Below are 115,343 nucleotides of genomic sequence, written 5' to 3'. Positions count from 1 at the left end.
ACTTTTCTGAAAACGAATTGAACGCTTTCAGGTCGGGGGTTCATGAGGCTAATGCTACGTCTATTTTGAACAGTTTATTCCGGGTTCGGACGAATCAATTATTCCATAAATTCTCCAAGCGGGAAAATGCATTTTATTTAAGTGGCCTGTTAATCGGTAGCGAATTAAAATCGTTGGTCGACAAGAAAAATTGGCGACTAATGGTATGCAGCGCCACCAACTTATATGAGCTTTATAAATTGGCGATGAATGAATTGAATTTATCCGAACGGTCAACGACAATTTCTACCGATCTGCTTGACAAAGCAACCATCGCCGGACAAGTAAAAATCATGCAGAGCCAGTTAATTTTATTACCTAAATGAACAGTAAAATGTCTACTTCGTTTTCCTGGGAATTATTTTCCAAATCACCCATCGTCGGTATTATTCGCGGCTTGTCGTTTGATGAGGTCCGACAGATTTTACCGGTCTACCGGGAAGCGGGATTGACGACCATCGAAATCACGATGAATACGCTTGGTGCAGAAGCAATGATTCAATACGCCGTCGAGCAGGAACGTAACGGGCTGAATATTGGAGCAGGAACGGTTTGCACAGAAGACGATCTGGAGAAGGCCTTAGCGGCTGGTGCACAGTTCATTGTTACGCCTATTCTGAATAAAAAAGTAGTTAAGACCTGCGTAAAACGTAACGTACCTATTTTCCCCGGCGCTTTTACACCAACCGAGATTTATAATGCCTGGAAATTAGGAGCCGCTATGGTCAAAGTTTATCCGGCTACGTCCCTCGGGCCCGACTACATTAAAGACGTAAAAGCACCGTTAAATCAGTTGAAACTTTTACCAACGGGCGGCATCAGCATAAGCAACATGGAAACGTATTTCAAAGCAGGAGCCGACGGTGTGGGCATTGGCAGTCATTTGTTTGACAAATCGCTGATTCAGCAGAAAAACTGGTCCGGCTTGAAAAGCCATTTTGAGCAGTTTGTCAAAGAAATAAAATTTGCATGAGTTTTTTTGTCATGTTTCCTTCATCAGCATGACAAAAAAAGAATAAAATATCACGAACCTCCGATATTCTCAACCCTAATCATGTTCAATTTTCGACTAAAAAATTATCGCTGGTTTATTGTCTTTCTTTTGTTTGCAGCCACCACGATCAATTACCTCGACCGCCAGATTATTGGTTTATTAAAACCGATTTTGGAAAAGGAATTTAGCTGGAGTGAAACCGATTTCGCGCACATTGTTATGGCGTTTCAGGCAGCCTATGCAGTGGGCCTTTTAGGATTTGGCTGGGTCATAGATAAGATCGGTACCAAAGCTGGTTACTCCTTAACGATCATTATCTGGAGCGCAGCCGGCATGCTTCACGCCGTGGCCCGCAGCGTCACGGGCTTTAGCCTGGCTCGTATCGGTTTAGGCATTGGTGAGGCCGGAAATTATCCGGCTGCCGTAAAAGCCGTGGCCGAATGGTTCCCGAAAAAAGAACGGGGTCTGGCAACCGGTCTGTTCAACGCGGGCACCAGTATTGGTGTTGTGGTGGCGGTACTGGTTGTTCCCTGGATTCTGAATCGGTATGGCTGGCACGAAGTATTCTGGATTACCGGCGCTCTGGGATTTATCTGGCTCATTCTGTGGCTACTCTTTTACGAAGTTCCGGCCAGACAATCGCGACTGACCGTCGAAGAACGTGACTACATCATCAGCGGTCAGGAGGTTGTCACCAGCGCAACGGACGATAAAAATTCCGTTAGCTGGTTGAAGCTTTTTACTTTCCCGCAAACCTGGGCCTACATCACGGGTAAAGGATTGATCGATCCGATTTACTGGTTCTTTCTGTTCTGGCTTCCCTCCTATTTCTCATCTACGTTCAATCTGGATTTAAAAAAGCCGAGCCTGGAGCTGATGTTGATTTATACGGCCACAACGATTGGTAGTATTGGCGGAGGCTATTTATCGTCCAATCTGATCAAACGAGGCTGGCCTACGATCAAAGCCCGCAAAACGGTTCTGCTCGTATTGGGTACGCTGGAGCTGTCAGTTATTCTAACTCAATTTGCAACCGATCGCTGGGTAGCGGTTGGACTAATCAGTCTGGCGGTTGCCTTGCACCAGGCCTGGGCGACGAACGTCTTTACGTTGGCGTCCGATATGTTTCCGAAACAGGCCGTCAGTTCCGTCGTGGGCATTGGGGGAACGGCGGGAGCGGTAGGTGGTATTCTATTTCCGATGCTGGTCGGCAGTTTGCTTGATGAATACAAAGCGGCTGGTAATCTGGCCGGGGGCTACAACGTACTGTTTACCATTTGCGGCTTCACGTACCTGATCGCCTGGCTGATCATTCACCTGCTCACCCGACATGCAAAACCCCTCGAATCCAGCGAATTGACCCAAACGACTTCCGTTGAGCTACCCGTATAACGCCAACAGCACCATTGCTATACGCCACAAACCTGTAGCCCAACCTTCATTTGTCTTCTAATGTAGACGTAGCAAACAATGTGATTTGCATTCCGTCGGGGGCCTGGACTCGGGCTACGTCGCTCCACGGTGCGGTTGTTGGTGGTGCAACTGACGTAGCACCCCATTCAATCAGCGTTTCGGTAGCTTCGGGAATACGTTCTGTTACCCGTAGCGCTAACCGAACAGGCCCCGATACTCGTTCGCCAACCTCAATCTGATCAATCCGCGCTGCATGTTTCGAGTCGATCAGTTCGAGCGATGCCCGGCCCGCATCCAGAATGATGCCGTTACCCGTTTCTTCGTGCCACTCTTTCGAGGTTTCCAGGCCAACCGTATCCCGGTAAAAATGAATAAGTTCGTCCAGGTTGTCGACAGTGAGGATAAGACGAAGTTCTTTTACTGTGATTTTCATAAGGCTTATTTATAAACTATTCTTTCCACTAAGTTAGATTTGAAAAACGAACGTTCGGATTAAGTCATTGAGGCTGTTTAAACTTTTAGAAAATGGTGCTGGCAGAATTAGAAAGTTTAAACAATCCCACCATTAAAAATCATTATAAACAAACTTACCCAACTCTCCCTGATCTGAAAAACTGTGAAAAATACACGCCGTCGTTTCCTGACAAAAAGTGCTTCGCTAGCCGCCCTTGCAGTCGGAAGCACTCTTCCCAACAAAGTCGATCCACTCGATTTACAACGTAACGTTCTTTTAGAAGGCCAACTTGTAAATCCGGTCGAGCTTAGCAAAGATGCGGGCATGCAATTCTGCGAAGCTTACTTCAGCGGAATGAATGAACAGAAAATTGCCCTTACCAGGCAAATGGACGTACTGGGAGCGGTGGGCGGTATCAACCCCGGCATGGTAGGTCTAAAGGACATAAAGCCCTGGGAGTATGAGGCTGTAGCCGCCGTCAGTGAAGCCTGGAAGAAAGTAGGGCTAACACTCCGGGTCATTGAAGGACCACCGGCGCTGGGAGAAAAAACCAAGCTGGGCCTGTCTGGCCGCGATGAAGAAATCGCCAATTTTATTACGTTGATGAAAAGTCTGGCCAGAGTCGGTATCGACACCATTTGTTACAACTGGATGCCCGTCATCGGCTGGTACCGGACCCAGAACGACCGGCCGGGACGGGGTGGCGCTCTGGTGACAGCGTTCGACTATGAAGCCGTCAAAAACCTTCCACCAACCCAATACGGCGACGTATCGAAGGAAACTTTATGGAAAAATCTGGAGTACTTCCTGAAAGCTGTTGTGCCGGAAGCCGAGAGAGCCGGTATCAAACTGGCGATGCACCCCGATGATCCGCAGGTAGACAGCATTCGGGGGATTTCCCGCATCATGAATACGGTGGATAGCTTCAAACGATTGCTGGAGCTGTACCCAAGTCCGAACAATGGCATTACGATGTGCCAGGGCAATTTTGCGCTGATGGGCGATGATATCCCAACGTTAATTGACTATTTCGGCAAACGTAACAAAATTCATTTCGTGCATTTCCGAAACGTGCGGGGTGGTAAGTTTTCGTTTGAAGAAACCTTCCACGACGAGGGTATTATTGATATGTACAAAGCCATGAAAGCGTATTACGACATTGGCTTTCGGGGTCCCATCCGGCCGGATCACGTACCGACGATGGCTGGCGACAGCAATCAATACCCAGGCTATAGCGTCATCGGGACCCTGTATGCCCTCGGCTACATGCGGGGCTTAACGGAAGCCATCGCTAAAAGCCGACGAAGCTGATTTTGATTCTGACGTCGAAGAATCCTTCAACCATACTTCACGTTATAACAACGTAAACAGCAACATAACCTCACCGCCCATCTCAATCTGGTCGCCATCCTGAAGTGGGTAGACCATACCCGCAATATCGGCTCGTTCTACGCTATTATCCGGATGCATAATTTTGGTTTTGTTGCCGCTGGCAGGCAGTCCGCCCGCATCGACAAGCAGGACGTAACGCTTCTGCCCCACATCATACCGTATGGTTGCATGTGCCCGACTTACGGCTGCGTTGCCTTCCCCTTTTTGGGAATCGAAACCGGGGTCATCGTCATTGAGAATGACAATATCATTGGTCCGAACCCGACCCGAGGTTGTCTGGGTCGTATGTCCCCGTCCAATGGCGAATGTAGCTTTTTGTGCCGGATTGAGTACGTACTCCGCTTGCTCCGTCTGGCCCACCAGCGTAACGATCTTACCCAACAACAGTGTACCATCGGGTTTGGATTTATCGATTACAACCAGGCTTAGGTTTCCCTCCCGATACGTACTGTCCGGCAATTCATCCGCAGAAAGAGTGTACTCGAATTGCCAGTTTTTGGGGAGAGTAATGTAGTTATCAGCGAGTTGTCGGTTTAGCTCATGCTGAAATCTCTCCGGCTGATTGGCCCATAAAGCGACCCGGTATAGTTCTTCCTCCTCTGAGTTAGCACATAATACGCCTAAGCGAAGTCCCACGGGAGCCGTTTCTGGCTCATTTTGATAGGCCCGAAGTTTACTGACGATAAACCGCATGACCTGCTCCCGTCGCTGAGCCGCTGGCGGAGGGCCAGACGGAGCTGGTGTTGGCGTCGTGATAACGGGTTCGCTACGTGGTGACGGATCTGGTTTAGACTCCGAAGATGGCTGCTGGTCCGCTGGCATAAACCCGAACAAGTTTTTTATCTTTTCTACTAGGCTCATGGTAAATTAGTTTTCGTAGCGTGGAACATTGGTCCGCGTAATTAGAGGCTAATTAGTAGTTCATAATTTTTTAGCCTGCGGCTACGCTATATTGTCAAAAGCTGCCCAAATAATGGCGCTGGTTTAAAATTGGGGCGACAACGGTATTCGCTAAGTTAACAGCGTCGGCCGAAGATTCGCCTAATTCAATTCGTACTGCCACAACCGTATGGGATCGACCGTCGGGGGTCGGGGCGAAAAATACGTACCAACCATCGTTTTGCTGCACCCCCTGTACAATCCGTTCAGGCGTACCCGTTTTACCAGCCACCCGCACGACGCTGATCTTACTACGTCCCGCCGACGGATTCGACTGTTCAATCATAAACGCTTCCAGTTGCTCCGCATACTCGGGCCTTCGAGCGATGGCTTTTCCCGCGGCTACGGGTTGTGGTTTTCCGGCTCGATCCACTACGTAGCGCGACGGTTGCAGTATGCCTTTATTGGCAATGGCGCCCGCCATCCGGGCCAGTGATGCGGGCGTCGATGTCAACTGTCCCTGTCCCCAGGCCAAGCCCGAAAACTCAGACCGGTACCGTCTTGGGTAGCGATCACTCTGGTAAAGTTTCCGGCGTACGACAAACGATGAGTCGCGCCAGTGTTTCCGAATCTGAACGCGTTCGGCGTCGGTATGCGTATCTGAAAAAGAGTAGCCTCCAATCAGATCAACGTTCATACCCGTGGCTAAGTACAGATCGGCCAGCTCATTATCCAGCGCATTATCGTTGGCCGTTCGAATAAAGTACACGTTGCTCGACCGAACAATCGCCTTCCGCATATCCACCGATTCGCCACAGGGCTCCGACTCATTCTTTCCCCGGCGGATGATTTCCTGACAGGAGATTGGATACCGTACCGAGGATGCCGATGGACCCAGTTTATTAAACGCAGCCGTTGCGGTCAGGATTTTGGCCGTTGAGCCGGGGGCTGTTGGATAAGTCATGCCCAGATCGCGTTCGGTTACCAGATAAGGCAGCGCCAGCCGGTCCCGATCCGGCAGCAGCATGATTTCGGGGGTTTTCAGATTGGGCAGTGGGTGCATCGCCGACGCCACTACGTCGCCCGAACCGGCATCCAGCACAACCACGGAAAGGCGCTTGTCGTTGTAGTCGGATTGAGCCAGCGCTTTTTGTAAAGCGACCTGTAGTTCGGCATTCACGCTCAGATGCAAATCGCGGTTCTGCGCTTTGCGTCGGGCAACTTCGCGGCTGTCGATTCCGGCCCGTAAAGCTGGCGCCAGTTCACTATAGTCGTAAGCCGTTATCGTTCGCTCTTGTTGAACCGATGGGCTAAAGCGATCGGCCCGATACTCCGTCGCCACCAGATTCGTTTTGCGCGGACGACTATTGAACCCACGCAGCTCGCTGAAGTGAGTAGCCTCGGCATAATAACCGTTGCTCTGGCCCCAGAAGAGTTGCGTGTTCAAATCGCCGACCCAAAAAAACAGCTGTTCAGCAAACGGATAATACCGCTGCAATCGCTTTTGGGTAAGCGTTTCGACCTGATCCGTCGTCAGACCGCTTTTCCTCAGTCTGGGCAACTGTTGCGTCACTACGTCCGGCGAACTGGTTGCCAGCACCAGGCCATTTCGGTCGTAAATCGTACCGGAAGCCAGTACTCGGGTCAGTCGCTCGATCCGGGGGTTGTAGCTGTAAACAGGGTCACCGTTCCGTGTCACGACGCGGGCGGGCCGGACAATGTAGTCATTCCCCTTCCAGCCGATAATTGGCAGTAAGCGACCGATCAGGATCAGTACACCAATCAGAAACCCGGCGATACCGGCCATCAATACTACGTCGTAATTCTTCTCTAAGTATTGTCGTTGCTCCACCTGCCCCGGTCGATGGGCCACGCTGAACACAACCCCCATTGCCAGTAAATTGATGATCAGCGAAATCTTACCATAACTCAGGAATGGTACGCTGATACCCGTCAGTGGCAAAAGACCAATCGAGCCGCTGGCAATAATCAGAAACTGAACCCCCGTTGCAATGGCAATACCCGCCACCAAGAAAAAGCTGAATGGCTGACCAGCGCGCCGGGCGTGGAGGAAAGTCCGATGCAAGAGGATACCCATAAGCAGGAATACGGCCACTACGCCTAACCCACCTAATTCTTCGCCTACACTCGGCAGAATCATATCGGTGTGAGCGGCTGGCATGGCGTTCGCAAACCCTTTCCCTAATCCCTGCCCCGTCCAGCCACCTGACGCCAGCGTCCAGAAGCTATGCGCCAAATGATCTCCCCCATACACATCGTTATTCCAGGGATTAAGCCACATCGCTTTCCGATCGGCCAGGCGGCTGCCAACGAACGGCAGTTGATCACCAAACGCGAACATGGCCATTACCAGAAGCAGTAACACCGGTGCTTCGGTTAGTAAAGCAGCCCAACCAAGCCCCGTCTTCGAACGAGCTTCGCCCCGCCAATACATGTACCCGATCAGCATTACCAGACTCAGCAACGTAGCGATCCAGCCGGGCAACAGCCAGAGTGCCACGCCATAGCCAAAACCCGTTGCCAATGTCAGCGGCAGGTTTCCCCGAGCGATGCTGTAGAACAACAGGAACGTAAAGCAGACGACCAGCGCTGGTCCCATATCGCCCAGCAGCAGGTAAAGCAGCATGAGCAGTCCCGCTCCGGCCAAGGCGCCAACGCTCACGGCAAACCGCCAGCGCAAATCGGGCAGTTGCCGAATCTGTTGCTCATTAGCCGCAAAGAAACCCGCGAAAAAAAACAGCAGCAGGTATTTCGTAATCTCGCTGGGCTGAAACGTAATTCCCAGCACCGACAGGTTCACGCGAACGCCACTGCCTTCCGGTCCCGAACCGATGAGCAACGTCAACGTAGCGAGACCGACCGCCAGCACCAGCCACGTCCAGCCAGACAGCCGAACGGTAGCCCGGCTCCGTAACGTAAATAGCCAGTCGTATCGCCAGTCAGCGTAGAAGCGACCGATGTTCAGTTGCGATAAGATCGTCATACCGACCAGGCCAGACGCAACACCTTGCAGCGTTTGCCAGGCATAGAGCGTATCCTGCAACGGGTCCTGAATGGCCAGCAGTGTCAGTACGGAGATACCCGTCAGCAACATCAGTACGGGTAACAGCAACGGATCGGGCTGGAAACGCCGGAGTGACCAGAAGCCCTGTACCATCCAGAACACCAGCAGGAACAGCCCGACGATTGCCCAGAACTGTGCCGAGAATGTTGTCGGTGTACGTACCGCAAACGCGTGATCCGTCTTGAGTTGCCCGTATACCACCGAGCCAATAAGCCGCAGGTGATGCGGACGGGCGGTAAACGTGTACGTCTGATCGCTGGTGAGCCGACTCGTTCCCTTACGGCTCCCGAACTCGAAGCCGGGTTTCAGCGGTACGACACTGTAGCCCGACCCATCCGACAAGCCCGTAAAAGAAAACCGACCATCAGCGTCTGTGCGAGCGTACGTGAATCGGTCCGGTAACGTATCGGGCTGAGCGGTAGCGGGGTGCCGTTTAAGCTGCACCAGTACGTTCGCCATCGGTCGGTCCTCCCGCGCAACCTGCCCCGAAATTGTTACGGCTCCGCTTCCCGCGCTAACGGTGGCCGGGTACGTTTTGGGATTGTTCAGCTCGCGAACGTACAGCACCGAGTCAAACCCCATTTGCTGACGAGATATTTGCAACCGACTCTGAAAATCAGCTCCGCCAATCCGGCTCCGCCACGACACGGGGGCTAGTACCGAAAACTGACGCTTGTTGATAGCACCCAGATTATCGAGCGCGCCATTTTGCCGGAGTTTAGCCGCTAACGAATCAGCCACCAACGTGATGTCTTTACGATCGCTGTAATAATTGCCGCTGTTCAGCAGCCGCTGAATGGGTGTCGACTTAAGTCCTGCTTCAAGCGTCAATGCCTGACCGCTGGCAAGCGCTTCTTTAGCCTGACTGAGGCCGGAAAACAGGTTCAGGTACAACCGCGTAAAAAGCAGCAGTAGTATAACTGATGCACCTAGTAAATACAAACGTCCTAACAGAACGGAGGTTATTTTCATGTAATAATGTTGATGCAGCCAAATCCCCTCACTGATAAAGTCCCCTTCAGGGGATTTAGGGGTCTGGGCAGGCCGCTTATATAGCTTACTAAGTCGTCAATTAGGTGTCTTCGTTGAATCAACTACTACACTCGATGAGTCAGTAACTATTGGTGAAATGGTCGTTGGGCTGGGCTCACTCGTTGGCGCGGTATTACTTTCCGGAATTGTGGTTGAATCGGTTACGGTTTCGATTGGGTAGTCCGATGAGGTCGTTGCGGTATCCTCTGCCGTTACGTCAGCCTCCGACGAATCGCTCTTCATTACGGTCGAATCCGGCATAATCTTCGTCCCGGTTCTGGTCGATTTTCGCTGATTGACGAAGACGATGGCTAGTCCGATGAACAGTACCGCGATCAAAAGCCCCAGTCCAATTCCCCATCCGTTTATCTTGCGGGGGGGTTCTTCTTCATAGGTTGACGATATAGGCTCGGTCGGTTCTGGTACAGGCGCGGCCATCGTACGCGATGAAACAGGTACCTGACGATCCGAAGACCGGCCCGCCTGTAGCTGCTCGATCGTGGCATGCCCAAGCAGTAATACCAGTTCGTTTACGTCACTTAGTCGTTCGGCTGGGTTTTTGGCTAATGTCCAGTCCAGGAGCGTATGCAGGCTGGGCGGCACCTGCTGACCTGATGGCAGCACCAAATCAGGAGGGGGTGTTCGTAATACCTGCCCCATAAACGTAGCGATTCCGGCATTGTCCGTCATGGAGAACGGTACCCGTCCAGACAGGCATTCATACAACACGACACCCAGCGAATAATAATCCGTTGCCACATCAACCCCACGAGGATTGTCGAATTGTTCGGGCGAGGCATATTCGTAGGTCATCAATGACTGACCCGTCATCGTTTGCGACTGTTCGCGCAGGCGGGCCACCCCAAAATCCGTCAGCAGAAAATGGAGTTCACCACTGGGCAGCGGTCGGAAAAGAATATTCTCCGGCTTAATGTCGCGATGAATAATCCCGCGCGGATGAATCGCCTTGAACGCTTCGGCCATTTGCTGACCCAACCGAATCGTGGTCGGTACGTCCAGATAGCCCTGTTCCGAAAGAAGCGAACGCAGGTTTCCCCCCTCGATCCATTCCATAACGATAAACGGCATGGACATGTCGAGCTGCACTTCCCGAACGCGCACGACGTTCGGATGCCGGATATCGGTCATCAGTTGTGATTCGAGCCGGAAGCGACGTAGCGTTTCAGCATCGGTGTTGAGCGCAAAGTGTTTGATCGCCACTAAATCGCCTGTGTCCAGGTGACGCGCTTTCAGAACACGGGCGTTCGAGCGGCCCAGTTCGCCGATAATTTCGTAACCCGGAAAATGCGTATTGACGCTTACGGTTGGCATTAGTCAATTAATTTAACGAGTCGGTTGGTTCAGCTTTCATCAGAGAATCTACGTCTTTTGGAAAATCATATTTTAGTATTTTGCAATTGATCCGTGTTCCCCGATCACTGTCGGGAGCCTGCCGAACAGGCGATGAATTTGGCGCTACGTTCATAAAAAAAACTTTCTCGGTCTTGTAAAGCCCCCCTTTGTCTTTGTAATAGCTGACCTGAACGGCAACCGCGGGAAACGTAACCGAACTTGGGTTATTCAGCTGAAGTTGTAGCTTTTTAATTCCCCCGAATATACCAACCCGAAAATCGGTAGCTCTCACGCTCAGGGCTTTACCAGCCGCCAAAGCTTCCTGCTTACGTTGCTCCTGACGCATGGCTTCCTCCACTTCCCGCTGACGTAAGGCAACTTCCGCTTGCAAATCAGGTCGTTCAGACGTATCTGGAGCGGTTCCCGGTAAGTCAGGAAGCGTTTCGGAAAGCGTCATAGCTCCTCCAGATTTCGATCCGTTAACCATATAATACAGACCTGCTCCGCCAAGCACCAAGATAAGAATAAGAGCCACCCACTTTAGTCCACCTACTGTCGATTTACGAGGCTCCTTTGGGCGAACAGGCTCCATTTCTGCTGGATTACCTTTTGCTACGTTCGTTTCGTTTTTTTCCGGCTCACGAATGGTTGCCGCCTGGGTTGATCGTGTATTTACGGGTTGCGTATGGGTTGTCCGACTGGCCTGTAAGTAGTTCAGCTCAGCTTGTTTCAATAGCCACGTCAGCTCGTCGGGGTCGCTCAGACGGTCACCTGCTTTTTTCTGTAACAACCCGATAAGCAAATCCCGGAATGGATTGAGCGGCTGATCATCGGTGATGGTTAGCGCAGGTGGCGCTTCGGCCAGCACCCGGTTCATAAAAGTGACGATCCCCGACTGATCATCCAGCGCAAACGGTACGCATCCGTGCAGACACTCGTACAAAACCACGCCCAGGGAGTAATAATCGGTTGCCGCACTCACACCCTTCGGATCGTTGAACTGTTCGGGCGATGCGTATTCATACGTCATCAGCGACTGCCCCGTCAGTGTGTTCGATTGCTCATGCAGGCGGGCCACGCCAAAATCGGTTAAGAGAAAGTGTAACTCTCCGCTCGGTAATGGCCGATATAGGATATTCTCCGGCTTAATATCGCGGTGAACGATGCCCTGCGGATGAATGGCTTTGAACGCACTGGCCATTTGCAGACCAAGCCGAATGATGATTGGCACATCCACACAATCCTGTCCGGCGATAAGCTGTCTCAGATTACCGCCTTCAATCAGCTCCATCACAATATAGGGCAGTTCGGCTTCCAGCTGAACCTCCCGAATCTTCACAATATTCGGATGGGCGATGCTCGTCATGATAGCCGATTCCCGCTGAAAACGACGTAGCGTTTCGGCATCGGTGTTGAGCGCGAAATGCTTGATGGCTACCAGATCGCCCGTGGCCAGATGCCGTGCCTTGAGAATCCGGGCGTTGCTACGTCCCAATTCGCTCAGTACTTCGTAGCCGGGAAAACGCGTATCAAATCGAATCGTGGCCATCAGGGACGTAACGTTTTGGTTGAATCAGGCTGATTTTGTACTGAAACCATCACAACGGCATTCCGGAATGTATCCTGCCGAACAACCGCGCTAATGGGCAACCCCACATTCCGAAACGATACGTTAGCGAGCTGCAACTTCGCATCACGGGTCGTCTCGATGCCCGTCCTGAACCCGCTGATCACGATATTTTCTACACGCACAGCCCCCGCCCGGGTGATACGTAACGCCACCGGCACCCGTGATGTATCAGTCGGCATCAAGACGGTTAATCGATTTCCGCCCACGATACTTTGCAGCGAATCGGTTAGTACTAGTGGTTTATCGAGATGAAACGTATCAGCCGGCAGAATCAGTCGATGGTCTTTGCTTCGATACGCTACCTGCACCATCGAATCCAGACGGGCAGCTTTTTCGTCCACCAATAACACATTCTCTTGATTATCAGAAGTATGTGATTCAGCAACTACGAGCGTACTGGACTGACGGGATGGCTGAAATTGGTACCATACAATCCCGGCAACCAGCGCACCTAACAAAAAGCCTAACGTAGTCCACAACCCAACCCTACTCTGGTTGACAGGTTGGTTTTTCTCCGAAGACGTAACGGGCGCAATGGGCGAAGTTACCAAGGGTGCCTGTTTCGGAACCGATGTACGATCGGCTTTGGCAGACCCAGCCGAACGCTCATCTAACGGTAGGTTATTTTTGGCCAGTACGACCGTAATGTTATCGTTGCCGCCCTGTTCATTGGCGACCCGAATCAATTCCGCCGTTTGCTGTTCGAGGGTAATCATTTGATCCAGAACGGCCCTGATCTGGGCCTGCGTAATCATATCCGTCAACCCATCGCTGCACAATAGCAGTTGATCGCCCGGCAGAAAATCCGTTTCGCCCGACTCCAGAAAGTCAGGATCATCGACCCGATGGGCCGTTAAGCCAACTTCCCTCAGAATCTCGTTCCGGCGCGGGTGATGCATGGCTTCGGCTTCGGTCAGTTCGTTGGCATCCTCCCGAACGCCCACCAGCGAGTGATCGTGGGTCAATTTTTCGAGCATTCCCTGCCGATAGCGGTACAGACGCGTATCACCCACATGCACAAAGTACAGTTTACCCGACCGGTGATCGACCACGGCAGCGGTTAGTACGCAACACATATGCGCCAGTTGGTGATCCTGCTGGCGTTGCTTGTTGATTTGATTGTTGGCAAACACCACGGCTTCGCGCAGCATCGATAGCGGGTCACCGTTGGGCGTGGTCATGTACTGCTCAATGGACTCTTTCGCAATAGCTGCTGCCTGTTCGCCCCCCGCATAGCCTCCTACTCCATCGATAACCGCCAGCAACGCGCCGGACTCTGCCCAGATCATCGAGCAGATAAAGGTGTCCTGGTTATCTTTTCGGCGTTGGCCTACGTCCGTCTGACCGGTAATTAATAACGAATTCATTTCGTAACGCGGGTGGGAACCCGCCAGTTTTACAATAAGATTGCGGGTTCCTACTGGTACGCCAGCCCGGCCGCATTACTTAACGTGGTAAATCCTGAAAATGTCTCAGTACCAGAAAGAGCACAAATACAAGTAACAGCACAACTAGTAGCGCATCAATCATTACGTATTGCGTTGAAAGTGTAACGTAACCATGCTATTAAGCAGAATCTGAGCCTTATCCGGCAGCGCGTACCATTGCGGACTGGCGGGTTCACTCCGGGGAATAAGCTGTTCATTTACCCGGGTTTCATTTCGACTAAATGAGGCCAGCTGAAACGAACTGGTAGCCTCATCGTAGCGGATTCGGGCGTGCGGGTTCGATACGTAAGCCGATTCGAGCAGGAGGTAGTTTGGGAAATGTTGATTGTCGGGTTCCTTCCGGGCCACCACAATTTCCCGGTCGCGCATCAGGTACGAATTTTCTTTGTTCAGCTCCGCTATATAATAATCAATCTGGGCCAGTCCGGCGCCAATACTTCGGGGCAATACCGTCGCTTTCCGCGTGGCGGTTCCCACAACCGATGATTGAGTGGGTGTCGTCGATGAGTCGAAATTAAATTTCACAACAAAGGCACCGGGTTCGCGAAAGTCGATATGCTGAAAGGTATGCATGTCAACGTCTACTTTTTCGTATCGGTTGGTTTGCTTGACCCGACGTGTTACGTTCAGTTTATCCGGTGATTTAGCTTGTGCATTGCCCGGTAAAATTCCGGTTAGGGCACCTACCACGTGGACATCGGATGGGGTAACGGGTTCGCCACCGAATTCTCTACCGCCCCCGAACTTAAAGAACCAGCTCGAAGCTACCGGTGCCACGCGCTCATACTGTCCTTTCTGCGATTCGATAATCGCTTTAAAGGACTTCACGGCTTCATCGACGATGACCGGAAACGCATTCTGGCGTTCTTCATACGTATCGGGATGCAGAATAATCAGAAAATGCGCATTGAACAGCATGCTTGATCCCACGGATTCCCGGCGTATGGATTCGTCAAAAGAGGCTACAAGCTCGTCTAAGATTCGTTTGTTGCTCACCGCGGCTACCTGAGTAGTCTGAGTCTGGCTGGACGGCACGAGTAGATTTCCTAATTTACCGAGCCACCCTGCGTTCTGATTTGCCATGTATGAACTAATTAGTGAAGATTACCACCTCCTTAAACGATACGAGCAGGTGGTTTCTTTTAATCGATTGGCAGGTATACTCAAAACGGAGGCCATTTTTCCGTAAATAAAGAATTTTAGAGCTAATGATTACACAGCAACATGGTTGAGCCGATGTCTTGAAACAGCCAGTTCTTTCATCTTACCCTTGGGTAGAATAAATTACTCATCGACTCAGGTCATAATCAGTGTGTTTTCTCTACGTCTCTTACTCCTATTTATCTATAAGAGTAAATAAAAGTTAAAATTTATTTTAGTATTATTTTGGTATTTTTTACCTTGCGATTGTATCCTAAAATGCATAGCTCGTGACATAAAATTTAAAATTTACTAATAAACAGGGGGGCAGCATATGATGATCATATTGCATGTTAAAGAGCAGAACCCAGACCAAATTTATATCGAAATAGAGGTTAAATATCCGTACTGGAACCCGAAAGAGAGAATGGAGAAATGGACCAGGAAATACTCGATACGGCGATATAAGCGCTAAGCAATAATTGATATCAATAAAACACGCCAAATTACGTCCTTTACTAACTATGCTATTTACAAGCTTTGCCTTTTTAGTCTTATTCGCAATAACGTTCTCGCTTTACTATCTACCTATAGCAGTCAACTACCAAGTACCTATACTTATCATTTCCAGTTTAATTTTTTATGCTTATAATCAACCGGAACTGTTATTGTTGTTGTTATTTTCTGCCTTTATCAACTCGATAGCCAGCTATTTAGTTGTTCATAGCAATCTTGTGCATCAGAAAAGGATTGCCACCGTCGGCGTGGTTGTTAACCTGGGACTGCTCGCATTCTTTAAATATGGTCAGCTAATTGGCTCGTTTTTTATCAGACCAGCCACAACCGAATCGTTTTTATTATCTGTTCCCCTGCCAATTGGCATTTCGTTTTTTACCTTCGAGGGTATTAGCCTGCTGGTTGACGTGTACCGAGGAAACGTTGACGAACGAAAGCACCTGGTAAGTCCGTCAGTTCTTGACCACTGCAAGCGAACGCTGCTGTTTATTTCGTTTTTTCCTCACCTGATCGCTGGCCCAATTTTGAAGGCGCATGATTTCCTACCACAGATTCATGTTAAAACACTCGGGCAGATTAACGTCCAGCGGTGTTTTCGACTATTAGTTACTGGCTATTTCCTAAAAATGGTTGTGGCCGATAATCTAAAGGATTTTACATTTTGGATTGCCTACCCGTACTTTCAATCTTATTCGTCGGTTAATCTGCTGGTCATGTTGTTTGGATATTCCTGTCAAATCTTTGCCGATTTCGCCGGATACTCCCTGATCGCCATCGGCCTAGCTTCGTTATTTGGTTACGAGTTTAATCCAAACTTTAATTTCCCTTACATTGCTACCTCATTTAAGGATTTTTGGAAACGGTGGCACATTTCGTTATCTACGTTTTTGATGGAGTATTTATACATACCCCTCGGCGGCAATCGAAAGGGGGAACTGCGTACGTATTTGAATTTACTGATCACCATGTTTCTCGGCGGTCTCTGGCACGGAGCCGCCTGGAGTTATGCGATCTGGGGACTTGCCCACGGTTTGGCTTTAGCTGTTGAACGCTTTTTAAGCCCCCGCTTTGCGCTTCCCAACCGAGCAATGTTTCGCTTTGCGTCAGGAGCGTTGGTGTTTGGATTCGTCAGTCTGGCGTGGCTACTGTTCAAGCTGCCCAACTTTTCCCACGTCATGGGCTATTTTAGTAGTATCGCGAAAAATAAAACAATGGCGCCTGATTTTCTACAGATTTTTCAGATTCTACTGTATTCATCACCTGTCGTCCTATATCATGCCCATTATTTGTTTAAGTATAGCCAACAAAGAGTTCAGGTGGTTTTTCCAAGTTACGTTTATTATGCGGTTATGCTCTTTTTCATAGCGCTTAACTCGGGCAACTCGGGCGACTTTATTTACTTTCAGTTTTAAAATCCTTCGGTGATGATTGCCAAAGCGCTATTTTTATTTTTTGTACTAGTCAGTCTCTATTGCATTTCCATTCAAGTCGTTCAGCCCAGCCTTAGAATATCCCTTAATCAATGGCAGACGAATCTGGTTAAAGCGCAAAATTTTTTATATACAGCTGACTCCTGTCGGAATGTTGTGGTAGGCTCCTCGCTTTCAGCTCGGCTGGATATACCCGAACTGTGCAATTTAAGTTTTGTAGGGCTCAGTGCGTTCGACGGCATGCGAATGCTGCAATCCACCGATTATAAATTAGATACAATTTATATTGAGACGAACATACTGCTTCGTAGCGAAGACGAAGTGTTTACAGCGCAACTGACCAACCCATTTTTATTCCAGGCAAAAAAACACATTCTGGCACTGCGTGAGGGCAAACAGCCTCTTGCCATTCTGATAAAGGAAAGCTATGAAGGGTTGCAGAAGCTAAAGAGAGGGAATAAAAAAACCGTAACGGCACCGGCCGCTGTTGATCCGGCGTTGTTCGATAAACTACTGGCAAACCAGGTTTTACTCTACTCAACACCTCCAACCAATCAGGCCCTTAACAATTCAATGGTCCGACTTCATGCGTTTGTTAAGGAATTCGAGGAAAGGGGAGCGCAGGTCGTCTTTTTTGAAATGCCGGTTCATAAAAAGCTTTGTAATTTACCGGTATCAATTAGTCTACGAGAATATATGCACAAGACCTTCCCACCTAATCGGTACAACTACATCGTTCAGCCGGATTGCGGGGCGTATCATACCACTGATGGTGTGCATTTAAGCGAGCAGGAAGCTCTTCACTACTTAGCCTATTTTCAGCGGCATTGCAGTCGTCTCACATCTTTCGACTCAGTTAATCAGTTGGAGAATCGATGATTCCAAGCACTTTCCACATGTTATGGATTTACTCAACAGGGCCAGTAGCACTACCGAAATTTGAATTGTCTGAATGTATCTTCAGTAGCTCTTAAGTAAGCAGGTCATTATACTTGATGCGCTCTACAACAAATGAATTTCAATAATCTATAGTATATATAACTAGATGTCAGAAGAGATCGATCCCAGTCTTTTTGGTTAATAATTCGGAAGCGAATCTTAGTGCCTCCCGGATATTAATGTTACAGTAGTCTATGATTAATTTTCAGATAACGCATTGCTTCTCAGCTTTAAGATAGCTTTCTCCTTCATCTTGCACTCAAAGACGATGTCTACCTCTTTGCCATACGTATTGACTGGTGAGTAAAGCCAGTCAGCATGCGCTTCGCGCCGGGCTTTGGGATCTTCGTGCTCTCTCCGCGAATCGGAAAAGTGAAAAACAGGTCTGACGTCCCAGGTATTATAGGCCGTCAGGAAAGCCTCCTCCTCAGTTTGCAGGCCGGGGTTGAGGTGGTGGTGAAAATAATCGAAGACGATAGGAATTCCGGTACGTTCGTAAACTGACACCAGATCTACTACAGTATATAGGCTCTGCCGATCATCATTTTCGACCGTCAGGCGAGCCCGCAGGTTTTCGGAGAGGAGGTTAAAATTTTGGCAGAAGCGCGCCAGCGTTGCCGTTTTATCACCATACGTACCCCCCACATGAATATTGATCTTATTCCAATGGGATGGCTTCAATCCCATCAAATCAAACAATTCAGACTGATATTCGAGATCGACGAGCGTATTGTCCAGAACCTTCCCCTGCCCCGCGAGATGATTGAACGGGCCGGGATGAATCGTTAAGCGTACGGGTCGACTACCGATTGCCTCCAGTGTTTCGCGAATGTCAGCAAAGTCGGGTAAATCAGCAATTTTATACTCCGATGCCCAGGGGAATAACTCCGACGAAATCCGAAACAGGTAAAAGCCATTTTCGAGATTCCAGTCTACGATTTTCAATAGATCCTGTACGTTTTTCAACGCCAGTTCCGAGGCATACGCAATTCCTCTTTCGGTAAATGTCTTACGGATCATTCTCCGGTTGGTCGTGATTTTATCTGCCTGAAGACTTAGGTTAATACAGGCGTACCCAACGTTGAGCGAACTTAGATTCATACCCGTTCAACTCTAATGACGCCCCTGCGGTTTTGGCTTTGTGACCGTTCGGTCAATAATTAGCCGATTTTATTTGTCAGCCACTTATCTTCCGCGCGAAAGTTGTTTAGTTATAAACTATCATGACTCAATGCTAACATAGTGCAAGGCGTGACGCTATTGACCACAAGTGGTCATAAACAATATAACTATAAGAAGAATAAATCGAACTGATGTCTATAATCAGCGTAGAGCCATTGTCGCAAACAGGCTCATAATGGCAACATTACCAATTTTTAACACGTATCTACATCGTAACATCTTCGACCGATCTGGGTCAACCAAACCTATGGAAGACTTCACCCCTGAACAAATCAATGGGATTGCGAACAGTTATAACAACATGGCTCGCGCTCTGAACAAGTTTCAGGCACTGTACTGGTCGGAACTTACGCACGAACAGCAGTTAGACCTTAATGCTTATCAGAATAGTCTGCTCAATCGGGTTCAGGATATTCAAACGCGGTCAGTACGTCCTGCCTTTAAGAATGCGGGTGAAATGGCGATCATTATTCAGCAGGCAACCGATGAGGCTAATGTGGGTATACAGCGCATGACCGATACAACCGTTGTCCTTAACATCGGAGCTATCACCGTTGCTCTGGCATCATACGTAGCGCGTACTAATCTGCGCGGCATTCAAACCGCCCTGCGGGAGTTAGGCGAATTGTTGAAGTTAACCAGCAAAGGGTTCGGTGCAGAGAGTTCAGGGTATGAAAATATATGAAGCGCCCCCTGCCCCGAACCTTTACTCAAAGAATCAATCCTGATGGCGATTTTACCCCAACTAACTCAACCTCGAAGGTTAAGTCCTGACCAGCTAGTGGGTGGTTGGCGTCGAGGGTAACGTTCGTATCGGTAAGATCCCGTACGATAACTGGAATTGGCCGGGGGTTTCCATCTTCATGCATGTTGAGTGTCATGCCGACTTCGAGTGGAATATCATCCGGTATATCTGAACGATTCAGTGTAAAAATCATCTCTTCATTAGCCGGGCCATAAGCATCTTCTACCGGAATATTGATGGTTTTCTTTTCGCCCTGGTTCATACCAGCTACGCCTTCATCAAAGCCTTTGATGACCTGCCCACTGCCAACCGTAAATTCCAGCGGAGTGCGGCCTTCCGATGAGTCAAAGATTGTTCCATCAGTTAAAGTGCCGGTGTAATGTACCTGAACGGTATCGCCAGATTTTGCCTGTGCCATAATACGAGTTGTTTTATTAAATACTCAGCCGTAAATGTACCGGAAGTTCCGGTAAGGTTCAGGCTGTACGATAATTTTTACCAACTCATAATTTAACCAAAAGTTCACGCTCCAGTCAGGTAGACCCAATTTAGCACTTGCTTGAATCAATACGCGCTTGTCCAGAAAATTCGAATGTATATATCGGGAACTTACATATATTTATAGTAAAAATTTCAACCTATTTTCTTTTCTATAGTATGGAATCATCCGGCAATGAATTTATACGGGGTACGTTAAAAACGATTGTACTGAAGTTGCTGGCCGAGCCGGGCCCTCAACAGCCATCGGGCAGTCGGCGAATGTATGGCTATGAAATTACACAAGCCGTTAAAGAGCGAACAAAGGGTGAGATTACGTTGTCTTTTGGCGCCTTGTATCCGGTGCTGCATAAATTAGAACAGGAAGGCTTACTGACCACCGAGACGGAAGAAGTGGAGGGCCGGTTACGCAAATATTATACCCTTACCCCCCAGGGCAGCGAAGTGGCTGTTCAGAAAGTTTCTGACTTTGAGCGCTTTATGAACATGATGCGCAGTTTACTCCAATTACCAAGCCGTTTAGTAACAGCTCCTTAAGATGTAACGTTTTTGAATGAACCGATAAACGCAGATAGAGCAATGAAAAAACTTAGCCCACAACAAGTAGCTAAACTGCATAATCACTTGATTCATATAGGCTCAACCGACGTATTGGTTGACGAATTGCTCGATCATCTTGCCTGCGAGATAGAATATCGCATGTGGACTGGGTTTATGTTCGAAGCCGCCATGAATATCGTACTGGAACAGGTCAACGTAGAAGCTGTCCGGCAGTTGCACACTACGTATCAGACGGAGCTAGCCATGACAGATGAACAACTCCGACAGGCCAGTCTGGATGACATTGTGTTTGAATTTCGGAACAAGGCCTACGGTGCTTACGACCTACGCCGGGCTTACAACACAGCACTACGTAACGCCTTTATTATGGCGCTTGGTTTATGCATGATGCTCATGGCCATGATGGACCTGATGAGCCGCAAGACCTGGTCATACTTCAGTCTGACTGGAGCTGTCTGGCTGATTGGCATAAGCGCCGTTACGTATGCAAGTGTCAGTTGGTATCTGCAACAAAATCATAAACAGGAGATGTCAACGCGGTAAGAGATAAACCAAAAGTGGTCCGATATTGTCAGGTAATTGGTTAACAATCGCCTGACAATACCGGACCACTTACTTTTGTGTCTTTCTTAGTAAGCCCGCGCAAACACAACTCGCCCTTTCGACGGTTTGCCGGAGTACACATCGACGCCTTCTTCTACTTCCTGATCGAACGGAATGCAGCGGATGGTTGCTTTGGTTGCTTCTTTAATGGCCTCTTCGGTCTCGCTGGTGCCGTCCCAGTGTGCTAATAGAAACCCGCCTTTTTCAATCTGTTCCTGAAACTGCTCGAACGTATCAACGTTGAACGTATTCTCTTTCCGGAACGACATCGCTTTGTTATAGATCGTCTGCTGAATGTCGTCAAGCAACGTTTTGATCCGTTCGGTCAATCCATCGAAGGGTACGGTTTCTTTGGTTTTCAGATCGCGCCGGGCAATTTCGACCGTACCATTTTCCAGATCCCGTCCGCCCATAGCCAGCCGAACCGGTACACCACGCAGTTCGTATTCGGCAAATTTCCAGCCCGGTTTATTAGCGTCAGAATCGTCGTATTTCACCGAAATACCCGCTTTTTTTAGCTCCTGAACCAACGGTTTAATCTTCGCAGAAAGTGCTTCCAATTGTTCTTCGGTACGGTAAATCGGCACGATAACGACTTGAATGGGTGCCAGCTTTGGTGGTAAAACCAATCCATCGTCGTCGGAGTGGGCCATGATGAGTGCCCCCATTAAGCGCGTTGATACGCCCCACGAGGTTCCCCACACGTAGTCCAACTGATTTTGTTTTGTCAGAAACTGCACATCAAAGGCTTTCGCAAAGTTCTGCCCCAGGAAGTGCGACGTACCCGCTTGCAAGGCTTTGCCATCCTGCATCATAGCTTCGATGCAAAGCGTATCTTCGGCTCCCGCGAAACGCTCGTTAGCTGTTTTAGCGCCTTTGATCACCGGTACGGCCATCCACTCTTCGGCAAACTGTGCATAAATATCGAGCATCTGCTGCGTTTCAGCCTGTGCTTCCTCAGACGTAGCGTGAGCCGTATGGCCTTCCTGCCAAAGGAACTCGGTCGTGCGGAGAAATATTCGTGTCCGCATTTCCCAGCGCACTACGTTAGCCCACTGATTAATCAACAGCGGCAGATCGCGGTACGACTGAATCCAGTTTTTATACGTACTCCAGATGACCGTTTCTGACGTAGGGCGAACGATCAGCTCTTCTTCCAGCTTCGCTTCCGGATCGACAATAACCCCCGAACCATCTTCAGCGTTTTTAAGCCGGTAATGGGTAACCACGGCGCATTCTTTGGCAAATCCTTCCACGTGCGACGCTTCTTTGCTTAAAAATGACTTCGGAATAAACAGCGGAAAATAAGCATTGGAATGGCCCGTTTCCTTGAACATATCGTCCAGAGCCCGCTGCATTTTTTCCCAGATCGAAAAACCATAGGGTTTGATTACCATACAGCCACGGACGGCTGAATTTTCGGCCAGATCGGCTTTTTTAATTAACTCGTTATACCACTCGGAGTAGTTTTCACTACGGGACGGAATTGCTTTTGCCATGCGTACACAGGTCAGACGTAATCAGGCTTGGTTAATGATTTTCAGACAAGTAAAGGCCAGTCAGGTATGCTTTTCAGGAACCCTGCTCAGTCTTTACGTCATCCGATTTATCATAGACAACGCCTGACAATTCTGGACCATATTTAACTTTTTTTAAAAACGGATTAAACCTTATTGAATAAATGGGAATCTAATACATATAGGACTTGCAAAGATAGGTTTTTACTCTATTTTTGTAATCAAACCACTCAATCCTGTGTTATAGATTGAAAGGACGTTCATTATGCGTGTTTACTACAATTAATTCCCTGGCCAAATGAAAAAGCAACGCCTATATTCTTGCCTGACTCTGGTGGCGCTGATGGGTTTCTGGAGCTGTACCTCCAGCCGTCAGACTGCTCAGAATGCTGGTGAAGTGGATGACCTGTACGGCAGTTCCGGTAACACGGAAGTATATGCCAGCAACCGTCAATCGGACGGGTACAGCGATTATCAATCCAACCGTCAGCAACAACGCATAGACCGCCAACAACGGTCGTTACGTAACGCGAACCCCGATTATAACGACGAGCAGCAGGGCTACAACGCCAATACAGATGAGTATTACTCGGAGTTGAGCACCCGTAAGCTAAACCGTGGTCTTTCACCCGATCCGGGCTGGAGCGACGATGGCACAAATGCTTACACGTCTGGATTTGCAAACGGCTACAATTCCGCTATGACGTCGGCTTACAGCTGGAACCGCTGGGGCTTTAACAACATGGGCTTCAATAACGGCCTTGGCCTTGGTTTAGGCATAGGTGCTTTGGGCTATGGTGGTTTCAACAGTTTTGGTTTCGGAAGTCCATTTTATTCGCCTTTCTACGGCAGTTCCTTTGGTTATTCGCCGTTCGGCTATGGGTATGATCCATTCTACAGCTCATATGCTTATGGCGGTTTTGGAGGGTTTGGTGGTTTCGGCGGCTACAGTCCGTTCTATTCGCCATTCTATGGTGGGAACTACGGATACGGCGGCTATTACGGGAGCCCGGTTATCATCAATAACAACTACGTAACGGGCGCTGATCCGTATCGGAATCGGTCATACTCCTCTAGTGGTGGACGTACTGCAGGTCGGTACTCGTCAGGTTTTGATAACTCACCTCGGGCGTACAACTCCGGCAGTGGACGTAGTGGCGCTACGAACTCGGGGACGGCTTCGAACAACGGGTATTACTCACGCCCAACGAATAGTAGCCGGGGCAATTATTATTATGACAACGGCAACCGGGTGAACAGCAGTTCAGCAGGTAATTCAGCTCCGTCGTATAACAGTAATTCCAACAGCGAGTATTACGCTCGTCCGCGTCAGAGCAGTCGGGGTAATTATACGCCTTCCAACAGTGGCAACAGTACCCGTGGCTATCAGCAATCGCAGCCAAGTTACCAGCAGCCTTCGTATCAAAGCCAAAGCCGGGGTAACTACAACCAGCCGAGCTTCCAGCAATCACAGCCTAGCTATAGTGCACCAAGCCGTAGCTATAGCGCACCGAGCTACAGCGCCCCTAGTGGGGGTGGCGGAGGTGGTGGTGGCTACTCAGGTGGTGGCGGCCGTGGCCCACGCTAAGTATTTTTAAAATTGTTATTAAAAAATCCCCGCTAATTAGGACAATTGGCGGGGATTTTCGTTTTGTATTCGTGAGTGTGTTACGTCAATTTTTTATATACACCTATTAAACGTTTGTACGTTTATCAACTCTAAATACCATCAACGTAACATGGTCCACCAATCGCTTTAAAGCCATGAATAAACTATTCATTTTTTCGGCATCGCTGGTGTTGCTATCTCCGTTGGCGTTTGGCCAGGGGACAGCCTACGATTACGCAGACGATGCCTTTCGCTTTTCTGATTTCAGTCAGAATGGCACAGCCCGTTTCCGGGGTATCGGCGGTAATCATACGGCCTTAGGGGGCGACGCCAGTAACCTGTTTGGGAATGCCGCCGGCCTTGCCTTCTACAATCGTTCGGAGCTGAGCATCAGCCCATCCTTTACGTCTTCCAACAACCAGAGTACATTTCTGGGTCAACAAACGGCTGGAAGTATGGGGAAAGTCAGTATCGGTCAGTTCAGCGCCATCTTCGCGGGTGGTGACAATCGCAACCGACGTTTACACCGATCGGCCTGGGGTATTTCCTATTCGCAGTCAGCCAACTTCTTCGATTATTCCGATGCATACGGGCGGAACAACAACCAAAATTCTTCTCTTCTGCAAACCTATGTAAATGGAGCAAATAGCGCTGGCTATAGTGAACAGGCATTAAGCGATGCTTATAGACCTAATGAGCGCCGGGCAGATTTTAAGGAAGCGGCTGCTTATGGATTATTTCTCATTGATCCTACCACGAATGCAGCAACCAACTACTCAGGACCGCCTTATACGCGTGCGGATGCCAGTACGCCGAAAGATCAACGATCGACTCTGAGCCGCTCGGGTACTCATTCGCAATGGACGCTGGCTTATGCCGGAAACTTAGATGATAAACTGTACATTGGTGGCTCTATTGCGCTGACTCATTTGCGGTATTCGTCGGAGTTTGTATTCCTGGAAACGCCGGTTAATGGTCAGTCGTTTGTCAACTATGGTCAAACGAACCGATTTGAGGTGAATGGTAACGGTTTCAGCGCATCGCTTGGTTTGCTTTACAAACTGACTCCAGATGTCCAGCTAGGTGCCAACATTATATCGCCTACGCTCAGCAGCGCCAGAGAAGTCTTTAGCCAGTCGCTGTCGGCAGTGGCCAAAGATCCGGGTATTCCTGTGCAACCGGGTAGTATAGACGTCGTTACCCCCTACGATAACTTTGAGTATACGCTACAGACACCCTTACGGGCATCGGGTGGTCTTACGTATTTCCTTAACAAGGGTAAGCTTGGCTTCATCACCGCAACGGCCGAATACGTCAATTATCAGGGTATGCGCGTACGGACATCCTATTTTTCGGCACAGCAGGACAACACCGATTTTAAAAATGACGTCAAACAAGAAGTTCAACTCGCCTACCAGAACGTAGTGAATGTTCGGGCGGGCGCTGAAATACGGGCGGGCTTACTCCGCTTGCGGGCGGGCGTTGGCTATTTGCCCAGCGCCTACAAAGTTGATCTGGATCGGGTAGCGAGAGCTGATCGGTCAAAGCTGTTATTGACGGCTGGGGCTGGTATACGGAACACCCGTTTCTTCGCCGACCTATCGGGCTCATACCTCACTTACAAATCGGGATATTCGGCTTATCAACTGAACTCCGACGCCAATTCGCCGACTGTTGCGATTGATAATCGCAGCACCAATGTGACCCTATCGGTAGGTGTTTTCTTCTAACCTGAAATCTGTAGTATAAACAAAACGGACCGTCCTGAGACGGTCCGTTTTGTTTATAACCACGCTCCTAATCGGCTCAGTATGTCATCTTTCGTTGTTTCTCCTGAAACAATGATGTTGGCCTTTGAATAGACAGGGAATCGGGTCTCGTACCGCTTTTGTAAAACAGTCAGCAGCTCAGGATCACTGGGATTATTCAGTGGCCGATCTTCGTGTGCATGCGCCAGAATACGCCGGGTAAGTACGTCAACCGGTACGTCCAGAAACACAGATACACCGGTGGCATTTATGTAAGCCATGTTCTCGTGGAAACAGGGCATTCCCCCTCCCGTCGAGACAACGTAACTACCGCCTGGTTGGATCGTACGTAGCACCCGCCGTTCCGCTTCGCGAAAATAAGCTTCACCTGACTGAGCAAAGATATCGGCAATGGAACGCCCCTCTTCGCGAACAATAAGCTTATCGGTGTCGATAAAACGATAATGTAACGCATCGGCTATGCCTTTACCCAGCGTACTCTTGCCAGACGAAGGCATACCGATCAGGAAAATGTTTTTCATTCGCAATGAGTGAACCGGAACGCCGGACCGGAGTGAATGAGCAAATGAGTAAATAACAGCTTATGGCAACTATTTACTCATCCGCTTATTCACTCATTCACCAGTTTAACTACGTCTGCCGCATTGGGTGTACTGTTATAATGCCATTTGCCGCGCACGACGCCATCGTGCATCAGCCACGTACCAGGATTGGAACGCATGATGGTTTTCAGCACGGTCGCATCGGCTTTATAGTACGGTACGTTCTCCAGTTGAAATTCCTTACGGAAGGCTTTAATCTCACCATCGCTAACGGAGGTCAGGATATAGGGCGAAACGGTTGAACCCTGCAAGCCTTCTACCAGCGACCGAATGGCAGGCAGGCTGCCCGCGTCAATGTCTTTGGTATTTTTAACGATAATGAAAAGCTTGTTGCCGGTAAAGGTTTCCTGCGTGAAATCCGTTTCATCGTTCCAGATTCGGTAATCCGTAATCTTCGGCTTGGCGCTTTCATTAACCAGAACCATTTCCTTGAACTTATAGCTTTGGTCTGACGGATACTGCTCGAACTCCGTTGTCTTACCGTCTTTTTCCATAATGTATTTATACCGTAACGGTTCTGAAGGCTTCAGTTGAACCGGAATACTTTTCCCAACTGCATACGGCAACAGATCGAGGGGAGGCAGAAACTGAACGGCATAAATACCCAGACCAAGTGTCAGCAGAATGGTTAAGGACACGATCCAACCCGTATTGCGGGCGCGCAGGCGATTGCGATGCCCCATAATGAATAGAATCAGAATCGTCAGAATAACGTCCTTACCGAACGACGTCCAGGGTTTAAGTTTGATGGCATCCCCAAAGCAACCACAGTCCGTTACGCGATCGAAGTAAGCCGAATAGAAGGTTAAAAATGTAAAGAAGACAATCAGGAAAAATAACAGCCAGACCGTAACTTTTGGCTTATAAGATACAAGCAGAGCTACCCCCAGAATAACTTCGGCAGCGCAGAACAGCACCGACATCACTAACGTAAAGGGCACCAACGCCATGAAAAAATCGTGCAGCAACGGAACATCCTGCGCGAAGACCTCAAAGTACTCTTCAAACTTAATCTGCGTGCCAACAGGATCATTAAGTTTGATCAGACCCGAGAAAATAAAAACGATGCCGACCAATATACGGGCGATACGGGCGGCAATCAGCATCGGTGGCGTACCGGTTTTGACTTTGGGCTGAGTGGCAGTTGGGTTCATCGACGTAACGCGGATGGCTTATCCGCTGAAGAGGAAATATCGTTAAGCGGACACGACATCCGCGCTACTCATTTTAATTAAACAAAAAACGGCGTAATTGATCATATCCATATAATTGGCCTCCACTCCTTCCGAAACTAACGTAGTACCCCGGTTGTCTTCGATCTGTTTCGTGCGGAGTAATTTCATCAGAATGATATCCGTCATTGAGCTTACCCGCATTTCGCGCCAGGCTTCGCCGTAATCGTGATTTTTGGCAAAGAGCAGGTCAATAACCCGGCCAACCTGGTCGTCGTAGAGCTGCTCGAGTTCGTCGGCTGGAATGTCGATCCGGGGCGGTCCTTCGTTAGAATCATTATCTAACTCCAACTGAATCAGCGCCATGACGCAGTAATTGATGATTCCGACGAATTCTGGCTCAATTCCTTCACCTACGCGACTGACGCCTGTTTCCTGCAACGTTCGGATGCGCTGGGCTTTGATGTAAATCTGGTCAGTAATACTGGGTAACCGCAGAATGCGCCAGGCCGTACCATAATCCTTATTTTTTTTCAGGAATAAATCTTTGCAGCGTTGGATAACCTGCCGATATTCGGTTTCGGTATTATTCATAGTCGCTAGCCGACAATCAGAAGTCGACAGTACATCAGGGAACAAACCTCTGCTACGAACGACTATGAATTATCGACTTTTTTTATGCCGAAAGTTACGAAAAAAACGCTGAACTGCCGGGGGCGGCTGGTCGATTTGACAACACCCGTCGTTATGGGCATCCTGAACGTAACGCCCGATTCTTTTTTCAAGAATAGCCGGGTCTCGTCCGATAGAACCGTTGAGATCGCTGAAAAAATGCTGGCCGACGGCGCTACGTTCCTGGATATCGGTGGCTACTCAACCCGCCCCGGAGCTCCTGAAGTGAGTCCTGCTGAAGAAGCAGACCGGGTCCTGCCCGCCATTGAAGCAATTATCGACAGCTTTCCCAGCGCACTGATTTCAATCGATACGTTCCGGGCATCAGTCGGACGTCAGGCTGTCGAAGCGGGGGCTGCGCTCATCAACGACGTAGCAGGTGGTACACTCGACCCTACCATGTTCGAAACCATCGCCGACTTAGGTGTTCCCTACGTACTGATGCACCTGCGCGGTACACCTCAAACCATGCAATCGCTGGCCACGTACCAGAATTTAGTGACCGAAGTTATTGATGAACTAGGTTTACGGTTAGTCGAACTACGGTCGATGGGCGTAAAAGACGTCATTCTAGACCCCGGATTTGGCTTTGCAAAGACGCCAGCGCAAAATTTTTTTTTACTGAGTCAGCTAAGTGCGCTACATGTATTTGACGAGCCTTTACTGGTCGGTTTATCCCGGAAAACAACCATCTGGAAAACCCTGAATGTCAGCGCCGATGAAGCCCTAAATGGCACCACCGTTTTAAACACAGTGGCCCTTCAAAAGGGGGCGTCTATCCTACGGGTACACGACGTTCGAGAAGCTGTAGAAGCCATAAAATTGACCCAGCAATTAACTTTTTTTTAGGCTCCTCTTGCGTTTAGAAAAGGAAACGCCTACTTTTGCATTCCCAAACGACGACGATTGGTCTAATCGAAAAGGGAAAAGATCTGGTAGCTCAGCTGGTAGAGCAATACACTTTTAATGTATGGGTCCTGGGTTCGAATCCCAGCCGGATCACAAGATAATAAAAACCTCGCACGAAACGCCCCTCACAGCTTGTGAGGGGCGTTTTTGTTAACTTCCCCATTCTGTCTGTTGCCTACCACTATGGGCGTTACCTACCAAATCACAGAGGTTTAACCACGCACTAACAAAAAAGCTCTCGAACGTAGCGCGTGACTATGTTCGAGAGCTTTTCTCACTATCCGCTATACTATTTATCAGTTTATATCTAGCTCTGCCACAACGGGCAGGTGGTCAGACGCGTATTGTTCATCAATTACGCGGGTTGATTTACTTTTGAACGTACTATCTGGCTTATACATGATAAAATCGATCGCTCGGTTCGGGTTCTTGACCGGAATGGTTGGTGCACAGGTTTGGCAACTGCGCACAAAAGTCTGGTCCAGAAACTGAATCACCTTGCTATCGGAGAGTGCGTTAAAATCTCCGCCCAGAATCATAGGCAGCCCAGATGAAGCAAACTGCTTAACGATTAACTCGGCCTGACTAAGCCGGTTTGGTTCTTTCAGATCCAGATGGGTGCTGGCAAAGAGGATCTTTTGGCCTTGGGCTACGTCCACCGTGATAGCCGCTATGGTTCTTGTCTCTCCACCAATGGCCGGATCAATGGGGAGAATAAATCGCGTTGAGTCAAGAATGGGAAATCTCGACAAAACAGCCACGCCATAATCGCCCCCCTGATGGTCGATGGCTTTCGAAAAAAAGAAATGCATATTGGTTAAGCGAGCCAATTCCTTAGCCTGATTCAACCCCTTTCCTGAGCGTTCTGTGTTGACATCAACTTCCTGTAACGCTACCAAATCCGGTTTTTCTTTCGAGATAACCTGAGCAATGGCCGCTACGTCGATTTTTGTTCCTTCTGATGGTGGGTTGCAGTGATGAATGTTGTAGGTCATCACTTTTAGCGATTTTACTTTCTTCGCAGGTGAGCCGGGCAACTCGTCGGTGCCTTCACTGGCAGAAGCCGTAATTGAACTAAAAAGTAAAAGGAATGCGAACAGTTTTTTCATGAAGTTGGGGTAAAAACGATGTTGAATGTCGCTGAGTTTCGGTAAAAGTGATACGTTACGTCCGGGCCTTTTTCGGGATGGTATATTTGCCGACTACTTCCCCATCGTCGCGAATCATTTTCAGATTAAGCTCTTTTTGAGTTGCGTGCAGTTTGATCAGCGTTCGCTGTCCTTCCAGCGGCCCTCCACCAATCACGATGGGGTAGTTATGCGTAGCGTCGGCGTCGTGGGTAGCATAGCGATGGGTATGACCTGAAATCTGAAGATCGATTTTTGCTTTATTGAGCAACGGCCCGAACACTTCACGGCAATGCAGCGTACCGTGCCAATCGCCTGAGTGATAAGGGGAAATATGGATCAGTACAATTCGAAACGGAGCTTTTTTGAAATCAGGACTTTCAATTTCTTTTTCGAGCCACTTTTTCTGAATTTCCCGATAGCGGTCAAAGGCCGATAAACCGCCGTATTCAACACTATCATCGGCTTTGTCCTCGCCCGAATCCAGAACAACGAAACGCACCGGTCCACGCGTGAACGCGTAGTAGTATTTGTCATCGGGGTAGGCGTAATAGTTCGGAATCTCCCGGGAGAAATTGCCCCGGCATTCATGATTTCCCTGCGTCAGAATGAACGGCATTTCGGCCGCAAAAATATCGACCGCCGGTTTGATCAGGTGATCGACCATCTGCGTCTCCGACGTAACCCAGTCGAAGCAATCGCCGTTGAAAACGACAAAATCATAATCCCGTTTGTTGCCCGTGTAGCCGTGGCGATACAGTAATTGGGGAATAATCTGCGGCCGGTCGTGAATGTCGTTGAAGATGACTAGTTTGAATTCGTCTTCGTTCTCCGCCGGTGTTTTGAAACCATACATCGGACTGCTGATCGTTTCGCCAAACTCAACTTTCGATCCTTTATAGCCCAGGATTTCGGTCGAAACGATTTTGTACTTATGCTCCGTACCCGGTTTAAGCCCAGTCAGTATAATTTTATTAACTCGATTATTGGCTTCGATCAACCCGTTCGTATACCCGAATTCCCGTTTGCTGGTATACGTTCCGGCACCGTATTCTACCCAGCTGAAACAGTTTTTGTGGGTAATCCACATGATGGTGATTTCGTCGGTGCCTATGTTTTGCAGATATGGACCAGCAACGAAATGGTTTTTCTCCTCCACTACGTTAGCCGATACGTTCTCGGCCAGGGTTGACGAAGCGGGAAGCAGACTTAGTGCCCCGATCTGCGACATTTTTTCAAGAAACGATCGTCTGTCAGAAAGCATAGAGAATATAAGGGTTTAGGAATAGAGTTTTCGGAATTAAAGGATTAAGATCGTTGATTACCGTTGTGTTTATCGACCCGTCGGACCGCCCCTAGAAGGAATTTAGGGGCCGGTTGTCAAGTACTAAAGCACAAATAGTTTAGATTATTTTGAAATGGCGTTTTTGTCATGCTGACTAAGGAAGCATCTTCGGGTGCAGCCTTTTACCCGGCCTCCGAAGATGCTTCCTTAGTCAGCATGACAAAAAATAACCTAATGTATTTTAGCTAGCCTACTTAGATTCTTATATTTTAGGTTAGCCTGATCCCGTAGGGATCAGAACGTAAAAGAATTGCCCTAAAGGACGTTTAGGGATAAACGCCTTACTCCCAGTTCGGATTTTGCGTCAGTTTGGTATTTAACAGCCGTTCCTGCGTTGGGATGGGATACAGGTAATCGCGGGCTTCGTTGAACTTCTTGTTGATGTGTCCATTGACCACAATGTTGCCGCCTTTATTCCCATTTTCGAGCAGGATTTCGCTACCTAACTTAAGCACCTGCGCACCCGCTACGGTTGGCTTTGTCCCTTCGTAAATGACTAAGTCGACTTTTCCATTTTTATCTAGGTCGTAGCTACCGGGGCCGGGAAAATACATGCCTTTGAATACTTTCGTCAGCAGTTGACCTTCCTTCCATCGGATGATGTCATCCCAGCGGAAAAAGTTTTCCATGACCAATTCGATACGTCGTTCCCGCCGGATTTCCAGGATAACGCCCGTATTGCTGCCGCTCAGTTGCGTGTATTGCTGGGCCTGATACGGATCGGGTTTGGCATTGGCAGCCGCCAGATTGATATTGGGCATACCGACCCGGTCGCGGGTTAGCTTCGTCGATCGATCCAGGTCATCCTGGGTTAACGTACCGCGCTCGGCTTTTGCCTCAGCGAAGTTCATCAGCACTTCCGCATACCGGAAAATGGGCATGTCGGTAATGTCTTTCGTAAACGTATCCCATTTCGGGGCCGAAACAAATTTAATCAACTGATAACCGGTAACGGTAGCCCCAAACTCTGGCACTAAAGGAGCCGTTTCGCCAATGCGGGTATAGCCCGGTGTTCGAATGGTTTGCGACAGGCGAGGATCACGGTTTTGTACTTCATCCGCAAACTGCATCGTTTCGTAGCCTTTAATGTCCGTAAACCGTGTTCCGTCGGCCATCAGATAGCTGTTGACCAGTTTCTTTTCAAGACCGGGCTTTCCGTACGATGCGGTCATGGTGTAATAATTCAGATTGTGATACACCTGCAATTCATCGCTGAAATCCCGCGCCAGAATCACCTCGTCGGGAATGGCGTTATCCGACGAAAACAGCTTCATGTAGGCCGTAGCGGGCGTGGCTTTATAAATGGTATAGCCACTGTTCTTCATCAGGTTATCCGATGCGTCGATACTGGCATCCAGGTATTTGTTGGCGTCGGGCAGGCTAAATTCCGGATGGTATTTACGGAACGTACCCTCGTATAAACCGACTCTGGATTTCAGCGCCAAGGCCGTCCATTTGGTAATGGTGTTGAGCTGACGAGAAGCATCGAGCGTATTGATCGCGTAATTCAGATCGGCCATGACCGAATCCATGACCATCGCCCGAGGGTCGCGCGCTTTGGTCAGCAAGGCTTCATCCGTTACTTCAACCGTGCTGTTATACCAGGGAACATCGCCAAAGCGTTTGACCATGCCGAAGTAGAAGTAAGCCCGAAAAAAACGAGCCAGCCCATTGTATTTGACGACGGCTTTTTTATCCGGGCATTTTTCCGAGTTGGCCAGGAAATAGTTGATATTACGTAACGAACCCCAACTCCATCCTCCGCCACTGGTTGGGACGATGCGCGTTCCCTGCAACTCGTCACGGAGGGTGTTTTTTGCTACGTTGTCCACGTCCTCGTTATATACATCTTCCGCTGACGGGAGGGCATTGTAGAATGAGTTGGTGTACAGTAAAAGGTCATTTTCGGTCTTAAAGAACGTTTCAGGCGAGATGGCGTCCTCAGGCAATCGATTCAGATCACACGAGGCCAGTCCCACGGCAATGGCTATGATACTGATTAGTTTTTTCATCGGATTTATGAATTGAAATCGAATTAGAACGTGAGGTTTAAACCTGCCGAAATGGTTTTCGAGAGCGGATACGTCCGGCCGTTGGTGCCATCGCCGTCGAGCTGCTCAGGATCGATGTATTTGGAGCGTAACGGCGTGAAGGTTAACAGGTTTTCGCCACTGAAGTAGATCCGAGCTCTGGAGAGACGAATCTTTTTCGTGATACTTTCGGGGATCGTATAACCAATCACTACGTTCTTCAACCGGAGATAACCCACATTTTGAACGTAACGGTCGTTGGGTGTTCGCAGATCATTGCCATCATCCAGCGCCGTATAGCCTCTCAGTAAGGGGAAATAAGCATCAGGATTCTCAGGCGTCCAGATATCGTCCGTGAAATTCTCGGGAATGAACGAATAATACGGACGTGAATAAGGTCCCCAGAATTTATCGGCGTTGTTACCCGGATACCAGTTTTTCCGGACAATGCCCTGCGCCAGCACCGATACGTCGAAGCCATTCCAGGAAGCGCCCAGATTCATGCCGTATCGGTAGCGTGCCCGGTCGTTCCCAACGATAATCATATCGCCGTGGTTAGCCAGCGTATTGGCGCCCTGATCAATTTTTCCGTTGCCATCCAGGTCGTTGAACTTAATGTCGCCTGCCTGTAGTTTACTCCACTCGCCGGGTGCGCTCAGCCGTCGTTTATTGATGAGTGACTGGTCCACTTTGTAAGCCTGGGCCTCATCAGTGGTTTTAAAATACCCATCCATTGAATAGCCCCAGATATCGCCAATAACCTGTCCTACGTAGCGGCTCGACAAAATATTATTAGGGTTATCATACTTGGTGATGGTGGATTTGGAATCGGACAGCATGAACGATACGTTGTACGACAACGCTTTACCCCCTACTTTGACCTGATCGCGCCAGGAGAGAGCTAATTCAAATCCTTTCGTCTGCAAATCGCCTGCGTTTTCGGTTGGTACGCTGGCTCCGTATACCGACGGTAGCACTTTACCCGGCACCAGCATATCGGTTGTATTGCGGACATACGCGTCGAAGGACATATTTAGCCGGTTTTTCAGCAACGTAGCGTCCACGCCCAGATTGGTTGTCGTGGCTTTTTCCCAGGTCAGGCTTTCCGAAATCGGGTTTGGGCTATTCACGTAAAAAAGCTTCTGTCCGTTGGCGATCCAGGTTGACTGGGCCGTCGGCATGATGGGAACGTAGGGGTAATAGTTCGACGAGGTTGTATTGTACGGAACCGCGTTAGAGCCCGGAGGAAGCTGATTGCCCAACGTACCGTACGAGGCTCTGATTTTCAGGTTATTCACTACGTTACGGGCCGACTCAAAGAATTTCTCTTCGCTAATTCGCCACCCTGCCGATACAGATGGGAAGAAGCCGTACCGCTTGCCAACGCCAAACCGCGAAGTTCCGTCGTAACGGCCATTGACTTCGAACAGATATTTACCGACGAAGTCATAATTCATGCGGAAGAACGCACCGAACAGCGCATACTGAAACGCATCCCCACCGGATAACTGCTCACCGGTACCCAGATTTAGGTCATTCAGGCTTTCAGAGAGCAGGTTCTTCCGGGCACCGAACAGCCGCTGGTGTTTCCGGGTCTCGTGGTTCAGGCCCGCCGTAGCTGCAAAATAGTGCTTGCCAAACGTGTGATTGTACGACGAATAGAGGTTAGCTGCCGTTGCTGGGTCAAACCACATGGTCTGTCTGTACTGGTCGGTATTGTAGTTGGGTACCGTGGTCAGAATACCGGGCTGGATCGAATACTGCGCTACGGCCGACCGATACCAGTCGTCGGCGATGTAGAACGAGTAGGAGTAATTACCGACCAGATTCCAGTTTTTGGTAAAGTCGATAGTGACCGAGTTAATCGTGGTTAATTCATGCACCTTTTTTTCACCCCCCGCCACGCCTTTCAGCAAGTTCGCAAACAAGCCATCGCCGATGGAGTAATTGTTTTTCAAGGTGTTATACGTAGCGGTACCATCGGGATTGAGGGGAGCATAAGCCGGTAAGGCGTGTACCGTGATCCCTACAAAGTTGGCATTGGCTCCGCCTTCCAGACCCGGATATCTGTATTTCGAATCGAAGTACTGGGTGTTATTGCTGACCTTCAGCCAGGGGGTTAGCTGCGCGTTGATTTTGCTACGTAGCGTGTAGGAGGTAAACTTATCGGTATTGATCCGCATAATCCCGTCTTTCTCAAACACTGATCCCGACAGAAAGTAATTGATTTTATCGGTTCCGCCCGACAGATTCAGGTTGTGCTGCCGGGAGGGCTCGGTCATGTTAAAGAGCGTATTCCACCAGTCGTAATTTCCGTAATAATTGTAGATATCTTTCCCGCCTACATTTTTGACGACGGTCCAGGGGCGAGCCGGATCTTCTACTTTATCGTACCGGCGGGCTTCCAGTTCTCTGTAATCTTCCTGCGAATAACGCGTGTAGCTATTGCCGGTGGCCCGGATAAACGCTTCGTCATTTAGCATGGTCTGCTCGTATCCATTAGTCATGAATTTCGTGCTCACCGTGGGTGCCGACCAGCCGAAATTGTTGCTGTAGTCGATGGTCGTTTTGCCGTTCTTCGCCGTTTTGGTCGTGACCAGAATGACACCAAAGGCACCCCGTGCACCATAAATGGCCGAAGCGGCCGCATCTTTCAACACCGAAACCGATTCTACATCATTCGGGTTGATCCGGTTAATGTCGCCCGGAATGCCGTCGATGAGCACCAGCGGACCACCCCCATTGATCGAGGTTTCGCCCCGAACGTTCAGGTTGCCGCCCTGCCCCGGCTGCCCGGTGCTGAACGTAATGTTCAGGTTAGGCACCATGCCCTGCAAAATCTGGGACATGTTGTTCAGGGGCCGGTTTTCAAGCTCTTTGGCCTGCACCTGCGATACAGCACCCGTCAGGTTCACTTTCTTCTGCGTGCCATATCCGACCACGACTAACTCCTCCAGCGTTTTATTGTCTGCCACCAGCGCAATACTAATTGTTGACCGATTCCCGACGGTAACTTCCTGCGATACGTACCCAACAAAACTGAATACCAGAACAGCGGAGGGACCCGGCACCGTAAACTCGTACCCGCCATTCGCATCGGTGGTCGTTCCGCGCGACGTACCTTTCAAAACGACACTAACCCCGGCTAAGGCACCCTGACCATCGGCTGCTGTAACGGTGCCTTTCAGTCGAATATCGGCAGCTACTAGGTTTACAACTGGTCTGGACTTAAGCTCCTCCAGAAAGCTCGTTGGCCTCGTCGTTTTTTCCCGCGCCAATACAATCTGTTCGTTGATCAGCTTATACGTAATACCGCGTGGCACAAGCAGTTGATCCAGAACTTTAGACAGTTTCTGGTTTCGCTCATCAATGGTTACCTGGTCGCTGAGCGAGATCCGGCTGCTATAAACAAATCGGGTATTTGCTTTTTCCTGAATACGGTCCAGGGCTTCTTTCAGCGTTACGTTATTGAGCTGAAGGGTTATATCCTTACTCAGGATGGATTGCGCCGAAATTTCTCTGGCATCGGCCATACTGACCAGTAAGACAGCCAGTAAGCTTTGAAATAATCCGAATCGCATAATTTTTCGCCAGTCAACGGACTTGTTAAGGATAAAATTCTGCATAGTTTTGATTGTCTGATAGTTTGATTGCTATTCGATAAATCATCCCGTTGGTTCGGTGGTACGAAGTAGAAACGGGATGGCAAGCGTGAGCCGGGGGTGGTGGTACACTCCCGGTTTTTTAGATTCATGGAGCAATTGGGTAGTGTTGATTCATGGATTATTAGTTGGTTAGATTTTAGTCATTCGTAAGCGGAATACGGTATTGGTCAACCTACGTACCTGACGATTAGTCGCAGGGCTGACCATCAATCACGACTGTTTTATCGGACATCGTGTACGTAGCGTCCAGCGCGGTACAGAGCATTTCCATGATGAAGGGTAACGACTGCTGTTCAAAGTCGGCACTGACCCGGCAGGAAGCGAGTTTGGGCGTTGCCAGGCGAATCTGAATATTGAACCGTTTCTGAAGTTTTTCAACAACCTGATCCAGGGGCGTTTCGCTAAACACAATTGTAGTCGGCTCATAGATTTCCTTCCGGCTCTGAACGGGCATGAGCGAAGCAATCAACCGCTTTGAATCGGTTTCAAAAAAGGCTTGTTGCTGGGGTTTGAGAATGACCTGCTGTTCATTCTGCTGACGATCAGGCGCACTAACCTGCACGCGTCCCGTGACGACAGAAATCTGAAAAACCTTACGGGCCGCCACGGCTTTTACGTTAAAACTGGTCCCTAATACTTTGATCTTTACTTCTCCACTCTGAATAAAGAACGGGCGCGATTTATCTTTTCGAACATCAAAAAAGCCTTCCCCAGAGAATGTGGCCAACCGTTTGTCGGGATCAAATTTTTGGGGATACGTAATGGAGGCTCCAGTCCGCATTAAAACCGAACTGCTATCTGGAAGACGACGCACAACAGGACGCAATTCGTGATTAACAAACTGGATCGTAGCAATCCTCTCTTTCTCTTTGCTTCTCGTAAAAACCGATGATGTTTGTAAGCTGGAAAGCAATTGATAATCTGCCTCCCGATACGTAATGTAGATGCCCAGTAGTAACCCGATCGATGCGGCAATCCCGGCGGCCCAGGCCCAGTTCAACGAAAAAGCGCTGACTACATGCTTTTTGTCGACCTCCAGTTGGCTCTGAATGTTGAAAAACGTTTCATTCTGTAGCTGCTGTTGTTCCTGTTCAGGCAGTGAATCGATGTAATCCGTTTTATTACGTAGCGTCGCATACCAGGCTTCTACCTGTTCCTTTTCCTGATCGTTGCATTCGTTCCGCAGGTATTTGTCCAGTAAATCAGGTGAGATAGGTGATGGCGGCTTCATAGCTTAGGACGTAGTACATTTCCTAAGTCGCGCGTCAGAAGGACAACCCTTACCCGAATCAAAAAAAAATATAAAATGAACGCTGGTACGAGCCAATAAATCCCACCAATAACTAGTTAAGTCGGCTAACCAATTATCTAATTTATACACTGAATGTGTTCACGTAATAGTTGCTTTTTATGAACGGTTACTAAGAAAAGTACAATCATTTATGAATAGATAAGTCATTTTATAATTTAAGAAACAGTAAAGTACTATTTTTATAATCTGCTTTTTTAGTTATAAATAAAGTTTAACTAAAGAAATAAATCTAAATCATACTTCAGGCCTATAGGCCTGCTCGCTTGTTGCATCGTATTAGTACCAAAAGCCCATGATGGCCTGGCCAGTGAAGCAATTACGGCTTTAATGGCACATCAGGATCTGGTTAGCTTAGCCACCCTTATGCGTATTCTTAATGATAGCCCGAATGCCTAGTATCACAATGACAGGGATAGCCACGTAGCCCAAAAGCTTTAAGAGGACAACTAACCAATAGATAACGTACTTCATAGATTTAGGAGGAGTTAGTCGACGCTTGTCGAAGTGGATACAATGTAATATAAAATGCGTAGGCTTTGGATAGACATAAAGAAAATGGTCAATCAAGTTGAAAGCGTTTCGTTTCCTGAAAGGACAAAAATCCAACCGAAAGATCCCTATGACTGCTATGGTGGCCACCTAGGCATCATTGAGCCGCATCGGCGGTTCGCTGACAAGCGGTATCTCTCAGAAGGCTAATCACCGGGTTATCAACGAATTGGGCGCCGAAGCTTTCGTAAATAGCAATGTTTTGACAGCATATTTTTCTTTTTCTAGACAAGTCAAAATAGGAGATAGAGTCCTGAAGATCAACCATATGGATATTTATAAACTTGTACCTTTTCGCAATGTACCAGCTACTTAAACGAAACGAGAATCGAATAAAGTTATCGCAAACGGGTATCAATTTCTACTGCTCACCCCATGACGAATTTGGTACGCTTTTTTAGATGCATCCCTCTGGGGATTTCCCTTAAGTATAAACCGCTTCGTAAAAACTTTTCTCTGTGAATAGACCAACAAGTAGGAAACAGGTTGCCCTTCACTTGATTAAGCAGTATCTGATTTACGTTTAGACCAATCATTCTGCCATGAAAGCAACGGCTTCAAGGTATTGGTTAGCATTGATGCTGGCCTCTGGTTTACAGCTGCTTCTAATGAGCAGTTTCAAAAAAGCAGCCCCCTTGATTACCCCTGCCCAACGCACTCAGGAACAATTTCTTCGTGATATTATCGACTTGGATTCCGTGGCGAGTCGACTGGAAACAGCGATAAAAGCGCGTCAGTCTGCGTCCATCCTTCAGCTCGCATTGGGCAAAACCCGAGACCAGTACAAACGTATTGAATACCTCACCGAATATTATTATCCCCTCCTTGCCAAGGCAATCAATGGTCCTGCAGTGGTAGAAGGCGAATTAGACGATGGCGTTGGCCTGCAAAGGGAACCTAGTGGCTTGCAGCTACTTGAAGAAAAGCTGATCGCCTATGATTCAACCCAAAATGCTGACTTGCTCGGGCAAGTCAGTCAGCTCCGCCAAACCATAGGCAAACTAAGCCGGTTGGCCCAATATAGCCCCCTTAGTGATGAGCAGGTTTTTGACGCGATGCGGCTAGAAGTATTTCGCCTTATTGCACTAGGTATCAGCGGTTTCGACACCCCCATTTCGCGCCGGGCCTTACCCGAAGCAGCTATTGTGCTATCCTCGCTGGAGAAGTCCCTGGCGCACTATCGTCCACGGCTTCAACAAGCTGATCCAGGCCTGACCAATCAACTTCAGCAAGCGCTGCAAGAGGCCATTAGTGCCCTGCGCACCTGCCGTAGTTTCGATGATTTCGATCGACTTCATTTTATTCGAAACCATGCTTATAAATTTACTCGCCTGCTTACCAAAGCCCAGCAGGTTCTCATAATTTCAATTCCGGTCGACCGTACCCGGCTTTTATCGGCTTCGACGACTACGCTCTCCGAGCCCGATGCCTTTGATCCTGGTTTTTTTACGAATACTGAGGCTAGTCGGTCAACAGCCGCCCGGGTGGCATTAGGACGCCAATTGTTTTACGAACCCATACTATCGGGCAATGGTCAGCGAACCTGTGCCACTTGCCATCGTCCTGATCGCGCCTTTACGGATGGAGAAACGACCAGCCTGGCTCTCGACGGCCATGAACGGATTCATCGCAACACGCCCACACTACTCAATGCGGCCCTGCAGACTGCCCAGTTTATGGATTTGCGCGCGTTTGGCCTGGAAGATCAGATTCGCGATGTTCTTCAGAACAAAACAGAAATGGGTGGTTCACTAGCACGGGCAGTTGAGCAGTTAAACAGCCATGATACGTATCCAATCTGCTTTAAAGAGGCTTACACAGACGGTATTACGGCGTACAACATCACGAATGCTCTGGCTAATTACGTTCGCAGCCTGACTGCGCTTGACTCTCGTGTGGATCGTTACCTACGGGGATTACCCGCTCACCTGACGACCAATGAAAAACGGGGGTTTAACCTGTTCATGGGAAAAGCTAATTGCGGTACCTGTCATTATTTTCCTTTATTCAATGGATCAATTCCACCCGCCTACCAGAAAACAGAAAGTGAAGTAATTGGGGCTCCGGCCACGGCCAGCGAACGGCAAGTGGACAGCGATTCAGGGCGTTACCTCAGCACAAAACTTGCTATTCATCAGCGAGCTTTCAAAATCCCGACCGTTCGTCACGCGGTTCATACAGCCCCGTACATGCATAACGGCGTTTACCAGACTCTGGAACAGGTCGTAGAATTTTATGACAAAGGGGGAGGCAGGGGACTGGGGTTTGCTATTTCTAATCAGACATTACCAGCCAACAAGCTGAATCTAACGCCTGGCGAAAAGAAGGCATTGGTTGCCTTCATGAAAGCTTTGTAAGGTACCGTATCTCGTTTTAAGTGTTACGTTGAATCGTTCCGCTCCACCCCTTTTCCAACCCACGACCAGAATCATGTTCTTCAAAACGGCTCACGAATGCCCCCGAATAGATAAAGGCAATCGAATGATTTTGTGGTTGTCAACAACTTACCAGCAGGCTTATGCTATTACCCATACGTACTAACGGGCATGTGTCCCTAAGCACCCCTGATCGAAACTACACCGTTTCCTCCCGTATACGAGGACTACGTTACTGGTTTCTGCTGCTGACTATCTGGACAGGATCAACAGCAAAGGCACGGGCTTCACTACTGGCAGGGGATGTCGCCTGGGCTGGTTGTAGCATCATCAATCTTCCTGCTGCTGACGAGGGTGGTACGCAAATCCGCCTTGAGATAAACAGAAAAAAAAGTACCTTCTCTGCCCCTGATGTCTCGTCGGACTTCTCCGGTTATAGAACGACCCGCCTACTAAGTGGTACGGCAACGGCTACCGGGGCCGTCTCCTCCCCGGTGGCGATAACGGGTAGAAAGACCGAGCATGTGTCGGCCAGTCCTGTCGGTACACCTATCGGAAACGCTCCTCCCGATCCGATTTTGCTCCGAGGACCCTATTTGCAGAATGCCAGTTCAACAGCGATGACTCTACGCTGGCGAACGGATGTGCCCTCACAGGGTGTCGTACGGTACGGTACGTCGGCCGATGCATTAACCGGTATGGTCAGTGAGTTAACGCCTACAATTGACCATGAAGTTCGGCTAACCGGTCTGAACCCTCAGACTCAATATTTCTACTCGATTGGTACGTCTGTTCAGGTGCTGGAAGGGGGCTCTACGAACTATTTTTACACATTTCCCCCGGAAGGGACGAGCAAAAAGGTGCGTATCTGGTCACTGGGTGATTTCGGCATCGGTTCAACGCGACAGACTAGTGTTAAGAACCAGATGAAAAACTACCTCGCCAGCCAGGGTGATCCTTATGTCGATCTGTTTCTCTGGTTGGGCGACAATGCGTACGGTGAAGGTACCGACGGCCAATATCAAACCAACGTTTTCAATCGAGATCCGGTAACAGCTCCCTGGTCGTATGGCTACGAGAAAATCATGAAGCAATCGCCGATTTTTGCAACGCCGGGGAATCACGATTATGGGAATGGCAATACCGGCTTACGCCGTAACCTGGCTATTCCCTATTATGACATCGTCACGAATCCAACCCAGGGTGAAGCGGGGGGCGTACCATCAGGAACCGAGTCCTACTATTCGTTTAATTATGGACAGATTCATTTTGTCAGCCTGGATTCAGACCGCTATGAAGATGCGATGTCAACCGAACGATTCGTGGAGAATAAGCCGCAGATTAGTTGGCTGAAACAGGACTTAGCGGCTGCCCAGGCCAATCCGCATATCAAATGGATTATCGCGTTCTGGCATCATCCTCCGTACACCCGGGGCACACACAATTCGGACACAGATAGTCAGTTGACCGACGTGCGGGAGAATCTGTTGCCGATACTGGAGCAGTACAAAGTAGATCTCGTCATGAATGGCCACAGTCACGTTTATGAGCGCACCCGGCTCCAGAAAGGGAATTATGGTGCCAGTACAAGCTACAACCCGGCTGTTCACAACCCCGAAGCGGGAAGCAACGCTAACTCGTCAGGACGCTTTGATGGATCAGCCAATTCCTGCTACTACTTCAAAAGCCGTCAATCGAGCGGTAACGAAGGAACGGTTTATGTCGTCAATGGACACGGTGGCGCATCGGGCGGGCGACAGGCCGCGTGGCCATTGGCGCAGATGGCCTCGGCGTATGATGAAACGTCGGGCGGGTCAATGTATCTGGAAATCGAAGGGGGTATATTAACGGCGAAGATGATTGCGGGTGCTAACGGAATGGTGGTTGACCAGTTCACGATTGTGAAAGATGCGGATAGTTTTGCGATCCCCGCTTCGACCACCGTCAGTAGAGCGGCCACTTGTGAGTGTACCGATAAAGCAGACAATAAAACGCACTACACCGATGCTAGTCTCAACAAGCTGCTGTCCATTCAGAAAAATGGACAGACTATTGGGACCGTGGGCGATGGCACCTTTGAATTGAACGTTTTGGGGGTGGGAGCTACCCGGATCGCCGTGAATTCGCCGGCTAACTACGTCTCTACGCCGGGAGGGTGGGTGACCATGAATCGCCATTTCACCCTGAGGCCGACAACGGAGCCTGCCAGTCCGGTCAACGTATCATTCTATTGTCAGCAAGCCGATGTCGAGGCCATCAATGCCCTGCTTACACCAGACCTGACAGCCAACCAGTTGTATGCGTTTCATATGAATAACGTGTCAGCAGCTAATGTAAACCCCAGTAGTGGTCAACATAACGTTCCACTGGCCGCTACGTACGATGCTGATGGCGCATTCATTTATAAACCGGGTAGTAATGCATCCGTTACTACCTGGAAATACACGTCCCTGGGTAATGACAACTATCAGGCCGAAACGGTGGTAGCCAGACTGTTCGGTGGAGGTGGCCTGGGTGGACCAAACCCAATAGCGACCCCGGACCTGACTCCAGTGCTTTACGCGCGGCCAACCGCTGTGTATGGTCCTTCAGACATCAGTGTGGTCGTCGATGTGATAGAAACAAATGGCGTGGCCAGCAGCGGATTAATTACGCTGAAGATTACTCAGGACAGCAACCTGCTGCTGAGCCTGCCCACCAGCGCTACGAGTCTTGGCGGTCGGCAGGTCAATAACGATGTCTGGCAGTTAAGCGGTCCAGCGGGCGGGTATTACGTTCTCTCCACCAACCAATCCGTCGCAGCAGGTAACCGGTTAAGCGTAGGCTTGCTGGGAAGCTTCCGTTCCGGAGCCAGTACGGGTGGTTTGAGCGTGAGTGGTACGTTGCTGGCGGGGAGTGGTGGCGAACAAAAGCTGAACAACAATGTGGATGCTGACAAGATCGATTACTTCCAGCAGTAACAAAGGGATGCCACTAGGCTCCTAAGACGAACTGGCCCTTCAGACCAATCTCTTTTTCTCATAACTATAAACCAACTAAGCAGCCTATACTAACTTAACTTCCTATTACGCGTTATCCTGGTAGCCAGCTCGTTCGCAGGCTACGCAAAACAAATTAGTAACGTCCCATCTGTCTATGCGTCCGTCAATGGAATTATAGGCTAAGTAAGGGTAAAAAAGTCTTAGAAAATCAGGCAAGTACGTATGGAAAATAAAACAGTTCCCGTTTGGTTTATCACCGGGTGTTCGACTGGCTTCGGACGAGAATTAGCCAAATTAATCCTGGCCAGAGGTTGGAAGGCCGTCATTACCGCCAGGCAGATTGACCAGGTGAACGATCTGGCGGAAGGTTATGCCAACTCGGCTCTTGTCTTGCCTCTCGATGTAACCAGGAAAGAATAGGTGGCTACGGCCATAGCTAAAGCGCAGGAAACCTTTGGCAGGATCGATGTACTCGTCAACAATGCAGGTTATGGCTACTTTACCAGCATTGAAGAGGGGGAAGAGGAGAAAATCAGAGCCCAGTTTGACACTAATTTTTTCGGTCTGGTCCATATGATTCAGGCGGTATTGCCCGTAATGCGTCAGCAACGTAGTGGACATATCATCAATTTTTCGTCCATTGGGGGTTTAGTTGGTTTTACCGCTACGGGCTATTACCACGCCACCAAATTTGCCGTGGAAGGCTTGTCGGAATCGCTTTCCAAAGAAGTAGGTCCTCTGGGTATTACCGTATTGCTGGTAGAGCCAGGGCCTTTCCGTACCGACTGGGCCGGACGTTCTACCGCTCGCACGGAAGTGCAACTGGACGATTATAAAGAGAGTGTGGGTGCCCGAATGGCCGCCAGCCTGGAAGGCAGTGGTCATCAAAAAGGAGATCCCGTCCGGGGGTGTGAAGCCATCATTCAAGCCGTCGAAACCGCTTCTCCTCCGTTACGCCTGTTGTTAGGAGAGATGGCCTATAAACTGGCAATGGAGAAAGCCGACTCGATGAAAGCGAATTTCAGCGCCTGGAAAGACTTGACGCTCAGTGCCGATTTTCAGGAATAGGTAGTCTAGGAAAGATGCCGTTGGGTCTGGGGAAATTATCCAGGCACAATGGCATTGCCCCTGAATCAATTTTAGATTCATTTATGGTTTTCCAAAACGGATGGCTCGACAGGTAGTAACTTCAGCAGTCCTGATCTGTATGCTTCGGGAAGTTTTACGGCCGGAATACGCTCAACCATCTTGACTAATCTTCGCTAGGAATGACCAAGGCCCGTGTAACCGGATCCCGGTAATCAGCCGTTTGGCGACAATATGTTTTGATTGCCGCACTAATGACTAAAAAAGCCTTTACTGGAGTAGTCATAGCAACGCCCGTTTAGAGGGTTACTGGCTTACCTGGAAAGTCACAAAGGACGATTGAAAAACTTCGTCAGAACGAATAAACAACCAACCTGTAGCTCCTTGTCTTTATACCAGGGCTTACCGATGCTTCCACATCGGTGGGTTAGCCGCCGACTGGGTAGACAGGACAAAACGCTTGATCAAATCGAGGCTAAATCCATTCCTCATTTTCCCGTTGTGACCGTAGTCTTACATACAATAGCTGACTTTAGGCTATTTTCTTAAAATCATGTAAATGCACGAACCGCAGGGTCTTGTCCACTAAACGTGCCTGTTGCCAGACCGGACCGATCCCGCTATGGTCTGGATGCAACCAAATGGTTTCGCCCTGGCCAATAAAGCCCTTGATGTGATCGATTGGATTGGCAGGATCATCGATCCATTCGGTATCCAGCAAGGCTTTATAGCCAATGGTGAACTGTTCGATGGAGGTGTTGGGTTGCTGTCTCATTGAAGCGGGGCTTTGCGAGCAGCTAGACCGACAACGTAGTAGATTCGAGGTCGGAGAAGGGACTCAGTGGATACTGATGTGAGTATAAGCCAATAGTAGCCGGTTAGGTTCGGATCGATGAGTAAATAAGCCGTATACGCACAAAAGATATTGGCCGCTTTCCCCACCGACGTACCACAGAGCACTAATTTAAGCACCTTCTTAAACCAACATCCTCTTGTCAATCAACCAGCGACTATCAACCCAACATAAGAATATCGGCTTGTTGTGGCTATAAATGGAAAAAATCTGTTACAGAATAAGGACAGCTTACCCGGCTTCTGATCTCCCTGTTGAACCCAGCTCGTATGGCAAACTTTGAAACCGTCATCTTAATCCTCGCCATCCTGATTGGCTTGTCGGCCATCGCCGATAAAATCAAGCTGCCCTACCCGATTCTGCTGGTGGGAACGGGCCTGTTGATCGGGTTTGTGCCCTTCTTGCCCAATCTGGCTTTAGATCCTGATGTAGCACTAATCATTTTTCTGCCTCCGCTGCTTTACGACGCGGCCTCCAAAACGGCTTGGCAGGAGTTTACCCGCTCCATTCGGCCCATCACTACCTTGGCCGTAACGCTGGTGTTTTTCACCACAATGGCCGTTGCTGTAGCGGCACACTACGTAATTCCAGGCTTTAGCTGGCCACTGGCCTTCGTGCTGGGGGCCATCGTCTCGCCCCCGGACGCTGTGGCTGCCAACAGTATTATTAAAGGGCTGGGACTTAACAAACGGGTGATTGCCATTCTGGAAGGAGAAAGTCTGCTTAATGATGCCTCCGCCCTGGTGGCATACCGTTACGCCGTAGCCGCCGTCATGACCGGTAGCTTCGTGCTCTGGGAGGCCAGTCTGCAATTTTTGGTTGTGGCCGGAGGGGGGCTGCTGATCGGTGGCGGACTGGGTTGGTTGATGACGGTAGCGCTCCAGCGCATAACCAGCGCGACGATCCAAACCAGCCTGACCTTATTGGCTCCGTACCTGGCCTACTTGGCCGCCGAACACGTTCATGCATCGGGTATATTGGCCGTCGTCAGCGCCGGGCTTCTGATCACCCGTCGCACCCCGGAGGTGTTTTCGCCCCAGGCCCGGCTGGAATCCCGAGCCGTCTGGGACACCGCCATTTTTTTACTCGAGGGGGTTGTATTTATTCTAATTGGTTTGCAGTTGCCGGCCATCGTGGCAGATCTTGGCGGGTACACGACGGGAGAACTGGCGCTGTATAGCGTAGTGGTGAGTGCCGTTACGATACTCATTCGAATCCTTTGGGTATTTTTTAGTTCATACTATCCGCATCTGCTGGGCTGGTCCAAGCGGACCACCATTACCGGTTCTGTCAACGACGAGCATTCAAACCAGGTTGACTGGCGAAATGTGTTGATTGTGGCCTGGACCGGAACGCGGGGGGTTATTTCGCTGGCAACGGCGCTGGCACTGCCGCTCTCGCTGGAAGGTGGTCAGTTGTTCCCGCAACGTAACCTAATTCTCTTTCTAGCCTTCGTGGTGATCCTGGCTACGCTGGTGCTACAGGGGCTGAGCTTACCCCTGCTGATCCGGCTGCTGGGCGTGAAACCCCAGAACGATCAGGCGCGGGAAGATCAGGCGCTTGAGTTCCTACTGGCCAGCCGGGCGCTGGGCTACCTAGAGAATGACTTTCCGATGCCCTTACCGGGTCACTTGAAACAAACCCTGGCCCGGCGGTATCAACTTGTAGTCAACGAACTCGGCGCTACACTACAGGAAGCGGAATCAGGTTCCAAGCCAGATGACGAGCAATCCGTAGTGGGCCAGATGCTGGCGGCAGAGCGAGCGCTGGGCAACTATCAGCAGGCCTTGCTGGTCGAGCTGGCCCGAGACAATCGCTTTAGTGATGACGTGCTTCGGACGGCTGAACGGCGGTTGGATCTGAAAATGGCCCGCCTGGATGCATCGGAGCAAGCCGCTGGAGAATAAAGCCCTTTCCGGCGATAAGGGCAACGGCAGGTCGTGGTACCGGCACTCATCACGCTGCCCGTAACGTGTCTTTTCGTTGAACCCGTTGTGCTCACCCATTTTCCCTATCCTACACCCGTGCCAGTCTTGAACAGCGTATGTTCAATCAAAAAAGGTGAACAGATACACGAGCGCATAGGCGTAGTGCTCTCTAAGGTAGTCTTTCAATAGCCGCAAGGCCTTGGTAATATGCTGTTCAACTGTCTTTTCCGAAATCGTTAACTGTTGGGCAATTTCCCGGTTTGAGTGACCTTTACGGCTTGAGACAAAGACTTCCTTGCATTTGGGAGGTAGCAATTGAAGGCCTTGCTCGTAACGCTGCTGTAAATCAGATGTGAGAAGTGGCTGATCCGTAGACTCCGTGAATTGCTCACGCTGCGTTTCCCATTGCCCATAATAGTGCTGGCGAGTGTATTCTTTACGATAATGCGAAATGATGAGGTTTTTAGCGCTGGCGAATAAATAAGCGCGACTTACCTGGATGGCGTTTGTATGCCGTTGCTTCCAGATACTGATGAACAACTCCTGCACAATCTCCTGCGCGGCAAACCGATCATTTACCTTGCTGAACGTGTAATTGAACAAAAGCCGAAAATAACAATCGTAAAGTTCAGCAAATGCTTTTTCGTCGTTGACGGCGCTGGTTGGGCCAAACGTATCTGTATCGGAATAGGTGGTAGATGTTTCGCTCATAACCGGGTTTTCCTACGTCCGTTCGATTGGTTGATCTATTTTCTTACAAAAATCAGTCTGCTCGTTCGTTTAATCACTCTCTACCCAGTTAAGTAATCGTACGCTTTTTTATACTACTAATAACAAATATTTAACAGTATTTCTGACCGTTGTTAGGGCGACCTAAAATGAGAACGTACGACAAGCAGACCGAACCATACCGTTTACTTGCACCAGCCAGTCAGATAACTCTGTTGAAGGAGCACAGAATTACCTGACCGGCCAGTCGTAGGCTAACTGAATAGCGTCTAACTCAGGGCGTTCCGGCAGAAAGCCACACATTTTTTCACTTCAGCTACCGCATTTGATCCAGCTGGTATCTGGTACTCCAACTCCACCGTAGCTGGAAAGGTGTACTTCTGCTCCCGCATCAACTTTAATACCTGAAGTAAGGGTGTATCGCCCTGGCCCCAGGGCAAGTTGCCTTTGCCGTGGTCGGCCGTTTGGCGGTCTTTGATATGCATGCTGGCAATACGATCGTGCTTCTGCTTGATAAATACCAGCGGGTCGGGATTACCTGCAGCTACGTAGTGTCCTAAATCGAAGTTGATCGCATTGGCGGGTGATTGAGACAGAGCAGTATCCCAGAACTTAGGCGTTTGCTGTTCATGGCCGTGATATGCTACTTTTATCCCATGTTTTTCGGCCATTTTACCCAATTTGAGCGTATGAGCATCGTTGGATGGATGTTCGAGCGTGACCTGATTGGCGCCCACCAGTTTGGCCGCCCGCATGCCATAGTCAATCTCAGCATCCGAATTTTGTATGCCAAATGCATCGGGCTTGAATCCGTAAATTTTTACACCTGCCTGGTTGAACATCTTACGCACCTGTTCAAACTTCGCCATGGGTGCCGAAAGTCGCCATTTCGCTACTTCTTCCCGATACGCTTTTGTCTGGGCATCCGCATCAGCCAGTTGTTTCTTCTCGTCTTCAGTTAATTCCTGCTTCTCGCGTCGTTTCCGCATCAGCGGAAAAATAGTCTTCATATCAACCGTATTTTTAGGAGCACCCGCAAACGACTCGGCAGGCCCACCCATCAACTCAACAGCGCTGATGCCACTGTCCAATACGTATTGCAGGGTTGCTTCGGCACTTTGATCGGGCATATCCCGAAACGAATACGTAATGGCGCCAATCTGTACGCCGTCGATCAGTGAATTTGGCTTATCTCCCAGCGACCGGATCAGAGCAGGTACACCGAAAAGTTTGTGGCTACCCATAACCGCTCCTGAAACGAGTGCTGCTGAGGCTCCCAGGAACTGACGGCGTGTTGGTTGGTTTTTCATAGTATAGGGCAAGGTTTACTTTCTGAATTTATCCAGGGTTAATCTCCCAAAAATAACCCGTTAAAACAATATTTTTTCCTACAGACCTACAAATTCGACAGAGCAATAAGCAACAAACACAGATAGACCTTGATTTGATGAGGTAGGTTCTTAAACCTGCCCGACGCCCGTTACGCGTTCATTCAGCCATTTTGGTTTATGCTCCAATACGTTCGAATAGATCGCGCAGTCGGCGGAGTGAGCACCGGGCAGATACCCAATACTCATCAGAAACTCGTTGACAATTTCACCACCCGTGAAGCGAAACGTTTTTTTGAACAGCTTCACCCACTCGGCCTTTGTTTTGGGATGGTGTAGTTCCAGCCATTTTTCAAACGAGCCATGTTCTTCCTGTAAGCGAAGGATCGTTTTCGCATTTTCGATGGCAGCGTTAATTTTCAGTCGGTTACGAATAATTCCCGGATCTGCCATGAGCCGCTCCCGGTCAGCGTCGGTGTAGGCGGCTACGGTTTCCAGGTCAAAATTATCGTAGGCTTTTCGGAACGTAGCTTCTTTTTTCAGGATGGTTTCCCAGCTCAGGCCGGCCTGGTTGATTTCCAGAACCAGTCGGCAAAACAGCTCGTTGTCGTCATGAATAGGAAAGCCATACAGCTGATCGTGATACGCTTTGTGTAGGGCTTTACGCTCTTCGGGCATGGAATCGATGGCGCGGCAATAGGACATAAATTGGTTTAGTTTGCGTGCTAAATTAAGGAATACATCCGTAGCCACATTCAACCCCTATAAGTTTATTGGACTACATAAGATTCTCTTACAGAATGAGTTTTTATGCGTACGAATTTCGAAACGATCGCCTATCTGAGCGATGGCAATCCCAGGCAACAGAAAGCGTATCGGCTGTTGACCGAAAATCATATTCTGGAAAAGCTCGAACCCTTTGCGCCACTATTGGTAGGGACTATTCCCATCAACATCGATATTGACACCAGTGACCTCGACATTATCTGTTACTGGACTGATCGACAGCAGTTTTATACCGCCGTAGCAGAGAATTTCAAGCAAGAAAAAGGATTTAGTATTCGAGAATCTTCTACGCCGGATTACGACGTTGTAGTAGCTACGTTCAGGATCGATGACTTTGAGCTTGAAATCTTTGGTCAGAACATTCCCACCCGACAACAGATGGGCTACCGGCATATGCTCATCGAACACAAATTGCTTACCGAACGCGGAGAAGCCTTTCGACAGGAAATCATTGCGCTAAAACGACAAGGCTATAAGACCGAGCCCGCCTTTGGCAAATTACTCGGACTTGGCACCGATCCCTATGCTGAGCTACTGGCTTTTGAAACTACCTGACAGCTAGCAGGTACAGTAGCCTATACTACTCAATTAGCTAAAATCCTTCAATTAAACGCCTGCCGAAACTCAATCGGTGATACGTTCGTCTTACGCTTGAAGATTTTGTTGAACGATTGCGGGTGCTCGAAGCCAAGTTGGTAAGCGACTTCGGCAGTGGTCAGGCCGTGGGTGCTCAATAACTCTTTTGCCTTTTCAATCAGCTTGTTATGGATATGTTGCTGAGTATTTTGTCCCGTCAGCGAACGTAGCATATCACTCAAATAACGGGGTGATACGTTCAACTGATCGGAAATGTGTTGCACCGTTGGCAAACCCTCTGTCAGTGTTTTCTGGTTGTCGAAATAGTCGGCGAGTAAGGCTTCCAGTTTTGTGAGTAGGTCGTGGTTCGCGGCTTTGCGGGTAATGAACTGGCGGTTATAAAACCGGTTACTGTAGTTGAGCAATAATTCAATTTGCGAGACAATCACATCCTGACTGTACTGATCAATAGGCAATAACAGCTCTTCGCCGATGCTCCTGAACACGCCCATGATCGTCTCTCTCTCCTTCTCCGAAAGATGCAGCGCTTCGTTGCTGGAATAGGAAAAGAAGCCATAGTTTTTGATGGTTTTTCCCAGCGGATACGGACGAAGAAAATCAGGGTGAATCATGAGCGTAAAGCCGTCGTAATCACCGCGCGGTTCGGCTTCTGAAATCAGCTGATTTGGTGAAACGAAGCAGAGTCCGCCCTCATTGAAATCGTAATAGTTCTGGCCATATCTTGCCCTACCGGTATAATGTTTCTTGTACGAAATCTTGTACATATTCGTCACTAATCCCTTTTGCAACTCCGTCGTGTCCGCCGTCATATCCTGATAATTACTCAGGCTTACCAATGGATGCAGCGGCTTGGGCAAGCCCAGTGCTTTGTGTAACTCAGCAACAGAATGGAAGATGTACGGTGGCTTTGTTTCTTTGTTCATACGTCCTAATTATTTTCTGTCATGCTGACGAAGGAAGCATCTTCTGTATCTTAACTGATTGCTACTAGCGAAGATGCTTCCTTCGTCAGCATGACAGAAACTACAACGTTGCCATGTCAATCACAAAACGATACAACACATCCCCTTTCAACATCCTGTCGAACGACGTGTGAATGTCTTTAATGTTAATCAGCTCAATATCAGACACGATGTTGTGTTCCGCGCAGAAATCCAGCATTTCCTGGGTTTCCGGCAAGCCGCCTGCTCCCGAACCCGACACGACTTTATTACCCGTAGCCAGCGTAAAGGACGAAAGTTGCCAGGGTTCAGCAGGCATACCGACGTTGATATAAACGCCATTGGTTTTTAAAAGAGCGAGGTACGAATTAAGATCATGATTGGCAGCCACTGTATCGATAATAAAGTGAAACGAACGTAGCGCCGACTTCATCTGCTCCTCATCTTTCGTGACCACAAAATGATGCGCTCCCAGCTTTTTAGCGGCCTCCTCCTTATTCGGCGATGTGCTCAGCACGGTTACCTCAGCACCAAATGCTACGCCAAATTTCACGGCCATGTGACCTAAGCCACCCAGACCAACGACCGCCAATTTATGCCCCTCTCCCACTTTCCACCTACGTAATGGCGAATACGTCGTGATACCCGCACAGAGCAGTGGTGCCACCGCAGCGAAGTCTAGTTTTTCGGAAACATGGTGCGCAAAATCTTCATTCAGGACGATGTTGTTGGCATAACCACCATAGGCAGGCATACCGTAATGATCCCGATTGTTATAGGTCACAACCGGGCTTACGTTGCAAAATTGTTCCTGACCGTTTTTGCAGTCTTCGCATTCCCGGCACGAGTCGACCATGACACCTACGGCGGCCCGGTCACCGATGTTGAATTTCGTTACGTGACTACCGATTTGCGCAATGATTCCGACAATTTCATGACCGGGCACCATCGGAAACAGGCCGGGAAACCATTCGTTACGTGTCAGGTGAATATCGGTGTGGCAAACCCCACAATAAGCAATGTCAATCAATACGTCGTGCGGACCAATATCCCGTCGTTCAAAATTCCAGGGTGCTAAATCGGTTTCAGCACTTTGGGCAGCATAACCTTTCGAGTGAATCATAATCGCTGTTTCAATTGTATGATCACAAAGGTATTGACTGGCTAAACCTGAACTGTAGCCAAATTGCCGGATGTTGTAGCCAAAATGAATTGGCTGAGAGCTTCGACAAATCGGGGCGCCGAAGCGGTTTAGAACTTTGTCGAATCTCTTGGGTAGGAACCAACAGGCTGAATTTGACCAACTCTTACCGATTTGAAAGTTTACTCAGGGCTTCCGTTGTTGAATTCACAAAGTTGATGTGTCCAGCTTTGTTACTTTCAACCATAAACTCTCGAATGCTTTTACTCGTGTACTGTCCGAAATCACCAATGATCGCCAGACGAACCCGATAATTTGAAAACTTCTGAAGGATTTCACCCGCTATTCCGGTCTTCAGATCAAAGAAATCAGGCATAATATTTTTCTCGTGAAGGATGATACTGTCGAAGTCCTGGTAATACAAATTACCTAATAAATCCAGGCCATCTTCCGCCGTTTTGATGACAATGGCATCTGAAATTACCTCGGCAACTCTTACATCACTTAGCTGGTGAGTTTCAATGTTCATTGGCGAAAAAATCAATCTACTTTTTTCATTTCTTTCCACTGCTGATCCTGAAAAACAGCAGACGGATCAAAATTAGGATTATTGCTCATGATGAAACTACTACCATCGCTTCGACTCCAGGCATGATTGTAGCCTGATGTCAACTCGACTTTCCCGGTTGCGTCCTGGTAATTTTCAACCTCGCGAATGGTTTTGATAAAATTCGTGTGCATGCGATCCTGCGAATTTTGGTGCGCTTCCCAACTCCTCATCTCCGAATTCATCGCCTGTAATCGGTCATTCCCCTTACGTATCGCGGCCTCGCCCATGGCCCGTGTCTGCTCGTCCATCAGTCGTATCCGACCAATGTGAGCTACCTGTTTTCGCTGCCGGGCGTCTTTCCAGAATTTATTTACGGCATCGCTCCAGGAAGGATTCGTTCGGATGCTACTCATTATCACACTAAACTGATGTTCAGCCTGTTCCTTGTCGTTTTCGGGATATCTGAACACGATACGTTTCGTTATCTGTGTGGTATACATTTTATCAGACGTACCGTTGTAGGTGTTCGGCACATTCGTTTCCAGTACGTTTGTCCCCAACACGATGAAGCCATTAGTGCCGTCGGGCCAGCGAACCTGGGCGTTGATGGCGGTTTGCCGAAACTGCATATCGCCAGCCCCGTATTGCCGTAGCTCGCTCATCGATTTCTCGTTCGATTGCTGCATCTGCTCCACCACCAACGGGTTTTCGTCCACCCTGACAATTTCCGGATTGCCTAACTCCTGTGGAGCAAACACCTGTTTTACATATTGTTCAGCATCCAGGGGTTCTTTCAGCGCACAATTGGGCGACGAAAACCCATTGGTCTGGTAGAATTGCATCAATTGCGGATTCGAATTCCAGATATAGATCAGATCGGGATACGTTTCCAGCTTGTATTTTCCATCGGCCGACCGGGCTTTCATCCAGCTAAACGTGCCCTCGCACGACGAACCCGGATTGTTCCAGCTCACCGCTCCTTCGTGCGTCCAACCCTTGGGAAGCAAAAGACTATAGGCTTCGGCCGGTTGCGTAAAACCCACCTTATCGATCATCCGAACCCGTTCGAAAAGTAGATAGTCATTACCTTCCTGAAAATTCCCGCTCAAAGACGTTGACGATTCAGAACTGTTTCCGGCATTGTCGGAACAACTGGCAAGGGCAAACTGAACGCCGAGTAAAATGACCCAATGGAAAGACTTGTGCATAAAGGATGATTAAGAGTGGACGTAGTATGTCAATCGTAAAGGCACCCTGCCTGTCATAAATGGCAAACCCGACGTAACATTGCAGACAAGGTTTTGCGGAACGCATCGCCATAAAAAATTCGCGGCACCTACCTTCGTAAAGATAAACGCAGCGAAAGAAAATAAACACCTCACCAAGAGTCAATTGACTAAGCGGCACGTAATCGTTATCAAGCGTATCACCGATAGCTTTTACGCTTTGGCAATCATCTGATCGAACACCGTCCGCTGTTCCTTCATCGACTTCAGTTTATCGGTCGGATTGGTATGGCATTCGAGGAGTACCCAACCGTTGTAATTCATTTTGACCAGATTATTCAGCAGCGACTGATAGGGATAATCGGTCCGGTCCAGTTCGCGGACATGGCACGTAGCGCCGAATCGATCTTTGACCAGGTTGAAGTTGGATTCGAAGCCTTTGCCGTTCAGATCCTGCGGGTTGCAATTCCAGCAGATGGTGGCATTTGGATGGTTCGCTACGTCCATAATCCGTTTGGTCATGGGTAATTCCTGTGTTTCTTCGCCGTGTACTTCCAGCCGGATTTGCTGCCCCAACTCAGCACCGTAGCGAGCCAGCTCGTTCAGGGATTCGCCGATTTGGGTGATTGTTTTCTCGACAGGCACCTCTTTATGCAGGGCGTTGGGTTTCACTTTTACACCCGTTCCGCCCACGTCCGCGCTCAACCGGATGAACTCTTTGGCCCGTTCGATGGAGGCTTTTACTTGCGCCTGATCTACGTAATCGAACTGCTGATTTGTGCCCAATCCAACGAGCTTAACCGGACTGTCGGCAAATCTCTTTTTGACGTCCTGCCGTTGGGCTGCGTTCAGTTCGGGCATTACGCCGTGGGCGTGTTCTACACGCAACTCTACGCCCAGGATTCGCGCATCCGCACAGTTTTTGATCAGCGTTGACAAGTCCCAGTCTTTCCCCCATAGATACGTAACAAACCCCAGCTTGATGGCTGATTTATCTCCCACCGATTCAGAAGCCCAGCTCGTTCCCGAAACAAGCGTAGCACCCGCCAGCAGGGACATTTCTTTCAAAAAGGTTTTTCTATCGATACCAGACATGGGCTTTGGGAGTAGTGGTTGAATGAATGTGGTTTAGGGGTTAGGTTGTCATTTAGATAAAGTTTAATTTCGGTACTATAGAGTTGATACATAGCATATCTATTCCGTTATAAAACTCCTCTAATCATGTTAATGTATTCTATCCTATTCTTAATTAAAAACTATCTTTCTCTTTTATTTTCATCATTTGGTCTTCATTTTAAATTTGTCAGTTATAGTCTTCCATGTTTTTAACTCGCTTAAATCAATCATGTCCACTATCGGTGTCTTTGTCAATACGTAATCAAACAGATTTAAGGTTTTAAGTGTCAAAAGACTTGTATTGAATCCAAACATGATAGAGTTCATAATTTCGTCATTATAAGATTCTAAAATCATATTAATATATTTTACATCTGGGTTATCTAAATATGTAAATTCATATGAATCATCCATATCTGTTTGCTCAAACAAATAATGGATTGAAAGTGCTGCAGGGTGAGAAAACTGACATAAAAAGGAATAAAGCTCACTAATCGGACCATTATCCACTTTATTGTCTAATTGTTTTAAATATTCGGCTGCCGGTTTCGCATTTTGATATTTTGGAAATTTCCCTGAGATTTCTTTTTCCTCTTTACTTATTTTTCTTGCGTAAGCAAAATGAATCAAAATCTCTTCTAATTCTTTAGAAACAAAAAGAGTTTTCTCTTTCATTTGCCCGCTAAGACAATTGCTAATATTATGATGATTATCCGCCAATGTTGTGGCTACTGGCCGTAACGAGAGAAAATTATCACCACAGCTTTCTATCAAACACCTTAAGTTCGCTGTAAATGAAAGGAAATTATTCTCTTTAATTGACGTATTAACTCCATCAATCCATTTCAGGTTTCTTAGTAGAGAGGACAATCCAGCCCAATGAGCCCTCTGTAGAATCTCTTGCCAGTAAACTTTCTGAAGTTGAGGTGGATTATCCATAAAGGCTTCTCTAAATTTCTCATTATCATGGATCGTATAAACATACTTCGAACGGTCTAATTTCTTATCAAAAGTTAAAGCGAGTTCTGCATAATAACTTAAGGCTTCCTTTGCTGTCATATCCTAAATACATGTTATTTTTTCAAAAATATTCAACTTTTGGCAAATGGTGCTTCCTTGCATTTAGTACAAAAAAACGCTACGTCTACCTTCGTAAGGATAAGCGTAGCGGATGATTCAGTCTACTCGATTGATTAAGCGGTTTTCAACCGTTTACGGGCAGTCTAAACGCTAAACCGCATTAACCATTTCTTCTGATGCCTGATTTAATCGCTTCTCCGTTAGCTCGTTATAGACACCATCCCAGAGATCAATGCGCTTTTGCAGGGCCTGACGAATCGCCTGTTCAGCTTCCTGCCAGTATTGTTCGTTGTCGCCACACAGGTTCGCCGTCATTTGTAGCGCGAGGTTGCTATGGTGATCGCCGTCTACTTCAATGTGGCGTTCGAGGTAGTACTTGAAGATTGACAGGCTATCCGGAAATTTGGTGTGCAGGTCGTCGATGATGGACATGAACATGCCGGGAATCAGATCTTCCCGTCCGAACGTAAACACCGCCGATTGCAGATGCGCCCGGTTTCTCGCAATAACGTCAAACGTGAAACGAACAAAGTGTTCGGCGGCCTTCGGCGTTCCCGACCGCGTAAATGCCCGATCGAAATCGCCGGTTTCTTTTAATTCGGCAATAAAGGTGTCAATGGGTAACGTATCGGCTCCACATTGCTGCATCGCATCCAGATATAGCTCAAAGTGGCTTTTCCGGACACCCCCCTTATCCACATCCGATTCTTCCCCGGCCACAATTTCATTGATCAAATAGCGGGTCTCCGCTGATCCTACCGGGAACCAGGGGACCGATGTGCAGGTCAGATTCGTTTGCAGGGCCTTGAGTAACGACATAAAATCCCAAACGGCAAACACATGGTACTGCATAAATACCCGTACATCCTCAACAGTCTGAATCGCGGCATAAACCTTGTGGTTTATAATCTCCTCCCGCAACGGCTCAATTCCATTTTTAATCAGTTCGATTCGCTCGTTCATCATTAGTCATTATCACTTTTTCCTATATACGATTGGCACTCAACAACAGATTGTGGAGCGTTCTGAGCGCCAACCATTCGCTTCTCTTCTATCGAAACGGAGAAACGTAGCGTTCATCCTTTTGCCCTTGACTTTGCTATCTTATCTAACACCGTTTTGGCGTTTCCGCCCATAATCTTGTCGACTTCGTCGCTGGAAAGACCCTTCGATTTAAGGGCTTCGGCTACTTGCGGAAACTGGGTGTAGCTGGTCATAACTGGTTTGAAGTTGGCGCTCATATCCGTACCGATCCCGACATGATCAATGCCCACTACGTCCACCAGGCGCTTTATGTTATCGACGTATTCATCAAAGCTTTTATTAAATCCTGAAGGCCAGGCACCAATCACTCCACCCGTTTCAGCCACTACTTTTGCGTGCTCTTTCGAAATCGCCCGGACGGCAATAGGACGATCGGCCTCCATCTGCAAAACACTATGCGATAAAATAATGGGTGCTTTCGTGAGACTGGCTACGGCTTTGGCGGTTTGAAAAGAAGCGTGTGCTACGTCGATCGCCATGCCCAGTTCATTCATCTTTTTCACGACGTCTTTACCAAACGACGATAGCCCGTTGAACGTAGTGTCAGCCGTTTGAAGATCGCCGAGGTTATTGGGGGCGTAATGTACCAGTTGAACGGATCGAACGCCGTCCTGATAAGCTTCGTCGAGCCGGTGGAGTTGATCATCCAGAAAATCGCCACCTTCCACCGCGAGGTAACCAAAAGGACCGCTCTGCCCGGTATTCAGGCTGCTCAGGTCTGTCGAAAACGGGATGGATTCTGCACTGAAAACTTCTTTGAGCCGTTGGAGCTGCCGTTTGTATTCAACCCATCCGTCGCCCGGCGAAAATTTTCGGGTGATGATTATGCCTTTGGGGCCCGGTTTAATAAGCGGAGCATCGGCCACCAACGCGAGAAAACCACCCGTCAACTGGCCTTCCTTCATGTCGCTAACCGTTTGGGTCAACATGGTTTCCGGGTTATTCGCAAAGTTGCGTTCCGTCATAGACCATCCCGGATGGCAATGAAAATCGAAATAGATGGACTTCTTCGGGGCTGTTATGGCTAGGTCAGCGAGCCTATTTACGGGTAGCCAGGAAGCACCAACCGCTAGGGTACATACGCTTTTCAAAAACTGTTTTCGTGATTGCATGGAAAGGCTTTTGGTAAATCAAGGTTGTATTCTCAACTGAGAGAGACGTATTTATCGATTTCTCCTCCGACAATTTAGTTGTCTTTTAGCTTCCATTGTACGCAGGCCTTCATTTAGGTGAAATTTTAACGGTTCTGTAAGCTGGTAACGGTTAATTTGCAGCTATGAACTATCGTTTCTACCTGCTGACGTTAATTGCCTGTTGCTGTTTATTTGTATCGACGAGCTTACAGGCACAGGATCGCCACGTAACGTACCGGGAAAGCCAGGAAGATTTTCCCAATCCCGAACGGGGATTTTATATTCCCATCTCTACTTCATCGGCCCGGTTTGTACCACTTAATGCCGCTACGCTGGCCACCTACCGCACCCAGACCCAGCGCGTTTCGAAGGCTACCTATTCCATATATTGCTCGCTGGTGTATCGGAGTTACCGGCTGGAAACATTTAAAGATAGCGCGCTCAGTGAAGACTTTCTGGAAAAAGTACGGGCTGATTTTGCCATTGCCCGGACTGCTGGCATCAAACTTATTCTTCGCTTTGCCTATACCGAGAAGGCAACAAACGGCGACTGTCCCGACCAATACAAAATATGTCCGCCTTATGGCGATGCGCCCAAAGCGATTGTCTTAAAACACATTAGTCAGCTAAGCCCGTTATTACACGAAAATGCCGATGTCATTGCCGTTTTTCAAATGGGTTTCATTGGCATCTGGGGCGAAAACTACTTTACTGATTATTTCGGCGATGCCTCCACCAATGGGCTGGGTGTTATTCCTGACAGCAGTTGGCAGGATCGGAATGACGTACTGACGGCTCTCCTACAGGCCTTACCCGCCGACCGTATGGTGCAGGTTCGCACCCCTCAGATCAAGCAACGGTTTGTGTATGGACCCAAAGCGCCGGTCACCTCGGCAGCAATGCCTGTCAGCGCCGGATTTAGTGGAAATCCGGTAGCGCGCATTGGCTTTCACAACGATTGTTTTCTGGCTAGCCCCGACGATTACGGAACATTTTACGACGTTGGCAATTCCTCGACCAAACGCGGGCCCGCTACGGATGTGCTACGTCGGTACATGGCGCAGGATAGCCGGTATACGGCCGTGGGTGGCGAAACCTGCGATGATGCCTTTAGCCCACAAAACGACTGCGCTCCTCTTGGTCGTGCCGAGCAGGAAATGGCGTTGATGCACTACAGTTACTTAAACACCAGCTACAACAATGATGTCAATAATGACTGGCAAACCAATGGCTGTATGGACAATATTCGTCGCCGACTCGGGTATCGGTTTGTGCTTCGAAAGGCTACGTTTCCGGCATCTGCCAAAACGGGGAAGCCACTAGACGTTACGTTGGCTCTTGCTAATGTTGGCTATGCTTCTCCATACAATCCAAGGCCGCTCCAACTCATTCTGCGGAACACAAAAACGGGCGCCATTCATCCAATTTCATTAACAAAGGATGTGCGGCAGTTACTGCCTGGCTCCCATCAGCTCCGCCATTCGGTTAAGCTTCCGGATAACGTAGCAGCGGGACAGTACGAGCTACTTTTACAACTTCCTGATGGCTATAGCTCACTCGCAAATAATCCTGCTTACAGCATTCGGCTCGCGAATGAAAGTCTCTGGGAAGATCAAACGGGCTTTAACAAATTGAATCACGTACTCACCGTTCGTTGATCACCCGAGCTGAGGCTTGTTCTGTTATTGAGAAGCTGTATTTGGAAGAAATCTGCCACCTCCCGCCCATCTTTCAGGTAGTACAACCGGAGCAGATCTAGCTTTATCCAATACGTCTGAGTGTATACACTCCCTGCCTGATGCAACTGCTAGTGTTGACTACGGTCTGCGCTCGAATGCACCAATGAAGTTCTTTCGCCAACTGGGGTGATCCGTTAGTTAGCCAAGCAAAATGAGCCAGAGCTGCATCTATAAAATTGGGTTATGCGTTTGGGTTTTGCTAATAGCGGCAAATGTCTATAAAAACCTTATCCTCTGGTTCTGGCATAACGCGCTGCTCGTACGACCTCTACTTCTTTTGTGATGTCTTCCGAAGCTGGAGGATTAGCCACAGCTTTTGCCCGCAATCGTTCGATGACTTTCAGAAACTTATCCTCTGAAGTGTGTTTGATAGCAATTAAATCAAGATCAGCAAGGTCTTGAAGGAGCTTAGTGGCTTTGGGGTTTAATATATCAACCTGATACGTTGTCATATGCTCAACATAGCCATTTCTGATCAAATTACTTTGTTTGGATACAAATGATACTAGCCTAATGGTGTTCTTTCCGTTTGGTTAGAATCTGCGTGAAAATGCACTAGCAAAGTTCCTTTCTTGGCTCAGAAAATTTTTGGTAAGATAAGCAAAATAAAATAGGCTAGTAGTAAGCGTTATTGAGTGCTCAGTATACCCTCAACTCGTAATCGTTATCGACCATTGTTTACAGTTGATTGCTTTTTCACCTGCTAACCTATTGCAATATTGCTGTTAGCGACCGTTCTACATCTTCAATCTTGGGAAATTTTACAACTTTACCAAGTTGATCTTTAATTGCTAATCTACATTCTAGTTTAAAAGCTTCATCATTTGTTTCTAACACATACCTTGAAACAATAAATAAGTCATATGTTTTAATTAAGGCGATTTTTTCTCGTTCAGCTCCTCGTTTGCATTTATCTGTGAAGTCTAATGTTCTATCAGATGGTTTTATTAACCTCTGCGGATTACCAAATAATATTCCATCAGCTTTTTCGCTAACTTCTTCTCTATCAAAATCCTCATTTAAAGAGTCTAGTAATTGTCTAAACTTTGACACATCCACGTCTTTATTATCCTTACCTTCGCACTCTCCAATAAATCTTTCCCCTTCGGGTGAAATAATTATTTGATCTAGTTCCAGTCTTCCGTCGTTATAACCTTCAGCAAAATAACCTAGAATTTTCAATGCCTTAATTACAGCATGTTCTAAAGCCTTACCAGTTTCAAAAAGTAAATCCTTTAAGCTTTCTTGCTCCTTTAAGACCTGTTCAAGATCTGAGATATTATTTTCTAGCTCAAGAAGTCTTTCCCGGCTTTCAATAATTAATTGTTTTGTGCTTATAGATCCCAAAAGATTAAAATCCTCATTATGAGACCATTCTGGTTGAGGAGTTCTCTCTTTTGTCGTTTTTAGTGATTTACTTATTTCCGACAGAACCTGCTTGAATCTTTTCCCCCAAATATACGCTTCATCCGTCCATTCATTATCTTCTTTACTAAATGAGTCAGGTAGATTTATTGCTGGGATAAAAATCAAATGACCATTTGTAATTTCAGTTGAAAGCCCTAAAATTTTATCTTTGCTTTTCGTACTAAATAAAGTGTATTTAATTTCTTCTTTAGAATTTATATAAGCTTGGAATTCAAAATAGTCTTTACAGCATTCATAAAGATTTCTAACAAGATTAGAATATATAAAAATTTTACTTCCTGTTGAAGCTACAATATTAAATCCAAGACTAGGAAGAAACTTGTAATTGTGATATGAATCTACGATATCTGTCACTTTCTGGTTACGCCCAGTTCCGCTTGTATTTTTTTGTCCTGTATGTACAAAGAAATCAACTTTTTCAGTCAGTGTTATAAAAATTGTTTTTCCTGACTTTAAGGCATTCAAAATTTCATTTTGCCAATGATTTGAATGTTCCTTTATTTCGAAGGATGAGTCTGTACCATAAAGTCTTTTACCCTGGAATGAACTATTTTCATGATCATACCTATATTCGGTATTTTGGAAATCGGGGTTAAAAACTACTATGTCAGCGTCTGATAGTGACCCTCTGCTGTCAAATGATATATAATCATTTTCATTAGAAGGGATGTAAAAACCTATACCTATAACTGTTTCCATACTAGGTGAACAAGAATTGATACTACTCCTACATAGACGTATTTTTTAGAGCACAATCTTTTCTATCATAAAAAATCCGCTACGCCTATCTTCGTAAAGATAAACGTAGCGGATGATTCAGTTCACTCAATTGATTAAGCGGTCCGTAGGAGTTTATCGGGCGTGATGGGCAGATCGCGGATACGCTGACCAGTGGCGTTAAAGACCGCGTTGGCCACGGCGGCCGCAAAACCGATCAGGGCAATTTCGCCCATGCCTTTAGCCCCCATCGGGTTGATGTAGGGGTCGGGTTTGTCGATGACAATCGTCTCGGTATGCGGTACGTCGGCGCTGACCGATACGTGGTAGTCGGCTAGGTTGTTGTTGACGAAACGACCAAAGCGATGGTCAATGACGGCTTCTTCGGTCAGGGCCATACCGATGCCGCCCGCTACCCCGCCAATCATCTGACTGGCGGCCGTTTTCGGGCTGATGATACGTCCGGAATCCGCCACGCTGACTGCTTTCGAGACACGTACTACGCCCGTAGCCGGGTTAACCCGCACCTGAACGAAATGCACCGAGAACGAATACATCGAGTATTTCTGCTGGTCGGGCTTTTCACTTCCCTTCGACTCTTCGGTTTTGTCGAGCGTTGTCAGATTCGCCTTTTTCAGCAGATCACCAATCGCTACTTTCTTGCTGCTGTCGGCATCGACCGATACAAAACCGTCGGCAACGGTTAGGTCGCCGGGTTTAAGTCCGGCCAGCGGTGTTCCGGCTTGCGTCGCCATGTCCGTCAGGGCTTTTTTCACAGACGTACACACTTGGTGAATCGCAGAACCAACCGTTGAGGTGATGGTTGAACCACCCTGCTGGGGCGAGTTGGGCAACGCGGAATCGCCGTATTCTACTTTTATCTTCTCGACCGGCACACCCAGCACGTTATGCGCAATCATGGTCATGGCGGTGCCCGTACCGGGCCCAATATCGGTCACCGAGCATTGCAACAGCAACGTACCATCGGCATTCAGTACGGCCCGTGCGATTGCCCCGCCCTTGCTGGCGTTGAACGTACCGGAACTCATGCCGTAGCCGATCAGCCAATCGCCATCGCGGTTACTGCCCGGTTCAGCTTTGCGCTCCTTCCAGCCAATGGCGTCGGCTCCTTTCTGGTACGCTTCCTTTAGGTTCTTATCGGAATAAGGCCGGTTGTGTTCGGGGTCGGTTTCGGTATAGTTCCGTAGCCGGAATTCGATGGGATCGAGTTTGAGCTTATGCGCCATTTCGTCCATCGCTGATTCCAGCGCGAAGGCTCCTGTGGCTTCGCCCGGTCCGCGCATCCAGATGGGTACGCCCCGATCAAGCGGCACGATTTTGTATTTGGTACTTACGTTCGGGCAGTCGTACATGAATTTGGTCATGCTCACCGTGCCTTCGGTAAAGTCCTCGTACGTAGCGGTTTCGGCCGTGGCGTCATGCGAAAGCCCAACCAGTTTTCCATTGGCATCAGCGCCCATGTTAATGGTTTGCACGGCCTTCGGCCGGTAGCCCACCAGTGAAAACATCTGATTGCGCGTAATCATCAACTTCACTGGACGCCCTATTTTTCTGGCGATGGCCACGACTGCAATCTCCTGCGGCCAGGTCCGTAGCCCCATGCCGAAGCCCCCGCCCATAAACTCGGTATGGACGTGAACGTTCTTCTGATCAATCTTGAAGGCCTCCGCCACCGCCTTCTGAGTACCTTTCACGCCCTGCGTTTTGGCATACACCATCACCTGATCATCGCCAGTCCAGCCCGCCAGTACCCCGTGCAATTCCATTGGGTGGTGCACTTCGATGGGGATCGTATAGTTGGCTTCCAGTGTTACCGGCGCTGATTTATAGGCATCGGCATTCCCCCGTGAATAATCGGCAAACCGGGGGCCTTTCGGTGTGACGCCTTTCTCCAGATTTTTCTCAAGATCAGTCTGATGCGCCTGTTTGTTATACGTTGCCTTCACGAGCGAAGCCGCGTACGTGGCACGTTCGAACGTATCGGCCACCACCATCGCAATCGGCTGTCCGTAGAACAGAATCTTGTTCATGTGCAGGATCCGGTATTTCTCGCCACCCGACGGTGGTCCCGGTGGAGGCCCATTGCCATTCCCCTGTACGGGTGCATCCCAGCCCGGAATCGGCGGCACATTCTGATGCGTGAAGACGCCCAGCACACCCGGTGCGCCAGCCGCTTTTTTAGTATCGAGACTGGCAATGGTTCCTTTGGCGATTTCGCTGCCTACGATCACGCAGTACGCTGTGTTAGGCATCTCAAACTCCGCGAAGTATTTGGCCCCGCCGGTCACTTTCATCCGTCCATCAACCCGGTCGATGGGTGGGTTTTTCGTGTCTTTCGTCATAGTCGGGATCAGGCGGTTTTGGTCGCTGTTTTCAGGGCTTCAACAATTGAGTTTGGTGCCATGGTCAGCTTAAAATCGTTTTCACCGTAGCCTTTGGCACTTTTCATGGCGATCTGAGCCGCCTGCTTAAACGTCGCTTCGGTAGCCGGTTTACCCTTCAGAAATTTTTCGGCTTCGGTTAGCCGCCAGGGTTTGTGTGCTACGCCCCCCATTGCCAGTCGTACGTCCTGAATAGTGTTTCCACTCATCTTCAGGGCCGCCCCAACCGATATCAGCGCGAACGCATACGACGCCCGGTCACGAACTTTCAGATAATGCGAATTTCCCGCAAATCCGTTCATCGGCAAATCGACCGACATGATCAATTCGCCGGGTTGTAACGTATTGTCTTTCTGGGGCGTATCGCCGGGAAGGCGGTGAAATTCGCCGAACGGGATGCTACGTTCACCCTTTGGCCCTGCTACGTTCACGGTTGCGTCGAGGGCAACCAACGCAATGCACATATCGCTCGGATGTACAGCGATGCACTTATTACTGGCACCCAGAATGGCGTGCATCCGGTTATAGCCGCCGATGGCTCCGCAGCCCGTTCCCGGTTCGCGTTTGTTGCAGGGCATGGCTGTATCGTAAAAATACGAACATCGAGTCCGCTGCATCATGTTTCCGCCCACGGTTGCCATGTTCCGTAGCTGGGGTGATGCCCCTGCGTTCAGCGCCATCGACAGCAATGGAAAATTCTTCATGACCAGTTCATGTTCCGCCACCGCCGTATTTTTGGCTAACGCGCCGATACGTAGTCCAGTTGCCGTTTTCTCAATGGTGTTGAGCGGAATTCGGGTGATGTCGACGAGTTTTTCGGGTGCTGTAACGCCCCGTTTCATCAGGTCGATCAGGTTCGTGCCACCGGCCAGAAACATCGTGGTATTGTCTTTCGTGATGGCAGCAATGGCCGCCTTGGGGTTCGTGACCCGCACGTATTGAAACTGGTTCATACTCTGGCTCCCGATTGTTTTACGTCCACAATTGCATCCACAATGTTCGAATACGCGCCACAGCGGCAGATATTACCGCTCATGTACTCCCGAATTTCATCGGGGCTGTTGGCATGACCTTCGCGAATACACGCCACCGCCGACATGATCTGGCCGGGCGTGCAATACCCGCACTGAAAACCGTCGTGCTTAATAAAGGCGTCCTGCATGGGGTGTAACTTGCCGGTCGGCCCACCTTCGGCGAGTCCTTCGATGGTCGTTACTTTGCAGCCGTCAGTAGTCATCGCCAGCGTCAGGCAGGCATTCACCCGTTGCCCATCGACGTGTACCGTGCAGGCACCACACTGACCATAATCACAGCCTTTTTTGGTGCCGGTCAGGTTTAATTGTTCACGTAGCAAATCCAGCAACGTAACGCGCGGCTCGATTTTCAGTTGCTGCATCATCCCGTTGATTTCAACCTTCAGCGGAATCTGCTCGAAGGCCGTCGCCAGTTTTTCGTCCAGTCCTTTTTCAACCGCGGTCAGCGCGGCCGGTGGTGTCATAGCCAGCGCGGCCAAAGCCGATGATTGTTTTAGAAAACCCCGTCGGGACGATCCCGGATTTTCTAAACTGCCATCGTTGTTTTCATGGTCTTTCATTAAATGAGTTGAGTTAGCGTTGACGTAGTATCTTGATAAATGCGTGTTGAAGGAAAAGGTTATCTACGGAGCAGCCCGGAGTTTTAGGTTAAAGCTGTACGTAGCGTGGGTCTTTAGCCCGCGTAGCCGTAGGCTAATCATATAATTACTGTTTTTCAGCTACAAGTTAGCCTACGGCTACGCAGGCTAAAGACCCACGCTACCTAAAGTAAACGCCACTACGAAAATCCCAGCACCGGATGCGGCTGATAAAGCTCTTCCAACTGGTTGATTTCGTCGTCCGACAACGTAACAGAAAGCGCACCAACGGCATCTTCCAGATGACCCGGCTTACTGGCACCAATAATGGGCGATGTAATAATTGGCTTCGCCAACATCCAGGCTAAGGCAATCTGTGCAGCCGGAACACCGCGCGTTTCGGCCAGTTGCGTCACGCGGTCGGCGATGGCGAAATCGTCGTCGCGGGTGTATAATGATTTGCCGAACGCATCAGTTTTGGCCCGTTCGGTTTCGTTACGTTCCTTACTTCGTTTGCCCGTCAACAATCCCCGCGCTAGGGGCGACCAGGGAATAACGGCAATGTTCTGGTCATGACAGAAGGGCAACATCTCGCGTTCTTCTTCGCGATACACCAGATTATACTGCGGCTGCATCGACACGAAGCGCGTCCAGCCGTTCAGGTCAGCCGTGTATTGGGCCTGGGCAAACTGCCACGAATACATAGACGATGCGCCAATGTAGCGAGCTTTCCCGGCTTTCACTACGTCATGCAGAGCCTCCATCGTTTCCTCAATGGGTGTATCGTAATCCCAGCGGTGAATCTGATAGAGATCGACGTAATCTGTTCCCAACCGCTTCAGGCTCGCATCGATAGCGCTCATGATGTGCTTGCGAGACAAGCCTTTGTCGTTCGGGCCGGGACCCATCGGATTGAATACTTTTGTGGCTAAGACCACCTCATCACGCGAAGTAAAATCACGTAGCGCCCGGCCAACGACTTCCTCACTGGCCCCCGCCGTGTAGACATCAGCCGTATCGAAAAAGTTAATACCTAGTTCAAGGGCTTTCTGAATAAAGGGACGGCTTTGCTCTTCATTCAGCGCCCAGGGCCATCGGTCGGTTGGTTTGCCATACGTCATGCAACCCAGACAAATTTTAGAGACCACCATACCCGTATTCCCGAATCGTACGTATTCCATAAGATGAGTTTGCTTTCTTTATAGAATTAACTCACCAGCGTATGAATCGTTTGTGTGATTGGTATATAGTGTACCAGATTATGAGGATATCACGCGATAAGTCTCGGTGAAGGGTTTCCGACGAGTTTTATCCCGACGGACGTTACGTTTCATAACGCTTTTCTTAAATAATCATGCAGAGGTCAATGGCGTACGACCCCGCTGGGGTCACATGTTCATAGCCAATTGTTATCTCTATAAACCCGTGACCCCAGCGGGGTCGTACTCGATTCGTGTCTGGTGTTACTCACTACGTATATCCTACTCATTTCAGATACGTATCGAGCCAGTCGAAAATGGCTTTCTGGTTGAAATCGCTGTCGAACATAGTCCCGTAATGTGGAGCGCCCGGCACCACGATCAGTTTGTTTTTGACCTGAGCCCGCGTAAGCCAGGCGCTTAACATGACCGATTGAGCCGCTGGTACTGACTCGTCTTTCTCGCCCTGAATGATCAGAAACGGCGGATCGTTTTTATCGATGTACGTAACAGGGCTGGCAATTTTCGCCAGATCAGGCCGGAGTACGGGTGATGCGCCCAGTAAATACTTTTCGGGACTGGCGACTGACGTATCAGACAGCGGGGCATCCCGACGTATCATCGCCAGTAAATCGGCCGGTCCGTAGAAGTCAACAACGGTTTTAATATGGAACGATGGTTTCTTGTGGTTGACGTAAAAATCGGTTACCGAATTGTTATTCGATAAGGCCATCAACGATGCCAGATGTCCACCTGCCGAAAAACCCATCAGGGCAATTCGATTTCGGTCGTAACCATACTTTGCCGCATTCTGATACAGAAATTCAAGTGCCTGGTTGCAATCCTGAATCAACGCCGGAAACGGAGCCGTAGTGCTGTGCCGATAATCGATCGAGGCAAAGGCATATCCTTTTTCAAGAATCGACCGGACGGTATTTTTCATGTAGCCCATATCGGCATACTTGTCGTTCATCATCCAGCCTCCCCCATGTACCCAAACCACCAACGGCGGGTTAGTCCCAGCTTTAGCGGGCAGATAAATATCCAACAGATGCTTTTTCAACGTATCACCCGCATACGCTACGTTTGCAACAAAGCGCGTATCTGTCGGGAAAATGGCTTTTACGGGATTTACGTTTTGCGCCTGGCAACACGTAGCAGCTACCAGCAAGCCGGGGAGAGCAATTTTTATCCATTTACGATTCAGTAGGGTAGCCATGTCCAGCGTTTTAACATAAAGTGTATGGTTCGGAAAGATACGCGTTCGTTCAGTAACCGCGAAGCTTTTCCGGCTTTTCAACCGATAAGAGAAACCTATTTTCCAGACATACACTTTAGAGTAGTTAGCGGGTTGCAACGATACCCATGTTTCGCCCTTTGCCTGACAGCCGCATGATTAAACCCATATCCATAAGCGATTTTCTACAGCTCACGAATACGGTGGCGCTGGCAGACGTACGAACACCCGCTGAATTTGAGCAGGGGCACATACCGGGCGCGTTCAACCTGCCTTTGTTCAGCAATGAGGAGCGCGTTCAGGTGGGCACTACGTACAAAAAGATTGGTCGTGAAGAAGCTATTTTATTGGGTTTCGATCTGACTGGCTCGAAATGGTCGGGCTTTATCAAACAGGCGCTGGTGATGGCGCCGGATAAAAAAATCGGGGTGCATTGCTGGCGGGGCGGTATGCGAAGCGGTGCCATGGCCTGGGCGCTGGATCTGTATGGGTTTGAGGTTTATCTGATCGAAGGCGGCTACAAGCGTTACCGAAGATGGGTGCTGGATCAGTTCGAAGCGAGGTATCCGCTTTGGCTACTCGGCGGCATGACGGGTTCGGGGAAAACCAAAATTCTCCACCAACTCAAGGGTTTGGAGGAGCAGGTGATCGATCTGGAAGACCTTGCCCACCACCAGGGATCGGCTTACGGAACCATGAACAAACTCGTGCAACCCACTCAGGAGCAGTTTGAAAACAATTTGGCCAACCAGTTAAAAAATCTGGACAGGCACCGTACACTATGGGTAGAGGATGAAAGCCTGAAAATTGGCAAACTCATCATGCCAAACCCGTTCTGGCGCCAGATGCAGGAAGCCGTTCTAATCGACATGCAAGTTGATCTGGAGCAACGTATCAACGCACTGGTTGAGGAATATGGAACGCTGGACGAAGAGTTTCTGGTTTCCTGTACCGAACGCATTCACAAACGACTCGGTCCTCTGCAAACCAAACAGGCCGTAGCGGCCATTCGCGAAAACCGCATGGCCGATTTCATCCGGCTGGTGCTGGTGTATTATGATAAAACGTACCGTACCGCTTTAGCCCGGCGAAAAGAAGACCGGGTGTTTCCCATAACGATGACGAGCGATGATGTGGTTGGTAATGCCAGTCAGTTACTAAACTTTAGTTCTTCCCTTCCCATGCCTGAACAGGCAGTCTAAGATGATCGATACACCCGTTAAACTGACACAGTACTCACACGGTGCGGGCTGTGGCTGCAAAATTAGCCCGGCTATTCTGGATAAAATTCTTCACAGTCCGATCGCGGCACAAACTGACCCACGTCTGCTGGTCGGCAATGACAAACGGGACGACGCTGCGGTTCTGGATCTGGGCAATGGCACCGCGCTGATTTCGACGACCGATTTTTTCATGCCCATCGTGGATGACGCGTATGATTTCGGACGTATTGCTTCGGCCAATGCCATTAGCGATGTTTATGCCATGGGTGGAAAACCCGTTCTGGCTATAGCCATCCTGGGCTGGCCCATCGATAAGCTACCGCCCAACGTAGCCCAGAAGGTACTCGAAGGATCAAGAGCCATCTGCGCAGAAGCGGGCATTGCGCTGGCGGGTGGACACAGCATCGACTGCCCGGAACCGGTTTTTGGACTGGCCGTCAACGGGTTAGTCAACATTCATCAACTCAAACAAAATTCCACGGCTACCGCTGGTTGCCGGTTGTATTTAACGAAAGCGCTGGGTGTAGGTATTCTGTCCACGGCGCAAAAAAGGGGCGTGTTGTTAGAGGACGATGCGGCTATTGCCCTAAAAAGCATGGTCACCTTGAACAAGCTGGGTGAAGTGTTTGGGCAACTGGACGGGGTTAAAGCAATGACGGACGTAACAGGTTTTGGTTTGCTTGGTCATCTTTCCGAAATGTGCGAAGGGAGCGGTTTATCAGCGGTAGTCGAATTTGAGAACGTACCGGTCATAGCTGGGTTAGATTATTATCTTGATCAGCAGTGTTTTCCGGGGGGAACGCAACGCAACTGGGCCAGCTATGGCCATAAAGTAGGAGCGTTAACCGACAAACAGAAATACATTCTGGCTGATCCACAGACGAGTGGCGGTTTATTGGTGGCTGTTTCTCCGGATAGCACTGGGGAGGTTGAGCAAATTCTACAGGATCAGGGCTGTCCTTTTCAACGCCTGGGCTGGCTTAAACCTCAGGATGATGGCCCATTGATTACGGTGGTGTAATCATCGTTTGTCCACGTACAATTCAGTCGTTTGACGAACAGTCGTTCCCCAAAACGGCTTGTTCCCGATTTAGGAAAGGTCGCTCTAAGGCGGCCTTTTCTCATTTCAAGCAGTTGAATTGTCACTTCACACAAGCCGGCGCTGGACAAGAGGAGATGACCCACCAATTTTGATGCAACAAACAACAAAAACTATTTGCACCATGAAGGTCCTCCTCTCATTACTTACCTTATCTCTCGTTTCTCAAGGTCTGCTGGCCCAGTCCCGACCAGCCGCCCGCAAACCAACGTCCGCCAATCGTTCAGAGGCTACCCGTACTGCCAGCACACCCGCAAGGAAACCAGCACCCGTTGCCCAATATACCGCACCACAACCAGCACCGGCGGCCCCAGCTCCGCAACAACAGCCGGGTCAGGAACCCCAGGCCACTGCGTACGTAACGCCTGGAGCTCAGGCAACCCCAACCACTCGCCCGACTCGGTATGCAGCCCCGGCGCGTGTTGACAAGGGTGGTTTTCGAATCGGTTTCCGACTGGGCGCTAACTCATCGACAATCGGTGGCTTTGACCCGGCCAGCTTTGGGGAAGGCGTTAAAGCGGCCCGCCCAATCGGTTTTCACGGTGGCGTAATCTTCAACTTTGGTGGCCCTAACTTTTCGGTGCAGCCTGAAATTCTTTACACACAGTATGGCATTAAAATGACAGCAGGCTCCGAGTTCTGGCAATTGAAATACAATTTTATTGAAGTGCCTATTCTGTTTAAAGCCTCGTTTGGTCAGCCTTCGCTTCGATACTTTGTTAATGCGGGGCCAGTGGCCAGCTACACGATGGGTGGGACGGAATCGTTTCAATTCAGTGGTCAATCTGGTTCACAAACGATCGATATGACCGGTTCGGGTCGTATGTCTTTCGGGATTTCGGGTGGAGGGGGTATCGCCCTGCAGGCCGGACCGGGTGCCGTTCAGGTAGAAGCCCGATACGCTTATTTATTCTCGAGTGCTGAAAATGGCGTTAAACTCAATCCCCAAAATGCGATGCTGTCTGTTGGTTATTTGATCCCGTTGGGAGGCCGCTGACCTAAGAAAATAAATGAACCACAGAGCGTGCTGCCGTTGCGGTACGCTCTGTGGTTCATTTATAGGTTAACTTGCCAGCTAAAGCCAACGTATTAAACCGGCTCCGACATTACGTAGTATGAATGAGTTCGCACTGGCCCATATCGCTCAGGACCCGACCATGGCTCGTCTGATTGCGGAAACGCCCGCTCCTAAAATCTTTACGGATTACGCCGACGACGTTTATTTGGCTCTGCTCGAAAGCATTGTTGCTCAACAAATTTCTACTAAGGCCGCCAACGCTATTTTTGCCCGCTTCCGGGCGCTCTTCCCGGACAACTACCCTCACGCGAACGAACTGGTGCTTAAAACCACTGACGAACTACGTAGCGCAGGATTGTCGGCACAGAAAATTAAGTACCTGCAAAGTGTAGCTGAGTTTTCGCTCATTCATCCAATGGATCGGGCTCATCTGGACGTCATGACCGACGAGGAGATTGTACGGTATCTGACGCCCATAAAAGGCGTTGGGCGCTGGACAGTCGAGATGCTGCTTATGTTTGTGTTAAATCGTCCCGACGTATTTCCGATCGATGATCTGGTGATTCGGCAGCGAATGATCCGTGCTTATCCGGAACAAACCGAGGGCCTGACTGGCAAAGCCCTTTACAAAGTCCTGCATGAGATTGCGGATTCCTGGCGCCCGCACCGAACCGAAGCCTGTCGCTATTTGTGGCGCTGGAAGCCGCTATAGGAACCGATAGGCTATAAAACGTAGATCTTTATGATAACTATGATTTGTTTGAATGAGTGGAGGCAGGTTCTTAAACCTGCCTAATGAGGTTTCTCAAAACCGAATTGTATGGATCGTTCGGTTTTAAGAAACCTCATTAGGGTCAGATTCTCAAATCTGACCCCACAAAGACGTAGCCTAAATCGGTGAATTGGCTAACTCAAACAGCGTCTAAGGTAGTTTAAATAGGTTTCTTGTTAAATCATAAAGATCTGCGTTCTATGGCTGAAAATTGGCGTGATTTGGCCAGAATTTCTGAATGATCCAGTGAATAAACTATGATCAGAATAGCCGTTTTTAGCGATGTTCATGCGAACCTGCCCGCTCTCAGAGCGGTATTAACCGATCTTGAAACGCGTGGCATCAACCAGTATTATTGCCTTGGGGACCTGGTCGATTTTGCTCCCTGGGGCAATGAGGTGATTGAGTTATTTAGAGACAAAAAGATTCCCTGCCTGCTGGGTAACCATGATGAACGTATTGCCTTCGATTCCCCCATCACCCCGCTGCCCCATCACGACAAAATTGAGACAGAAAACAGAATGCTGGCCATCGACTATTCTAAACGGGTTATAACCTATGACAATAAGCAGTGGTTAGCGCAGTTACCCTTCCAGATCGAGCTAGTCTTTAAGCTGGGTGAAAGCCTGAAGAGAATTTTGTTAGTGCATGCCAGCCCCAGGCACAATGATGAGTACATCCACGAATCCTACCCAACAGACGCTTTACTGGCTATGCTGGGCGATAAGAAGCCAGATGCTCTCCTGATGGGACATACTCATCAGTCTTATAGTAAGCATTCGGACGTGCTGCTCGTCAACTGTGGCTCGGTTGGGCGAAGTAAGGAGACTGACCGTAAGGCCACCTATTGCCTGCTAACGATCAGCGAGGCTGGCATTCTACCCGAAATCGTCAAAGTAGATTACGATCTCGACTACGTAGCGGCAGCAATTTACAACAGTCCTATTCCAGACTTTTACGGTGATTTTCTATTACAGAAATGGGCTGTCACTCTTTGAAATGATAGTTCACGCCTACAACCGTTTTACCTTTACGGCTACTTTCGATTCAACCCGAATCAGGACCTGAACGCCGTCGGGCCGGATGATGATTCGTCGGGGAACCAGTTGAAATGAGTCGATGTCGAGATTCGTTTTACGGCCGGCTTTCCCGCGTGAAAAGGCCGTTTCTATTTTTTCGGGAATTGTTGAGATCGGCTGACGGAGTGGCACCACCGTAACCGCTTGAAGGGTATCGCGAAAATGATCGTGAAGGAGCCAGTCAGCGGTAGAAAACAGTTTCTCTTTTGTGTCTACGTCGAAATCGATGTCTTTCATGCGTAGCGAATTCGTGAGCGTATCGTAGGTCGGATTTCCATGAAAATACAACGTTCCATTGACGGCACCACTAACATCCGTTTTCATAATCAGCTTTCGCCCGTTTCCCGAAACCGTCGCACTTTTGATCTTGACCCGGCCACCAACCAGGTCGAGTTTATTCTTTTCCAGCGCTTTTTCCAGTACTTTATTTATGTCCGAATAAGGGATAAAAGCCAGCACCGACAATCGCGCCGAATCGGGTAACACTTTTCGCCGTAAGAGCCTGGGTAACCGCTCCAGCGTATCAATTACGGGTCGTGGACCTATGCGGGTCTTGACCCGGAAAGCAACCTGGATAGGCACGGTAATCTGACGCTCATTTCCGTATACCGGAGCTGCGGCAATACTAAATGGTTTGGGTAACAGCCATATATTATCAGGTACTTTACTGATACGTAGAGGCTCCTGCATATCGGTCCAAATCTTACCCACTTCCCGATCAAGCCGGAGTCCCTTATACACAGCGGCATCGATGGCCTGCTCTATATCGGCTTTTCTCTTGTCAAGTATAGTTTCAGCGATGTTCTTGATACCAATTTTAATACCAAGAACGCGCAGAGTCGGTTTTTGCGTCCACTGATAGTCTTCAAACTTTGCCCTGGTTAGTAGATGCCAATTTGGTCCAACGGCTACAGGACTCGTGAAATTAACGGCCAGCGCACAGAGGGGATGACTTTTACGTTTTTCACTTCTTCGTAAGCCAATCGGATTCGTGTACCAGACCTGTAGGGGAGCCGAAAAGTACACCCGTCGCTTAGCGTAGTGAATCTGAACAGGCCCGGTTCGCTCCACCCGAAGACGCCAAGCCTCTCCCTTTTTACCTTCAAAGGTTTCTTCCGTAACGAGCGTCGTGGCTATGCCTTTGTTGATTTTTTTTTCCAGATCACGGATATTGAACGTAATGGCGCCTGCCATGTATGAGACGGGTTCAGCCATGGCCGGCTCAAAATCTTCCGTAGTGGGCGCATTCGGTCGTACTCGCTTACAACCGATGATGAGAGCGAGTAAAATCAAAAATCCGATGGTCCGTTGCGCATTCATTGCTACAACAAAACTCATCGGATTAAAAAATGTTAGCTAACGGCCTCTATATTCACTTTGCGGTGGTCATTGTCCTCATGTTTTTATCGGTTTCACAGCCACATCCTTTGCCACATCCGGCCTGTTTTTTTGCAAAAAAACTGCGATAAACCCGAACGCTCAGATACGCCAGCGCAGCGGCAAAAACCAGAAAAATGATAACCTCCTGCATAATGTCAAGTGGAGAATGTAGACTCAAAAAAGCCAGTGATTGGTTACCGACTCTTCACCCTCTGCAACTATAATACGTTTTTTTACATCCAACTGTTCCGTTCGGCCAATCGGAAAGCGTGCTGGTAATGGTGTTCACAATGCCAGGCATAATGCGCAACCAGCTCCGAAAGCTCGAACGTACGTTGAGAGCCAGGATGGTAACAGGTTCGCCGGAGATCCTCTTCCGTTAAGGCCTTAAGCACGATTACCCAGCGTTGATGGAGGTTACGCAGAATGACCAGCGACGGAGCGATATCAAGTTTAGAGTCAGGTAATTTGGCCCACTCCCCTTCTTCGTACGGTTTGATGGTTGGGTTATCTTCCGTTAACGCTAGTTTCGTACGGACGTAGGCGTTGATATGGCTATCCGCTACGTGATGCACCAACTGACGAATCGTCCAGCCGCCGGGCCGGTAGGGCGTGTCGAGCCGATCGTCGCCCCATTTGCCTACGAGTTCGGTTAACGTAACGGGGAATTCATCAATGACGGCGATGTGTCGTTTTGTCTCGTCGGCGGAGTACGTCTGTCCGTAAAAAAAATCACCAATGGGGTAGCGGAGGGTGTCTAACTCTTGCATACTAGTTTATCCGGCCGGGCCTTTTGCGGATTGGCGGCACCAGCCTCTCACGACAAATATCCAGCTTTAATGCTCTCACTAAATCGTCCAGTTTCTTTTTAGTTCATAGTCCAGCAAGGAAAATTCGTACGATTCTGATTCAAAGTGGCTCACTTATTGGTTTAGTATATAGACAGTCCAACATCCGACGGTACTACGCAAAATTCGCACACATGGCCCTCCCCAAAGAAGCATTTACTATTGGCGTTGAAGAAGAGTACCAGATCATCCATCCGGAAACCCGTCAGCTACACTCGCGCGCTAAGTCGATTCTGACCAAAGCCCAGGCTACCCTTGGCGATCAGGTGAGCCAGGAACTTTATCTGGCTCAGATTGAAATTGGCACGTCCGTGTGTCAAAGCATGGAGCAGGTGCGGCAGGAGCTTCAGCGGCTACGAGGTGAGGTAATCGCGTCCGCCCAAAAAGCCAACAGTCGTATTGTAGCGGCCGGCACTCACCCCTTCTCGCACTGGCAGGAGCAGAAACTGACTCCCAAAGAGCGCTATCGGAGTTTACAATCCGATTTTCAGCAACTCACCCGGGAACAACTCATCTTTGGTTGTCATGTCCACGTTGGTATTCCTGACCAGGAACTGGCCATTCAGGTGATGAATCGTGCCCGTCCCTGGCTGTCTACCCTGCTGGCGCTGGCCAGTAATTCGCCGTTCTGGTTGGGCGATGATACGGGTTATGCCAGTTTCCGCACTGAAATCTGGGGACGCTGGCCCACGGCGGGTATTCCGCAGGTCTTCGAATCGCGGGCGGATTATGATCGACTGGTTGAAGACTTAACCGCGGTGGGCATCGTCGAAGACGCTACTAAAATCTATTGGGATGCTCGCCCTTCCACGCATTACGAAACGCTGGAGTTCCGGGTTACGGATGTGTGTCTGACCATTGACGAGGCCGTCATGATCGCGGGGCTGGCGCGGGCTTTAGCCAGAACATGCGCCCTGGAAACAGAAGCGAATGTCGCCATCCAGCCCGTCCGGTCCGAAATCCTGCAGGCCGCTAAGTGGCAGGCGGCTCGTTTTGGACTGGGAGATACGCTCATTGACCTCCTGGCAGGACGCGCGGTTGCGGCTCCTAAACTGATCAGGAATTTTCTCCGCTACGTACGTCCGGCCCTGGAAGAGTATAACGAATGGGATGAACTTTCTGAAATTGTCGAAGCCGTACTGAAGGGTGGCACGGGTTCCGCTCGACAGCTAGCCGAATATAAACGAAAAGGCAACTTTGACGATGTAGTGGATTATATGGTAGCCGAAACGGCGAAAGGAACGTAGTACGACCAGATTTCCTGAATCATTTTTTACAGATAAGCCTGTTCACCAACGTAGTAACTTAGGTTGAGTTACTACGTTGGTGAACAGGCTTATCTAGATCTAATTCCTAAATTTCTCTAAGGATTAGCGTTTTTATTCTACAGTACTTTGACTGACTATTTAGTCGAGTACGTAACCTCTTCGTCGGTATCCAGATTGCTACCAGCAGGGCGAATCGTCTGATCAGTAGTACCCAGGTTTTCTACATCGACTTCCGTTTTACGAACCGTATCGCGAATCACTTCCTCACGCTCGGTAGCGGCTTTGCCCACTGAAATTTCTTCCACGACGTTCGCCGTTTTCGATACGACTGGTACTTCAGCGTATTCAGTCATTTCGATCTGACCATCCTGAAAGGCGTTCAGATCAGCCGCCGTAGCCGGGCGGTTTACGGGGGTGCGGTTGACGGTTACCCGTTCTTCCCGTAACCGGACACTTTCTTCTACTGGCTTGGCCACGATGCGGCTACGTAGACGAACGCCACCGGTTTCGACTGTGCGCTTGCCAACTTCCAGATTTTCTTCAATTACTTTAACCGTCTGGTCGCCATCGGTAACTCTACTTAAATCGCTGCCAGTTGTTGGTGTATCGATAAAAGCCGCTCCCATTGACGCGCTGGGGGCCGTTGTCAGACTGTCGTAGGTTGCTGCCCGTTCGTCAACATCGACCGCACCAGCCTCATCCAGAATGTCGGCAGCCTGCTCGGCTTCGTCGTCCGTTTCGGTATGAACCGTCACGATCGAACTCCGGCTACCCACGCTTGAATACTTCTTTGCATCGTCGTCGTCGTCACTTCCAAACAGGGAACTAAAGAAATTGCCGATACCGCTACCAACGTCTTTGGTATCATCGATAACCTCTTCGGTCCGCGTACCGGACGTATTAACGTGCCGATCCTGGATGATTGTATCTGAACTATCGGCATCGGTACTGGTATTTGTAGAGATGTCTACATTTGAGCGATCGAAACCATTGCTGATTAACTGATCGACGGCATGCTGTGCTTCTGAGGCATTATCGAAAATGCCGATTACTGTGTTTGCCATGAGTTGTAGGGCTTTACTGGGTTTTGTGTTGAGACTAAAAAATTTATCTATTAACGAAGGTCTGTTGATCAGACCGGACGTTCGGGATGGAGAGGAGTCCGCTCAACGGTGATGTCTTCCCGGCGTAACCGGACCGTTTGGGTCTCTTCTGTTTGAGTTTGCTGCCGGGTAACCCGAATTTCTTCGACGAGCAGCAATCGTTTCTGAACCACCAGGACTTCTTTAACAACAGGGTAAATAGTGGTATCTCCTTCCTGGCGGGTTATTGGCAGTTCGTTGACGTACTGATTGAGCGCAATCCGTTCCACAGCATACTCCTCCTGTTGCAGTGGCACAGTTACGACCTCATCAGTTTCGTGCACTGTTTTGGTTAGTGTTACGCGACCCGTTTCAACCGTCTGCGTACCCACCTGAAGCTGCTCTTCAATCAGAGGAATACGTATCGTCCCGGATGATGCGGGGTCGGCTGTCACAGAAAACGGACTATCAGTCAATTGACCAAATTCATCTATGGGATTCATCTACCTACTGCTAAAAGAATGACAGACTTACAGGAGGCAGAATCATGCCAGTCAAGGAAAATAGATTAAATAGATAGACCAAATGCTCAAAAGGCACTATTGCTCTTTGTTGGTCAGGAATCCCGTAAATGGATATGGGGTATTTGTTGCCCGAAAGTGGGAACTCACCGGGAAGTGTGGAATCAAAACCAGTGACTACGCTGAACGATTGTAATTAATCTCGTTTTTATCCGTAACGAAACCTTAATACGAACAATAGAGAATCATGACAAACACTCCGATTAATTGCCTGGTTACTACCTTACCAAAAGAAGCTACATACAGTTGATACGTACTACTGACTACGTCAGTTTATAACCTTTACAGTGCTCATGAAGAAGACAGGAATGATACGGAGTCTGGTACTCAGTTTATTGATCTCAGGAAGCACGCTGGCCCAGGCGACTGAGCCCACTCAGAAGATGTCGGTGAATGATCGGCTGGCCAAAGCCCGCGCGGCTAAAGCAGACAAAAGAACGGCTAAAGTAACGGGTAATGATACGTCAAGGATAGTGACTGGCAACAGTGCCCGGACCGACCAAAAAATAGCTCAGGGTATCCAACCCAAAGCTACTCCTAAATTAGAAAAGGCTACACCTGCCGATTATAAGACCCCAATTGATAAGTCGCAACATGGTCCCAATGGTGAAGCGATACACGCTGGTGCACGAGGTGGCAAATACTATATCAATAAAAATGGGAACAAGACCTATTTAAGTAGCAACCTGTAGCTGTAATATGACAATTGGTATAGTGATATACAATTGCTTAACGCCAATATTCGTGAATTACCCGAATCAGTTCAGGGTGAATACCGCAGGCGGCTACTACGTCGCCCCGAAATAGAAATTCGTCGCCACCGTCGAAGTCGGTGACGATTCCGCCCGCTTCGCGCACGAGCAATACGCCAGCGGCCATATCCCAGGAGTTGAGGTTGTATTCGTAAAAAGCCTCGAACCGACCGCACGCTACGTACGACAGGTCGATAGCCGCTGATCCCATCCGGCGCAGGCCGTGCGTTTGCTGCATCAGTGACTCCAGAATGTGCAGGTACTTTTGCATCTGATCGAATTGATAGTACGGAAAACCCGTCGCAATCAGACTTTCGCCCAACTGTGTAGCAGGCGACACCGAAATCCGGCTTCCGTTGCAATACGCTCCCCCACCCTGCCAGGCCGAAAAGCATTCATCACGGCTCGGATCATAAACCACGCCAGCAATGGGCGTTTTCCCTTCCGCTAAACCGATGCTGACTGAAAAGACGGGCAGATTATGAATGAAATTAGCCGTACCGTCCAGTGGGTCAATTACCCAGTTAAGAGCAGTTTTGTCAGCTTCCAGTCCGGTTGTGCCTTCTTCGGTAATAAAACCGGCTTCGGGCAGCAGTTTATTCAGCCGTTCGACCAACTGCTTTTCGGTTTCTTTGTCGACGTAGGAAACCAGGTTGTTCAAGCCTTTGTATTCAATGGATTCACGCTGAAACTGGCGTCGTTCCTGAAGCAGAAACGCTCCGGCATCGGTAGCAATGGTACAGATTTCGCGGGTAAGGGCGGCTAAGTCTTGAGGCATTTGTAATACGTTATGGTCTGTTATCAAGGCTGCTCATCAGCAGGAATTTCGTCGGTTTCAGGAATTAAATCGATGCCGTCGTAAATAGCCCCGATACGTAGCTCTGCGTTCAGTCGAGGCAATACGATCACATCTTCCCGATTCTCGTAAATCGTGTTGATCCACTCGTCCGTTTCGTCAATTCGACTGAAAAGCTCGACAGTTGTCGAATATTGATCAACGAGCATGTAATACCAGAGCGACGGCATTTTACGAGAACGCTGCCACTTAAAACCCCGGTCGTGAAGTGCCGTCGATTTGGATAGTACTTCAACTAGTAGACGTGGCTGACGTATGATTACGTTATCTCCTCTCAGATCAAAAGGATGACAGGTAAGAACCAAATCAGGATAAGGCAAATAAATCCCCTGTATAACTTCCACTTTCATATTCTCGGAAAGTACACGGCAGCCTTTGCCTTTTAATTGTGCTTTAAGGATATCCTTAACGCTATCAATCAGCAAATTGTGATTGAGCGTCCCGCCAGCCATTGCGTAGATTTCGCCATTATAAAACTCATGGCGAATCTCACTCTTCTCTTCTAAAGCCAGATATTCTTCTATTGTGTATTGGCGCGATTGTTTCTTCGGGTCAGCCAGCATAAGTGAGATTATTTATAAAGGCCTGAATAACGCTATTTATTTGACCCCGCTGGGATCTGATAGTTATAGGGAAATCAACTGGCTATACCCATCAGATCCCAGCGGGGCCAAATCAGCACATAAATTACCTGTTGATTACTTCATGATCTCGCCTAGTGCGTTGTCGTATAGCTTCTTCGCATCAGAGACGGTCATAACGGACGTTTCATCAACGATGAATTCGCTGGCCGTTACGGTCCCAAGTAGAACGAAAGGCAGGACACTATCGCTCAGATAACCTACTACGTGCTGTTGCTGCTCCGGCGAAATGGAGACTACAACCCGGCTCTGGCTCTCGCCGAACAGAAACGCATCGGTCCGCCAACGGGTATCGGCGTGAATGGCAAAGCCTTTATTGCCCGCCATGGCTGATTCGGCTAACGTAGTGAACAGGCCACCATCTGATACGTCGTGCGCCGACTGAAGCCAGCCGTTGCGGATCATCGTTCGAATGCCTTCCTGCACACGCCATTCCGTCTCAAAATCGAAGCTCGGTGCGCCTGACGCTTTGATACCTTTATACGAATACAAGTATTCCGACGAAGCAATATCATCCTCCGACGGGCCGACCAGATAAATCATGTCGCCTTCGTTCTTGAAGTTGAGCGTTGTCTGGTGATCCGGGCGTTCCATCAAACCCAGCATCCCGATGGTAGGCGTTGGGAACACGGGACCGTCGTCGGAGCTTTGGTTGTAGAAACTGACGTTACCACCTGTTACGGGCGTACTGAACCGGCGGCAAGCTTCGCCCATGCCCTGCACCGCTTCCACAAACTGCCAGTACACTTCCGGTACGTATGGATTGCCGAAGTTCAGGTTGTTGGTTACGGCCAGCGGTTCGCCACCCGAGCAAACGATGTTACGGCAGGCTTCGGCCACGGCAATCATCGCACCCATACGCGGATTGGCGTTAACGTAGCGGCTGTTGCAATCAACGGTGATGACGATGGATTTTTCCGTAGCGGGAATGCCGGGACCTTTCACACGTACTACGGCCGCATCGGAAGGGGCATTGGTGCTGCGGTTGGCGGTCCCGACCATCGAGTCATATTGTTCGTAGACCCACTTGCGCGAACAGATGTTCGGGTGCGACAGCAGGTGTTCGGCTATTTTTTTGATCTCGTCAAACTCAATGTCGTCAACATCGTCAATCTTGAATTTGGCAAATTCCTGAATGTAAGCGGGTTCTTTGTATTCGCGCTGGTACTGGGGCGCACCGCCACCCAGCACCAGATCATAAGCCGGTACGTCGGCAACGAGTTCGCCGTAACGGTAGAAATGCAGCCGTTGAGTATCGGTCACTTCGCCGATCTGCGCGCAGTTCAGATCCCACTTATCGAAAATGCCCTGAATGACGTCTTCCTTTCCTTTCTCGATCACGACCAGCATCCGTTCCTGCGACTCCGACAGCAGAATCTCGAACGGCGCCATGTTGGCCTGGCGCGTTGGTACTTTGTCGAGGTCGATGATCATGCCGTGTTCGCCTTTCGCACTCATTTCCGAAGTCGAGCAGATGATGCCCGCTGCGCCCATGTCCTGAATACCGATCACGTAGCCCGTGGCAATGATTTCGAGCGTGGCTTCGAGCAGCAGTTTCTCCATGAACGGATCACCGACCTGTACGGCAGGCAGTTTATCCGTCGAAGCGGCCGAAATATCTTCCGACGCGAACGTAGCGCCGTGAATCCCATCTTTCCCCGTTGCCGACCCGACTATAAACACCGGATTGCCCACACCATACGAGGTTGCTTTCGCTACGTTGCCGACTTCGACAATACCCGCCGAAAATGCATTCACGAGCGGGTTGGTGTTGTAGCATTCATCGAAATAAATCTCACCACCCACGGTCGGGATGCCGAACGCGTTGCCGTAATCGCCGATGCCTTTCACGACACCCCGTAACAACCGCTTGGTTTTTGCCAGGCTCAGATCACCGAAACGGAGCGAGTTCAGCTGGGCAATGGGACGGGCACCCATCGTGAAAATATCGCGGTTGATCCCACCGACGCCCGTTGCGGCACCCTGGTACGGTTCCAGCGCCGACGGGTGGTTGTGCGACTCGATCTTGAACGAACAGGCCAGCCCGTCGCCAATGTCGACCAGACCGGCGTTTTCTTCCCCGGCTTTGGCGAGCATCCGGTCCGAATCGCGGGGGAGGGTTTTGAGCCAGACGATGGAATTTTTATACGAACAGTGTTCCGACCACATCACCGAGAAGATACTCAATTCGGTGAAATTCGGCTGACGGCCCAAAATCTGATTAATCTTGTCAAATTCGTCGGGGAGCAGGCCCAGCTTGCGGGCGGTTTCAACAGTAGGAAGAGATTCGGTAGCGTCCATGTTATCTAATTGTGAATGAGTGAATGATGGAATGCCTGACTATCAGTTACGTCACCTAGTCAGGCCTTCTTTCCTTCACGCATTCGCTCATTGAATATTGGCAAAACTACAGTTTTTGACCCAAATTGCCCCGACACCCGTTGACAAATCTCAAAACGCTCGTATATTTGCACCCAGAAAGAGAGATGGCAGAGTGGTCGATTGCGGTGGTCTTGAAAACCACTGACTGTAACAGGTCCGGGGGTTCGAATCCCTCTCTCTCTGCAAAATCCCGCCCATCCCGGCGGGATTTTTCGTTTGTAGTGTTTGTAGGGTGACAAAGTGATTAATTGCTACGTCCTATTGTTATCTTTACGAATACGCTCCTAATCAGTTACCACGATGGCAACGACTAAATCAAGGCTCAAGGGGAACAAACCGCTTAAAGTGCAACTAATCAATGCTTCCGGGAAGATCATTGAGGGCATTATTCCATCAGGAAAGCGACCTAAAGAAAACCCGGCATTGGCTATTGCCCGAGAATTGGGCAAACACAAACACTTAAAGCCAACGCCTATTCCTGAATGATTCCCGGCAAGCCAACATTACTTTGCGATACAGGTCTGATGAGCCGTGTTTTCCTGAATAAATCTCCCTTTGTAGAAGCTTATGAATTCGTTACGTGGCACTACCAGGATACCATCAGTACAGCAGTTTATATCGAATTACAACACTGGTTGCTTATTCAGCGAGGGTTGCTGTCCAATCCGATTAGCCGAACTGAATACGAACGTTATCGCCGACGTTTAGATAACACCACTATTCTCAACAGCGACGGTGTAAGCGAAGAAGCCATAAAGATTGCCCGCCGATGGCCCGATACAGGCGTTGGTGATTCCTATACCATTGCTACAGCTTTAGTCTTCGACGTACCAGTTTTTACACTGAATCCAAAGCACTTTGAACGAGTATCTGGCATTACGCTATATAAGCCCGACAACTATCGGGAATTGGTAAAAAGCGTGAATCGATTCTAATCAGACATGCTAAAAACTATTGAAACTGAGGTCGAGTACGATAGTGCCCTGGAGCGCGTCCATACACTCATACAGATGGATTTAGAAGACAACTCGCCCGAATCCGATGAATTAGAAGCTCTTGCTCTACTTCTTCAGAATTATGAAAGCATACACTATCCAATTGCTTAGCCCAAAAAAATTTAAATTACTACGTTAAATCTGAAGAAATCAATAAAGGGGTGGGGGCTGGCATATTCTCGTAATAGTATAGTCCTCTCATCTTGACTGATGAATTATCTAATTAGACAGGTTGCCGTTATATTGATAAACACAGCCATCAATTCCCAAATAATGCGACCTTCATTTGTGTATATAAGGTCTCTAATAGTTCTGAAATGTTTAATATATCACTATTGAGACATAAATAGTCAAGCTAAAATAACATAAGAAGCCGATAAATAAATCTGTATATGAATGGAATGATTTATTTAAATTTTTAAATAAATTATAATAAATTTGAAAGTTAATGCGTTTGAACGCCAGTGCTATATGGCTGATAATCAAATATATAAAAAGTTTGTTTTATTTGAATCATACGCGTCTTGTAAAATATTTAATACATTGGTTGTCACCTATTTTCGATAATGTTTGATCTATATAAAGGTTCTGAGTGGAATAAATGGGATTTACATATTCATACACCATTATCAATTGAGCAGCATTATGGAGGAGATAACGACAGTTCTTGGAGTAAATTTGTCAAAGACCTTGAAGCATTAGATTCTAGCTTTAAGGTCTTAGGAATCAACGACTATTTTACAATTAATGGATATAAAAAGCTACTAGATTTACAACACAATAATGGAATACTTCCAGGAAGGGTGTTACTCCCTGTAATAGAACTCAGAATAAGATCTTTTGCTAATTTGAACAGTGGAGATCCTTGGAAGAGAGTCAATGTTCACATTATTTTTAATAATAAGGACACAGATTCTATTGAGACCCAGTTTCTCAATTTATTACCTTTTGAATTTGACGGTTTCAAAAGAACTGGCTTGAGTGAAACAACTATTACAAACTTTGGCCAGTTTATAATTAATAAAACACCGTCTATCAAACAAAATAATTTGTCACCTTTGAAACAAGGGTTTAATAATATTAACTTTGATTTCAGGGAAATTTGTAGAATACTTGAAGAAAGCGAATTAGAATACTTTATTGCAGTTGGTAAAACGGAGTGGGAAACTCTGAAATGGGACGGATCAGCGGCAGAGAAGTTAGAAATAATAAAAAGAAGCGATTTTCTATTTACTTCCTCGATAGATGAAAAAGCTTATGAAAAAAGTAGGGAAAGACTATGTGAACAATTACTTTATAGCAATATTCCTCCACTATTAGACTGTAGTGATGCACATGCATTCTCAAATAGTTTAGACTCAAATAATTTACCTATAAAAGATAGGATTGGCAATTGTTTCTCTTGGATAAAGGCAGACTGCACATTTGAAGGTTTAAAGCAAATATGTTTTGAATCGGATTCTAGACTTTCTATTTCAAATTATAAACCAGTTAGTCCAGTTCGTAAGATTAACAGCTTAAAACTGAATTTTCCTAATAATACTAAAATAGCAAAAAAAGGTATAAAAATTAAAGGTAAAGAAAGTCTATTCTGCTTTAGAAATAATACTGATATCGCTTTTAGCCCATATTTTACCTGTTTAATTGGTGGTCGAGGAACTGGTAAAAGCACTATACTTAGTCTTATAGCTGCCAAACTAGGTTCCAACTCTCCGTTTATCGAAAATAGTGTACTGCTACAGGATAACAAACAAATTGAATTAGATAAATATGTCAGTATTGATACGAGCAGCAATGATATAGAGTTTGTAAGTCAAAATCAGATTGAAAGCTTTGCGGAAAGTAATGATTTAACAGAAGCAATATATAGTAGATTAATTCAGATTTCAGACTACAATGAATTTGAAGTTTTAGAAAATGATTTCGCTGTCTTCTATAAAAGAATCGATCAACAGATACATGATATTAACTTAAGATTTTCGCAATTACAAGATCTTAATAAACTTCGCAAGGAACACGAAGATTGTAAAAGAATTATAAGTTCTTATGATAGCCCTGATTATAAAAATATTACACAAGAGATCCGTGAATACTCGGAACAGATTCAGAACATCCTAAATAGCAGAGATAAATATACGAAACTTGTTTTATTTTTAAAAGATTCAATAAATAGGTTTTCAGTTAACAATAACATCATCAATCAATACGACACTGAGACTGCAAGAATATTAATCGGAGTAGAATATCTATTAAATGAAGAAATAAAATTTGATTCAGATTTATCTAATGAAGAAGTTTTAAATCGACAGTTATTAAGTAAAAAGAAAGAATTAGACTCTTATTTAAAGCTTCAGGGCGTTTCTGAAGCTGATATAAGCGATTATGAAAGATCTGTTACTAATCTACCAGTTATCGAAGCTAAAATAAAAAATTTAATAAAAAGCGGCAAAGAAACAGCAGTGCGTATTAGCGAGTTTAAGGAGAATTTATCAAGTTATGGATTTGAAAAGAGAAAGATTTTTGAAGAAAAAATTATTAATTCATTGAATCCTATGAACGAACAATTAAAAAGTTCTGATTCTAATGTTGCTGATATAAAATTTACCTATGAGTTTGATGAAGAACAAGCAAGAAATTATCTCTTGGACGAGTTTGAGCTTCACTTCAAAGATTATAAACCAAGTCAACATTCTACAAAAACTGATGCCGTAAGAGAATACTTATTATGTATAGATCCTTTAGATGTGGATAATTATGAAGATTACATGAGCGCCTTAGAAGAAAAAGGTACTTCAATAAATGCAAAAACTTTATTGAAAGCTTTGTTTGAAAAGAAAGAAAATTTTGAAATATATAAATTATTAATTAAAAGAGTATATTCTGATGTAAAGCAACACAAAAAAATTATTGGATACTATGGTGGGAAAGAATTAGAAAACTGCTCTTTTGGTCAACGATGTACAGCTGTTATCGTCGCTCTTTTAATGTTCGGCAACAAACCTCTGTTAATTGATGAGCCAGAAGCTCACCTTGATAGTAAATTGGTGGCTGAATATCTTGTCAATTTAATTAAAAAGCGTAAACATGAACGGCAAATTATTTTCGCAACCCACAACGCAAACTTTGTTGTAAACGGAGATGCTGAACTGATTCATATTCTTGAAGTTTTAGAAGATAATACGACCTCTATTACTTCTATATCAATTGAAAATTTAATTCATAGAGATAAATTATTAACCTTAGAAGGAGGTAGAACCGCATTTGAAATAAGGGATAAAAAACTTATAAGAAAATAATCTCTTATTCATTTTCAAGAGAAATTCCAACTTTTTTTTATAAAAAACTCAAACGATTCTTCGTATAATTTAATGTATATCTTTCGGTTGATTCATTGATAATTGAAATTACACGATAGCCAATTAGTCAACCGGAACTGTCTCTATCTTGCCTGCTTTCTGGTAAATCAGCATGATTTTTTCGCCTTTCTCTTTGGTTAACGTATCGCCGATGTGGATGCTTTGTCCATACTGGTTATCGATTGGAAAAGTAGTCGTTTCTTTGGTATCTAGATCGGTATACGTTACGTCAATTTTTGGTTCATCACCTGCCTTAGCTGGTGCGATACGTAGTACGATGGCGTTCAGCTTTTTATTGATGATTGGGCTGGACTGATTTTCGGTTGTTGGGTCTGTGTCTTCGCCCATGTATTCCTGATAGATGTAGATCATCAGGGCGGCTGCGAGCAGGAATCCACCCGCGAGTAGGTATGTCAGTATTCGCTTCATTGTCAGTTACTCAAAAAGCTCAGTGTGGTACGTTTCCTGCGCATGTTTATCAATAACGGCGAACATTACGTTTCTGGCTTTGTCAAGGTCTAATCCGTACTGAACGGATAAACCCTTTGCTACGGAATTGACCAGCAGACCGATTGCATCCCAGCTTTTGTTCGTAGCCAACGCCTTCTCGGTTACCAGTTCATCATACGTAACAAAATCAAAGTTGGTCTGGGTTTCCGGCGGTTCCTGTTCCCAATGGTCCGCTTCTTCTGCTAACAGATGCTCCGCATACCATAGCTTGGCCAGACTGGCAAATTCGCTCCGGAAGCTGGGGTTTGCATAAATTTTCTCCACCAACGCCTGATGGCTTGTCAGCAACTCCCGGACGAACGCATGGTCCGATAAATCCTGATACGTCCAATCGGCCGGGTCAGTTTTTTCAAACACAAAGCGCCGATAGTAGCCCGTTTTGTATAGATGCAGGAGCACCGTGTACGCTTTGTCGAGCGAGCCGCCCGGCGGATTGGCCGTATAAGGTATGCACACCACATTCGTTGAGCCAGTCGCTAACTGATGGAGGTTCAGATACTCGTAGAGCGCATCCGACGTATCTAACCCGCAATCGGCCAGCGCCTGTTCAATATCGGCTTCCTCAAATTCATACTCACGTACCCGACAATAAAAGTGAACAAACCGTTTCCGTTGTTTTCCCGAATCGAGCTGGCGAAAGCGATCCTGTAGATCGGCAATCGGCCGAACGCCCTGCGCAAATTGATACAGCGTTATTTCGTTCTCTAAACGCATGGCTGTTGTTGTCTGATTTGCCTCACAAAAAAATCACCCCCAATTTACACCTCTGTTTTGTACTTAACCAGATTGATCGGGGGCAACGGTTGGCTGTTGCAAAGTTTACAGAAAATTATCTCACATATATACGCTAGTACGTAGCGTAGTGTACGTCTGCTTCAAATAGCGGTGGTTGCGTACCTACGGCACGCTAGTTCTGCCCACGACTACTTTTGCTACAAACATTACGTACCTACGGCACTTTATTAAATAATACCATGGCCAATCATAAATTCCTGTTACGTTACTGACAATTGATTAATCTGTCATTCCCAAAATAACTCTTCATTTTTGCCAGATCTGTCTGAACGTAACGAAAGTCTTGTTTAAGAAGCAGATAGTTCTGATCTTTCGACAGTTAACTATATTTCTTCTGAACGTAGAAACGAGTATTCGTATGAAAGCGGGACTAATCTACAACTCAAGACGACCTTCTGTCTACTACAAACTCAAACGGCAGGTGGTTCTAGCGTTTGCGGCAGAGCTTAAGCAGGCGCCAGGCTGGAAACGGAATTGGGTTCGCTGGAAACGAAGCCTTGCGCTCGACATACGCTATAACCAGCTTCTATTTTCCCGAAACGAAAAATCCGTTACGTTTACCATAAACTCACTTATACAACGCTAAAGCTATGCGCCATACTGACCTATTTGCACAACTAAAAAGCCTGGGTACTCAAGTAAGTAGCTTCCTGAGCGATGTGATCCGGGGGAAGATTAAAATCGACGTTGCCTGAGTCAGAGGCTTACCACTCTACTCCCCAAAAAAGACCTACGTTGTACGTATCCCGTAGATGGCGTTCTATAACGGCCAGCGCAACGCGTTTTGCATCGTCGGACGCTAACCCGTAACGTACCGCGAGCGCTTTTTCCATCGAATGAAGCAGTACTCTAATCCCGTGGATAGTCTTGTCATTAACGACTTTGATTGATTCCGAAATCATCTCATCATAACTCAGAAAATGAAAATGGGTCTGGCGCTCAGGCGCTGGGTCAGGTTTCTTTTGCCTGGTCTGTAACGACGTACCGTGTTCATGCCACAGTTTGGCGATGCTGGTAAATTCACTCCGAAAGCTGGGGGCTGCATAGACCTCGTTAATCAATGCCTGCTGTCTGGTGCGTATGTCCTGTACGACGTCAGGGTTCGATAAATCCCAGTATCGCCAGTTCGCCGGATTACCCAACGTAAAGCGCCGTTGGTAGGCCGTTTTGAACAGATTCAGCAGCAACGTATAGCTCTGATTGAACTTGCCCTCGATTAAACGCGTGATCCGTCGTGAACCCAGCTTCGACCGGTAAGCTTTCAAAACTTCCTCAGAAATATCGGTATCAGTCAATAAACTGTTCGCAATCACCTGATCCAGATCGGCGTCTATGGGTTTCAGTTGCCATACCAGCCCGTCCAGCTCCATAAATCGCGTCCTTTTTTTATTCTCGTCTACTTGAGTGAAGCGGCTCAATAGATCACCCTCGGAATAAACTCCATGCGCGAACTGGTGGATCGCTATTTCGTCTTCTAAGTCCATTTTGCCGTCAATAAAGATTAGGGGTGTGTCCAGTGAGGTTGACATTTCAGGAACGATTGGGCTACTAACCAAATGGATAGTGTTTACCTACCGATTACTGATTTTGGGGTTGCCACGAAACGCAATTCGTCGTCGTGGATGTTTTTTTGATAAACCCATAGTGTATGGAATGCTTGATTTCGCCCTGACAGTCAGCCGCCACGTCGACAATTAACCGTTGATAAGTAGCGACTAAAAACTATCCGGTACAGTAAATTTAGTTGAGGCAATCATTCTGATTGTCAAATCAGAATGATTGCCATCTAAGGATTTTTGAGGTGTCTTTCAGTGCGTAGATCGTCCACTCAAAACTTAGGGGCGTTTTCCCGTACTCATCAGCCGTCAATTGTGAGCCATTGCCCGTGTAACAATTGGAGTTTACTGTAACCTGATGAGGCAAAGAACAAAGGTCCGTTTCGCGGGTCTGGCAAGCGTTAACAGCGAGTAGCCCTGCCAGTAAGCTGTACGCAGAAACGATGGAAGCCTTCATAACGTAGCGGTTTTAGAACATCTGAATAACAAGAGTACCTACGTAAAGTTATTAAAATGTATTATTATATTGGTATAGTTCTATTGTTCACAAGTAACTACCCGTAGGTTAGGAAAGGATTGCTTTATCAAACGCACTATAGTTTGTCTGGCAACTGAGATCCTCTATCGCTTATCCGAAAGTCCCTCACCGGTACGCTGCTTTTGCTGGTCAGCATACACGTTGTTGAAAAGTTCGATGATATAGTTCACACAATCGATGGTTAAGGCCGCTCGCGTCAACGATGGTGATACGTAATATGTACGTTTTAGGACAGGATAAACTGAGTTTGGACTACTGTTTCGGATGTGAATCGCCTGCTGAATAATGTCCTGATAGCGAGGAGGTACTACGTCTAAACAGAATGCACCGGCTTTCGTTTTCGAGGCAATTTCCCCCGTTTGCAAGGTGTAGAACTGCCGCGCTACGCCCAGAACGGCCCATTCCGTCAAGAGCGGAATCAGGATCAGTAACGCCCGGCGATTCGTGCAGGAAGCGTGTTTATCGATCCATCGCTGCCAATACGAATTGATGTTCTCATGCATGAAATCTTTTACCTGTTGCAGGGGCATGTCAATCGCCAGCTCATTCGTTGGTAGGCCCAGTACGGTACGGGCCGTTGTCTTTAATTCATACAAGGCAATTGGCCCCATTTCGAATGGACCACGCTTAAGGTTTCCCTCCAGTAAATTGAGCACTTCGCCCGTCGGCAAACGACTGGCCTGCAAATTCTCGGCTGTCAGATAAGCGCCATTGAACAACGGTTTGCCGTGCTGTTGCTGAATGGTACGGTGGAGCTTGTCTATCTGTGCAATCATCTCATTGGTCGGAAACTCTTTGCAGAGGACTACAAAATCGATGTCGCTTTTATGCGGATGAAAATCATCCAAAGCAATGGACCCCGTTACGTATATTCCGTCAATCCAGTCCGGAGCTATAGCCTTAAGCCCCGCTTCCAGTTCAGCCAGTAGTTTGTCAGCCGGTTGAGGAATCGGAGGCATGGTTTCGTTAACTCGAGTCGATTTCATGGCCAGCAATCAGTAAGTTTTGTTACGTTCTATCGGACGTTTCACTAGTCCATAAAGTTACCAGCACGACCAGGTAAGGCGGCAAACGAACCAACTATACCCTCAAAGGAACCCGTTAGAAGTTCCGACAAAAAAAGAAGGCCGTGCACTACTAGTTTTGCTACGTAATACCTACACCATAAACAGCAACTACACCAATGAATCAAAAAACATCAGCTGCCTTTGTCGGCGCTTCCTGGTTCGCCCTCGGAACAGGCATGTTCGGGTATCTAATCGGGCTTTGGCGCTCCGGCATGCTTTTAAATGAAAAAGGATTTTATTTTACCGTCCTCATGTTCGGTCTCTTCGCCGTGGTATCGGTCCAGAAAAGTGTCAGAGACCGGCTAGAGGGTTTGCCCGTAACGGACATTTATTACGGCATTAGCTGGTTCTCCACCATCTTATCCATTACGTTATTAACCATTGGCCTCTGGAACGCAACCCTATTGCCCAGTGAAAAAGGATTTTACGCGTTCGCGTTTCTCTTAGCTTTATTCGGCGCCATCGCTGTTCAGAAAAACACCCGCGATAATCAGGAAGTAAGAAAGACCGTATGATTTATAAAATAGGGATCGTTATATAAAAAACCCTGCCCTTATTCGGCAGGGTTTTTCATGTCCAGGCGAGCCGCCTAATCTCACTAACTAATTCGTGCCTTAACAAGTAACTTCGTCCAGGGGTATATTTGACGCAAAATACGGCCTTAAGCTCGTAGGTTAGGTATGCTCAACATAGAACTGGATTCACGATTACGATGGCTGCTGCTAGTTGCCTTACTTGTTCAGCTTGTTTTTTGCATCACCCAGGTAGGCTTCTTACATCCCGACCAGCACTTTCAGTTAATTGAGTTTTCTTCCTGGCAACTGGGAGAACCTTCTGGAGCCACGCATGTCTGGGAATTAAACAGCCACATTCGGCCTACGTTACAGGTCTATTTATTTTCGGCATTTACTGAGGTGTGTCGCTTCTGCCATGTGGATGATGCTTATACTCAATTAATCGTTCTTCGCTTACTCTTCGGGCTGCTGGGATTTACCTTATTCAACGCACTTGGCATTTACTATTTTAAAACCGATAAACGACTGCTGTTTTTAGTACTACTACTCATTAATTTTTCCTGGACACTGCCTTACGTACGGACGTTATTCAGTTCTGAAATAGCCTCGTCAATCGTTTTTTTTGGTGCTATCTGGCTGTACGAGCTGAAAAAAGAAAAGTTTCTGTATGTTGCATTAACCGGTTTTCTATTTAGCCTGGCCTTTTATTTCCGCTTCCAAATAGCCTTTGGCCTGGTTGGTTTCGGCTTATGGCTGCTCTTTATTGACCGTAAATACAATACGCTTTTTCCTTTGGCGGTTGGCTTTTTCATGGGCATGGGACTCAATTTATTTTTGGATTTCCATTTTTACCACCAGTTGGTTTTTACCCCATACGATTATTACCGGGTCAACATTACTGAAGGCAAAGCAGCGGAATTTGGCACCTCCAGTTTTATGAACTATGTGCTTCTGCTAGCCCTGGTCATTGGAACGCCCCCTCTTAGCCTTTTTCTTTTTTATTACAGCCTAAAAGGGGCTCTCAACCAATACAAACAGCCACTGGTATTTGCCGTCGTGTTTTTTATTATTGGCCACTGCCTTGTCGGGCATAAAGAAGAGCGGTTTATGTTTCCGGTGTTGAATGTCTTACCGATTCTAGCAGGCTGGGGCTTACCCGCATTCCTTATTTATTATCGACAGGCGAAAAAAGGTATTCGCAATTTTCTGAACGGAATTCTTTATTTCAGTCTGTTACTCACCGTAATCGTGCTGGTTTTACTCCCCTTTAATCCGTATTCGCAAACCGTTGAGTTTTCCCGAAAGCTGACCAATACCTTTCAGCAATCACCGTCGACGATTTATTGTTTGTCCCGTACACCGTTTGAAACGCAAAGCGGTCTTCCACTAACGTTTTACCGCAGAAATGCTCCAGCTATCGATCTCACTAAAATTCATAACGCTGATTCGACCCGGTATTTCCCCAAAAATGCCTGGCTGGCTACTACGTATAACGACGCCAAAGATAATCTACCGCTATTAGACAGTCTGGGCTTTAAGCCTCAGTTCTATTCCTCTGCTACGTTGTGGACTGTCAATGAGTTTTTACATTCAAAAAAAGTAAATACCATTGAAGATATCTGGGTGCTGTATCGTAAAGAGAAATGATTAGTTGCAGTGCTTATGGGCACCAGATTTTCTATACAATTTAAATGCAATCGTATACATTTGCCTTTAAATTGTTTCGTTGCGAAACGACCCATATCTTAGCCATTGGTTAATGAATCGAAAAGAATTACAGAAAATGATTGCGCTGCACGAAAGCCGCGCACAATGGGCCAGAAGTAGAATCGCGAACCATAATCATGAATTCTTTGAGGATGATTTAGATCAGTGGTTAGACGAACTAAGCAAAGAGTTGAAAATTCTGGAATGGCTTCGTGGTCAGGAGCCAGATGACGAATAACTAAGCAGGCTATCCTAGACAATCAGACAATGGAAACTAAAATGAGCATTATACCTGTCCTGCAGGCGATTGCAGCGATGACGAGCAATACAGAAATTGATAAGGCCGCCCTTCTACGCGATGAAGCTTTAGCCGGGGCCAACGACATACAGAAAGACCAGATTCTTCGGGCATGGCGTCAACGTAACGAAGAACTTCTTAATGAGTTTCGCCGGCAAGGTGACGAGAGTTTAACGTTACTGACCCAAAATGGATTTGTGGTTGACACAGCTCAGTGGCTCACAATTAAGCGGTATGCCGAGAAATATAACGTCTCAACGCAGGTCGTTACAAACTGGATTAGCCGGGGTACGATTCCCACTGATAGCACAATGATACTGGCTGAACTCAATAACATTCGGCTAGTCAAAGACCAGCCTTACCGGTAAATGTTAAATATCTATAAAACAGCCTGTTGCTTAACAAATCTTAACACATAGCCTAACCTGGGCAAGCAGCTGCGCTACGTAGTTTTGACGCGTTCTTACACAAACTGTATATCGCTAAAATCTACAATCGTATGCTTTCCTTCAAACGCCTGAATCGGCTCGCGGGCTGGCTTGTATTCGCCATTGCGCTCGTTACGTATACGTTGACCGTTGAACGCACGGCCAGCTTCTGGGACTGTGGTGAATTCATCGCTTCGTCCTTCAAACTACAGATTCCGCACCCACCCGGAGCCCCGTTGTTTTTATTGATTGGCCGGATTTTCTCCATGCTGTCGCTGGGCGATTTGACGCGCGTTGCGTACTGGATCAACATGGGTTCGGTGCTGGCCAGCGCTTTCACTATTCTGTTTCTGTTCTGGACCATCAGTCTGCTGGCACAGAAACTGCTATCAAAAGAAGAGAGCGACTACACCGCAACGGACGCCTGGCTGATCGTGGGCACCAGCGCCGTTGGTGCCCTGGCGTATACCTTCTCCGATACGTTCTGGTTCTCAGCCGTGGAAGCCGAAGTGTACGGCATGTCGTCATTCTTTACGGCGATTGTGGTATGGGCGGCTTTCAAATGGGAACGGATTGAAGACGAAGCAGCCGCGAACCGATGGCTTATTTTTGTTGCGTATCTGATCGGCCTATCCATTGGCGTTCACCTGCTGAATCTGGTGATCATTCCGGCACTGGCGCTCATCTATTACTTCCATAAATTCCCCAAACCAACGTTCTGGGGTGGTGTTCTGGCGATGGGTATCGGGTTGGTTATTCTGGGAATTATCAACGCATCGATTCCCGGTTTGCCTACGCTAGCCTTTGCCATTGAGCGGTTCTTTGTCAATACGTTGGGGTTTCCTTTCAACTCCGGCACCATTTTCTTTGCCATAGTTTTGGTGGGTGCTCTGGCATATGGCATCTACTGGTCGATACGTCGGCAGCGGGTCGTCATGAATACGTCGCTGCTCGCGGGGGCGTTTTTACTGATCGGCTATGCTTCCTATATGCAGGTGATGGTGCGGGCGGGTTTCAATCCACCCATCAATGAAAACGACCCCAGCGACGTCAATACGTTTCGCGCGTATCAGGCCCGTGAACAGTACGAAAGTCGCTCCTTGCTGTATGGCCCGGTATTTACGTCTCATCCTATTGATCAGAAACGGGGGGCACCGATCTGGAAACGCGACAAGGATAAATACGTCATCCTCGACTATTACCCCGAATACATTTACGCGCCCGGCGATGAAATGCTGTTTCCCCGCGTTTACAGCAGTCGGCTCAATCATCCCCAACTGTACCGGCAGATGCTTGGACTGGCAGAAGGTCAGAAACCGACGATGGGCGACAATCTGAAATTTCTGTTTACGTATCAGTTAAGCCACATGTGGTGGCGCCACCTGATGTGGAATTTTGCCGGACGCGAAAGTGACGAAGAGGGCGCGGGTTATCTACTGCCGTGGTCGTCGAATCAAAACGTACCGGATCTACTGAAAGCCAACAAAGCCCGCGACAACTTTTACATGCTGCCTTTTGCGCTGGCCCTGTTCGGAATCGTATTCCAGTACAAACGCCGTCGGCACGATTTTCTGGTCGTCGGGATGTTGTTTCTGCTGACGGGGATTGCGTTACAAATCTTCCTCAACTCCCCTCCTTCCGAACCGCGCGAACGCGATTACATCTACGTCGGCTCATTCTATTTCTTTGCGATCTGGCTGGGTTTGGGCGTCATGGCCGTAGCCGATTTCCTGCGATCGTTTCTGACCAGATTTAAATCCGCTACGTTCCGCAACGAGTTCGTGCTGGGTATGTGTTTGCTGGTACCCGCCCTGATGTGCGTGAAAAGCTGGGACAACCATAACCGGAATCACCGGTTTCACTCGGTCGATTTCGCCAAGAATATGCTCAATTCATGCGCTAAAAATGCCATCCTGTTTACCGAAGGCGACAATGATACGTTTCCGCTCTGGTACGTGCAGGAGGTGGAAGGCTTCCGGCGTGATGTACGGGTCTGTAACCTGAGTCTCCTCGGTACGGAGTGGTACATTCAGCAGATGAAGCGAAAGACGTATGAGTCGGATGCGGTGCCGATGTCGCTGGAGTTCGATCAGTTCAATAAAGGTAAGAACGACATTATTCCCTTTTACGAGGTGGAAGGCGTGAAAAACGGGATCGATCTGAAACAGTACATTGGGCTGGTTAAGAACAACAATCCAGCCATTCAGGTCCCGCTAACCACGGGCGAGATGACCAATATTCTGCCTTCGTCGGTGTTGTTCCTGCCCATTGATAAGCACGCCATCGATCAGGCCAGGTTTGTTCCGGCTCCGCTACGTCCCTTCGTGAAAGATACCTTGCAATGGACCCTCGGCAAGAAAGATCTGTTCAAGCCCGATCTGATTATGCTCGACATGATTGCCACCAACAATTGGAAGCGCCCGCTTTATTTTTCCAGTACGTTAGCCACGGAGCATTACCTGAACCTGAAGAATTACATGCAACTGGAGGGGTATGCGTACCGGTTGATGCCGGTAGCCGTACCAGGTGCCACCGACGGATACGTGAATTCGGAGATTATGTACGATACCCTGATGCACAAAACCCAATGGCGCGAGTTCGACAATCCGGATGTATATTATGACGATACGTACAAAGGTCCACCCGTTATCTCGGCCCGGCTGGCGTTTCTGCGTTTGGCTGATCAATTAATCCGGGAGGAGAAAACCGCCAAAGCCCGTGAGGTACTCGATTATTCGCTGAAAGTCATGCCTGACAAGAGCCTTCCGTACGACCAGATCTCATCCAACTACGTATCACTGCTGTTCGCGCTGAACGATACAAAGAAAGCGCTTACCATAGCCGACACAATGGCGACCCGCGCCGACCAAAACCTGACTTATGCGAAAAGCCAACAGGGGCAGTTTAGCAATCCCAACACGGATTTGTACATATTACAAACGATTGTCGAGGCCTGCAAACGGGCCAATCAACCGGTCGCAGCCAAGTACGACGCCATTTTTCAGAAGCACCTGAGTGTGTTCGGTTGATCGTAAACGGAGACTGTTTTCCAATTCTACGGCCACGATACCGTCGTTAAGCTAAAAAAACTGTCCGGATAAACTTAATTAACCGTACCCGCAATCCAGTAACTCCCTGACTGGATTGCGGGTACGACAAAAAGACGCTTAGTTCGTAGCCGATATATCCGCTTCGGCCACTTCAGTGAGCGGATACCGGAAAATAGCGGCAACGGTAGCTTGAGTGGCTGGCATCGTTTCATCGTCCACCAGATATACTTTACCACCATACTCGATGGTCTTTCTGGCGGCCTCGTTGATAAGCGAGTAATTGTCGGGAGTCGGTGACTCGTCCATGTTCAGGGCAAAGGCATCAGCGTCATACGTACCCCATAGGTCCTCGCCCGGCTGCACGAACAACGTATCGACTCCGCCACTTAACGCCGTCAGGATAACGGTTTCGGTATCGCTGCTTCCCTGCCCTCTGGCCGAAAAAAGACCATATTCTTCTTTACGTTCCAGCCGCTTCTGCATAAAATAAGGTTCCATGACCTCCCAGGCTTCTGCCGAAAGTGTAAGCATGTCGCCAGACGAATAGCTGCCCGTCAGATAGGGCTCTGCGATATAGGCATACGTACTGGCTTCTTTGTAAATCGGAATGACGTACTCGACTCCCGCCAGCAACAGCGGTAAAGGATTTCGATTCAGTAAGGCCTCAACATCCGCGCTCAGGCGGTGGAAGTAGTGTAGAATCGCTACTTTACGCTGTTCATCCGAACCACTTCCCTGCCCATGGAACATTGCCCCGGCTTCGCCTACACCGCTTCGGTGCTGTAAGGCTTTCTGATTGTCGGCGTCTTCAATCTCCTCGGTGTAGGATATAGCGGCATCGTCCGGCAATTCAATTACCTGAATCGTTGAGCGCGTAACCTCAAACAGGGCGACCTCTTTCAGGTTCAGGGCCAGCAGGTAAAAATGACCATCGTCGTTCAGCTCCGGAATGAGCGGCAACAGGTAAGGTTGCGTACCTACCCAACAAACAGGTGATTCGACCGGGAGCGGCAATTTAGTGGCTTCTCCTTCGCCATCGAAGATGAAGTAAGCCAGCATATCGGATGAATTCTTCCAGAAATTCTGGTCGTCAAGCAATCGAAAGCCTTCCGCCAGAAATGCCTCAGCTGCATCGGCCGACAGGCCATACTGATCGGTGAGCTGTGTACGGGCTTCGGTTAGGGCATTTCTGAAATTGATTTTATTGGCCTTGTACCCATCCGTAGACTGACGGTCGGTAGGCGTATAGATTGATACACACAGGTTGGCCCGCTTTTGGGCTAGTTCGTTAAATTGATTATTATCAAAAAAGAGTCACGTTCAGTTGATTTGGTAAAAAGATAAAGAACACCCGATTTGCCTGGCATAAGAAGTAACCTGTAGAGGCTCTGTAGAATGGGTCAGAAGCCAGACTTATCGGTAGCAAATCCCGTTAGTCAACGAATTGCCGACGTAATTTTTCGCCAGCGTTGCGCAAGCTGCTCGCCCAGGATGCCGAACGAGCTTCGGCAAAAAGATCGTTTCCCGGTACGCCCAGCCGCCAGCGCACCATTTTATTGGTTTCGGGATTGGTACCGTCTTCACTGAAATAAAAATCAGCGGCTACGACATCTTTCCGAAAGCGTAATACCCGATTTAGTTCGTTTTTAACCTGCTCTACGAGTTCAGGCGTTTCACTAAACCCAATGGTTTGCAGGTCAATTTTGATTGAATTAACTAAGTGCTGCATAGAGAATTTGACGTTAAATTTTTTAATCTATTTTTAATCTAACCCGCTAAATCAGTTAATTGTTGCCTTTTCGTTAACGATGACCGGCCCAGAAATGACGGTAAATGCCACTTGGCACATCAAGTGAGGAGGGCAATTACAGGCACCTAATTCATTAAATTACTCGCTGAGACTAGTAGGTAATCGCATAAAATCTGCTTAGTCAGGAAAGTGCATCACGAACCCATACTGCCTTGAAACAACGTATTATCCGGAGCGTATTTATGAAAGCGATTGTCCAGAAATTTATTGTCGCTGCTTGCTTGTTAGTATCTCATAGTCTGGCGTTTGCCCAAAGTTCAGCCGTCTGGAACGGAAAGAAATGTGCCGTCGCGCTAACGTATGACGACGCCTTACAGGTACATCTGGACAACGTAGTACCTGTTCTGGATTCGCTGGGCTTGAAGGGTACGTTCTATTTGTCGGGTTATTTTCCCGGTTTTATCAACAACCTGAATCGGTGGAAAGCCATCAGTGCCAACGGTCATGAATTAGCGAACCACACCCTGTTCCATCCGTGTGCGGGCGACCGACCCGGCCGGGAGTGGGTAAACCCGGTTTATGACCTTAGCAAGTATTCCGTTCAGCGCATGACGGACGAGATCAAAATGACCAATACGTTGCTTAAGACGCTTGATGGCAAAGGTTTGCGAACGTTCGCTTATCCTTGTGGCGATACGAAAATCGGTGGTGTTGACTATTACCAAACCGTTGCGAGCGATTTTGTAGCCGCCCGGGGAACGACGAGCGAAATGAAGCGGATTACCGAAATCAACTTCGCCGACATCGGTTCCTACGCCATAAACGGACAGTCGGGGGATCAATTGATCGAATTAGTCAAGAAGGCGCGGGAGACAAACTCCGTACTCGTCTTTCTTTTTCACGGCGTCGGCGGTGGGCATTCGCTGAACGTAGCGCTGGCTGAGCACAATAAGCTGTTACGTTATCTGAAACAAAACATAGCCGACATCTGGATAGCGCCGTTTATCGACATCGCTCAGTACGCGAAAGGCCATCAATCGAAATAGAACTGAGAGATTCGATGAAAAATAAGCCCCTGCTTTTGCTCTTCCTCGTAGTTGGATTGACAGTCGACAGCCTGGCCCAGAGCGTATTTATTCAGCAAACCCAACCCTCTCGACAAAGCGCTTACGCAGCCCAACAGCTTGCCAGTGCGCTTACAGCTAAACGATACGTACTGAGGAGCAAAAGCCAGTCCGTTGACTATACCATACGACTGGAACAGCCGAATAGCCAGTTAGGCCCCGAAGCGTATGCCGTTGACAAACAGAATAAGCAGATTACGATTACGGGGGGCGATGGGCGCGGACTAATTTACGGTAGCCTGTCGGTAGTCGAGGACATCCAGAATGGCGTTGCTCTCGCCCAGCTAAAATCCCGTCGGGAACAGCCGCACCTCCCCTTCCGCGCCATTAAATTTGATCTGCCCTGGGATACGTATCGCCACAGTGATGCGCTTGATCTGCACTACGACACCTGCCGGGATACGCTCTACTGGAAAGCGTTTCTGGATATGATGGTAGCGAATCGTTTCAATGCGCTGAGTCTGTGGAATCTGCACCCGTATACGTTTATGATCCGACCCACCAACTTTCCGGCCGCTACGCCTTTCAATGATCAGCAACTGGCGGAGTGGCAGAGCCTGTTCCGGGCAATTTTTCGGATGGCAAACGAACGGGCCATTGATACGTATCTGATTCCGTTTAATATTTTCACCAGTCCGGAATTCTCGAAAGCGTATAACGTGAATCCGAAACTGAACAACTTGGATCATCACCATTTTATCGACGGCGATACGTCCGAGATTGTCAAACGCTACACACGCGAGTGCGTGACGCAGGTGCTTCAGGAGTACCCCGAATTGACCGGATTTGGCCTGACGCTGGGCGAAGCGATGGGCGGCATGACCCCGCAGCAACGCGAAAACTGGATGAAGGCAACGATCATCGACGGGATGCGACTAGCTGGACGAAAAACCAAACTCGTGCATCGGATTCCCTTTTCCAGTACGACGGGTTCGTTGGGCGTTACCAGCATCGACACCGAAAAATTAACCCGCAAATCCATTGAGAGTGAAGCCGCGCTGCCGTTTATCGAGGGGCCGATCTGGGCGGATTTAAAATACAACTGGTCGCACGCACACTCCACACCAACGCTCGTGAAAGTACACGGCGGAAAGCTGTTCGATACGTATTTCAAACCCGATCCGACAACGTATAAAATTACCTGGACGGTCCGCAATGAAGATTTCTTCTGCCTGCGCTGGGGCGTACCCGACTTTGTTCGGGCACACGTAGCCGCCAATAATCAGTCGTACGTTGGTGGTTATTTTCTGGGTTCGGAAACGTACATACCCGCTAAAGATTATTTCACCACACCCGGTTCCCCCGTCGATTGGCGATATGCCTTTGAACGACAGTGGCTGTTTTACAAGTTATGGGGTCGATTGCTTTACAATCCGACCACGCCGGATGCAGTATTTAGCGCTGAGTTCGTTCGGCGGTACGGTTCGTCGGCCAGTCGATTGCTGGAAGCGTATTCACTGGCATCGTCTACGCCCCTGCGGCTGGCTTCGGCATTTGACTTCACCTGGGATTTTTCGTTGTACAGCGAAGGCATGATGGGGTTCGATGCCAACAAGAATGTTTCGTACATTTCTGTCAACCAACTCACCACGCAACCCACTCTTGATCCAAACTACGTATCAGTCAATGATTACGTCAAAACGATTACGGCTAGTGGTTCATTCGGCAAGGAAAAAATAACCCCACCTGTGTTGGCGAAGATGCTGGAAACCGACTGTCAGAAAGCCCTTCAACTGGTTCGGTCTATCAATACGTCGGCCAATCGATCATTGCTGTATGAAGTGGCCGACGTGAAAGTCTGGGCGAATCTGGGTCTGCATCTGGCCGAGAAGTTACAGGGTGCGGTGGCCTTGCAAACGTACCGAACAACGGGTCAGGAGCCTCAGAAACAGGAAGCCATCCAGCATCTGAAAGCAGCACTACGCTATTGGGATGACGTTGTTGCCATTACTCGGCCGCTGTATAACGACATGCCGCTGGTGCATCTCGCCGAACAGAAGGGACACACCTGGGAAGAGAACAATAAGCTCCGTTTTCACTGGGCAAAACTGCGTCCGGCCGTAGTCAAGGACATTGAACTAGCCGAAAACGCTCAGCCGATTTCAGCGAAGTAAGAGCGGTAAAAGGGCCTATTTGACTTCGTTCAATCGATACATTCGGCCGATACACCAACGCGGTAAGCTGAAGACTACGCTCGACCCTAACTCAACCTGTTTCCAAGCCGAGCCTGACTATCGTTAATTTCATTAAGTAGTCTACGATTTCGGTACGACCCCTGCGGGGTCAGATGTGTATAGCGGTTAATTGCTTCTATACATATCTGACCCCGCAGAGGTCATACTTAGTCAACCACGATTTACACGGGTTCTGTCAGATTACTTTTCTCCAGCGACTGCTTTTTCGACACCGATTCTCTCAGGAAAGCCAGAATGAACTGAAACAGTTGCTCTTCACAATCAGCTTCTGCTTGCTGGCCGGTATGAATTGTCAGGTCAGGACTTACGGGGGTTTCATAAGGTGCGTTGATACCCGTGAAGTCATGTAGTTTATTCGGATGAGTATCGGGCAGTAAGGCTTTCGTGTATAAGCCTTTTGTATCTCGGTGGATGAGGGTTTGCAGATCGCAGTCGATGAAAACGGTTTTGGCGGGTTGATTTTGTTGGTTTAGTTCCGCCCGAATGCGTTCGTATGGATTGATAGCCGCCAGCAGTACGATGATGCCCCGTCGGGTGAATATTCGTCCCAGATAGCCTAACCGCCGGATGTTTTCCTGTCGATCCGCTTCGGAATACGTTAGCTCGGGCCAAAGATGTCGGCGGCATTCATCGCCATCCAGTACCTCGACCGGATAACCCAATTGCTCCAGTCGTTTCTGTACCCGATTCGACAGGGTTGTTTTACCAGCCCCCGACAAGCCCGTAACCTGAATGAATAGCATACAATAAATTGGTAATATTGCCGGAAAGATACACAATGAGTAACCAGACCCCTTCCTCTAGAAATCGTTTTTTTCAACTGCCGTTCACGTTTGATCCACTACGTCTGGCAACCGATTTAGCCACGTGCCGAACGATTACATGGCCCAAACACTTTAATCAGGCCGATTATTCAGGTCACTGGAGCAGCATTGCGCTACGTTCCGTTTCGGGAAGCGAAACCGACATTCGCTCCCAGCCGGATGTATCTTATCAGAACACACCATTATTGGAAAATTGCCCGTATTTCCAGTCGATTATGGACCAATTTCAGTGTCAGCAGGAATCCGTTCGATTGCTGGCGCTATCGCCCGGCAGCATCATTAACGAGCATCGGGATCCGCAGGCCGGTTACGAATACGGCTTTTTTCGGGTACATATTCCCATCGAGACAGGCGAAAAAGTAGCTTTCCGGGTCGATGGTCAGGTATTGCCCATGGCGGTCGGTGAATGCTGGTACGCTAACTTTGATTTGCCCCATAGCGTACGGAATGAAGGGCTTATCGAACGAGTCCATCTGGTGCTCGATTGCCGACGGAACGCCTGGTCCGATGACCTCTTCAGACAAGCGGGCTATGACTTCAATGAGGAACGGCAGAAACGCGAACCGTCCCAGCAGCTGAAACAGCAGATTATGGCCGAACTGGCCCGGCACAACAGCGAGACGGCTCGTCAGTTAATCGATCAGCTGGCCACCAAACAGGACGCTTAAATCGTTTCATGCGCTTATATCGGGTGAACAGCAACACGCATCATCAACCGTTGAGAAACTGGATTCCGTACCGGTTGACAGGTACAGACGAACAGCTCCTGTTCCGGTGGCTGCACGTTGGCGATCATCGGTTCACTGAGCCGTTTTTTGACGAGACCGTAGCACACTGCAAACAGTATCCATACAACTCAACACGCTGGCAATCGGTCAGTACGTTGTCCGGGTTGCTCGATGCTGCCCAGACTTGCTTAAGCGTTCCGCCAAGTGCGTTTATTTTTCACGTATCCCGTTGCGGCTCTACGTTACTTTCGCAACTGCTGGCCATCTCTGAGCGACACATCATGCTTTCAGAAATGCCACTCATCGATGAAGTACTACGTCTACCCGACACGACGCCTTCACTCGGCGTGTCCGAAGAAGAACGTAAGGCTGCACTAAAAGCCATCATTCATCTGCTGGGTGCTAAACGTAGTGGCGAAGAAAACCGATTGTTTGTCAAGCTGGATAGCTGGAATCTGTTTTTCTACAAAACCCTCCGCCAGCTTTACCCGGACGTACCGTTTGTTCTACTCTATCGCTCGCCCGATGCTGTAATCCGTTCGCATCAGAAGCGCCGGGGTATGCAGGCCGTTCCGGGACTTATTGAGCCCGAACTCTTTGGCTTCAATCGGGAAGACGTACGGTCGATGGATGAATACACAGCTGCCGTGCTGGAACGATATTTCCAGACGATGCTAACCATCGTCGACACCGATACCAACCTACATCTTCTCAACTATCAGGCCGACGGAAGTGCTATATTACATGAGTTGATCAATACGTTGCAAATCGATGTCAGTCCGGAAGAGATGGATCAGATGCTTGAACGAAGCCAGTATCATTCAAAATACCCCAACCAGCCATTTAGCGAGATAGTGCCTCAGGAATCCACAGAAGCTTATCTCCAGCCAGTCATGACGTTATATCATCAGCTCAACGCTAAGCGAACAAATACAATCTCATTAGTCCATGAACGTACCCGATAACATACTTGACAGGATTTACGATTTTCTGGCTGAGATCGGGATTAAGGTCGTTAACAGGCCAATCGCACAATCAACGTTTTTGCCCGGTATCCTGATCGATCGTGGCACCCTTGCCGTCGATCCTGGCCAGTTGCTTTATCCCGGCGACATTCTCCATGAGGCAGGCCATATTGCCGTAACACCCGCTGCCGAGCGGTATCTACTCGAGAACGACATTACAGCCGGTCACCCCGAAAAACAGGGGGATGAACTAGCTGTATTGCTATGGACTTACGCAGCCTGTCAGCACATCGGTATTCCTCCGGAGATTGTCTTTCATCCGGATGGTTATAAAGGCCAGAGCCAGTGGCTACTCGATACGTTCGCCGATAAAATTTACATCGGCTTACCACTGCTGGTATGGATGGGTATGACAAAGGAAGCAACAGCCGAGGGCGGTTTTCCGGCCATGACAACCTGGCTGCGACAGTAGAAAGCGACTCATGTTACGTATGCTGGACTAATCGCTGAAGGCCGGAAACTGTCCGGAAATGAATTCTCTAAAACCACTAACCCCTGATCTTAGTTACGGTAATGTCTCAGTTGACAGGCACGAATTCACCTAACAGCATTATTCTAAAACTCAGCTAAACCTTACGATAATGGACGATACACCCACACAATTCCAGCCCGGCGATCAGGTTACTTTACTGGAAGGCAGCGCACCGATGACCGTTAAATCCGTTAGCGACGATGGGCGTACGGTTACCTGCGAAACCAGTAGTGAAGATAAACCTACGGTAGAGGATTTCGACGCAACGAAGCTCACCAAGATGCACAGTGGTGAGGAAACAGGTGCCAAAGCGTAACGAGCACCGGGCCGACATAAAAATGCCAGCTCCAAAAGAACTGGCATTTTTTTAATCTATAATAAAGCCATTTTTTCCTCTATACGCAGCGGTCGGCTATACCGTTGCAGGTACAGAATTACAAGTCGGTATAATTAGTCGGTCCACTCCACACCTTTCCGTAATAGGTGCAATGTTTGCTCTTCGCGACTGTTTGGTTCGGGATGAAAGTCATACGTCCAGTTCGCTTGCGGGGGCATACTCATCAGAATGGACTCCGTGCGTCCGTTGGTTTCGAGACCAAACTTAGTACCCCGGTCCCAGACCAGATTAAATTCGACGTAACGGCCACGTCGCAGCAACTGCCAGTTTTTTTCAGGTTCCCCGAACGGTAGATCACGATTTTGGTGCATAAAATGGGTATAAATTGGCGCGAAAGCATTGCCTACATCTTGCACAAACGCAAACAGATCAGCTTTGTGAGAAGCATCCGTTGGTTTAAGGTAGTCGAAGAAAATCCCGCCGATACCCCGCGTTTCCTGCCGGTGCGGAATATAAAAATAGTCGTCGGCCCAGGGCTTAAACTTGGGATAATAAGCTGGATCGTGCCGATCACAGACGGATTTAAGGTAGTGATGGAACCAGCGGGCGTCTTCTTCCACAACGTAATGGGGCGTTAGGTCGATGCCTCCCCCAAACCAGCTGTGACCGGTGCTCATCTCAAAATACCGAACATTCATGTGAATAATCGGCACCATCGGATTACGCGGATGCAGCACAATCGAAACACCCGTTGCATAAAACTCGGCGGGTTCCGTAAGCTGTAAGGTACGTAACGTGGCTTCGGTAGCCTCGCCATACACGGCGGAAAAACCGACGCCACCTTTTTCAATAACATTTCCATCGGTCAATGTGCGAGATCGTCCCCCACCTCCACCTGGTCGCTCCCAGCTATCCTCCCGAAAGCGTGTGTTACTTATCTGCCCCGCCCCATCAGCCTCTTCCAGTGCCTGACAGATGCGATCCTGCAGATCCATAAAAAAACGGGTGATCGTTTCCTTTGTAACAGACTGTTCTGATATCATAACCACAAAGTTCGCAAAGACTGACCGACTTACCGACTATTTACCCGAGCAACTATTCAACCAGTTTTAGCGCGTATCGTACGGGGCGGGATTTATCAATGAGAAGTAACAAACCCTGTTCGGCCAATTGCCGCAGGAGTTTGCCCGCCCGATAATCAGAAATATTGATGAGTTTGGCGAAGCGATCGGCCGTGATGTGGTCATTCTTGCGCAGATACTGAATCAACGTCCTGGTCATCGGCGATTTAATTAAGTCGGCATTCGCCAGATCAGGTGTGATAATCAACTTATTGGTCGGCACTGATTTGTCTTTAGCCCGAACGTAAATCGTCCGTTTGCCCGCGTCGTTTATTACGTAGTGCGGTTTCTCTTCACTTTCCGAAACCGTAACGACCAGCACGATCCGACCATCAGGCGAAAGCGTCTCATAGCTAACAGTCAGCGCTGGTTCAATGCATCGGTCGGTTGCCTCCTCAACTTTGCTCACCTCACGAAACTCCGATGGCGCACCGACAATTTTACCGTCATCGGAAATACCGATGAGCAACGTACCGCCTGATGTGTTGGCAAAAGCAGCTAATGTGCGGGCAATCCGCTGCGCCGACGAAATAGATCGTTTAAATTCTAAACGGGCATGCTCCCCCTGCTCAAGAAGGTCATCGAGTTGATTTCGGGTCATAATCAGGAAACCATACAGCTAACAGGTTGTTGAAAAGGATACAACAAATTATCTATCAGGGCAAAAAACAGGCTGTTCAGTCTATCAGAGAAATTAATTAGTCAGTACAAAACCGTTAACGTAATGTCCATCATTCGATTACGTAATGCAAAAGAATTTTATTAACAGGCAGCAATGATGATTTCTACAGTTTTTACCAATATAATTCACCCACAAATATGATGTTATTAAATAAAATGACTATTATTTTTCTAACGAACTAGTGTCGTATTTCGTAAGCATGACCCAATCCAGTTGTAAAAAATATCATGAACATAACTAATTTAGTCGATAAACCTAAAACAAAAAAGCGGATGAACTATCCGCTTTTTATTAATAGAAATGAAGTTCAGTAGACAACTGAATTAACCTATACTTTTATAATCCACCTTCTTCAGAAGTAGAACTCTGGCGTTTACGGCCGCGTGGCTTACCTGTATATTCAGCTTTTGGTTTTTCGTTACTTAGTTTCAGCTCATAGCCCGTTACATCATTGTCATAATCAAAGGGCTTAACGGTAAACGTATGTTTTGTATTAGCGTAGTCGATTCCTCCTTTTTGCAGGATATAAGGTAATGAAATACCATAACTCTTAGCTCCTTTCGCTAATTCAAATGTTTCTCCCTCTCCTTCTATACCAGGAACCAGATAAAGCGACTTTATTTTGCGTTTACCTTCCTGCGTACCAACTTTAAATTGATTAGTTTCCGGATCAAAACCCAACTCGGTAACAGCTTTGTCTGGAAATACCAGCTTGCCCGTTGCGGAAATATAGCCAGTAACCGGTGTAGACTTAACGGCGCTTTTCTTTGCTTTTTTTGTAGCTTCGCTGTTCTCGTCGGGTGAGAAGAACCGAATTTGCTTTGCTTTCATTCGATGGTATATTTTACTGTTGGTATAACGATTGCGCACAAATATAGTAAGTCTAATTGCTAAAAAAAGAAAATGATAGTCGATACCTGCTAATAAATCAATTTTAAGAGGGATTTCGTATAAATTAATCAGAGTAAGAGAGGTTTTAAATTATTATTTTTCATAATTTATAGACTTATCTACACTTTTTATAAAATAGATAGTTAAGATTTTTCAGTATAGCAACTGATAAATACTTAGGGCTTCAACCCGAAATCTGGTTATTTCCATGATGGTTTGATAAAAATTATTTTGGAGTGGGGTGCTGTTTTGGCGAAGCTGTTTTAACTTTTCTATTACATTGAAAAAGTAGGTATTTTTCTGTCATTCCATCGACAAAAGGAGTGTCAAGCTTACTTAACAGGAGATCAGAGATGCCTTTTATTGATGGAATGATTAAACAACCAGTAAGTCTATTCTTAATTTAGAAAGCTCAAATAACGTCTCTAAAAAACAAATAAATTATTCCATTTATAGCTGAAGGGTTCGACTTAATGATAAATAAAATTTAAGTCATCATAACGTAATTGATTTTCCTATTATCTCAACAAATTCTCCACATCCACCCGACGGGATTCAGGTATTATATTAAGTGATTCCAGCTTACCGTTCTTCAGAACTGCTTCAACGGTCGTGTTATAGGGCGCGTGTAATTTGACATGCACATCCCAGGTTTTGGGCCAGGCGGGAAACAGAAAGATTTTTTTACCGTCGACCTGCATCAGCATTTCCTGTATACCAATCATGCCCGAGCCACCCCAGTTATGATCGGGCGTCCAGTCGAAACCCGGCCCCCAGAACGCAGGAAACCGACGAGGTGAGTTACCCAGTTTGAGCAGCGTCAGGCGAGCGGCTTCATCAGTCAGACCCAGGCGAGCTGCGAAAATGTTATCCTGCTTCCAGCCAACGTGACTACGAAATCTCAGAACGTCTTTGTCATACCGATACGTATTGACAGCCGTATCTAACCCCGGTTTGCCGATGCCATAAATGCCCCACGGAAACACCGGATACAGTTGTGGCGATTCGGTATTGTTGATACGTTCCCAAAGTTTGGCGGGCGCAATTGTTGGGTGACCATCGAATGATCGATAATTGATCGGCGGAATTCGCTCCAGCATGGCTTTCCAGGCTTCCCGTTTCCCGGCTGTTAGATACGTATCAGGCAGCTCCAGCAAACGTGTCAACACGGTACGAAGCGCCGAAACGGTAGAGGAAGAATTGTAGGCCATCTTATACGTTTCAGCCGCTGAACCCGGATACAAAATCAACTTTTTATCCCCATCGAGCGATTTACTGCCGCGCCTTCTGGCCAAGTATTGATAATGTTCATCGAAAAACGTAAGGCAACTTTCGATGAGCGGAACATACTCAGAAATATTCTGCCCAACATACCGTTCGGTTTCCAGCATCATCAGGCAGAATTCCAGCACAGTATCCCACTCGTATTCCAGCCAGGCGTTGTATTCCATACCCTTGTCGTAATCGGCCGGACGTTTCCAGGTGTACTCAGCGGAGTTGGGTAAACCGAAGTTCTCGATCTGTTCCGTGAAACTGGCGCCTTTGTGCTTCCAGTAGAATGCGGTTCGTAACTCGGCGTTTTTCAGAATGTTCCGGTAAAAATCAAACTGGGGTTTCATCAGTTGCCAATCGCCACTTTTTAGCATCGGCCAATACACCAGCCGCTGGTTCTGCGCCGTATGGATACCACCGCCCCAGTTGCGAAAGTCGGGGGTAAACCGCATAGTCGAGTCGGTCAGTGACGGATCATACGTAAACAACCCACCGTTGAACTTGGTCGGGTATTTGCCCAAAGCGTTACACCCGAGCATGTATCGGAATAACTGGTAATTCCGGGCGACCTGCCATTCGGGTGAGCTAACAGGAGACGTAATGTAGATGAAGCTTTTTGTCCAGAATTCATTCCACCAGGCTTGCGTTTTCATCTGCGCTGTTTTGGCCTGCGTAACGGCTTCTTTCCTTAGATTTTCCAGTTCTTGCTTCCAGTCGTCAATACGTTCCGATTGATCAGTATGCAAAGTCAAAACAAGCGCATGAGTTCGGAAAGCGGACGCACTGACCAATTTCCAGCCCTGAAATTCTGTGTCCAGGTATTTGCCCCGATACGTACCAGCCGGTTTAAAACCTCTTCCCGACAGGCTTCCCCCAAACGTTCGATTAGCGATAGGATTAAACAACTGATTTTTAATACTATCCAGCCCCTGTTGCTGGACCGTTACGTCGAAAGCCGAGCGTTCAGTACCGTTTCTATGGTAAAAGATGACGTCATCACCCGCAAATCGGATCGAATCTTTCAGCGTCCTGACTTCGCCCTGTGGTGCGAACTTGTAGGAGTTCGCATTGTTTTCTTTGCCCTTCGTTACGTGGTCGACGTAGCGCCAGCTTTCAAAAGCCGCTTCCGCTCTGATAGGCTTATTGCTCGACACGTCAACATGAACAACCGGCCGGAATACGTCTACCCAAATCGTTACGTTTGCCGACAGTCCAGACGTAGCGCCCTTGATTTCCACTTGTCCTTTATTGAGCACCAGTTCCTGCTGGAACGTAGCGCCCTCTGCGAACGGATTTGGCGACAGTTTAAGCCGGACACGCCCTAGTTTTAAGACCGTATTGTTGTGATCGAACGTGCCGCTTTTCGCTACGTAAAACAGCAAATCACCATTCTCCACCCAGACATTCAACCCAACATCGCCCCCACCGCACGGCATCGATTCTGATGAATTTTTGCTCTGGTTATTCCACACTACGTTGTATTGATCGATTGTATTTTGTTGGGCCAGTCCGTTATCTATTCTACTGAAAATTAGAATGATAATATATAAAATCCAGCTAAACAGGCGCTTTAGGGAGGAAAACAGAGTAAACCCGGGGCAGGCTAACATGGTATAATTAAAGGAGAAAATAGTAGAGATCACCGTCAAATTTAGAGAGTAGCTTTGTGATAATAGTTCTTAAAAATAGAACGCAGATTATTTTGCTTTGTAAGATCATTTTTAATCATAACTATCAGAATAATCTGCGTTCTATTCGCTTTGAATATCGATGCTGAAAAAATATTTCTTATTGGTTTGTTTTCTCCAGTCAACCCTTTGTCTGGCTCAATCAGCGAATGTCTTATCAACGGACAAACTCAAACGTTACGTTACCTATTTTAACGTGATTGATCAGGAAGAAGCGGTAAAAAACTACGTACCGAATGAGCAATCGTTTGACTGGTTAGCCAAAAATATTCCACTCTTCGATTGCCCCGATTCTACGCTTCAGGAAATTTATTACTATCGCTGGTGGGCCTTTCGGAAGCATCTGAAAGAGACGCCCGAAGGCTTCGTTTTTACCGAATTCATTACGAAAGTCAACCACGCCGGAAAATACAACGCCATCAGCAGCGCACTTGGACATCACATTTACGAAGGGCGCTGGTTACGGAATCCACAGTACGTTGATGACTACATTTCGTTCTGGCTCTACGTCGATCCCAGGCACACAGCTCCCCGCTTTCATGCCTTCAGCAGTTGGGTCGATGATGCGGTTTACAGCCGGTATCTCGTCAATTTGGACA

Annotated in this window: 98 protein-coding genes, 2 tRNA genes and 1 pseudogene (2 of these 101 running past the window's edge); 44 read left to right on the top strand and 57 right to left on the bottom strand. The window is 48.1% G+C overall.

The window, feature by feature from the left end; translation table 11 throughout:
• From IC230_RS23250 to IC230_RS23240, 3 genes are all read left to right on the top strand, one after another.
• Positions 1 to 365, top strand: the final stretch of a protein-coding gene (locus IC230_RS23250) for a 2-dehydro-3-deoxygalactonokinase (protein ID WP_191041450.1). 643 nt of this gene lie to the left of the window's left edge; only the last 365 of its 1,008 coding nucleotides appear in the window; its start codon lies beyond the left edge, outside the window; it ends in the stop codon at positions 363 to 365.
• An 8-nt stretch (positions 366 to 373) separates the two neighbouring features.
• Positions 374 to 1,012 (top strand): bifunctional 4-hydroxy-2-oxoglutarate aldolase/2-dehydro-3-deoxy-phosphogluconate aldolase, encoded by a 639-nt coding sequence (locus IC230_RS23245; protein ID WP_191041449.1) that lies wholly within the window; start codon positions 374 to 376, stop codon positions 1,010 to 1,012.
• Positions 1,013 to 1,093: 81 nt separating this feature from the next.
• Positions 1,094 to 2,425, top strand: a complete 1,332-nt coding sequence (locus IC230_RS23240; RefSeq protein ID WP_191041448.1) for an MFS transporter — start codon at positions 1,094 to 1,096, stop codon at positions 2,423 to 2,425.
• Between the two features lie 46 nt (positions 2,426 to 2,471).
• On the opposite strand, the gene IC230_RS23235 is transcribed toward IC230_RS23240, so the two are convergent.
• Positions 2,472 to 2,879: a VOC family protein gene (locus IC230_RS23235; RefSeq protein WP_191041447.1), complete on the bottom strand. Its 408-nt coding sequence runs from the start codon at positions 2,877 to 2,879 to the stop codon at positions 2,472 to 2,474.
• Positions 2,880 to 3,062: 183 nt separating this feature from the next.
• Here IC230_RS23235 and IC230_RS23230 point away from each other — a divergent pair, with 183 nt between their 5' ends.
• Complete coding sequence (locus tag IC230_RS23230; RefSeq protein WP_191041446.1) at positions 3,063 to 4,211, top strand: mannonate dehydratase; 1,149 nt, start codon at positions 3,063 to 3,065, stop codon at positions 4,209 to 4,211.
• Positions 4,212 to 4,253: 42 nt separating this feature from the next.
• Here the strand turns inward: IC230_RS23230 and IC230_RS23225 are convergent, their stop codons facing one another.
• The 6 genes from IC230_RS23225 to IC230_RS23200 all read right to left on the bottom strand — a co-directional run bounded on the left by IC230_RS23225 (position 4,254) and on the right by IC230_RS23200 (position 14,802).
• A complete protein-coding gene (locus IC230_RS23225; protein ID WP_191041445.1) occupies positions 4,254 to 5,153 on the bottom strand; it encodes an FHA domain-containing protein in 900 nt (299 codons plus the stop codon).
• A 94-nt stretch (positions 5,154 to 5,247) separates the two neighbouring features.
• Positions 5,248 to 9,228, bottom strand: coding sequence for an FtsW/RodA/SpoVE family cell cycle protein (locus IC230_RS23220; RefSeq protein WP_191041444.1), 3,981 nt, complete (start codon positions 9,226 to 9,228; stop codon positions 5,248 to 5,250).
• A 96-nt stretch (positions 9,229 to 9,324) separates the two neighbouring features.
• Complete coding sequence (locus tag IC230_RS23215; protein WP_191041443.1) at positions 9,325 to 10,620, bottom strand: serine/threonine-protein kinase; 1,296 nt, start codon at positions 10,618 to 10,620, stop codon at positions 9,325 to 9,327.
• A 7-nt stretch (positions 10,621 to 10,627) separates the two neighbouring features.
• Positions 10,628 to 12,190: a serine/threonine protein kinase gene (locus IC230_RS23210; RefSeq protein WP_191041442.1), complete on the bottom strand. Its 1,563-nt coding sequence runs from the start codon at positions 12,188 to 12,190 to the stop codon at positions 10,628 to 10,630.
• Complete coding sequence (locus IC230_RS23205; RefSeq protein WP_191041441.1) at positions 12,190 to 13,638, bottom strand: PP2C family protein-serine/threonine phosphatase; 1,449 nt, start codon at positions 13,636 to 13,638, stop codon at positions 12,190 to 12,192. Before IC230_RS23205 ends, IC230_RS23210 begins: the two co-directional genes overlap by 1 nt.
• 162 nt (positions 13,639 to 13,800) lie before the next feature.
• Positions 13,801 to 14,802, bottom strand: a complete 1,002-nt coding sequence (locus tag IC230_RS23200) for an FHA domain-containing protein (protein ID WP_191041440.1) — start codon at positions 14,800 to 14,802, stop codon at positions 13,801 to 13,803.
• Between the two features lie 791 nt (positions 14,803 to 15,593).
• Between IC230_RS23200 and IC230_RS23195 the strand changes: the two genes are divergently transcribed.
• Positions 15,594 to 16,787, top strand: a complete 1,194-nt coding sequence (locus IC230_RS23195; RefSeq protein ID WP_317171824.1) for an MBOAT family O-acyltransferase — start codon at positions 15,594 to 15,596, stop codon at positions 16,785 to 16,787.
• Positions 16,788 to 16,799: 12 nt separating this feature from the next.
• Positions 16,800 to 17,684, top strand: coding sequence for a hypothetical protein (locus IC230_RS23190; protein WP_191041438.1), 885 nt, complete (start codon positions 16,800 to 16,802; stop codon positions 17,682 to 17,684).
• A 258-nt stretch (positions 17,685 to 17,942) separates the two neighbouring features.
• On the opposite strand, the gene uvsE is transcribed toward IC230_RS23190, so the two are convergent.
• Positions 17,943 to 18,845 (bottom strand): UV DNA damage repair endonuclease UvsE, encoded by a 903-nt coding sequence (gene uvsE / locus IC230_RS23185; RefSeq protein ID WP_191041437.1) that lies wholly within the window; start codon positions 18,843 to 18,845, stop codon positions 17,943 to 17,945.
• Between the two features lie 256 nt (positions 18,846 to 19,101).
• On the opposite strand from uvsE, the gene IC230_RS23180 reads away from it, so the two are divergent.
• Positions 19,102 to 19,611 carry a hypothetical protein gene (locus IC230_RS23180; protein ID WP_223860786.1) on the top strand — a complete coding sequence of 170 codons (510 nt, stop codon included), beginning with the start codon at positions 19,102 to 19,104 and terminating at the stop codon, positions 19,609 to 19,611.
• A 25-nt stretch (positions 19,612 to 19,636) separates the two neighbouring features.
• Here IC230_RS23180 and IC230_RS23175 read toward each other — a convergent pair whose 3' ends face one another.
• Positions 19,637 to 20,089, bottom strand: coding sequence for an FKBP-type peptidyl-prolyl cis-trans isomerase (locus tag IC230_RS23175; RefSeq protein WP_191041436.1), 453 nt, complete (start codon positions 20,087 to 20,089; stop codon positions 19,637 to 19,639).
• Positions 20,090 to 20,328: 239 nt separating this feature from the next.
• Between IC230_RS23175 and IC230_RS23170 the strand changes: the two genes are divergently transcribed.
• Together IC230_RS23170 and IC230_RS23165 are read left to right on the top strand one after the other, a co-directional pair.
• Positions 20,329 to 20,706 carry a PadR family transcriptional regulator gene (locus IC230_RS23170; protein ID WP_191041435.1) on the top strand — a complete coding sequence of 126 codons (378 nt, stop codon included), beginning with the start codon at positions 20,329 to 20,331 and terminating at the stop codon, positions 20,704 to 20,706.
• A 42-nt stretch (positions 20,707 to 20,748) separates the two neighbouring features.
• Positions 20,749 to 21,273, top strand: a complete 525-nt coding sequence (locus IC230_RS23165) for a hypothetical protein (RefSeq protein WP_191041434.1) — start codon at positions 20,749 to 20,751, stop codon at positions 21,271 to 21,273.
• Positions 21,274 to 21,359: 86 nt separating this feature from the next.
• Here IC230_RS23165 and proS read toward each other — a convergent pair whose 3' ends face one another.
• Entirely contained in the window at positions 21,360 to 22,832 is a 1,473-nt protein-coding gene (proS, locus tag IC230_RS23160) for a proline--tRNA ligase (protein WP_191041433.1), read from the bottom strand.
• A 316-nt stretch (positions 22,833 to 23,148) separates the two neighbouring features.
• On the opposite strand from proS, the gene IC230_RS23155 reads away from it, so the two are divergent.
• Positions 23,149 to 24,438, top strand: a complete 1,290-nt coding sequence (locus IC230_RS23155; RefSeq protein WP_191041432.1) for a hypothetical protein — start codon at positions 23,149 to 23,151, stop codon at positions 24,436 to 24,438.
• A 176-nt stretch (positions 24,439 to 24,614) separates the two neighbouring features.
• Complete coding sequence (locus IC230_RS23150; protein ID WP_191041431.1) at positions 24,615 to 26,189, top strand: hypothetical protein; 1,575 nt, start codon at positions 24,615 to 24,617, stop codon at positions 26,187 to 26,189.
• 53 nt (positions 26,190 to 26,242) lie between these two features.
• On the opposite strand, the gene IC230_RS23145 is transcribed toward IC230_RS23150, so the two are convergent.
• The 3 genes from IC230_RS23145 to IC230_RS23135 form a co-directional block, all read right to left on the bottom strand.
• A complete protein-coding gene (locus tag IC230_RS23145) occupies positions 26,243 to 26,749 on the bottom strand; it encodes a shikimate kinase (RefSeq protein ID WP_191041430.1) in 507 nt (168 codons plus the stop codon).
• Positions 26,750 to 26,838: 89 nt separating this feature from the next.
• Positions 26,839 to 27,984 carry a BT_3928 family protein gene (locus IC230_RS23140; protein WP_223860785.1) on the bottom strand — a complete coding sequence of 382 codons (1,146 nt, stop codon included), beginning with the start codon at positions 27,982 to 27,984 and terminating at the stop codon, positions 26,839 to 26,841.
• A 42-nt stretch (positions 27,985 to 28,026) separates the two neighbouring features.
• Positions 28,027 to 28,596, bottom strand: coding sequence for a DUF1599 domain-containing protein (locus tag IC230_RS23135; RefSeq protein WP_191041429.1), 570 nt, complete (start codon positions 28,594 to 28,596; stop codon positions 28,027 to 28,029).
• An 84-nt stretch (positions 28,597 to 28,680) separates the two neighbouring features.
• Here IC230_RS23135 and folP point away from each other — a divergent pair, with 84 nt between their 5' ends.
• Positions 28,681 to 29,523, top strand: coding sequence for a dihydropteroate synthase (folP, locus tag IC230_RS23130; protein ID WP_191041428.1), 843 nt, complete (start codon positions 28,681 to 28,683; stop codon positions 29,521 to 29,523).
• Between the two features lie 80 nt (positions 29,524 to 29,603).
• Positions 29,604 to 29,676, top strand: a tRNA-Lys gene (locus IC230_RS23125).
• Positions 29,677 to 29,879: 203 nt separating this feature from the next.
• On the opposite strand, the gene IC230_RS23120 is transcribed toward IC230_RS23125, so the two are convergent.
• The 5 genes from IC230_RS23120 to IC230_RS23100 all read right to left on the bottom strand — a co-directional run bounded on the left by IC230_RS23120 (position 29,880) and on the right by IC230_RS23100 (position 38,981).
• Positions 29,880 to 30,692, bottom strand: a complete 813-nt coding sequence (locus IC230_RS23120; protein WP_191041427.1) for an endonuclease/exonuclease/phosphatase family protein — start codon at positions 30,690 to 30,692, stop codon at positions 29,880 to 29,882.
• A 55-nt stretch (positions 30,693 to 30,747) separates the two neighbouring features.
• Positions 30,748 to 31,974, bottom strand: coding sequence for a purple acid phosphatase family protein (locus tag IC230_RS23115; RefSeq protein WP_223860784.1), 1,227 nt, complete (start codon positions 31,972 to 31,974; stop codon positions 30,748 to 30,750).
• Positions 31,975 to 32,336: 362 nt separating this feature from the next.
• Positions 32,337 to 34,067, bottom strand: coding sequence for a RagB/SusD family nutrient uptake outer membrane protein (locus IC230_RS23110; RefSeq protein WP_191041426.1), 1,731 nt, complete (start codon positions 34,065 to 34,067; stop codon positions 32,337 to 32,339).
• A gap of 23 nt (positions 34,068 to 34,090) precedes the next feature.
• Positions 34,091 to 37,711, bottom strand: a complete 3,621-nt coding sequence (locus IC230_RS23105) for a SusC/RagA family TonB-linked outer membrane protein (RefSeq protein ID WP_191041425.1) — start codon at positions 37,709 to 37,711, stop codon at positions 34,091 to 34,093.
• 226 nt (positions 37,712 to 37,937) lie between these two features.
• Positions 37,938 to 38,981, bottom strand: a complete 1,044-nt coding sequence (locus IC230_RS23100) for a FecR family protein (protein WP_191041424.1) — start codon at positions 38,979 to 38,981, stop codon at positions 37,938 to 37,940.
• Between the two features lie 1,172 nt (positions 38,982 to 40,153).
• Here IC230_RS23100 and IC230_RS23095 point away from each other — a divergent pair.
• The 3 genes and pseudogenes from IC230_RS23095 to IC230_RS23085 all read left to right on the top strand — a co-directional run bounded on the left by IC230_RS23095 (position 40,154) and on the right by IC230_RS23085 (position 46,035).
• On the top strand, positions 40,154 to 41,968 hold the full coding sequence (locus IC230_RS23095) for a cytochrome c peroxidase (protein ID WP_191041423.1): 1,815 nt from the start codon (positions 40,154 to 40,156) through the stop codon (positions 41,966 to 41,968).
• Positions 41,969 to 42,129: 161 nt separating this feature from the next.
• The gene (locus IC230_RS23090; RefSeq protein WP_191041422.1) at positions 42,130 to 44,946 is read left to right on the top strand and encodes a purple acid phosphatase family protein; all 2,817 of its coding nucleotides are present in this window, start codon (positions 42,130 to 42,132) and stop codon (positions 44,944 to 44,946) included.
• Positions 44,947 to 45,189: 243 nt separating this feature from the next.
• Positions 45,190 to 46,035, top strand: a pseudogene (locus IC230_RS23085) (oxidoreductase).
• Between the two features lie 550 nt (positions 46,036 to 46,585).
• On the opposite strand, the gene IC230_RS23080 reads toward IC230_RS23085, so the two are convergent.
• On the bottom strand, positions 46,586 to 46,828 hold the full coding sequence (locus IC230_RS23080; RefSeq protein WP_191041421.1) for a hypothetical protein: 243 nt from the start codon (positions 46,826 to 46,828) through the stop codon (positions 46,586 to 46,588).
• A 347-nt stretch (positions 46,829 to 47,175) separates the two neighbouring features.
• Between IC230_RS23080 and IC230_RS23075 the strand changes: the two genes are divergently transcribed.
• Positions 47,176 to 48,813, top strand: coding sequence for a Na+/H+ antiporter (locus IC230_RS23075; protein WP_191041420.1), 1,638 nt, complete (start codon positions 47,176 to 47,178; stop codon positions 48,811 to 48,813).
• A 141-nt stretch (positions 48,814 to 48,954) separates the two neighbouring features.
• Here the strand turns inward: IC230_RS23075 and IC230_RS23070 are convergent, their stop codons facing one another.
• From IC230_RS23070 to IC230_RS23060, 3 genes are all read right to left on the bottom strand, one after another.
• A complete protein-coding gene (locus IC230_RS23070) occupies positions 48,955 to 49,545 on the bottom strand; it encodes an RNA polymerase sigma-70 factor (protein WP_191041419.1) in 591 nt (196 codons plus the stop codon).
• A gap of 287 nt (positions 49,546 to 49,832) precedes the next feature.
• Positions 49,833 to 50,873, bottom strand: a complete 1,041-nt coding sequence (locus tag IC230_RS23065) for a sugar phosphate isomerase/epimerase family protein (RefSeq protein WP_191041418.1) — start codon at positions 50,871 to 50,873, stop codon at positions 49,833 to 49,835.
• Positions 50,874 to 51,023: 150 nt separating this feature from the next.
• On the bottom strand, positions 51,024 to 51,596 hold the full coding sequence (locus IC230_RS23060; protein ID WP_191041417.1) for a DNA-3-methyladenine glycosylase I: 573 nt from the start codon (positions 51,594 to 51,596) through the stop codon (positions 51,024 to 51,026).
• 105 nt (positions 51,597 to 51,701) lie between these two features.
• Here IC230_RS23060 and IC230_RS23055 point away from each other — a divergent pair, with 105 nt between their 5' ends.
• On the top strand, positions 51,702 to 52,232 hold the full coding sequence (locus IC230_RS23055; RefSeq protein WP_191041416.1) for a DUF4269 domain-containing protein: 531 nt from the start codon (positions 51,702 to 51,704) through the stop codon (positions 52,230 to 52,232).
• Between the two features lie 47 nt (positions 52,233 to 52,279).
• On the opposite strand, the gene IC230_RS23050 is transcribed toward IC230_RS23055, so the two are convergent.
• The 8 genes from IC230_RS23050 to IC230_RS23015 all read right to left on the bottom strand — a co-directional run bounded on the left by IC230_RS23050 (position 52,280) and on the right by IC230_RS23015 (position 60,484).
• Positions 52,280 to 53,197 (bottom strand): helix-turn-helix domain-containing protein, encoded by a 918-nt coding sequence (locus IC230_RS23050; RefSeq protein WP_191041415.1) that lies wholly within the window; start codon positions 53,195 to 53,197, stop codon positions 52,280 to 52,282.
• A 100-nt stretch (positions 53,198 to 53,297) separates the two neighbouring features.
• A complete protein-coding gene (locus tag IC230_RS23045) occupies positions 53,298 to 54,338 on the bottom strand; it encodes an NAD(P)-dependent alcohol dehydrogenase (protein ID WP_191041414.1) in 1,041 nt (346 codons plus the stop codon).
• Between the two features lie 184 nt (positions 54,339 to 54,522).
• Positions 54,523 to 54,885, bottom strand: a complete 363-nt coding sequence (locus IC230_RS23040) for a DUF4180 domain-containing protein (protein ID WP_191041413.1) — start codon at positions 54,883 to 54,885, stop codon at positions 54,523 to 54,525.
• Between the two features lie 11 nt (positions 54,886 to 54,896).
• A complete protein-coding gene (locus IC230_RS23035; protein ID WP_191041412.1) occupies positions 54,897 to 56,114 on the bottom strand; it encodes a hypothetical protein in 1,218 nt (405 codons plus the stop codon).
• 231 nt (positions 56,115 to 56,345) lie between these two features.
• A complete protein-coding gene (locus IC230_RS23030) occupies positions 56,346 to 57,227 on the bottom strand; it encodes a sugar phosphate isomerase/epimerase family protein (RefSeq protein ID WP_191041411.1) in 882 nt (293 codons plus the stop codon).
• Between the two features lie 183 nt (positions 57,228 to 57,410).
• Positions 57,411 to 58,307, bottom strand: coding sequence for a hypothetical protein (locus tag IC230_RS23025; RefSeq protein WP_191041410.1), 897 nt, complete (start codon positions 58,305 to 58,307; stop codon positions 57,411 to 57,413).
• Positions 58,308 to 58,478: 171 nt separating this feature from the next.
• Entirely contained in the window at positions 58,479 to 59,291 is an 813-nt protein-coding gene (locus IC230_RS23020) for a DUF3050 domain-containing protein (protein ID WP_191041486.1), read from the bottom strand.
• 113 nt (positions 59,292 to 59,404) lie between these two features.
• On the bottom strand, positions 59,405 to 60,484 hold the full coding sequence (locus tag IC230_RS23015; RefSeq protein ID WP_191041409.1) for a dipeptidase: 1,080 nt from the start codon (positions 60,482 to 60,484) through the stop codon (positions 59,405 to 59,407).
• Positions 60,485 to 60,648: 164 nt separating this feature from the next.
• On the opposite strand from IC230_RS23015, the gene IC230_RS23010 reads away from it, so the two are divergent.
• The gene (locus tag IC230_RS23010) at positions 60,649 to 62,163 is read left to right on the top strand and encodes a DUF4832 domain-containing protein (RefSeq protein ID WP_191041408.1); all 1,515 of its coding nucleotides are present in this window, start codon (positions 60,649 to 60,651) and stop codon (positions 62,161 to 62,163) included.
• A gap of 308 nt (positions 62,164 to 62,471) precedes the next feature.
• Here the strand turns inward: IC230_RS23010 and IC230_RS23005 are convergent, their stop codons facing one another.
• The 7 genes from IC230_RS23005 to IC230_RS22975 form a co-directional block, all read right to left on the bottom strand.
• On the bottom strand, positions 62,472 to 62,696 hold the full coding sequence (locus tag IC230_RS23005) for a hypothetical protein (protein ID WP_191041407.1): 225 nt from the start codon (positions 62,694 to 62,696) through the stop codon (positions 62,472 to 62,474).
• 256 nt (positions 62,697 to 62,952) lie between these two features.
• Entirely contained in the window at positions 62,953 to 64,371 is a 1,419-nt protein-coding gene (locus IC230_RS23000) for a hypothetical protein (protein WP_191041406.1), read from the bottom strand.
• A 134-nt stretch (positions 64,372 to 64,505) separates the two neighbouring features.
• Positions 64,506 to 66,752, bottom strand: coding sequence for a xanthine dehydrogenase family protein molybdopterin-binding subunit (locus IC230_RS22995; RefSeq protein ID WP_191041405.1), 2,247 nt, complete (start codon positions 66,750 to 66,752; stop codon positions 64,506 to 64,508).
• Between the two features lie 8 nt (positions 66,753 to 66,760).
• Entirely contained in the window at positions 66,761 to 67,744 is a 984-nt protein-coding gene (locus IC230_RS22990) for an FAD binding domain-containing protein (protein ID WP_191041404.1), read from the bottom strand.
• A complete protein-coding gene (locus tag IC230_RS22985) occupies positions 67,741 to 68,385 on the bottom strand; it encodes a (2Fe-2S)-binding protein (RefSeq protein ID WP_191041403.1) in 645 nt (214 codons plus the stop codon). The genes IC230_RS22990 and IC230_RS22985 overlap by 4 nt, the downstream gene beginning before the upstream one ends.
• A 218-nt stretch (positions 68,386 to 68,603) precedes the next feature.
• Positions 68,604 to 69,584 carry an aldo/keto reductase gene (locus tag IC230_RS22980; protein WP_191041402.1) on the bottom strand — a complete coding sequence of 327 codons (981 nt, stop codon included), beginning with the start codon at positions 69,582 to 69,584 and terminating at the stop codon, positions 68,604 to 68,606.
• Positions 69,585 to 69,888: 304 nt separating this feature from the next.
• Complete coding sequence (locus tag IC230_RS22975; protein ID WP_223860783.1) at positions 69,889 to 70,959, bottom strand: alpha/beta hydrolase; 1,071 nt, start codon at positions 70,957 to 70,959, stop codon at positions 69,889 to 69,891.
• 35 nt (positions 70,960 to 70,994) lie between these two features.
• Between IC230_RS22975 and mnmH the strand changes: the two genes are divergently transcribed.
• From mnmH to IC230_RS22950, 5 genes are all read left to right on the top strand, one after another.
• A complete protein-coding gene (gene mnmH / locus IC230_RS22970) occupies positions 70,995 to 72,041 on the top strand; it encodes a tRNA 2-selenouridine(34) synthase MnmH (RefSeq protein ID WP_191041401.1) in 1,047 nt (348 codons plus the stop codon).
• A gap of 4 nt (positions 72,042 to 72,045) precedes the next feature.
• Positions 72,046 to 73,083: a selenide, water dikinase SelD gene (gene selD, locus IC230_RS22965; RefSeq protein WP_394355505.1), complete on the top strand. Its 1,038-nt coding sequence runs from the start codon at positions 72,046 to 72,048 to the stop codon at positions 73,081 to 73,083.
• Positions 73,084 to 73,285: 202 nt separating this feature from the next.
• Positions 73,286 to 74,158 (top strand): porin family protein, encoded by an 873-nt coding sequence (locus tag IC230_RS22960; RefSeq protein ID WP_191041399.1) that lies wholly within the window; start codon positions 73,286 to 73,288, stop codon positions 74,156 to 74,158.
• A gap of 118 nt (positions 74,159 to 74,276) precedes the next feature.
• On the top strand, positions 74,277 to 74,891 hold the full coding sequence (locus IC230_RS22955) for a DNA-3-methyladenine glycosylase family protein (protein WP_191041398.1): 615 nt from the start codon (positions 74,277 to 74,279) through the stop codon (positions 74,889 to 74,891).
• Positions 74,892 to 75,208: 317 nt separating this feature from the next.
• The gene (locus IC230_RS22950; protein ID WP_191041397.1) at positions 75,209 to 75,949 is read left to right on the top strand and encodes a metallophosphoesterase family protein; all 741 of its coding nucleotides are present in this window, start codon (positions 75,209 to 75,211) and stop codon (positions 75,947 to 75,949) included.
• 15 nt (positions 75,950 to 75,964) lie between these two features.
• Here the strand turns inward: IC230_RS22950 and IC230_RS22945 are convergent, their stop codons facing one another.
• The 3 genes from IC230_RS22945 to IC230_RS22935 form a co-directional block, all read right to left on the bottom strand.
• Positions 75,965 to 77,368, bottom strand: a complete 1,404-nt coding sequence (locus IC230_RS22945) for a DUF4403 family protein (protein WP_317171823.1) — start codon at positions 77,366 to 77,368, stop codon at positions 75,965 to 75,967.
• 34 nt (positions 77,369 to 77,402) lie between these two features.
• On the bottom strand, positions 77,403 to 77,561 hold the full coding sequence (locus tag IC230_RS22940; protein ID WP_191041396.1) for a FeoB-associated Cys-rich membrane protein: 159 nt from the start codon (positions 77,559 to 77,561) through the stop codon (positions 77,403 to 77,405).
• A gap of 82 nt (positions 77,562 to 77,643) precedes the next feature.
• On the bottom strand, positions 77,644 to 78,180 hold the full coding sequence (locus IC230_RS22935; RefSeq protein WP_191041395.1) for a YfiT family bacillithiol transferase: 537 nt from the start codon (positions 78,178 to 78,180) through the stop codon (positions 77,644 to 77,646).
• Between the two features lie 212 nt (positions 78,181 to 78,392).
• Between IC230_RS22935 and IC230_RS22930 the strand changes: the two genes are divergently transcribed.
• The gene (locus IC230_RS22930) at positions 78,393 to 79,505 is read left to right on the top strand and encodes a carboxylate-amine ligase (RefSeq protein ID WP_191041394.1); all 1,113 of its coding nucleotides are present in this window, start codon (positions 78,393 to 78,395) and stop codon (positions 79,503 to 79,505) included.
• A gap of 155 nt (positions 79,506 to 79,660) precedes the next feature.
• On the opposite strand, the gene IC230_RS22925 is transcribed toward IC230_RS22930, so the two are convergent.
• On the bottom strand, positions 79,661 to 80,590 hold the full coding sequence (locus tag IC230_RS22925) for a DUF2382 domain-containing protein (RefSeq protein WP_191041393.1): 930 nt from the start codon (positions 80,588 to 80,590) through the stop codon (positions 79,661 to 79,663).
• Between the two features lie 68 nt (positions 80,591 to 80,658).
• The gene (locus tag IC230_RS22920; protein ID WP_191041392.1) at positions 80,659 to 81,111 is read right to left on the bottom strand and encodes a YsnF/AvaK domain-containing protein; all 453 of its coding nucleotides are present in this window, start codon (positions 81,109 to 81,111) and stop codon (positions 80,659 to 80,661) included.
• Between the two features lie 371 nt (positions 81,112 to 81,482).
• Here IC230_RS22920 and IC230_RS22915 point away from each other — a divergent pair, with 371 nt between their 5' ends.
• Positions 81,483 to 81,881 (top strand): hypothetical protein, encoded by a 399-nt coding sequence (locus IC230_RS22915; RefSeq protein ID WP_191041391.1) that lies wholly within the window; start codon positions 81,483 to 81,485, stop codon positions 81,879 to 81,881.
• Positions 81,882 to 81,918: 37 nt separating this feature from the next.
• On the opposite strand, the gene IC230_RS22910 is transcribed toward IC230_RS22915, so the two are convergent.
• From IC230_RS22910 to purL, 3 genes are all read right to left on the bottom strand, one after another.
• Positions 81,919 to 82,719 (bottom strand): inositol monophosphatase family protein, encoded by an 801-nt coding sequence (locus IC230_RS22910; RefSeq protein WP_191041390.1) that lies wholly within the window; start codon positions 82,717 to 82,719, stop codon positions 81,919 to 81,921.
• Between the two features lie 23 nt (positions 82,720 to 82,742).
• Positions 82,743 to 83,360 (bottom strand): Uma2 family endonuclease, encoded by a 618-nt coding sequence (locus IC230_RS22905; RefSeq protein WP_191041389.1) that lies wholly within the window; start codon positions 83,358 to 83,360, stop codon positions 82,743 to 82,745.
• Between the two features lie 135 nt (positions 83,361 to 83,495).
• The gene (gene purL / locus IC230_RS22900) at positions 83,496 to 85,739 is read right to left on the bottom strand and encodes a phosphoribosylformylglycinamidine synthase subunit PurL (protein WP_191041388.1); all 2,244 of its coding nucleotides are present in this window, start codon (positions 85,737 to 85,739) and stop codon (positions 83,496 to 83,498) included.
• Between the two features lie 179 nt (positions 85,740 to 85,918).
• Here purL and IC230_RS22895 point away from each other — a divergent pair.
• From IC230_RS22895 to IC230_RS22875, 5 genes are all read left to right on the top strand, one after another.
• A tRNA-Ser gene (locus tag IC230_RS22895) sits at positions 85,919 to 86,003 on the top strand.
• Positions 86,004 to 86,120: 117 nt separating this feature from the next.
• Positions 86,121 to 86,306 (top strand): hypothetical protein, encoded by a 186-nt coding sequence (locus IC230_RS22890; RefSeq protein ID WP_191041387.1) that lies wholly within the window; start codon positions 86,121 to 86,123, stop codon positions 86,304 to 86,306.
• Positions 86,303 to 86,755 carry a PIN domain-containing protein gene (locus IC230_RS22885; protein ID WP_191041386.1) on the top strand — a complete coding sequence of 151 codons (453 nt, stop codon included), beginning with the start codon at positions 86,303 to 86,305 and terminating at the stop codon, positions 86,753 to 86,755. Before IC230_RS22890 ends, IC230_RS22885 begins: the two co-directional genes overlap by 4 nt.
• 6 nt (positions 86,756 to 86,761) lie before the next feature.
• Entirely contained in the window at positions 86,762 to 86,926 is a 165-nt protein-coding gene (locus tag IC230_RS22880) for a hypothetical protein (RefSeq protein WP_191041385.1), read from the top strand.
• A gap of 455 nt (positions 86,927 to 87,381) precedes the next feature.
• Positions 87,382 to 90,111, top strand: coding sequence for a TrlF family AAA-like ATPase (locus IC230_RS22875; RefSeq protein ID WP_191041384.1), 2,730 nt, complete (start codon positions 87,382 to 87,384; stop codon positions 90,109 to 90,111).
• 123 nt (positions 90,112 to 90,234) lie between these two features.
• Here IC230_RS22875 and IC230_RS22870 read toward each other — a convergent pair whose 3' ends face one another.
• Positions 90,235 to 90,600, bottom strand: coding sequence for a hypothetical protein (locus IC230_RS22870; protein ID WP_191041383.1), 366 nt, complete (start codon positions 90,598 to 90,600; stop codon positions 90,235 to 90,237).
• Between the two features lie 6 nt (positions 90,601 to 90,606).
• Positions 90,607 to 91,395 (bottom strand): DUF5958 family protein, encoded by a 789-nt coding sequence (locus IC230_RS22865; protein WP_191041382.1) that lies wholly within the window; start codon positions 91,393 to 91,395, stop codon positions 90,607 to 90,609.
• Between the two features lie 439 nt (positions 91,396 to 91,834).
• Between IC230_RS22865 and IC230_RS22860 the strand changes: the two genes are divergently transcribed.
• A complete protein-coding gene (locus tag IC230_RS22860; protein ID WP_191041381.1) occupies positions 91,835 to 92,062 on the top strand; it encodes a hypothetical protein in 228 nt (75 codons plus the stop codon).
• Between the two features lie 118 nt (positions 92,063 to 92,180).
• On the opposite strand, the gene IC230_RS22855 is transcribed toward IC230_RS22860, so the two are convergent.
• The 3 genes from IC230_RS22855 to IC230_RS22845 form a co-directional block, all read right to left on the bottom strand.
• The gene (locus IC230_RS22855; protein ID WP_191041380.1) at positions 92,181 to 93,005 is read right to left on the bottom strand and encodes a DUF5958 family protein; all 825 of its coding nucleotides are present in this window, start codon (positions 93,003 to 93,005) and stop codon (positions 92,181 to 92,183) included.
• A 241-nt stretch (positions 93,006 to 93,246) separates the two neighbouring features.
• Positions 93,247 to 93,489: a hypothetical protein gene (locus IC230_RS22850; protein WP_191041379.1), complete on the bottom strand. Its 243-nt coding sequence runs from the start codon at positions 93,487 to 93,489 to the stop codon at positions 93,247 to 93,249.
• Between the two features lie 164 nt (positions 93,490 to 93,653).
• Positions 93,654 to 94,556, bottom strand: coding sequence for an aminoglycoside adenylyltransferase domain-containing protein (locus IC230_RS22845; protein WP_191041378.1), 903 nt, complete (start codon positions 94,554 to 94,556; stop codon positions 93,654 to 93,656).
• A gap of 197 nt (positions 94,557 to 94,753) precedes the next feature.
• Here IC230_RS22845 and yiaA point away from each other — a divergent pair, with 197 nt between their 5' ends.
• The 5 genes from yiaA to IC230_RS22820 all read left to right on the top strand — a co-directional run bounded on the left by yiaA (position 94,754) and on the right by IC230_RS22820 (position 100,614).
• Complete coding sequence (gene yiaA, locus IC230_RS22840; protein WP_191041377.1) at positions 94,754 to 95,152, top strand: inner membrane protein YiaA; 399 nt, start codon at positions 94,754 to 94,756, stop codon at positions 95,150 to 95,152.
• A gap of 165 nt (positions 95,153 to 95,317) precedes the next feature.
• The gene (locus tag IC230_RS22835; RefSeq protein ID WP_191041376.1) at positions 95,318 to 96,799 is read left to right on the top strand and encodes a glycosyltransferase family protein; all 1,482 of its coding nucleotides are present in this window, start codon (positions 95,318 to 95,320) and stop codon (positions 96,797 to 96,799) included.
• A 112-nt stretch (positions 96,800 to 96,911) separates the two neighbouring features.
• Positions 96,912 to 97,097, top strand: coding sequence for a hypothetical protein (locus IC230_RS22830; protein ID WP_191041375.1), 186 nt, complete (start codon positions 96,912 to 96,914; stop codon positions 97,095 to 97,097).
• Positions 97,098 to 97,126: 29 nt separating this feature from the next.
• On the top strand, positions 97,127 to 97,525 hold the full coding sequence (locus tag IC230_RS22825) for a hypothetical protein (protein WP_191041374.1): 399 nt from the start codon (positions 97,127 to 97,129) through the stop codon (positions 97,523 to 97,525).
• 131 nt (positions 97,526 to 97,656) lie between these two features.
• Positions 97,657 to 100,614 carry a glycosyltransferase family 117 protein gene (locus IC230_RS22820; protein ID WP_191041373.1) on the top strand — a complete coding sequence of 986 codons (2,958 nt, stop codon included), beginning with the start codon at positions 97,657 to 97,659 and terminating at the stop codon, positions 100,612 to 100,614.
• A gap of 138 nt (positions 100,615 to 100,752) precedes the next feature.
• Here IC230_RS22820 and IC230_RS22815 read toward each other — a convergent pair whose 3' ends face one another.
• Complete coding sequence (locus IC230_RS22815) at positions 100,753 to 101,733, bottom strand: baeRF7 domain-containing protein (protein WP_191041372.1); 981 nt, start codon at positions 101,731 to 101,733, stop codon at positions 100,753 to 100,755.
• A 334-nt stretch (positions 101,734 to 102,067) separates the two neighbouring features.
• Entirely contained in the window at positions 102,068 to 102,364 is a 297-nt protein-coding gene (locus IC230_RS22810; protein WP_191041371.1) for an HPF/RaiA family ribosome-associated protein, read from the bottom strand.
• Between the two features lie 263 nt (positions 102,365 to 102,627).
• Between IC230_RS22810 and IC230_RS22805 the strand changes: the two genes are divergently transcribed.
• Together IC230_RS22805 and IC230_RS22800 are read left to right on the top strand one after the other, a co-directional pair.
• Positions 102,628 to 103,431, top strand: a complete 804-nt coding sequence (locus tag IC230_RS22805; RefSeq protein ID WP_191041483.1) for a polysaccharide deacetylase family protein — start codon at positions 102,628 to 102,630, stop codon at positions 103,429 to 103,431.
• A gap of 14 nt (positions 103,432 to 103,445) precedes the next feature.
• Entirely contained in the window at positions 103,446 to 105,623 is a 2,178-nt protein-coding gene (locus tag IC230_RS22800; RefSeq protein ID WP_191041370.1) for a glycoside hydrolase family 20 zincin-like fold domain-containing protein, read from the top strand.
• Positions 105,624 to 105,865: 242 nt separating this feature from the next.
• Here IC230_RS22800 and cysC read toward each other — a convergent pair whose 3' ends face one another.
• Complete coding sequence (gene cysC / locus IC230_RS22795) at positions 105,866 to 106,447, bottom strand: adenylyl-sulfate kinase (protein WP_191041369.1); 582 nt, start codon at positions 106,445 to 106,447, stop codon at positions 105,866 to 105,868.
• Between the two features lie 35 nt (positions 106,448 to 106,482).
• Here cysC and IC230_RS22790 point away from each other — a divergent pair, with 35 nt between their 5' ends.
• The 4 genes from IC230_RS22790 to IC230_RS22775 all read left to right on the top strand — a co-directional run bounded on the left by IC230_RS22790 (position 106,483) and on the right by IC230_RS22775 (position 109,069).
• On the top strand, positions 106,483 to 107,196 hold the full coding sequence (locus IC230_RS22790; RefSeq protein WP_191041368.1) for an aspartyl/asparaginyl beta-hydroxylase domain-containing protein: 714 nt from the start codon (positions 106,483 to 106,485) through the stop codon (positions 107,194 to 107,196).
• An 8-nt stretch (positions 107,197 to 107,204) separates the two neighbouring features.
• On the top strand, positions 107,205 to 108,221 hold the full coding sequence (locus IC230_RS22785; protein WP_191041367.1) for a sulfotransferase family protein: 1,017 nt from the start codon (positions 107,205 to 107,207) through the stop codon (positions 108,219 to 108,221).
• Positions 108,205 to 108,693: a hypothetical protein gene (locus IC230_RS22780; RefSeq protein WP_191041366.1), complete on the top strand. Its 489-nt coding sequence runs from the start codon at positions 108,205 to 108,207 to the stop codon at positions 108,691 to 108,693. The genes IC230_RS22785 and IC230_RS22780 overlap by 17 nt, the downstream gene beginning before the upstream one ends.
• A 169-nt stretch (positions 108,694 to 108,862) precedes the next feature.
• On the top strand, positions 108,863 to 109,069 hold the full coding sequence (locus IC230_RS22775; protein ID WP_191041365.1) for a hypothetical protein: 207 nt from the start codon (positions 108,863 to 108,865) through the stop codon (positions 109,067 to 109,069).
• A 134-nt stretch (positions 109,070 to 109,203) separates the two neighbouring features.
• On the opposite strand, the gene hemF is transcribed toward IC230_RS22775, so the two are convergent.
• The 4 genes from hemF to IC230_RS22755 form a co-directional block, all read right to left on the bottom strand.
• Positions 109,204 to 110,133, bottom strand: a complete 930-nt coding sequence (gene hemF, locus IC230_RS22770; RefSeq protein WP_191041364.1) for an oxygen-dependent coproporphyrinogen oxidase — start codon at positions 110,131 to 110,133, stop codon at positions 109,204 to 109,206.
• Between the two features lie 52 nt (positions 110,134 to 110,185).
• Positions 110,186 to 110,812, bottom strand: coding sequence for an AlbA family DNA-binding domain-containing protein (locus IC230_RS22765; protein ID WP_191041363.1), 627 nt, complete (start codon positions 110,810 to 110,812; stop codon positions 110,186 to 110,188).
• Between the two features lie 417 nt (positions 110,813 to 111,229).
• Positions 111,230 to 111,724, bottom strand: a complete 495-nt coding sequence (locus IC230_RS22760) for a hypothetical protein (protein WP_191041362.1) — start codon at positions 111,722 to 111,724, stop codon at positions 111,230 to 111,232.
• 578 nt (positions 111,725 to 112,302) lie between these two features.
• Positions 112,303 to 114,666, bottom strand: coding sequence for a DUF5703 domain-containing protein (locus IC230_RS22755; RefSeq protein WP_191041361.1), 2,364 nt, complete (start codon positions 114,664 to 114,666; stop codon positions 112,303 to 112,305).
• Between the two features lie 160 nt (positions 114,667 to 114,826).
• On the opposite strand from IC230_RS22755, the gene IC230_RS22750 reads away from it, so the two are divergent.
• Positions 114,827 to 115,343: the 5' end (the start) of an MGH1-like glycoside hydrolase domain-containing protein gene (locus IC230_RS22750; RefSeq protein WP_191041360.1), read on the top strand. It continues 1,028 nt past the right edge of the window; only the first 517 of its 1,545 coding nucleotides appear in the window; it begins with the start codon at positions 114,827 to 114,829; its stop codon lies beyond the right edge, outside the window.

Origin of the sequence: Spirosoma validum, from assembly GCF_014699035.1 — a bacterium.
Lineage (GTDB): Bacteria > Bacteroidota > Bacteroidia > Cytophagales > Spirosomataceae > Spirosoma > Spirosoma validum.
Note: the sequence above shows the minus strand (reverse complement) of the source record. Positions and strands in the feature narration are given on the sequence as shown.

Excerpts from the sequence above, each read along its gene's own strand:
- IC230_RS23245 (WP_191041449.1), top strand. The coding sequence starts at position 374 with ATGTCTACTTCGTTTTCCTGGGAATTATTTTCCAAATCACCCATCGTC.
- IC230_RS23240 (WP_191041448.1), top strand. The coding sequence starts at position 1,094 with ATGTTCAATTTTCGACTAAAAAATTATCGCTGGTTTATTGTCTTTCTT.
- IC230_RS23235 (WP_191041447.1), bottom strand. The coding sequence starts at position 2,879 with ATGAAAATCACAGTAAAAGAACTTCGTCTTATCCTCACTGTCGACAAC.
- IC230_RS23225 (WP_191041445.1), bottom strand. The coding sequence starts at position 5,153 with ATGAGCCTAGTAGAAAAGATAAAAAACTTGTTCGGGTTTATGCCAGCG.
- IC230_RS23220 (WP_191041444.1), bottom strand. The coding sequence starts at position 9,228 with ATGAAAATAACCTCCGTTCTGTTAGGACGTTTGTATTTACTAGGTGCA.
- IC230_RS23215 (WP_191041443.1), bottom strand. The coding sequence starts at position 10,620 with ATGCCAACCGTAAGCGTCAATACGCATTTTCCGGGTTACGAAATTATC.
- IC230_RS23210 (WP_191041442.1), bottom strand. The coding sequence starts at position 12,190 with ATGGCCACGATTCGATTTGATACGCGTTTTCCCGGCTACGAAGTACTG.
- IC230_RS23205 (WP_191041441.1), bottom strand. The coding sequence starts at position 13,638 with ATGAATTCGTTATTAATTACCGGTCAGACGGACGTAGGCCAACGCCGA.
- IC230_RS23200 (WP_191041440.1), bottom strand. The coding sequence starts at position 14,802 with ATGGCAAATCAGAACGCAGGGTGGCTCGGTAAATTAGGAAATCTACTC.
- IC230_RS23190 (WP_191041438.1), top strand. The coding sequence starts at position 16,800 with ATGATTGCCAAAGCGCTATTTTTATTTTTTGTACTAGTCAGTCTCTAT.
- uvsE (WP_191041437.1), bottom strand. The coding sequence starts at position 18,845 with ATGAATCTAAGTTCGCTCAACGTTGGGTACGCCTGTATTAACCTAAGT.
- IC230_RS23180 (WP_223860786.1), top strand. The coding sequence starts at position 19,102 with ATGGCAACATTACCAATTTTTAACACGTATCTACATCGTAACATCTTC.
- IC230_RS23175 (WP_191041436.1), bottom strand. The coding sequence starts at position 20,089 with ATGGCACAGGCAAAATCTGGCGATACCGTTCAGGTACATTACACCGGC.
- IC230_RS23170 (WP_191041435.1), top strand. The coding sequence starts at position 20,329 with ATGGAATCATCCGGCAATGAATTTATACGGGGTACGTTAAAAACGATT.
- IC230_RS23165 (WP_191041434.1), top strand. The coding sequence starts at position 20,749 with ATGAAAAAACTTAGCCCACAACAAGTAGCTAAACTGCATAATCACTTG.
- proS (WP_191041433.1), bottom strand. The coding sequence starts at position 22,832 with ATGGCAAAAGCAATTCCGTCCCGTAGTGAAAACTACTCCGAGTGGTAT.
- IC230_RS23155 (WP_191041432.1), top strand. The coding sequence starts at position 23,149 with ATGAAAAAGCAACGCCTATATTCTTGCCTGACTCTGGTGGCGCTGATG.
- IC230_RS23150 (WP_191041431.1), top strand. The coding sequence starts at position 24,615 with ATGAATAAACTATTCATTTTTTCGGCATCGCTGGTGTTGCTATCTCCG.
- IC230_RS23145 (WP_191041430.1), bottom strand. The coding sequence starts at position 26,749 with ATGAAAAACATTTTCCTGATCGGTATGCCTTCGTCTGGCAAGAGTACG.
- IC230_RS23140 (WP_223860785.1), bottom strand. The coding sequence starts at position 27,984 with ATGAACCCAACTGCCACTCAGCCCAAAGTCAAAACCGGTACGCCACCG.
- IC230_RS23135 (WP_191041429.1), bottom strand. The coding sequence starts at position 28,596 with ATGAATAATACCGAAACCGAATATCGGCAGGTTATCCAACGCTGCAAA.
- folP (WP_191041428.1), top strand. The coding sequence starts at position 28,681 with ATGCCGAAAGTTACGAAAAAAACGCTGAACTGCCGGGGGCGGCTGGTC.
- IC230_RS23120 (WP_191041427.1), bottom strand. The coding sequence starts at position 30,692 with ATGAAAAAACTGTTCGCATTCCTTTTACTTTTTAGTTCAATTACGGCT.
- IC230_RS23115 (WP_223860784.1), bottom strand. The coding sequence starts at position 31,974 with ATGCTTTCTGACAGACGATCGTTTCTTGAAAAAATGTCGCAGATCGGG.
- IC230_RS23110 (WP_191041426.1), bottom strand. The coding sequence starts at position 34,067 with ATGAAAAAACTAATCAGTATCATAGCCATTGCCGTGGGACTGGCCTCG.
- IC230_RS23105 (WP_191041425.1), bottom strand. The coding sequence starts at position 37,711 with ATGCAGAATTTTATCCTTAACAAGTCCGTTGACTGGCGAAAAATTATG.
- IC230_RS23100 (WP_191041424.1), bottom strand. The coding sequence starts at position 38,981 with ATGAAGCCGCCATCACCTATCTCACCTGATTTACTGGACAAATACCTG.
- IC230_RS23095 (WP_191041423.1), top strand. The coding sequence starts at position 40,154 with ATGAAAGCAACGGCTTCAAGGTATTGGTTAGCATTGATGCTGGCCTCT.
- IC230_RS23090 (WP_191041422.1), top strand. The coding sequence starts at position 42,130 with ATGCTATTACCCATACGTACTAACGGGCATGTGTCCCTAAGCACCCCT.
- IC230_RS23080 (WP_191041421.1), bottom strand. The coding sequence starts at position 46,828 with ATGAGACAGCAACCCAACACCTCCATCGAACAGTTCACCATTGGCTAT.
- IC230_RS23075 (WP_191041420.1), top strand. The coding sequence starts at position 47,176 with ATGGCAAACTTTGAAACCGTCATCTTAATCCTCGCCATCCTGATTGGC.
- IC230_RS23070 (WP_191041419.1), bottom strand. The coding sequence starts at position 49,545 with ATGAGCGAAACATCTACCACCTATTCCGATACAGATACGTTTGGCCCA.
- IC230_RS23065 (WP_191041418.1), bottom strand. The coding sequence starts at position 50,873 with ATGAAAAACCAACCAACACGCCGTCAGTTCCTGGGAGCCTCAGCAGCA.
- IC230_RS23060 (WP_191041417.1), bottom strand. The coding sequence starts at position 51,596 with ATGTCCTATTGCCGCGCCATCGATTCCATGCCCGAAGAGCGTAAAGCC.
- IC230_RS23055 (WP_191041416.1), top strand. The coding sequence starts at position 51,702 with ATGCGTACGAATTTCGAAACGATCGCCTATCTGAGCGATGGCAATCCC.
- IC230_RS23050 (WP_191041415.1), bottom strand. The coding sequence starts at position 53,197 with ATGAACAAAGAAACAAAGCCACCGTACATCTTCCATTCTGTTGCTGAG.
- IC230_RS23045 (WP_191041414.1), bottom strand. The coding sequence starts at position 54,338 with ATGATTCACTCGAAAGGTTATGCTGCCCAAAGTGCTGAAACCGATTTA.
- IC230_RS23040 (WP_191041413.1), bottom strand. The coding sequence starts at position 54,885 with ATGAACATTGAAACTCACCAGCTAAGTGATGTAAGAGTTGCCGAGGTA.
- IC230_RS23035 (WP_191041412.1), bottom strand. The coding sequence starts at position 56,114 with ATGCACAAGTCTTTCCATTGGGTCATTTTACTCGGCGTTCAGTTTGCC.
- IC230_RS23030 (WP_191041411.1), bottom strand. The coding sequence starts at position 57,227 with ATGTCTGGTATCGATAGAAAAACCTTTTTGAAAGAAATGTCCCTGCTG.
- IC230_RS23025 (WP_191041410.1), bottom strand. The coding sequence starts at position 58,307 with ATGACAGCAAAGGAAGCCTTAAGTTATTATGCAGAACTCGCTTTAACT.
- IC230_RS23020 (WP_191041486.1), bottom strand. The coding sequence starts at position 59,291 with ATGAACGAGCGAATCGAACTGATTAAAAATGGAATTGAGCCGTTGCGG.
- IC230_RS23015 (WP_191041409.1), bottom strand. The coding sequence starts at position 60,484 with ATGCAATCACGAAAACAGTTTTTGAAAAGCGTATGTACCCTAGCGGTT.
- IC230_RS23010 (WP_191041408.1), top strand. The coding sequence starts at position 60,649 with ATGAACTATCGTTTCTACCTGCTGACGTTAATTGCCTGTTGCTGTTTA.
- IC230_RS23005 (WP_191041407.1), bottom strand. The coding sequence starts at position 62,696 with ATGACAACGTATCAGGTTGATATATTAAACCCCAAAGCCACTAAGCTC.
- IC230_RS23000 (WP_191041406.1), bottom strand. The coding sequence starts at position 64,371 with ATGGAAACAGTTATAGGTATAGGTTTTTACATCCCTTCTAATGAAAAT.
- IC230_RS22995 (WP_191041405.1), bottom strand. The coding sequence starts at position 66,752 with ATGACGAAAGACACGAAAAACCCACCCATCGACCGGGTTGATGGACGG.
- IC230_RS22990 (WP_191041404.1), bottom strand. The coding sequence starts at position 67,744 with ATGAACCAGTTTCAATACGTGCGGGTCACGAACCCCAAGGCGGCCATT.
- IC230_RS22985 (WP_191041403.1), bottom strand. The coding sequence starts at position 68,385 with ATGAAAGACCATGAAAACAACGATGGCAGTTTAGAAAATCCGGGATCG.
- IC230_RS22980 (WP_191041402.1), bottom strand. The coding sequence starts at position 69,584 with ATGGAATACGTACGATTCGGGAATACGGGTATGGTGGTCTCTAAAATT.
- mnmH (WP_191041401.1), top strand. The coding sequence starts at position 70,995 with ATGATTAAACCCATATCCATAAGCGATTTTCTACAGCTCACGAATACG.
- IC230_RS22960 (WP_191041399.1), top strand. The coding sequence starts at position 73,286 with ATGAAGGTCCTCCTCTCATTACTTACCTTATCTCTCGTTTCTCAAGGT.
- IC230_RS22955 (WP_191041398.1), top strand. The coding sequence starts at position 74,277 with ATGAATGAGTTCGCACTGGCCCATATCGCTCAGGACCCGACCATGGCT.
- IC230_RS22950 (WP_191041397.1), top strand. The coding sequence starts at position 75,209 with ATGATCAGAATAGCCGTTTTTAGCGATGTTCATGCGAACCTGCCCGCT.
- IC230_RS22945 (WP_317171823.1), bottom strand. The coding sequence starts at position 77,368 with ATGAGTTTTGTTGTAGCAATGAATGCGCAACGGACCATCGGATTTTTG.
- IC230_RS22940 (WP_191041396.1), bottom strand. The coding sequence starts at position 77,561 with ATGCAGGAGGTTATCATTTTTCTGGTTTTTGCCGCTGCGCTGGCGTAT.
- IC230_RS22935 (WP_191041395.1), bottom strand. The coding sequence starts at position 78,180 with ATGCAAGAGTTAGACACCCTCCGCTACCCCATTGGTGATTTTTTTTAC.
- IC230_RS22930 (WP_191041394.1), top strand. The coding sequence starts at position 78,393 with ATGGCCCTCCCCAAAGAAGCATTTACTATTGGCGTTGAAGAAGAGTAC.
- IC230_RS22925 (WP_191041393.1), bottom strand. The coding sequence starts at position 80,590 with ATGGCAAACACAGTAATCGGCATTTTCGATAATGCCTCAGAAGCACAG.
- IC230_RS22920 (WP_191041392.1), bottom strand. The coding sequence starts at position 81,111 with ATGAATCCCATAGATGAATTTGGTCAATTGACTGATAGTCCGTTTTCT.
- IC230_RS22915 (WP_191041391.1), top strand. The coding sequence starts at position 81,483 with ATGAAGAAGACAGGAATGATACGGAGTCTGGTACTCAGTTTATTGATC.
- IC230_RS22910 (WP_191041390.1), bottom strand. The coding sequence starts at position 82,719 with ATGCCTCAAGACTTAGCCGCCCTTACCCGCGAAATCTGTACCATTGCT.
- IC230_RS22905 (WP_191041389.1), bottom strand. The coding sequence starts at position 83,360 with ATGCTGGCTGACCCGAAGAAACAATCGCGCCAATACACAATAGAAGAA.
- purL (WP_191041388.1), bottom strand. The coding sequence starts at position 85,739 with ATGGACGCTACCGAATCTCTTCCTACTGTTGAAACCGCCCGCAAGCTG.
- IC230_RS22890 (WP_191041387.1), top strand. The coding sequence starts at position 86,121 with ATGGCAACGACTAAATCAAGGCTCAAGGGGAACAAACCGCTTAAAGTG.
- IC230_RS22885 (WP_191041386.1), top strand. The coding sequence starts at position 86,303 with ATGATTCCCGGCAAGCCAACATTACTTTGCGATACAGGTCTGATGAGC.
- IC230_RS22880 (WP_191041385.1), top strand. The coding sequence starts at position 86,762 with ATGCTAAAAACTATTGAAACTGAGGTCGAGTACGATAGTGCCCTGGAG.
- IC230_RS22875 (WP_191041384.1), top strand. The coding sequence starts at position 87,382 with ATGTTTGATCTATATAAAGGTTCTGAGTGGAATAAATGGGATTTACAT.
- IC230_RS22870 (WP_191041383.1), bottom strand. The coding sequence starts at position 90,600 with ATGAAGCGAATACTGACATACCTACTCGCGGGTGGATTCCTGCTCGCA.
- IC230_RS22865 (WP_191041382.1), bottom strand. The coding sequence starts at position 91,395 with ATGCGTTTAGAGAACGAAATAACGCTGTATCAATTTGCGCAGGGCGTT.
- IC230_RS22860 (WP_191041381.1), top strand. The coding sequence starts at position 91,835 with ATGAAAGCGGGACTAATCTACAACTCAAGACGACCTTCTGTCTACTAC.
- IC230_RS22855 (WP_191041380.1), bottom strand. The coding sequence starts at position 93,005 with ATGTCAACCTCACTGGACACACCCCTAATCTTTATTGACGGCAAAATG.
- IC230_RS22850 (WP_191041379.1), bottom strand. The coding sequence starts at position 93,489 with ATGAAGGCTTCCATCGTTTCTGCGTACAGCTTACTGGCAGGGCTACTC.
- IC230_RS22845 (WP_191041378.1), bottom strand. The coding sequence starts at position 94,556 with ATGAAATCGACTCGAGTTAACGAAACCATGCCTCCGATTCCTCAACCG.
- yiaA (WP_191041377.1), top strand. The coding sequence starts at position 94,754 with ATGAATCAAAAAACATCAGCTGCCTTTGTCGGCGCTTCCTGGTTCGCC.
- IC230_RS22835 (WP_191041376.1), top strand. The coding sequence starts at position 95,318 with ATGCTCAACATAGAACTGGATTCACGATTACGATGGCTGCTGCTAGTT.
- IC230_RS22830 (WP_191041375.1), top strand. The coding sequence starts at position 96,912 with ATGAATCGAAAAGAATTACAGAAAATGATTGCGCTGCACGAAAGCCGC.
- IC230_RS22825 (WP_191041374.1), top strand. The coding sequence starts at position 97,127 with ATGGAAACTAAAATGAGCATTATACCTGTCCTGCAGGCGATTGCAGCG.
- IC230_RS22820 (WP_191041373.1), top strand. The coding sequence starts at position 97,657 with ATGCTTTCCTTCAAACGCCTGAATCGGCTCGCGGGCTGGCTTGTATTC.
- IC230_RS22810 (WP_191041371.1), bottom strand. The coding sequence starts at position 102,364 with ATGCAGCACTTAGTTAATTCAATCAAAATTGACCTGCAAACCATTGGG.
- IC230_RS22805 (WP_191041483.1), top strand. The coding sequence starts at position 102,628 with ATGAAAGCGATTGTCCAGAAATTTATTGTCGCTGCTTGCTTGTTAGTA.
- IC230_RS22800 (WP_191041370.1), top strand. The coding sequence starts at position 103,446 with ATGAAAAATAAGCCCCTGCTTTTGCTCTTCCTCGTAGTTGGATTGACA.
- cysC (WP_191041369.1), bottom strand. The coding sequence starts at position 106,447 with ATGCTATTCATTCAGGTTACGGGCTTGTCGGGGGCTGGTAAAACAACC.
- IC230_RS22790 (WP_191041368.1), top strand. The coding sequence starts at position 106,483 with ATGAGTAACCAGACCCCTTCCTCTAGAAATCGTTTTTTTCAACTGCCG.
- IC230_RS22785 (WP_191041367.1), top strand. The coding sequence starts at position 107,205 with ATGCGCTTATATCGGGTGAACAGCAACACGCATCATCAACCGTTGAGA.
- IC230_RS22780 (WP_191041366.1), top strand. The coding sequence starts at position 108,205 with ATGAACGTACCCGATAACATACTTGACAGGATTTACGATTTTCTGGCT.
- IC230_RS22775 (WP_191041365.1), top strand. The coding sequence starts at position 108,863 with ATGGACGATACACCCACACAATTCCAGCCCGGCGATCAGGTTACTTTA.
- hemF (WP_191041364.1), bottom strand. The coding sequence starts at position 110,133 with ATGATATCAGAACAGTCTGTTACAAAGGAAACGATCACCCGTTTTTTT.
- IC230_RS22765 (WP_191041363.1), bottom strand. The coding sequence starts at position 110,812 with ATGACCCGAAATCAACTCGATGACCTTCTTGAGCAGGGGGAGCATGCC.
- IC230_RS22760 (WP_191041362.1), bottom strand. The coding sequence starts at position 111,724 with ATGAAAGCAAAGCAAATTCGGTTCTTCTCACCCGACGAGAACAGCGAA.
- IC230_RS22755 (WP_191041361.1), bottom strand. The coding sequence starts at position 114,666 with ATGTTAGCCTGCCCCGGGTTTACTCTGTTTTCCTCCCTAAAGCGCCTG.